This window comes from Stenotrophomonas sp. STEN021, assembly GCF_056760175.1.
This window is the reverse complement of sequence record NZ_JBRREH010000001.1, coordinates 1-111,914: the sequence shown is the minus strand read 5'-3', so window position 1 is coordinate 111,914 and position 111,914 is coordinate 1. Positions and strand designations below refer to the sequence as shown.

The window sequence follows — 111,914 nt, the reverse complement described above, 5'->3', positions numbered from 1 at the left end:
GGCTGCAGGTATTGGACAATGGCCGTGCCGAAGCGCTGCGCGACTACAGCGCACGCGAGCTGGACGTTGATCGCGGGGAGCAGGTAAGGCTGCATCACGAACATGGTGGCTGGTGGTGGTCCGAGCGCGCCGATGGCGCGCAGGGCTGGCTGCCGGCACGCGAACTCGAATTGCTGGAAGAGAAACTCACATGAGCCAGACCAAGAATTTCAACCTGCCCGACCTGGGCGAAGGCCTGCCGGACGCGACCATCGTTGAGTGGTTCGTCAAGGAAGGCGACGTGATCAAGCTCGACGAGCCACTGGTGGCAATGGAAACCGCCAAGGCCGTGGTGGAAGTGCCCTCGCCCTACTCCGGCAAGGTGCTGAAGCTGGCCGGCGGCGCTGGCGACATTGTTGTGACCGGCCACGTGCTGGCGAGTTTCGAGCTCGACCCCAACCTGCCGCAGCGTGCCGAAGGCCAGGATACCGGCCATCACCACGGCGCACCGGCCGAAGCCACGCCTGCGCCGGTTGCCGCGCCGGCACCGGTTGCTGCCGCTGCCGCCGAGCGTGCCGATGAAGGCACCGTGGTCGGCGCGATGGTCAGCTCCAATGCCGTGCACACCGAGCAGGCCGTGGCCGTCGGTGGTGTCAAGGCAGTGCCGGCCGTGCGTGCGATGGCCCGCAAGCTCGGCGTCGATCTGGCCCGCGTACGCGCCACCGGCGCCGAAGGCGCGGTGACGATGAATGATGTGAAGCAGGCGGCGGCAAACCCGTCTGCCCTGCTCCCCTCTTCCACTGGAACAGTGGCAGTTGCATCGAGCTCCACTGCAGCTGCCGTACCCTCACCCCAACCCCTCTCCCAGGGGGAGAGGGGCTCAAGCGCTCGCACCCCGCTGTCCGCCGCTGGCAAGCCGATGCGTACCGCCCCTCCGGGCGTGGTCGCCAAGGGCCAACCGGAACCGCTCAAGGGCGTGCGCCGCAACATGGCACGGGTGATGGCCGACGCACACAGCAAGGTCGTGCCGACCACGCTCAGCGATGACGCCGACATCCATGCCTGGGCGCCGGGCAACGACATGACCTCGCGCCTGGTCCGCGCCATCGTCAGCGCCTGCCAGGCCGTGCCGGCAATGAATGCCTGGTTCGACGGTGACAACCTCACCCGTACCCTGCACGCCCAGGTCGACATCGGCATCGCCGTGGACACCGACGACGGCCTGTTCGTACCAGCCCTGCGCAATGCCGACATGCTCGATGCCCGTGGCGTGCGCGAGGGCATCAACCGTCTGCGCCAGCAGGTGGAAGACCGCTCGATCGCACCGTCGGAGCTGAGCGGCTACACCATCAGCCTGTCCAACTTCGGCATGTTCGCCGGCCGCTACGCCACCCCGGTGGTCGTACCGCCGTGTGTGGCCATCGTTGCCGCCGGCCGTGCCCGCTTCCAGGTCACCCCGGTGATGGGCGGCATTGAAACGCACAAGGTCATCCCGTTGTCGGTCACCTTCGATCACCGCGCCTGCACCGGCGGCGAAGCGGCGCGCTTCCTGCGCGTGCTGATCGACGATCTGGCCAAGATTCACTGATAGTTTTTTGCTGGCGTTATTTGAGGCCCGCAGCGATGCGGGCCTTTTTTTGGCTTGGCGGTTGCTCGGGGGTGCTTGTTGGAAGCTTCCCCTCACCCCAACCCCTCTCCCGCCTGCGGGAGAGGGATTGGGGTGAGGGCAGTTCTTGATCTTTCGCCCGATCCAAACAAAAAGCATCACCCACCTGTAACGCCAAGCCACAACTCCAGCGCTACGATTGGCCAACTCAACCCCACAACCAAAACCGCCATGGGCACCTGGACCTGCAGCAACTGCAAGGAAGCCAACGAAGACAACTTCGACCAGTGCTGGAAGTGCGGCACCCACGCAGACGGCGCACCGCCGCCACGCGACTACCTGCCCGATGACAGGCGCAGCTGGACCCAACCTCCACGCCTGATCGACTGCCCGCGCTGCCCCGGCATGCGCATGGAGTTCATCGGCCGCAAGCGCTTCCATGAAGGGTCGCAGGCCATGCCCTTCCTGCTCGGCGATATCGGCGAGCTGTTCGTCAACCGCGAGGAATTCGACCTGCATGCCTGCCCGGGCTGCGGCAAGGTGGAACTATTCCTGTCCAACCGCGTGCGCTGAGCACGGCAACCACAGGCGGGCCCATGCGCTTGCAACGCTGTCTGATCCTGCTGTTCGTGGCGATGTACCTGCTGATGCTGCTTGGCGGTGCCGCGCTCAAGCCCGGCTATTCAGCGCTATCGCAATACATCAGCGAACTCGGCGCAACCGGCAGCGCGCATGCACGGCTGATCAGTTTGTTCGGCTTCATTCCGGTCGGCGTGCTGGCGGCGCTGCTGCTGTTCGCCTTCGCACGCACGGTGCCGGTGACCGGCGTCAGTCGATTCGGCTATTGGCTGCTGATGTTTGAACCCGTGGCGTGGATAGGTTCAGCCCTGGCGCCCTGCGATCTCAGCTGTCCGATCACCGGCAGTCTGTCGCAATCACTGCATACCCTGCTCGGCCTGTTCACCTATCTTGGCACCACGCTAGCGCTGGTGCTGCTTGCCACTGCTCCCGGCATCCGCCCGCTTACCCGCATGCTGTGGATCGCGCTGGCAGCGGTATGGCTGCTGCTGTTCATAGCGATGGGGTTGGAACAACTGCAGCCTTGGCGCGGGCTGCTGCAGCGCTTGGCCGAATGGGGTGTGTATGGTGTCCTGTGCATCACCGCCTGGCGGTTGAGCGCACCGGCAGCAGCCGGCCCCAGCGCAATAACGCGAGCCCCTGGCTAGCCGGTGTACGCTGCGGTTCTCTGTCACCGGAGCATCCGCATGAGCCACCGCAGCCGTCTGGCCGGTTTCATCATTGATTGCCAGGGCACCGACAGCGATGCTGCCGCCGCGTTCTGGGCACCTGCACTCGGCCTGAGAGCAGAGTCCGGCTACACCGAGGACGATGGTGCGCAATACGCCGAACTATTGGGCGCGCCGGCCGCACTGCACGTGGAAGTGCAGCGCGTGGACCACACCTCCCGTGTACATCTGGATATCGAGGCCGACGATATCGATGCCGAGGCTGACCGGCTTGAAGCATTGGGTGCGCGCCGTATCGGCAAGATCAAACGCTGGTGGGTGATGGAAGCGCCTACTGGCCATCGCTTCTGCATCGTGCAGATGAAACATCCGGAACTCGGCGCAATACCCAACATCTGGAAATAGCGCGGAATTTTCACGACAACGGGCATTGCGATGTGCTGGAATGCCGCCCCAACTTCAAAGAGTCAACAGCATGAGTTTGATCACCGGAATGATCGTGGGCGCACTGGGCGGCCTGGCCCTGGTCAACATCCTCGCACTGATGGCAAAGAACAGCGGCAGGCCGCATGACCTCACCACCTTCAGCTCCGATGAGAACGTGCTGGCCAAGGTTGATGCCTGGGCAAGCCAGCAGGGCTATCGCCTGGTCCGCGACATCGATGGCACCCGCGTCTATCGCAAGGGCAACAACATCCTGACCTCGCCGATGTATCTGGAAGTCACCCGCGATGGGAACAGATACACCGTCAAAAGCTACACCCAGATCAACGGTTTCATCCTCCGCGGCGACATGGCGCTGACCGGCGACACCTTCATCGCCAAGCTGCCACGATCAATGGCCAAGAAGGCGCAGAACCTGCTGTTCGCGTCCTTGAACGTACCCGGCCTGCCCTGAGCACGGAACAGCGCATTCGCCGCCTGCAACGCGCAACCCGGGGATAATGTGCGCTCTCCGCCCACCGGAACCGCAGCAATGCCCCCTTCTGTTTCACTACAAAACGCACGCGTGCTGGTTGCAGGCGGCAGCCGCGGCATCGGCCTGGCCATCGCCCAGGCCTTTGCCCGCGACGGCGCGAAAGTCAGCATCTGCGCGCGTGGTGCAGCGGCGTTGCAACAGGCTGCCGAACAGCTGCTGGGCGACGGTGCAGCTGCCGCGCACACGCAGCAATGTGATCTCGCCGATCCGATGCAGATTCAAGCCTGGATCGATGCCGCTGCAACTACGCTGGGTGGCGTCGACATCCTCGTCAACAATGCCTCCGGCTATGGCAACGGCAATGACGATGCGAGCTGGCAAGCTGGTTTCGATATCGACCTGATGGCCGCGGTGCGCGCCAACCGCGCTGCCCTGCCGCATCTGCGCCTGAGTGCGATGCCGGCCATCCTCAACATCAGCTCGATCAACGCCTCGGTGCCGACGCCACGCGCAGCGGCCTACTCCGCCGCCAAGGCCGCCTTGAATTACTACACCACCAGCCTGGCGACCGAGCTGGCGCGTGAGCGCATCCGGGTCAACGCGTTGGCACCGGGCTCGATCGAATTCCCCGGCGGACTATGGGAGCAGCGCCGCAGCAGCGCACCCGAACTGTACGAACAGATCCGCAGCAAGATCCCGTTTGGTGGCTTCGGCAATGTCGAGGATGTGGCCAACACCGCGGTATTCCTGTGCTCGCCCGCAGCGCGCTGGATCACCGGCCAGGTGCTGGCAGTGGATGGCGGGCAGTCACTGCCGGCCTGACAGCGTTGTGGAGCCTGCTGTTTGTAGGAGCGGGGGGGGGGGGGGGGGGGGGGGGGGGGGGGGGGGGGGGGGGGGGGGGGGGGGGGGGGGGGGGGGGGGGGGGGGGCCGGCGCCGGGCCCGCGCCGCCGCGCCCCCGCGCCCCGCCCCCCCCCCCCCCCCCCCCCCCCCCCCCCCCCCCCCCCCCCGCTCCTACAACAACGCCACTCAACCGGTTCACACCAACTCCGCCGACCCAACCACCCGCACGCCCGGCTGCGGATCCAATACCGCCTCCACCAAGGCGTCGGCAATCCGCGTGGCCGGATTGATACGCCATGCGCGCGGCAATACCGGCGCCAGCGCGCCCAGCACCACGCTGGCCAGATGCTCGCCGGTGCGACGTTCGGCACGCTCGCCGCCGATCAATCCCGGACGAACCAGCGTCAACGAAGCAAACCCCAGCGCGCGCAGATCCTGCTCCAGCTCGCCCTTGACCCGGCTATAGAACACCAGCGAACGCGGATTGGCACCGGCCGCCGAGTTCAAGGCAAACACCTCGCAGCCATTGGCACGCACTGCGCGTGCAATCACCAGCGGATAGCCATGGTCGATCAGCCGGAAGGCCTCACGCGAGCCGGCCTGTTTCATCGTCGAGCCCAGCGCGCAGATCACCGCATCCACCTGCCAGCCCTGCGCCACCGTCGCCAGCGCGGCAAAATCCAGCACCGGATTGAGCAGCTTGGGGTCGGTCCGCGCCAGCGCGCGCCGGGTCGGTGCGATCACGCCGCTGCAGCGTGGCTCGGCCAACAACCGCTGCAGTACCTGCGCCCCGACCAGACCGGTCGCGCCAGCCAGCAATACCCGCATGATGTGCTCCTGTGATCGGCTGCCATTCAAGCCCGCTGCTACCTTGCCGATAATGGGGCTTGGACACCACCTCCGGTTGCGCACGGGCGCAGCCACAACCCGCCCGGACCCCTGCGCAATGGCCGACAGCCCCGACGACTCCTCCACCTCCCGCAGCAGCGGGCTGGGCCGCATCCTGTCCCGGCGGTCCGCGCCGCAGGCGGCTGCGGCAGTCGAGGTGGTAGCCAGCGGGGGCGGCGGCATGGCGATGCTGCAGCGCTTGTTCATCGGCGCCAACGCACCCGAATCAGTATTGGCCGCCTTCGCCCAGGGCATGTGCACCCTGCCCGGTGAACTCGGTGACATGGGCCAACGCTTGCACAGCGCGCATGCCGAGCAGGACTGGGAGCGCTACGGCCGCCTGCTGCGGCAATTGATCGACAAGTACATCCGTACCGTCGAACTGGAAGCCTCCCACACCCGCAACAGCCAGGCCGAGCAGCTGCGCGACATGCTGCGCGACACCCTCGGCGCGGTGCTGGCCAGCCTGATGCAGCAGTCGCCTGAGCTCGAACAGCAGGCACAGCGCATGGGCGAGGAGCTGCGCAGCTGGCGCAGCGGCCAGCCCTTGCAGCCGGTGGCCATCCATCTGCGCGAACTCTGCCACCAGGTCGGCGTGCGCAGCAGCAGTCTGCAGGAACAACGCGACCTGCTGCTCAACCTGTTCGACATGCTGCTGGAGAACATCTCCGAGCTGCTCGATGGTGACAGCTGGCTGCAAGGCCAGATCCGTTCGATCCGGCAGCTGTTGGCCGGGCCGCTGGACGCCAACTCGCTGGAGCAGACCCGCAACGACCTGCGCGAAGTGATCTATCGACAGGGGCTGCTGCGCGAGGGCATCGACCAGTCCAAGCAGGCGATGAAGGACCTGATGGTCGACTTCGTGCAGCAGGTGGACGGCATGGTCACCGAAACCGGCGAATACCATGATCGCATCGCCAGCTACGCCGTTGCGGTGCGCCAGACCCGCAGCATTTCCGACCTTACCCAGTTGCTGCAGGACGTGCTGCAGGACACCGCACGGGTACAGCAACAGGCCGCGCGTGCGCGCGACCATCTGGCCAATGCGCGGGCCGAGGCCAAGGCCGCCGAGCAACGCGTGCAGCAGCTGGAACGGGAGCTGGAAGAAGCCGGCAGCCAGCTGCGCACCGATCCGCTGACCGGGGCATTGAACCGCCGCGGCCTGGAGCAGCAGCTGGGCGAGTTGTTGGCCGACCACGGCGCGCCACTGAGTCTGGCCATGATCGATCTGGATCATTTCGGCCAGACCAATGCCCGGCACGGCCACGCTGGCGGCGATCAGGCCCTGCGCCATCTGGTGACGGTGACCCAGCAACGCCTGCGCGGCCGCGACTGCATCGCCCGCCTCGGTGGCGACGAGTTCGTGCTGGTGCTGCCCGGGCTCAACCGCGCCGCCGCGCTGGAAACCCTGCAACAGCTGCAGCAGCAGCTGGCGCAACGCCCGTTCCTGCATGAAGAACAGCGCGTGCAGGTGCGTTTCAGCGCCGGCGTCGCCCAGGCCCTGCCCGGCGAAGCCCTGCAGGCCCTGCTGCAGCGGGCCGATCAGGCCTTGTATGCGGCCAAGCGCGTAGGTCGCAATCAGGTGCTGCCCGCCGCCTGAGCGGCGACAGCAACGACAACCGGCTCACAGGCTGTGATATTTCCTGCGCTGGTGCGAATCACCCGGGCATGGACATCACTGCGACCAAACCCATCGCCGACCAGCAACAACGCTTTGCCCTGCTGCTGGCCCAGCATCAGGGCATCGTGCTCAAGGTCGCGCGTGGCTATTGCGCGCAGCGCGACGACCGCAGCGACCTGATCCAGGAAATCAGCATCCAGGCCTGGCGCGCCTTCCCAGCCTTTGATCCGCAGCGCGCACAATTCAGCACCTGGCTGTACCGCATCGCCTTGAACACCGCCATCTCGCAGCTGCGCAGCCGTGAGCTGCGCCGGCAGTACCACAGCGATGCAGCGCTGGATGACGACCTGGCCAGCGTTGCCGACAACGCCGAGGAAAGCGCCAGCCTGGCCCAGCTCAATCAGTTGATACACCGCTTGCCGGCGCTGGATCGAGCCCTGTTGCTGCTGCACCTGGATGACTGCAGCCACCGCGAAATCGGTGAGGTGCTGGGCATCAGCGCCAGCAATGCCGCCACCCGCCTGCATCGGTTGCGCCAGCAACTGCGCAGCCAATTCAATCCCAACGCCGCTACCCGAGATTGACAGCATGGAACTCGACGAACTCAAAGTCGCCTGGGCACAGCAGGCGCAACGTATCGACCAGCTGGAAGTGCAGGCCCTGCAGGCCTGGCAGCAACCGCGCCAAGCCAGCGTGCAGCGCCGCCTGCGCTGGTTCAGCGGCCTGCAACTGGTTTGGCTGCTGGTGTGGATCATGGTGACCGTGCTGGCGGCCAGCTTCTGGGTTGAACACCGCCAGCTACCGCAACTGCTGCTTACCGGGCTGGCCCTGCATATCTACGGCATCGCTGCGATCTGGGTATCGGTGACCCGCGCCTTGTTGGCGCTGCACGCGGATGCGGCGGAGGCACCGGTGCTGATCCAGCAGCGACGGCTTGCACGCCTGCGCCGCTTCACCGCACTGAGCGAGCTTGGCCTGGGCCTGCCGTGGTTCTGCCTATGGCTGCTGGTACTGCAATGCCTGTGCGTGCAGTGGCTGGGACTGGACCTGTACGCGATGGCGCCAGCGTGGTTCCTCGGCACATTGGGCTTCGGCGTGGTGGTGATGCTGGCTAGCATCGCGGCCGCACGCTGGGCGATGCGACGCTTGCCGGCCAGTCATCGCCTGCAACGCTTGCTGAACAGCCTGTCCGGGCAATCGCTGGCCCGCGCGCAGCAGCAGTTGCGGGAGTTGGAACAGGGCGCGGCGGTTGTTGTAGGAGCGGCGTAAGCCGCGAAGCTGACAATCTTTCAGATACCTCTCATGCCGGCATGCATTGCTGATGCCTGAAGAATTCTCCACTTCGCGGCTTACGCCGCTCCTACAACGGTCGGTCTATCGGCTTCGCGGCTTACGCCGCTCCTACAACGCCGGCTTCAATGCGCGGCGTTCGCCCCACGCATACGCTGGATCATGGTCACCACGGTCAGCACCACCGCACCGATGATGATGCCCACCACCATGCTGCCCAGCGCATTGGCCAGCCATTCCAGGTTGGCCGGTGCCAGCCCGACCACGAAGTGGTGCAGGGCCGGAATCGCGTGCACCAGGATGCCGCCACCAACCAGGAACATCGCCGCAGTACCGGCAACCGACAGGCCGCGCATCAGCCACGGCGTGGCATGCAGCAGGCCGCGTCCGACCGCAGCCAGTGCACGGCCCTTGTCCAGCAACCAGGCACCGATGTCATCGAGTTTGACGATGCCCGCGACCAGACCATAGACGAACGCCGTCATGCCGATGGCAATGGCGACCAGCGTCAGTGCCTGCTGTGCGAACGGCGCATTTTTCACCGCTTCGGTTCCCAGCGAGAGCACGATGATCTCCGCCGACAGGATGAAGTCGGTACGCACCGCCCCCTTGATCTTGTCCTTCTCGAACGCGACCAGATCCACTTTTTCGTCGGCGACGGCCTTCAAGCGCTCGGCCTTGCGCGCGTCATCCTCATCCTTGGGATGCAGGAACTTGTGCGCCAGTTTTTCCACGCCTTCGTAACAGAGGAAGGCGCCACCGATCATCATCAGCGGCGTGATCGCCCATGGCAGCCATGCACTGATCGCCAAGGCTGCCGGCACCAGGATCGCCTTGTTGACCAGCGAGCCCTTGGCCACCGCCCACACTACCGGCAACTCGCGGTTGGCGTTGACGCCGGTCACCTGCTGCGCGTTCAAGGCCAGGTCGTCACCGAGCACACCGGCGGTCTTCTTCGCGGCAACCTTGGTCAAGATGGAGACGTCATCCAGCAACGCGGCAATATCGTCGAGCAGGGCAAACAGGCTGGCTCCAGCCATGGGTCACCGTAAGGTCATGAGACAGAGGAAGGGAGGATTCTCACTCATTCGCGGCTGGATCGGGGCATGGGGCCACGTATTCACCCACCGGCAACCCGGCTGCGGCCACACTGCAGCTTCGGCCGCCAGGAATACCCCCGCTTGATGGAACCGACCAACAGCGACAGCCCGACCACCGTCGGCGGCCTCAGCCGACGCCAGCAAATCGTGCGCCTGCTGCTGCGCTACCGCCATTCCGGCGTGTTCTCCGGCATCTCGCTGGATGGCGAAATCCCGCGCCTGGGCCGGCCACCGGCCGCCGGCAATCCCACCCAGTTCGTCGCTGATCTGGAAGCGCTGGGCACCACCTTCGTCAAACTTGGCCAGGTGCTGTCGACCCGCCCGGACATGATCCCGCCCGAATACGTGGCCGCGCTGGAACGCATGCAGGAAAAAGTCGCGCCGATCCCGGTGGAACAGATCCGTGCGGTGATCGAGGACGAGCTGGGCGCGCCGGTCAGCAAGCTGTTTGCCTGGTTCGACCCGCAGCCGCTGGGCAGCGCCTCCATCGCCCAGGTCCACCAGGCCGAGCTGCACGATGGCCGGCAGGTCGCCATCAAGGTGCAGAAGCCCGATATCGCCGCCCAGCTGCGTTCGGATATCGGCGTGCTGCGCAGCTTCGCCACCGCCGCCGATCACCTGACCCGGGTCGGCCGCAAGGTGCGCTTCTCCGACTGGCTGGGCGAGTTTGCCAAGACCCTGCGCATGGAGCTGGACTACGAGGCCGAGGCTGCCAATCTGGCGCGCTTCGGCCAGCACCTGGCACCCTACCCCGAACTGTGGATCCCGCAGCCAGTGTGGGACCTGTGCGGCCGCCGCGTGCTGACCATGGAGCTGGTGCAAGGCGTGCGGGTGGATGCGATCCCACCGGTACGTCGCACCGAGCAATCGATGGTGCCGCTGGCTGCGGCGCTGGTGCGGGGCTACCTCGACCAGATCTTCGTGCACGGCGAAATCCATGCCGACCCGCATCCCGGCAACCTGCGCGTCACCCCAGAAGGCCGGCTGGCGATCTTCGACCTGGGCATGGTCGCGCATGTACCACCGCGGCTGCGCCAGCGCCTGCTGAAGGTATTGTTCGCCGCAGTGGATGGCCGCGGCGAGGAAGTGGCCGACGAGATCATCGGCATCAGTACCCGGCTGGAGGACTACGACGAGGAACGCTATCTGCGCGAGACCGGGCAGATGATTGCCCGCTACGCCGCCAACGGCACCTTGTCCGAAGGCCATGTGGTGCTGGAGATCGTGCGCATCGCCACCTCCAGCAACCTGCGCACGCCACCGGAGCTGAGCCTGCTCGGCAAGGCGCTGCTCAATCTGGAAGGCGTGTGCCGCTTCCTGGCACCGGAGATGCAAACCCGCAAGGTTGTCGAACGGCAGCTGCAGCATGTGATGCGCGCACATTTCCGCAAGTCGTTCTCGGCGGCCAACCTGGCCAGCGAGGCGATGGAGCTGCAGCAGTTGCTGCGCAACGGGCCGCGCCGCATGTCCGACATCCTCAGCGTACTGGCCGAAAACCGACTGCAGATGAAGGTCACCGGCCTGGACGAATCGCGGCTGATGGAAAACATCCAGAAGGTGGCCAACCGCATTGCCGCCGGCCTGATCACCGCTGCCCTGCTGCTGTCCTCGACGCTGCTGATGCGCGTGCCTACCCGCTGGACGCTGTTCGGCTACCCCGCCTTTGCAATGCTGCTGTTCCTGCTGGGCGTGATCATCGGCCTTGGGCTTATCGTCAGCTCACTGCTGTTCGATCGGCGCACCAGAGCACGCGCCCGCGAAGAACGTGGCCATCGCTGAGCGCGGCGGCATCACCGTAGCCCGGGTAAGCGCAGCGCACCTGGGAGCACATGGCGCATGCAGCAGCGCACCGGCAGCGTCGATACGCGCTTGCCTTGAACGGGCGCAGACAAGCGTCGATCATCTCCCTCAAATCATTGCCTGCCCCGGGTGCGCTGCGCTTACCCGGGCTACGTGGTGCGTTGCCAGTTGAATTGCAGCTGGAGAATCGACAGCAGACGTTGCAGTAGCGGGAGTGAGCAAAAAGCACACTCTCTCACTGCAACTCACAGCATTCGGCGTGCAGCACATAGCGCGCAGCTGATGATGAATGCTGCTGTGCCGTCCGAACATTTCAGTCAGGTTACGGCAGGCAAGATCCAGATGCTTCTGCCATAGCACTGAAACAACAGTGTGTAGAGCGATGACGGCCAAGGCCGTCGCCCCCTGTCTCCGCTACCCACGTGACCGCATGCATTGGATCATCTGGCTGTCTCTGGCAGCACTGTTTGTATTGTTGATGTTGTCGCCCACCCTGGCCCGCTTGAAGGCTGGCCTGCTGTCACTGCTGCTGTTGGCACTGAGCAGCTGGTGGCTGATCGACAAACTCAGTGGCGATGGCATCAATTCGGCCACGCTGTACCACCTGCGCAGCGACATGGAAGGCGCCGGTGTGGGTGACTTCAGTGCCTACATCATCGGCTTCATCGGCCTGGCAATCGTCTCGCTGACACCGTTGTTGTTGCTGCGCGTGCGTCGCCTGCAGCGCCCCCGTCATGGCCTGGCGGTGTTCGGCGGCTTCACCGCGCTGTTGCTGACAACACTGCTGCTCAGCCCGCTGTACACCGATGGCAAGCGCATCTATCAGCAGATGCAGCCGGTGGACTACAGCGCGGTAGCACCGGAATATCAGTTGCCATCAAAGGCGCTGGCGCAGCGGCCGAACATTGTCTGGATCTACGGCGAAAGCCTGGAACGTACCTATTTCAACGAGGACGTCTTCCCCGGGCTGATGCCCAACCTGACCCGGCTGGCGGGCGAAGGCCTGGATTTCCGCAACATCGCCTCGGCTGACGGCAGTGGCTGGACCATCGCCGGCCTGGTGTCCTCGATGTGTGGCGTGCCGCTGACCACCGCGCAGGGCGATGAAAACAGCATGGGCCGTATGGGACGCTTCCTGCCCGAAGCCTTCTGCCTTGGCGACTACCTGAAGCAGCAGGGCTATAGCAACCACTACATGGGCGGTGCCAACGGGCAGTTCGCCGCCAAGGCCGACTTCCTCAACTCGCACGGCTTTGACGACGTGCGCGATCTGGATTGGTTCCAGCAGCAGAACATCGCCAAGCGACATTTCTCCAACTGGGGCGTGCACGATGACGTGCTGCTGGAACGGGCCTACGAACGTTTCCTGGAGCTGTCCGAGCGCGGCCAGCCGTTCATGCTGACCGCACTGACCATGGACACCCACCACCCGGCCGGGCATCTGCCGGTTGCCTGCAGGAACACGCGCTATCGCAGCGCACACGGCAATATCGGCCTGCTCAATGCACTCAAGTGCAGCGACCGGTTGATCTCGCGCCTGGTCGACCGCATCCGCAGCAGCGCATTCGCCGACAACACGCTGGTGGTGGTGGCCTCGGATCATCTGGCCATGCCCAACGACCTGAGCCATGTGCTGGAAAAGCAGAAACGCGAGAACCTGCTGCTGTTCCTGGGCAACAAGCTGCAGCCGCAGCAGATCGTTGCACAAGCGGGCACAACGCTGGACTCGGGCGCCACCGCGCTGCAGCTGCTGGACCCTGCGATCGATGCGATCGGCTTTGGCCGCTCGCTGTTGAAGCCAGCACCCGCGGCAAGCGCCAGCGTCGCGGCGACCAGCGGTGATACGAGGGCCTACGCACGCTATAGCGCGTTTGCACGTTCGCTGTGGCTGGGCGAGCAGACCCGCATGTTGCGCCTGGACAACGACCAGGTACTGGTGGGCGTGCAGAAGGTGCAGCCGCCGGTGCTGCTGGAATACGACCAGCAGTGGGACCTGAAATCGGTGTACCTGGAAAACACCTCGCGCAAGTTCGAGGAGGCCGATCCGCAGCACCGCCTGGCCTATGTCGATCGCTGCACCGCGTTTGAAGACGGCTCGGCTGACGGCCAGTGGTGCGCGCTGCTGCTGGACAGTGACCAGGGCATGCGCCTGTACCGCGATGCACAGTTGCGCCGTGGCATCGCCGTGGATGCACCGTTGCAGGCGTTCAGCGGGCCGCGTCCCAGCGTGCGCCAGTCACGCATGATCAGCCGCCAGCCGCGCCACACCGGCCCCGGTCGCTACGTGCTGGAGCTGTACGCCGCACAGCGTCCGCAGCGCGGCTTCTGGGTGGAAGCGGTGGCATCAAAGCGCAACGTGGTGGTGGCCCAGCAATGGGTGCAGCCCGATGCCGATGGCCGCATCCGCATGCCGCTGGGCGTGGACCAGGAGATCGACGACCTGGAGATCCGCGCCTGGTTGAACCATGCCGAGCAGTTGGCCGTCGACGACTATGCGCTGGTGCCAACCAGCGAGCATCCGCGGTCGTGACGCTGCTGCTTTTGTAGGAGCGGCGTCAGCCGCGAAGCTGATGGTCCGCCAGATTGCGGGTGCAATAGCGATTGCAGCATTGCCAGCTTCGCGGCTGCCGCCGCTCCTACAACCCTAGCTTGCTGCCTTTTCCGCGGCCTTGGCATGGCGGTCTTCGAGCACCGCGATGGCGTCGTCCAATGAGAGGCCACGGGCGCGCAGCAGCACGATCAGGTGGAACAACAGGTCGGCCGATTCGCCCAGCAACTCTTCGTCACGCTGCACGACACCCGCAAGCGCGGTTTCCACGCCCTCCTCGCCCACTTTCTGTGCAATATGGCGCGCGCCTTTCTCGAACAACTTGGTGGTGTAGCTGTTGAGCGGGCGGTCATGCTCACGTTGCTTGATCAAGGCATTCAATGCGCCAAGAAAATTGCCCGGTGCGGCACTGAAGCAACTGGTCTGCCCGGTATGGCAGGTCGGACCATGCGGTCGGACAGTGACCAGCAAGGTGTCGTTGTCGCAATCACTGCGGATGTCGACCAGGTCCAGGTGGTTGCCAGAGCTCTCGCCCTTGGTCCACAGGCGCTTCTTGCTGCGGCTGAAGAAGGTGACCTTGCCGCTGCCCAGGGTCGTCTCCAGCGCCTCACGGTCCATATAGCCCAGCATCAGCACGCGCAGCGTGGCTTCATCCTGGATGATGACCGGGACCATGCCGTTGACCTTGTCCCAGTCCAGTACGGCCGGATCAACCGGTTTGAATTCAGTAGACATCCCTAACCTCGATTTGTTGTTCGCGCAGGAACTGCTTCAGTTCCGGAATTGCGATGGCGCCGGAGTGAAACACACTGGCGGCCAATGCCCCGTCAACGTCAGCCTGTTCAAACACATCGGCGAAATGCTGCGGCGTGCCCGCGCCGCCAGAGGCGATCAACGGAACCGCGCACAGCGCCCGGGCCTGGCGCAACTGTGCGATATCGTACCCTTTGCGCACGCCATCACTGTCCATGCAGTTCAGCACGATTTCACCTGCGCCGTGGGCCTGTACTTCACGCACCCAATCCAGGGTCAGTCTGGCTTCGGCGCGGGTCTTGCTTGGGTCGCCGGTGTAGGAGCGTACCCGCCATTGGCCGTCGGGCTCGCGGATGGAGTCGATACCGACCACCACGCATTGCTGGCCAAACGCCTCGGCCAGCTCCGCAATCAGCTGCGGGCGCTCCAGCGCCGGGGTGTTGATGGAAATCTTGTCGGCGCCGGAGTGGAGCACCGCACGCGCGGTTTCCACATCACGGATGCCGCCGGCCACGCAGAACGGGATGTCGATCAATCGCGCTACGCGTTCGATCCAGGCGCGATCCACCGAGCGGCCTTCCGGGCTGGCGGAAATGTCGTAGAACACCAGCTCATCGGCACCCTGATCGCGGTAGCGCAGCGCCAGTTCGGTGATGTCGCCCATGTCGATGTGGTCGCGGAACTTGACGCCCTTGACCACGCGGCCTTCGCGCACATCCAGGCAGGGAATGATGCGGCGGCTCAGCATGACAAAGCCTCGTCCAGTTGCAGGCGCCCTTCCAACAGCGCCTTGCCGAGCACCGCTCCGCCGCAGCCGGCGGCTTTGGCCGCACGGATGTCATCGGCATCACGCACGCCGCCCGAAGCCTGCACGGCAACGCCAGGCAGCAGCGTGGCCAAGTGCGCATACAGTTCGATATTGGGGCCTGAGAGCATGCCGTCGCGGGAGATATCGGTGCACAGCAGATGCTTCATGCCGGCCTGCGCATAGCGGCTGGCCAGTTCGTCCAGGGTCACATCGGCGGTTTCGGTCCAGCCGTGCACCGGCAAGCGCCACACGCCGTCCTCGCCCTGACGGGTATCCAGCGCGATGGTCAGCTGCTCGGCGCCGAACTCGGCCAGCCATTCCAGTACCTGCTCGGGCTGGCGCACCGCCAGCGAGCCAACCACCACGCGGCTGGCGCCGGCCTCCAGAATGCGGGCGACATCGTCGCGGCCGCGCACACCACCACCGGTCTGCACTTTCAGCGAGGTGGTGGCGGCAATCTGCTGCAGCAACGGCGCCAGCGTGTAACCACCCGCCTTGGCCGCATCCAGATCGACCAGGTGCATCCAACTGGCACCGGTGGTGGCAAACACCTGCGCGCGCGGCAAGGCATCGTCGCCGTAAGTGGTCTGCTTGGCGTAGTCGCCCTGCAGCAGGCGGACGACGCGGCCATCACGGATATCCAGCGCGGGGTAGACAGTGAAGCTCATGCGGCAATCTCAAGAAAGTTCTGCAGTATGCGCGCGCCCGGCCCGGCCGAACGCTCCGGATGGAACTGCGCGCCACATAAGCGGCCACGCTGTACCACCGCGGTGAACAGCCCGCCGTGATGGCAGGCGGCCACCGTGTCCGAGGTCACCGGTGCCGCGTAGCTGTGCACGAAATAGGCGCTGGAACCCAGCGGCACGCCCTCAAGCAAGGGTGACTCGCGCAGCGCCAGCAGCTTGTTCCAACCCATATGCGGCACGCGCACGCCGACACCGGGATGCAGGCGGCGGACAATACCGGGCAGCAGGCCCAGGCATTCCACATCGCCCTCTTCCGAGCGTTCGAACAGCAGCTGCATGCCCAGGCAGATTCCCATCAAAGGCACCTGCAGTTCACGCAGCGGCTGCACCAGGCCCTGCGCGTGCAGGCGCTTCATGCCTTCGGCAGCAGCGCCGACGCCGGGCAGGATCACCCGCTCCAGCCCAGCCAGATCGGCCCGGGCGCGCACCATCTGCACGTCCACCTGCAAGCGCTCCAGCGCATAGCGCACCGAGCCCAGGTTGGCGCCGCCGGCATCAACCAGCCCTACCCTGCTCACAAGGCCCCCTTGGTCGAAGGCAGCTCGGTGCCTTCCTTGCGGATGGCCTGGCGCAGGGCGCGGGCCAGTGCCTTGAAGCAGGCCTCCACCTTGTGATGGTCGTTGTCGCCTTCCACCTTGAGGTTGAGGTTCAGCCCGCTGGCATCGCAAAGCGAGCGGAAGAAATGCGGCACCAGCTCGGTCGGCATATCGCCCACCCGCTCGCGCTTGAACTGTCCGTCAAAGACGAAATACGGGCGGCCGCTGAAATCCAGCGCCGCGCTGGCCAGGGTTTCATCCATCGGCAAGGTGAAGCCATAACGGCCGATGCCGCGCTTGTCACCCAGCGCTTCACGCAGCGCCTGGCCCAGCGCAAGGCCAGTGTCCTCGATGGTGTGGTGCTCATCGATGTGCAGGTCACCCTTGGCTTCCACTTCCAGCGCAAAACCGCCGTGGCGGCCGATCTGGTCCAGCATGTGGTCGAAGAACGGCAGGCCGGTGTTGATCTTCGAGCTGGCCACCTTGTCGAGGTCAACGAACACGCGGATCTGGGTTTCCTTGGTGTCGCGCTGCACGGTAGCGCGGCGGGGGGCGTCGGCCAGCTCGTGGGCGATCGCATCCCAATCCCACTCGCCGCCGAACTGTTCGGTACGCAGCTGGAAGCCACGGATCTTCATGTTGTCGGCAAACTGGATATCGGTGGGCCGGTCACCGACCATGCCCGAGCGCGCCCAGTCGATGTTGCGGTCCTGCAGGTAGCCCACCATCATGCCGATGCCCGGCTTGCGGTTGGGGCTGTTGTCCTGCGGCCAGCTGGGGTCGATCAGCACGTCGCGGAACGTGATGCCCTGGCTGGCGAAGATCTGCAGCATCAAGTCATTGGGGCCGTCGAAACTGGCCTGCGGATAGCCTTCCGTGCCCAGGCCGTCCTGGTTGGAGACGATGACGAACTGGTAACCCGCATCACGCAGCTTGAGCATGGCCGGGATCACGTTCTTGACGAAGCGAATCTTCTCGTAGGCATCGATCTGGAAATCGGCCGACTCCTCGATCAGGGTGCCATCGCGATCGACGAACAGAATGGGGGTCATGCGGCAAGCTCCAGCGTGGCAAGTGCGTCGAGGACGCGGTCGTTCTGTTCAGGGGTGCCCAGGGTGATGCGCAGGGCGTCGTGCAATTGCGGCGCGGCGCGCTGATCGCGCACGACCACGCCGGCCTTCAGCAAGGCCTGGAAGGCTGCCTCGGCGTCGTTGAAACGGACCAGCAGGAAGTTCGCATCCGAGCCGTAAACATGGCGTACACAGCGCTGCAGCGACAGGGCGATGCGCAACCGGTTGCGCTCGCTGCGAACCATCGCGATGCGGGCGCGGGTCTGCACCAGCGCAGCAGCATCCAGGCCGGCAAGGGCAAGTGCCGAACATGGCGTAGGAATCGGGTACGGTGCCTGACAGCGCCGCAGTACCGCGATCAAGGCGGCATCGGCAATCACGCACCCTATACGTGCAGCGGCCAACGCATGTGCCTTGGATAGCGTGCGCAACACCGCGATATTGTCAAAGCGCTCCATCAGGCTGGTGGCGGACGGCTCATCGGCAAACTCGGCATAGGCCTCATCCACCACCACCAGCGCCTGCCCGCGCAGCGCTTCGGCCACGGCCTGCACCTGCTGCAGCGGAATGCTCAGGCCGCCCGGATTGGAGGGCGAGCACAGGAAAACCAGCTTGGCCTTGCCCTGCTTTGCAGTCGCGATGATGGCGTCGATATCGGCCACCAGCCCAGCTTCGGTATCCAGCAAAGGCACTTCCAGCGCCGGTGCGTTCTGCAAGCGCGCACTGACTGCATACATGCCAAATACCGGCGGCGTGTACAGCACCGCGTCGCGGCCCGGCACGCACAGGGCGCGCGCCAGCAGGTCGATGGCTTCGTCGCTGCCGCGGCCGATCAACAACTGCTCGGGCTGGCAGCCGTACAGCCCGGCCAGGCGCTCACGCAACGCCTGCGGCTGCGGGTCCGGGTAACGCCGGCAACTGGCGGCCGGGTCGCCGGGATTGGGCCATGCCGATTCATTGGCATTGAGCCAGATATCGCCCTGCAGCTTGGCACTGCGTGCCGAAGAGTAGCCGCCGAAGTCGCGCAGATCCTCGCGGACCAGGTCCAGCACGGTGCTCACGGCGCAACCCCCAGTCGCAGCGCGACGGCATTGGCATGGGCACCCAGGCCTTCGGCGCGGGCAAGGGTCAAGGCGCAGGGACCGATACCGGCAATGCCCTCACGACTGGCGGCCTGCACGCTGATCTGGTTCTGGTAGCTGGCCACGCTGACGCCGCTATAGGCACGCGCGGCACCGGCGGTGGGCAGCACGTGGTTGGTGCCGGAGCAGTAATCGCCCAGCGCTTCGGGGGTGTAGTCGCCGAGGAAAACCGAACCTGCCGCTTCCACCTTGTCCAGCCATTGGCGCGGCTCACGCAGGGCCAGAATCAGGTGTTCGGGCGCATAGCGGTTGGATATCTCGAAGGCCTGTGCAATCGATGCGACCTTGACCAGCAAGGAGCTGCCCAGCGCCTGCCGTGCAATAGCCTCGCGGCTGAGCCGGGCAACCTGCGCCTCCACTTCGTCCTGCACGGCGGCAATCATCGCCGCGTCGTCGCAGAGCAGCAGCACCTGCGAATCCGGGCCGTGCTCGGCCTGCGACAGCAGGTCGGCGGCGACGAATGCCGGGTTGGCACCGGCATCGGCAATCACCAGCACTTCCGAGGGGCCCGCCGGCATGTCGATGGCAGCGGCGCCGGCCTGCGCAACCTGCTGCTTGGCTTCGGTCACAAAGCTGTTGCCCGGTCCGAACAGCTTGTCACAGGAAGGGACAGTCTCGGTGCCGTAGGCCATGGCGGCAATCGCCTGCGCACCGCCAATCTTGAACACACGGTGCACGCCGGTCAGGCGCGCGGCCACCAGGACGGCCGGATCGGCGCTGCCGTCCTTGCGCGGCGGCGTGCACAGCACCACTTCGCGGCACCCTGCCAGCTTGGCCGGCACGCCCAGCATCAGCGCCGTCGACGGCAGCGGCGCGCTGCCTGCCGGCACATACAGGCCAACCCGCGCGATCGGGCGGATGACCTTTTCACAGACCACGCCGGGCGCGGTTTCAACACTGTAAGGCTGGGCCATACCGGCGCGGTGGAAGCGGTCGATGCGATCGGCAGCCTGCTGCATGGCAATGCGCAGCTCCGCCGGTACCGCCAGCTCGGCGGCCGCGAACTCGGCCTCGCTGACTTCAAATCGTTCCGGCACGACGCCGTCGAAACGCTCGGTGATCTCGCGCAACGCCGCGTCGCCGCGGCTGCGCACCTGGTCGATCAGTTCGGCAACCGAGGCGCGCGTCTGCGCGGCGACGGTCTGCACCGGACGGGTCAGTGCGCGCGCCTGGGCATCGGCGTCCAGCGCATTCCAATCGAGGATGTTCATACCAGCGATTTCTCCACCGCCAGTACCATCAAACCCTGGGCACCGGCACGCTCCAGTTCTTCCAGCCGCTGCCAGCTGAGTGCGCCGCTGCACATGGTCTGCAGGCGCACGGCATCGCCCTGCCCCGGCAGGCGCAGCAGCGGTTCGGCGTCGGGCAACAGGCGTGCCAGTTCTTCAACGTGCTCCTCGGACGCCGAGAACATCAGCAGCTTCTGGTCCTGCACCTTGCTCAGGCCGTCGAGACGACGCAGCAACATCGCCATCAATCCAGCGCGAGCGTCGTCCAACTCATGCACAGGACCGGCCAGCACCGCTTCGCTTTCCAGCAGCACTTCCACTGGTTTGAGCTGGTTGGCGGCCAGGGTGGCACCACTGGAAACCAGATCGCAAATGAGTTCGGCGGTGCCCAACTTCGGCGCGATTTCCACCGACCCGGACAGCTCCACCACCTGCGCATCCACGCCTTTTTCTTTCAGCCAAGCGGCCAGGATGGCCGGGTAGCTGGTGGCGATGCGCTTGCCCTGCAGCATCTGCACGCCCTGCCAATCCCACTCTTCCGGCACCGCGATCATCAACCGGCAGGAGCCGAAGCCCAGACCACGCAACGGCTGGTAGGCATCCGCCAACCCAATCTGGCGGCGCGCCTTGGCCTGCTCGTCCAGTTCGTTCAGACCGACCACACCCAGATCGCAGACGCCGTCGGCGATCAAACCCGGAATATCGTCATCGCGAACCAACAGCAGGTCCACCGGCAGCGATTCACCGAAGCAGAACAGCTTGTCACGGCTCTGCCGCCAGCTCAGACCGCAGGCCGCCAGCAGGCTACGCGCGGGATCGGCCAGGCGGCCGCTCTTCTGGATGGCGATACGCAGCCGGTCGCGTGCCGGGGCGGAGGTTGAAGCACTCATGGGGTTATCTCAGTTGGATTCGGTTTTGCGCGTGGCGAGGCGGTCGATGGCGGCGGCATAGCCACCGGCGCCGTGTTCGAGCGAACGCGCGACCCGGCCAATGGTGGTGACGCTCACCCCGGTCAGGTCATAGATCTCGCGGTAGGGCACACCCTTGCGCAGCAAGGGCACCACCCGCCAGCGGTCGGCCATGGCCTCCAGCTCGGCGGGCGTGCACAGATCGCGCAGGAACGCCTGTACGTCCTGCGGCCTGTCCAGCGCAGCCAAAGCGCGCGCCAACGCCTTCAGCGGGGCATCGGAGGACTTCTCTCGTTCAGTGTCAGGGCGTGGCTTCATTACGTATCAATGTATTAGCGTGCTAATACATTAGTGCGAAACCAACCCGGAGTCAAACCACTATCCTGTACTCCCCATAGGGCTTTCCCGGTAACGCCCCAGCCGAGCATGGCTCGGCACTACAGGCAAAAAAAAGCCCCGCTATGCGGGGCTTTTCGTCAGCGCGACATCGCGCGAGTCTGCTCCAACTCTACCTGGAGCGTAGATGCCAGCTCGTCCCTGGCCACCTCGAACTGCTGCTCGCGCAACAGGTCCTTCACCGCTACCACGCCACGCGCCAGCTCATCCTCACCAGCCAACACCACGAAACGGATACCGGCCTTGGCTGCGTACTGGAACTGCTTGCCGATCTTCTTCGGCTCCATCTGCACTTCGGTGTTGATACCACCAGCACGCAGGCGACGGGCGATATCCAGCGACTGCGGCATGGCCGCCTCATCCATCAAGGCCACCATCGCGTGCACACTGCTTTCAGCGATGCCGTCTATCAGGTTGGCCTCGCGCAACTGCCAGAACAAACGGGTCAGGCCGATCGAAATGCCAACGCCCGGCAATTTGGACTTGGTGTAGTGGCTGGCAAGGTCTTCATAGCGCCCGCCCGAACAGATCGAACCGATCTGCGGGTGATCTATCAAGCTGGTCTCGTACACGGTGCCGGTGTAGTAATCCAGGCCACGGGCGATGGAGAAATTCAGGCAATACGCGGTTTCCGGCACACCCAAGGCCTTGACCAGCTCCAGCACTTCGCGCAGCTCGGCAGCGCCGGTGCGCAGTGACTCGCTGGCCGATTCGCCGGCGGCAGCCAGCACCGCGTCAATCTGCGCCAGTGCATCGGCGTGCGAGCTGGAACGGACTTCGACGAAGGACAGGATGCGCTCAACCGCGTCGGCCGGCAGACCAAAATCGGGGCCTACCAGGGTTTCGCGCACATAATCCGGACCACGCTTGTCGAGCTTGTCGACCTCGCGCAGCACCAGCGCCTGTTGCTCAGAATCCACCACACCCTGTGCTTCGAAGAAACCACGCATCAGCTTGCGATTGTTCAGCTGCACGGCGAAGTTGCCGATGCGCAACTCCGAGAACACCGCGTAAATCACCGCAAGTACTTCGGCGTCGTAACGGATGCTCAACGTGTCCTTGCCGATCACATCGACGTCGCACTGGTAGAACTCGCGGAAACGGCCGCGCTGCGCGCGTTCGCCACGGTAGACGCGTTGCATCTGGTAGCGACGGAACGGGAACGTCAGGTCGTGCTCGTGTTCGGCCACGTAGCGGGCCAGCGGCACGGTCAGGTCGAAGCGCAGCGCCATCTCCGGCAAACCGCCCTTGTCAGCTGACTCGGCGGCATTGGCCAGCGCACCGGTGGACTGCACGAAATACACCTGGCGCTCGGTTTCGCCACCGGACTTGGTCAGCAGCACATCGGACAGCTCGAACACCGGCGTTTCCACCGGCAGGAACCCGAAGCGCTCGTAGTTGCGGCGGATGACGTCCAGCATGCGCTGGAACGCGATCTGCTCGCGCGGCAACAACTCCATGATGCCGGGCGGGGTACGGGGCTTGATCACGGGCAAAACTCCTGCAACTCGATGTGGGAAACGATTGCCAATTCTAGCCGCACACCGCCCGTCTGGCCGCATGAAGTATCATTTAGGACAACTTCCCGCCCATCCAAGACATGTCCCGGCCAGCCCAAGGCACCGAGCAATCCCCGGTTTCGTCCATTGCTGCAGAAGGCAATGGCGGGCGCGAGTGCCTGCAGTGCTCGGTCCGCCATCTGTCGGTCTGCTCGGCCCTGTCCTGTGATGAAGTGCACGCACTGGAGCAGATCACCGTCTCCACGCCGGTGGCGATGGGCACCACACTGGCCCGCGCCGGTGAGCCGCGCACTTATGTCTATACAGTAACCGAGGGCGCGCTGCGCCTGGTACGCACCTTGGCCGATGGCCGCCGCCAGGTGAACGGCTTTGTACTGCCAGGCGACTATCTGGGCCTGAGTGGCAGCGACCATCACCGCTACGACATCGAAGCCATTGCCGACAGCCGTGTCTGCCGGGTGCCGACCACGCAGATGCGTGACCTGCGCCAGCGTTACCCGCATCTGGAGCGCAAGCTGTTGCAACGCGCCTGCCAGGAGCTGGATGCGGCCCAGGACAATGCACTTGCATTGGCGCGCCTGCAGCCGCCGGAGCGACTGGCCGACTTCCTGCTGCGGCTGGCCGCCCGCGAGGCGACCTTGAACGGGCGCAGCAGCAACCGGGTGTCATTGCCAATGGGCCGCGGCGATATCGCCGACCATCTTGGCCTGACCATGGAAACGGTGAGCCGCACCTTCACCAAGCTGCGCCAGCAGGGCCTGATCGCCCTGCCCCATCTGAATGTGGTGGAAATTCTGGATTTCGCCGAGCTGCAGAAGCTGGCCAACGACGAGTTCTGACGTTTCACCTGTAGAGCCGAGCCATGCTCGGCTGAGGTACTACCGGTGAAGCTCCTGCCGAGCATGGCTCGGCACTACGCTTCGGTTTTGGTTACAGCAGCTTTTCGCGCAGGGCGGCGTACTCCGGCGCGCAGGGTTCGGCGTGGGCTGGACGCTTCAGCAGTTCGGCCAAGGCCGGCGGCACTTCGACTTCGCGGCAAATCAACGGTTCGACCACCGACTCGAACTTGGCCGGGTGCGCAGTCGCTGCCACTGCCCAATGCTGATCCGACGCTGCACTGCCACTGGCGCGCAACTGCTCCAGCACGTGCACCGCCGTAGCCGTATGCGGGCAGAACACTTCGCCGTACGCGTCATAGCGATGAGCGATGGTGTCGCGGATGGTGGCATCGTCCACTGCCTGCGAGGTGAACGCCTCGCGCAATGCGGCATCATCGCCCTTGTACAGCCAGCGCAGGCGCTCGAAGTTGCTTGGTGCGCCCACGTCCATGGCATTGGCAAGTGTCGCGACACTGGCTTTCGGCGCGTAGTCGCGACCATCGAAGTACTCCGGCAACACGCGATTGGCGTTTGTCGCCAGCACGATGCGCCCCAACGGCACACCCAGTGCACGCGCCATCACTGCAGCCATCGCGTTGCCCAGGTTGCCGGTGGGAATGACGAAATTCAGCAGCGCGTCATGTGTAGCCTGATGGCTGAGCGCAGCATGTGCGTAGTAGCTCATCTGCGGCAGCAGGCGGCCCAGACTGATGCTGTTGGCCGAACTCAGCGGCACTTGCGCCTGCAGGTCGGTATCACTCAGCGCCTGCTTGGCCATGGCCTGGCAATCGTCGAACGAGCCGGCTACGCGCAGCGCGCGGATATTGCCACCCAGACAACCCAGCTGATGTGCCTGACGTGGTGATACCCGCCCATCCGGGTACAGCACCACTACTTGCAGATTGGGCTGGTTGTGGAAGGCGGCGGCAACTGCAGCACCCGTGTCGCCAGACGTTGCAACCACGATGGTCAGCGGGCGCTCCTGCCCTGCACGCGACCGCGACAGGCTGGCAGCGAGGAAGCGCGCACCGAAATCCTTGAACGCGGCGGTGGGACCGTGGAACAGCTCCAGCACGTGATCGTTGCGGGTCGCCAATGCCTGCAGCGGTGCTGGGAAATCAAATGCTTCGCTGCATATCGTCGGCAGCTCTGCTGCCAAGGCGTCATCCGCAAAGAACGGCTGCAACAGTTCGTTGGCGGTCGCGGCGAGCGTGTCGCCCAGCTGCAAGCTGCGCGCTGCCGGCATTGCTTCGGGTACGTACAGGCCGCCATCGGGCGCCAAACCGGCGGCAATGGCCTGGCTCAGCGTGGCGGCGGGGGAAGCGTTGCGGGTGGAGATGAAGTTCATTCGGAAATCCGCGAAAGGGTTGGTGTACTGCCCTGGACTCAAGGACCACATAAGGGCCCCCTCACCCCAACCCCTCTCCCGAGGGGGAGAGGGGCCATCGGGCTTAGAGCAGTCGTGCGCCGGGGCTGTTGATCGGGCTTACCCAGCTTTGGCTGTCGAAACCTGCGGCGGCGAAGGCCGCCTGCACCTTGGCTGCGGCAGCCAATGCCGCGTCACGGTCTTCAAACCAGGCAAAGACACTGGGTCCTGCACCGGAGATGCTGGCGCCCATCGCGCCGGCAGCCAGTGCGGCTGCCTTGGCCGCGGCGAAGCCTGCAATCAAAGGTGCGCGGCGCGGCTCGACCAGAACATCGGCCAAACCTGCCCGCACCAAGCCGGCATCGCCCGCATGGCAGCCAGCCAGCACCAAGGCCAGGTTGCTGCTCTGGGCGACAAACTCCTTCAATGCATAACTGCCCTGCAGTGCTTCACGCGCGCGACGCGTTTCCAACAAGGCATCCGGATGCACCAGCAAGCTATGCCAATGCGCAGGTACCGGCACCGGCACCAATCGCTCCAGCGTGGAGAGCACCAAGCCGCCGAGGAACATCGGGCCAAGGTTGTCGCCATGGCGGCTGCCACTGGCCACCGCTTCGCCTTCCAGCGAGTACCTGTACAGCTGTTCGCGACTCAAGGGCACATCCAGCAATGCATTGGCTGCGACCAGGGCCGCCACACAGGACGCCGCCGAACCACCCATCCCAGAGCTCAGCGGTATGCCCTTGTCGATCTCGACTTCAAAACCGAATGGCAGCGCCAGCGCCTCGCGCAGGGCGATCAGCGCCGCCCCTGCCGTATTGCTGGGCGCATCCAGCGGCAACTCAACCGCCGTACCGCGAATGGCGACGATGCGCACTTCCGCTGCATCAATGCGGCGCACGGTTACGGTGTCACCAACGTCGGGCACCGCATAACCCAACAGATCAAAACCGACCGCCACGTTGGCGACCGACGCCGGTGAGAATGCCCGTGCCTGGCGCGCCCCGGAACCCTTCAAAGCATCACTCACAATCGCGCCCCCTCACCTGCTGCCACGCGCAGCACGTCGGCAAACACACCGGCCGCAGTAACTTCCGGGCCTGCGCCCGGTCCTTGCACCACCAAGGGGTTGTCACAATAACGACGGGTGGTGAACTGCACCACGTTGTCGGTCAGGCGCAGGTTGGCGAAAGCGTGCTCACCCGGCAGCTCAACCAAGCCAACGCTGGGCTGCTGGCCAGGCTTGAACTGCGCAACGTAACGCAGCACGTTGCCACGTGCCCGCGCATCGGCCAATCGCTGGGCGAAACCGGCATCCACTTCATGCAGGCGCGCCATGAAGTCCTCGACGCTGGCGCCCTGCAATGCGGCAGGCACCAGACTTTCCACCGCCACGTCTTCCAGGCTCAGCTCATAGCCGGCTTCACGGGCAAGAATTACCAGCTTGCGGGCCACATCCACGCCGGACAGGTCATCTCGCGGATCCGGCTCGGTGTAACCCATGCCACGTGCCTGGGTGACCAACTCCGAGAACGGCACGCTGCCGTCGTACTTGTTGAACAGCCAGGCCAGCGTGCCCGAAAAAATGCCGGCAATCGCCGTGACGTCATCACCCGTATCGACCAGGTCGCGCAGCGTGGTGATCACCGGCAAACCCGCACCCACCGTCGCTTCATAGCGGAAGCGTGCACCGGTGGAAGCTGCCGCCTCACGGATCGCCTGATAGCGCGCCAGCGGGCCAGAGCCGGCCTGTTTGTTCGGGGTGACCACATGGATGCCGGCTGCCAACCAGCCTGCATAGCGATCCGCCACTTCGGCACTGCCACTGCAATCGATGATCAGCGTATGCGGCAGGCGCGCCGACAGCAGATGCTCGGTGAACAGATCAAGATCATTCGGCAGCGCCGCGGAATCGAAGGCTGCCTTCCAGTTGCCATGGATTCCACGCTGGTCGAGCACCATGCGATTGCGTGAGGCGACCGCACGCAGGCGCAGATCCAGCTTGGCGCGTGCAAGCAGCGCTGCTTCGGACGCATACAGCTGCTCAAGCAAGGCCGCACCAACATTGCCCGGCCCGATCAGGCCGACCGAGAAAGTCTGCGGCGACAACCAGAAGCCAGCGTGCGCGGCACGCAGCGCCTTGGTCGCGTCGCTGGCTTCGATGGCAACCGAAATATTGCGCTCGGACGAGCCCTGCGCGATAGCCAGGATATTGACCTGCGCACGGCCCAGGGACTCGAACAGACGCGCGGCAACGCCAGGCTGGCCAGCCATGCCGTCACCTACTGCAGCAAGCACGCTCACCCCGGTGGTTAGCTGCACCCGCTGCACCTGGCCTGCCGCCAACTCATGCGAGAACGCCTGGGTCAGTGCGTCGCGGGCGAACTCGGCTTCAGCCTGCTTCACCACGCAGCAGATCGAATGTTCGGATGAACCCTGCGAGATCATCACCACCGACACATGCGCATTGCGCAGCGCCGAGAACACCCGCTCAGCGGTACCGGGCACACCGATCAGACCGGTACCTTCGACGTTGAGTACGGCCAGATCCGCGCTCAGCGTCAATCCCTTGATCGGGCCGCTGCTGGAGCTGTCAGTGGTGATGCGGGTGCCAGGGTGATCCGGACGGAACGTATTGCGGATGATGATAGGCAAGCCGCGCTCGATGGCCGGCGACATGGTCTGCGGGTGCACCACCTTGGCACCGAAGTAAGCCAGTTCGCAGGCTTCGTCGTAGCTCAGCGCATCCAGCTGCACGGCCTCCGGCACCACCCGCGGATCGGCCGAGAGCACGCCGTCGACGTCCGTCCAGATATGCAGTTCGTCGGCAGCGAACAAGGCTGCAAAGATCGCGCCGGAGAAATCGCTGCCATTGCGCCCCAGCGTGGTGATGTTGCCCTTGCGGTCACGGGCAACAAAGCCAGTCACTACCAAGCGTCGCGCCGGATGCGATTCGCGCCACAGGGCCAGCTTGGCCGCGCTGGACTTCCAATCCACATCCACGCCCAGCTCGCCGTGGTTGACCACCAGCACGTCGCGCGCATCCAGCACATCGGCGTCTTCGCCCAGGACCTGCAGATGATGACCAAGCAGATGGGCCGAGAACACCTCGCCCAGGCCCTGCACGCGGTCCAGCACTTCCTGCGGCAACTCACCAATGACCGCCAACGCCGCCAGAATCTCGCGCAGCCGCTCGAAGCGCGCATCCAGCCACTCGATGGTCACCCCGGACTGCTCACCCAACAACGCAGCGGCCGCCCCGCGATGGCGCGCCCGCAGCTCGTGCCAGCGGTCGTCCCAGGCCGGATCGGCTGCGGCCGCAGCCTTGGCCAGGCCGATCAGCGCATCAGTCCCCCCCTTCATCGCCGACACCACGGTGACCTGCACGGTCTCGTCGCGGGCCAGCAGCAGCTGTGCCACATGACGGTAACGTTCGGCATCTGCGACGGAAGTGCCGCCGAATTTGTGCACGACAGTGCGAACGGCAGCGTTCGCGGCGCGATCGGCGGGAGAAGCAGCAACTGACGACATCGGAAGAACCTCGGCTGGAGGCCCCGACACGCATCTGGATGGGGTTCCCCCGCATCCTGATCCGGGTGCGGGGCCGTGGTTTTCGGAAATTACGCGAAGACGACGGGCCGCACCGGGCTAATGGTGACGGTAATAGTGGTGGTGGTAATGGCGCCGCCGACCCCGGGCGCGCGCACCCGGCCGCCGGAAGGCGACTGCGAGGTGATGGCGAAGGACTGCGGGCTGTTCATGGCCTTCAAGAGACAACAGGCGGGATCAGGCTGTCAAGTGTTGCGTTGCAAAAACGCAGATAAAGGCAACTTCGCCAAACCTGCCGCTAAAAGTTGCAAATGTCATCAAGCGCGAACGTCGCGCATTTAACTGGCAAGCAGCATGCAACACCTGATTCAAGGCGACGCGGCATGCCCTTCGACCATCGCGGCAATCCACCACCCGCAAGCAATCGAAAGAGCTCGCGCAGTCAGTCTTTCGCCACCTGACTGCGCAGAATTCTCAGGCCGATGCCGGCGCAGGCGCCTTCGGCCGGTGCGCCGCAGCGCTCCAGACCACGCCGGCCAGCAGGCATAGCGCAGCGACCACTTCGATCGCCACCGGCCAGCGCTGCTGCCACAGGAAGCCGTAGACCAGCCCGAACAGGGTCTCGAACACGATCATCTGCCCGCCCAAGGTCAGCGGCAGGGCCCGGCTTGCGCGGTTCCAGCAGGCATTGCCCAGAATCGAGGCAAATACCGCTACCGCAGCAGCCATCGCCCAGAAGCCCGCCCATTCGCGCGCCGCATGCCCTGCGCCGCCATCGGAGAAGGCGAGCGGCGCCAGCAGCAAGGCCAGACCACCGGTTGCCACACCGGTCAGCAACGACCAGTCATGTCCGGATACATTGGGTACCTTGGCCAGCCAACGGGTATTGCCAACCGAGTAAGCGGTCCAGGACACCAGTGCGCCAACCCCGCACAACAGCCCGATCAAGCGCTGCGCGGTGGAGGCTTGCACATGCGTCGAGGCGATGGCCTCGTATCCCATCAGCACCACGCCCGCCACACACAGCAGCAAGGCCGGCGCCAGCCGTGCCAGCGGTACTGCCCCCGGCTCACGCGCACCGACCACGGCCACCAGCACCGGCACCATGCCAACTATCAGGGCCGCAGCACCGCCACCGCTCCACTGCACGCAGATCGACAGCAGCACAAAATAGATCAGGTTGCCGAGCAGGCTCAGCCAGGTCAGGGCCTTCCAGTCCGCCTTGCCGATATGCGCACGCAGTGCCGGCCAACGCGGCACCAGCAGAATCACCGCGACCAGGCCATAAATGAGATAGCGCGCGGCAGCCAGTTGCAGCGGCGAGAAATCCACCAGCACCGCTGGCGCCAGGAACACCAGGCCCCATAGCGCGCCCGAAGCCACGCCATTACCAATTCCGAACAACATCCGTTCTTTCATCAACCCACCCGACGTACAGACACAACACCAGCATCCAGCCGCTGGCCCAGCTTGTATTGTCCCAAGCTGCGCGATGCTGTGCCCAGACTACGCGTCCAGGCTGCGTCGATAGCGGCCCGGGGTAATCCCCTGCGAGCGGCGCATGGCGCGGGTCAATGCACTCTGGTCGGAGAAACCGGCCTGTTGGGCAATCTGCGCCACTGACCGATCGCCACCAACCAATTGACGCTGCGCCCATTGCAGCCGCTGCTGCTGCAGCCATTGCCCCGGCGTGAGGCCGAACTGGCGTTTGAACGCGCCATGCAGTGCGGTCAAGCCCATGCCGGCTACCTGCGCCATCCGCGCCAGCGGCCACGCCTGCCCAGGGGCTGCACGGATCTGATCACACAAACGCCGCAAGCCGTCACCACCCGCTGCTGGAGGGCGCTGCATGCCAAACAGGCTATCCAGCAGTAGCGGCAGCAGGTGCCTGGCGACAGGTGCTGCCACCACATCGTGCGTCCCCGCACTGATATCCACGAACTCAAGCAAACTGCGGGCCGCCGCGGAAATCCCCAGAAATGGGCGCGCCCGCCCCTGATCCAGCTGTGAGCGCTCCAACAAGGCACTGTCACAGTCCACGATCAGGAACCGGTTCTGGCCGTTGCCTGCCTGCACATGAGCCGCACCCGGGACAATCAGTGCTCCGTGCAAGGCGTCCAAGCGCCCGCCGCGCCCATCGACCTCCAGCTCCAGGCTGCCACGCAACGGCATCACCAGCTGCAGATGGTCATGGCTGTGCGTATGGCCGGCTGGGCCATAACTACGGAAGTTCAGGGCTTGACCGCATTGCATCGGCATGCGCACCGGGGGCTGGCTGGCGCTTGCAGCGGGCGCCGCAAGCTGCGCGGAAAGATGGTGACCCCGACACGATTCGAACGTGCGACCTGTCCCTTAGGAGGGGACCGCTCTATCCAGCTGAGCTACGGAGTCAAAAGATGGAGGCCAAGATTACAGGCAAGCGCCTCCTCCAGCCAGCATTTCCCACCGAGCGGAGCTGGGCCCGCAAACAATTCCGAGCAACCCAGCTGGACTGGCGCATCGGCGACCAAACGCATTTTGCCGATGCACCTTGTGGGTACATGGTGCGTCGAGCGGCATTGCGATGTTTCGTTGCAGCCGGTGTCCAGCCTGGATATGGAATCGGCAGGACGCGTTCCCATCGGACACACCTCATTCCCGGAGCGCCAGGTTCGCCTGCAAGCATGGCTCGGCCAGGAAGGTGTCCAGCGACGACTACGCCGTCTGCGATGCGAGCTACATCAGCAACTATCTGCAGCTGTTCGAACTCGAGAAAGTGCCCGGCTGCGGCATCGTGATCCATTGCCCAGGACACCAGGCAGTAAGCAGCCAGCGTTGGGCAACTACCCAGGACTTCGTCACCGACAGGCTTGGGTGCCGGCTGCTCGGTTTGGCAGCCGGCCACCTACTTCCTGCGGATCAAGCAATATCCAGCACCGGGAACGACTTGACCATGTCGTCCAGCGCCTTGATCTGCGCCAGGAACGGCTCCAGCACGTCCAACGGCAATGCACTGGGGCCATCGCAGCGGGCGTTGTCCGGGTCCGGATGCGCTTCCAGGAACAGACCGGCAATGCCGACTGCCATGCCGGCACGGGCCAGTTCTACCACCTGGCGGCGGCGGCCACCGGAGGCTTCGCTGCCGGCGTCGCGGCGCTGCAGGCTGTGGGTGACATCGAAGATCGCCGGCAAGCCACCGGTCGCCTCGATCATCTCGCGGAAGCCGAGCATGTCCACGACCAGGTTGTCGTAGCCGAACTGGGCACCGCGTTCGCACAGGATGATCTGCTCGTTGCCGGCTTCACGGATCTTGCTGACGATGTGCTTGATCTGGGTGGGGCTGAGGAACTGCGGCTTCTTGATGTTGACTGCACGACCGGTGCGGGCAATCGCCGTCACCAGATCGGTCTGGCGGGCCAGGAACGCCGGAATCTGCAGCACGTCGACCACCTCGGCGACCGGCTCGGCCTGCGCCACTTCATGCACGTCGGTGATCACCGGCACGCCGAAACGCTGCTTGACCTGCTCGAAGATCCGCAGCCCTTCTTCCAGGCCAACGCCACGGAAGGAGGTGATCGAGGAGCGGTTGGCCTTGTCGAAGGATGCCTTGAATACGTATGGGATACCCAGCTTGCGGGTGACCTCCACGTAGCGCTCGGCGGCGTAGAGGGTGGAATCCAGGTCCTCCAGCACATTCAGCCCCCCAAACAGCACGAAGGGCAGCTTGTTGCCAACCACTACCCCGTCCGAAATCGTCACGTTCATCTGTCTATCCTGTTCAAGCCGGGGAAACCCCTATCAAGGGTGGCGAATATGGCTGAAAACGGCCGCCAGTGACAGGGTTTGCCGTCAAAGCCGAGGCAACGTCCGCCATCAGCACAGTACGTGGCGCCGACACAGCCTGTCCCATTGGCCAGACCAAGTGGTACGGGGCCAATCGGTTCACTCTGATACTATGTGGTACTCACTCCGTCGCCCCCACCCGCAGTTTCCGACGGCGCCAAAATCACGTTAAGAAACAGGAGTTTGAATGTCTTCCGAGCTGCTCAAGGCCTTGGCTCTGGATGCCACCAACGCTGGCACCTACATGGGTAACGGGGAATGGTCCGCCGCAACTGGCGCGGGCGTCCTCAAGCCGCAGAACCCGACCACCGGCGAAGTGATCGCCGAGGTCCAGGCCACCACCGAGGCTGATTACGAAACCGTCATCGCCCGTGCGCAGGAAGCCTACAAGGTATGGCGCACCACCCCGGCCCCGCGCCGTGGCGAAGCCGTGCGCCTGTGCGGTGAGGCACTGCGCAAGCACAAGGACGCGCTGGGCTCGCTGGTCGCGCTGGAAATGGGCAAGTCCAAGCCGGAAGGCGACGGTGAAGTGCAGGAGATGATCGACATCGCCGACTTCGCGCTGGGCCAGAGCCGCATGCTGTACGGCTACACCATGCATTCCGAGCGTCCCGGTCACCGCATGTACGAGCAGTACCACCCGCTGGGTCTGGTCGGCATCATCTCGGCCTTCAATTTCCCGGTCGCGGTGTGGAGCTGGAATGCGTTCCTTGCTGCCATCTGTGGCGACATCTGCATCTGGAAGCCGTCCAACAAGACCCCGCTGACCGCCATTGCAACGATGAAGATCTGCAATGAGGCACTCGAAGGTGCCGGCTTCCCGAACCTGTTCTTCCTGATCAACGATGCCGGCACTGCGCTGTCGGAGAAGATGGTCGACGACCGTCGCGTGCCGCTGATCTCGTTCACCGGTTCCACCCAGGTCGGCCGCACCGTCAACCAGAAGGTTGCCCAGCGTCTGGGCCGCTGCCTGCTGGAACTGGGCGGCAACAACGCCATCATCATGGACGAGACCGCCGACCAGAAGCTGGCCGTGCCGGGCATCGTGTTCGGCGCCGTCGGTACTGCCGGCCAGCGCTGCACCACCACCCGCCGCCTGATCGTGCATGAATCCATCTACGACAACGTGCTGGCCACGCTGATCAAGGCCTACAAGCAGGTCGAAGGCAAGATCGGTGACCCGACCGACGCCGCCAACCTGATGGGCCCGCTGAACAGCCCGGAAGCCGTGCAGCAGTTCCTGGCCTCGATCGCCAAGGCCAAGGCTGCCGGCGGCACCGTCGAAACCGGCGGCACCGCCATCGACCGCGCCGGCAACTTCGTGCTGCCGGCGATTGTCACTGGTCTGAAGAACAGCGATGAAATCGTCCAGCACGAGACCTTCGCACCGATCCTGTACGTGATGAAGTACAGCACGCTGGACGAAGCCATCGACATGCAGAACGGCGTGCCGCAGGGCCTGTCCTCGTCGATCTTCACCCAGAACCTGAAGACCGCCGAGAAGTTCCTGTCGGCAGCCGGCAGTGACTGCGGCATCGCCAACATCAACATCGGCACGTCCGGTGCGGAGATCGGTGGCGCCTTCGGTGGCGAAAAGGACACCGGCGGTGGCCGCGAGTCCGGTTCGGATGCATGGAAGGTCTATATGCGTCGCCAGACCAACACCATCAATTACTCCGACTCGCTGCCGCTGGCCCAGGGCATCAAGTTCGATCTTTGATCGTGTCTGCCCCGGCCTTGGCCGGGGCGTTGAATCGGGAGAGTTCCCAGCTGTAGAGCTGCCCTCCCCCCAACCCCTCTCCCGCGTGCGGGAGAGGGGCTTAATTCGCTGAAACGGAGTTCCCGATGAGCATTCCTGCACCTCGCCAGACCAGCAGCTACGCCGTGATCAGCCTGGTCGCCGGCATCCTTGGCTGGACCTTGTTGCCCGCCATCGGCAGCATCTGCGCCATCATCTTCGGCCATATGGCCCGTGGCGAAATCCGCCGCAGCAACGGTCAACTGGAAGGCGATGGCTTGGCCGTGGCCGGACTGGTGCTGGGCTGGCTGGCTACCGCGCTGTGGTTGATCGGCATCATCTGCTTCATTGCCATCCTGGTGTTCTTCGGTGGCCTGGCTGGCCTTGCGGCGATGAATTCCTGAGAACGGCATGGGGCAATCCGATTCAACCCAACGTTTCAGCAGCCGGGTAGCGGACTATGTGCGCTATCGCCCGGGCTACCCGGCGACGCTGCTGGCGTGGCTGCACGATGATATCGGCCTGCCCCGCTCCGCCCTGGTCGCCGATATCGGCGCCGGCACCGGCATTTCCAGCGAATTGTTCCTGGCTGCCGGCCATCCGCTGATCGCGGTTGAGCCCAATGCCGACATGCGCGCCGCCGCCGAACAATGGCTGTTGGCAAGACACCCCCGGTTCCAGTCCGTCGCCGGTACTGCCGAGGCCACAACGCTGGCCGACCACAGCATCGACCTGGTCGCTGCCGCGCAGGCATTCCATTGGTTCGATACCAACGCCGTTCGCCGCGAATGGATGCGCATCCTGCGCCCGGGAGGCCTGGCACTGGTGTACTGGAACTCACGCCTGCTCGATGCCTCACCGTTCCTGGCCGGCTACGAACAACTGCTCCTGGACTACGGCACCGACTACACCGAGGTCGCCGAGCGCTACCAGGACGACCAGACCATGCGCGACTGGTTCGGCGATGGGCTGCGCGGCCTGGTCCACCTGCCGAATGTGCAGCACCTCGACTACGACGGCCTGCGTGGCCGGCTGCTGTCCTCCTCCTATGCACCGCAAGCCGGTCATCCCCGCCATGCGCCCATGCTGGAAGCCCTGCAGCGCCTGTTTGATGCGCATGCGGTCGATGGCAAGGTTGCCTTTGAGTACCAAACCCGCGCCTTTGTTGGCACGCTGAATTGAGCTTATGTATTCCATTTCCCGTCCCTTCCTGTTCACCCTTGATGCCGAACGCGCGCACGGCCTGGGCCTGTCCGCGCTGGATCTTGCCTGGCGCACCGGCACCACGCCGCTGATTGCCGGCCGCATCAAGCCACTCCCCACTCCGGCGTTCGGCTTGAGCTTCCCCAATCCGGTTGGCCTGGCAGCTGGTCTGGACAAGAACGGCGAACACATCGAAGCGCTGTTTGCACTGGGCTTTGGCTATGTCGAGATCGGCACCATCACCCCGCGTCCGCAGGCCGGCAGCCCCAAGCCGCGTCTGTTCCGCCTGCCGCGACACAACGCCATCATCAATCGCATGGGTTTCAACAACCTCGGCGTGGATGCACTGGTGAAGAACGTGGAGGCAGTCAAGCATCGCCCCGGCCCCCTCGGTATCAACATCGGCAAGAACAAGGACACGCCCAACGAGGACGCGTTGTCCGATTACCTGATCTGCATGGAAAAGGTCTATCCGCTGGCCGACTACATCACCGTCAACATCTCCTCGCCCAATACCGCCGGCCTGCGTGAGCTGCAGGAAGAGCAGGCATTGCGGCGCCTGGTTGCCGGCCTGCGCGAGGCGCAGGAGCAATTGGCCGCAAAACACGGCAAGCGCGTGCCGATGCTGGTCAAGGTGGCACCGGACCTGAGTGACCGCGACATCGATGCCGCCGCCCGCGTACTGGGCGAGTTGGGGGTGGATGGCGTCATCGCCACCAACACCACCATCGCCCGCTCCGGGGTCGAAACCGATCCGTTATCCAGGGAAATCGGCGGCCTGTCCGGCGCTCCATTGCTGGGCCAATCCACCCTGGTGTTGCGACGCCTGCGTGCGCGCCTGCCCGAGTCGGTGCCCTTGATCGGTGTCGGCGGCATCAGTTCCGGCGCCGACGCCGTTGCCAAAATGGCTGCAGGTGCAACGCTGGTGCAATGCTATAGCGGGCTGATCTTCCAGGGGCCAAGCCTGGTCGGCGATTGCGTGAATGCCATCCGCCGCCGTCGCGAGTCCCCGTCAGGAGGCGCCGTCGCACCGCTATGACGAACGTTTCCCCGGCTTGGTCGCTGACCGAGAACGCTCCACTGCGCCACCTCAATACCTTCCACGTCGACGCCCATGCTCCGCGCATGCTGCGTATCGCCGATCCTATCGCCCTGCCTGAAGCGCTGGCTGCCATCGGCGAAGCAGACTTGTTGGTGCTGGGCTGCGGCAGCAACGTGCTGCTGGCCGCCGATCCCGAAGATGTGGTGCTGGTGTTCGACAACCGCGAAATCAGCGCGCTGGAACACCGTGCCGACCACACCATCGTCCGTGCGGGCGCCGGCGTGATCTGGCACGAGCTGGTGATGTGGTCCTTGAACGAAGGCCTGTCCGGGCTTGAGAACCTGGCACTGATTCCCGGCACCGTCGGTGCCGCACCGATCCAGAACATCGGCGCCTATGGCGCACAGGTCGGTGAGTTCATCCAGGTCGTCGAGGCCTGGGACCGACAGGAAAAGGTCTGGGTGCGGTTGGATCAGGAAGCCTGCCGCTTCGGCTACCGCGACAGTCTGTTCAAGCACGAGGCAGATCGCTACCTGATCACCGCCGTCGAGTTCCGCCTGCCGCTGCTGCACGAACTGCAGCTGGACTACGCCGGCATCCGCGAGGAACTGCAGACGATGGGAATCGAATTCCCGGTCTCGGCCGACGTCGCCAATGCGGTCATTGCCATCCGTCAACGCAAGCTGCCGGATCCGGATGTACTCGGCAACGCCGGCAGCTTCTTCAAGAACCCGATCCTGCCGCTGGAACAGATCAACGTGCTGTTGCAGCACTATCCCGAGCTGCCGGTGTTCCCCGGCAACGATGCCAGCAACCGCAAGGTGTCGGCGGCATGGATGATCGAGAAGGCCGGCTTCAAGGGCCAGCGTGACGGTGACGCCGGCGTCTCGCCCAATCACGCGCTGGTGTTGGTCAACCACGGCAATGCCACCGGCGCCGAGTTGCTGGCGTTTGCGCGAAGGGTGTCGGCGGCCGTGCTGGAAACCTTCGGTGTGCCCATTGAACCCGAGCCCAGGTTGGTCGGCGCCCGCTGGTGAACACTGCCTTGGCTGCACCCCGTTCCACTGCAATGCGCGCGGCCCTGCTGATGTTCGGCAGTGCCATGGCCTTCGGCCTGATGGCCATCGGCATCCGCCTGGCCACCGCCTTCGTGCCCACCCAGGAAGTGGCGTTCTTCCGCAACAGCTTCGGCCTGCTGGCGCTGTTGCCGATGCTGCTGCGGCCCGGCCATGCGTCGTTGCGTACCCAGCAGTTGCCACGCTATTTCCTGCGTAGCGCGATTGGCCTGGCCTCGATGCTGTGTGGCTTCTGGGCGATTGGCCACCTGCCACTGTCGCAGGCTATCTCCCTGTCCTATTCCACGCCGTTGTTTGTCACCATCGCCGCGGTCTTGTGGCTGGGCGAGAAGGTCCGCTTTCGCCGCTGGGCCGCGGTGATCGCCGGCTTCATCGGCGTGCTGGTGATCGTGCGCCCGGGCGCGCACAGCTTTGAGCTCGGCAGTCTGATCGCCGTGCTGGCGGCAGTGCTCAGCGCGCTGGTGGCGATCCAGATCAAGCAGCTCACCCGCATTGATGGCCCCGACACCGTGGTGTTCTACACCTATGTGTTCTGGGTGCCGCTGTCCTTGATTCCGGCCTTGTTCGTCTGGGTCTGGCCAACCGGCATCGCCTGGCTGTGGTTGGTGGCAACCGGGGTGATGGGCACCCTGGGCCAGCTGCTATGGACCCGTGCGCTCAAGCTGGGCGAAGTCTCCGCACTCACTCCGATCAGCTTCACCCAGCTGCCCTTGGTGGTGGTGGTGGGCTGGCTGTTGTTCGGAGAAACACTGGACCGCTGGACGGTCACCGGCGCCCTGATCATCCTCGGTGCAAACGCCTATATCGCCCACCGCGAGGCAGTACTGGCCCGCAGTCCTGAAAGCAGGCAGAAAGCCAAGATCAGCGATACTCCGGCCCAGGCAGGCCGGGGTGGCAATGACAGCGTCTGAACAGACGCTCCAGCAACATCCCCCAATGGAAAGTGGAGGACGGTTGGCATGCGGATCCTGGTTGCAGAAGATGACAGCGACATCGCCGCCGGTGTGCGCGCCTCCCTGCAACGGCAGGGGCACGCGGTGGACCACGCCAACGATGGCGCCAAGGCCGAAGCGGCCCTCGCCAGCACCGAATACGACCTGCTCATCCTCGATCTGGGTCTGCCCAGCGTAGACGGCCGACTCGTCCTGCAACGCCTGCGGCAGCGCGGCAAGCAAATGCCGGTACTGGTCATCACCGCCCGTGACGGCTTGCAGGAGCGCATCCAGACATTGGACCTTGGCGCGGACGACTACCTGATCAAGCCTTTTGCGGTGGACGAACTGGACGCACGGGTACGTGCCCAGTTGCGCCGGGTTACCAGCGCGGGCAACCCGGAACTGCGCATTGGGCGGATGCGACTGGACCTGCCAGGCCACCGCGCCTGGATAGATGAGCAGGCACTGGAGCTGACCGGACGCGAGTTCGGCTTGCTGTCTGCACTGGCAACGCGCCCCGACAAGATCAGCTCCCGCGCACAGTTGATTGACGCTCTGTGCAACTGGGACGAAGAGCTGACCGACAACGGCCTGGACATCGCCCTGCACCGTCTGCGACGCAAACTGAATAGTGGCGGCATGGGAATCCGCACCGTGCGAGGACTTGGTTACATGCTCGAGCAGATCGAGCCGGCCGAGCAATGAAAATAAAACAGCGGCCCAGCCTGCGGCGGCGGCTGCTGGCTTTTCTGGCGTTGCCGATTCTGGCGTTGCTGATGTTGAACGCGGTGCTGACGTATCGCATCGCCCTGTCCTATTCCAACAGCATCCATGATCGCAACCTGGCCGAAGACACCGAATCCTTCGCCCAGATGCTCAAGACCATGCCGGTCAGCACCGAGTTGTCACCGCAGGCGCGCTTCCTGCTTGAGTACGATCCCGATGGTCACCGCTACTTCAACGTGGACAGCCACAAGTACGGCACCCTGAGCAGTAATGCGGACTTCAGCCAACTGGCAAAATCGCAGGACTGCAGCAACCAACGTTCTTTGCTGTACAGCGGACACCTGAACGGCCAGAAGGTGCGCTTGGCGACGTCCTGCATCCAGACCAGTACCGATCCCGGCGATCATCTGGCGGTGACCGTCGCCGAAACCTTCGCCGATCGCCGCCACCGGGCGCAGGAGATCCTGATGATCACCATCCCGATGATGTTGCTGCAGGCGCTGTGCATCATGGCCCTGGTCTGGTTCGGGGTGAATCACGGCCTGAAAATCATCGACCCGCTGACACGTCGCCTGGCCAGCCGCAACCGCGAGCTTGCGCCTATTTCAACCCCCGATGTACCACGCGAAATCCTGCCACTGATAGAAACCATCGATGGCCTGTTCGGCCGTTTGGCTTCCATGATTGAAGCACAGGAACGGTTCGTCGCCGATGCCGCGCACCAGCTGCGCACCCCCTTGGCCGGCATCAGCCTGCATGTCGACCAAGCCTTGGCGGCAACCGATGAAAAAAGCCGCAACGAAGCGCTGGAGCACGTACGCAAGCTCAATCAGCGCACCGCACGGGTGTCCACCCAGCTGCTGGCGATGACCCGCGCACAGACCTCACCGATCAATCTGGAGCCGTTGAACCTGTCCGCCCTGGTTCCGGACTGGGTCGCCAGCCGGGTGCCGGAAGCGATCCGCAGCGGCGTTGACCTGGGCTATCACCCCGCCAAAACCGGGCCACTTCTGGTCCTCGGTCACGCACCGTCCTTGCAGGAAGTGCTGGACAACCTGATCGACAACGCACTGCGTTACGCCGGCTCCTCGAGCACCGTCACCGTCGGCTTGAATGCCTTGGGCGAGGATGTTGAGCTGTACGTGGAAGACGATGGCCCTGGTGTCGCCGAAGGCTTGCTAGCCCGGCTGGGCGAGCGCTTTTTCCGTGCGCCCGGCACCCAACACAGCGGCACCGGACTGGGCTTGGCGATTGCCCGTGAGGCTGTTGAGCACCTGCATGGCCGTATCCAGTACCAGCCCTGCAAGCCGCATGGCCTGAAAGTGGCAATCCTGCTGCCCAGGCTGAAGCGACAATGACCCGCAGTTCACCCTGAAAGGTTGGGGAAAACCCGGCTTGCGATGCTGGCAGCATCCACTTGCAAGGTGACATCGTGACAACACCCGCAGCACAGGAGTTCTATTTCGAGGGTGGCCGCGACGGCATCCTGCTGATCCATGGCCTGACCGGCACGCCGATGGAGATGCGCCTGCTCGGCAAGGGTCTGGCCAATGCCGGTTTCACCGTACACGGCGTGCAGTTGCCCGGTCATTGCGGCAGCATCGAGGAGCTTGTGGCCACTCGCTGGCAGGACTGGTATGCCGGCGTTGAGCGCGCAGCCGACGCGTTGCGCGGCAAAGTCGACAATCTGTTCGTGGGCGGCCTGTCGATGGGCGCCGTACTGGCACTGGCGCTGGCTGCCAAGCGCCCGGACTGGGTGAACGGCGTAGGTGTCTACGGCGCCACCTTCCGCTATGACGGCTGGAACATTCCCCGCGTGGCAAAACTGTCCTTCCTGCTGCCCTGGTTCAAGCGCCTGGGCATCGGTCGCAGCCGCATGTTCATGGAAGCTCCGCCCTATGGCCTGCGCGATGAGCGTATCCGCGCCCAGGTCAGCGCGTCCATGCTGGCCGGCGACAGCGCCGCCGCCGGCCTGGCCGGCAATCCCTGGCCGGCATTGGCCGAGATGTACCAGCTTTCGGCCTGGGTCAAACCGTTGCTGCCCGACATCATCGCCCCCTGCCTGATCGCGCACGCCCGCGAGGACGACATCGCCAGCCTGGACAACGCCAATCTGGTCGCGGCCAAAATCAGCGGCCCCAGCGAACTGCTGATCCTGGACAACAGCTACCACATGATCACCATCGACCGCGAACGACGCTTGCTGATCGAACACAGTGCGCGCTTCTTCAGCACCATCGCCGCGCAACGCCGCCTCGCCGACGCGGCCTGACATGTCGGCCCTGGTCATCAGCTTGTGGTTGCTCAACGTGGTACTCGACACGGCGGGCCAGCTGGCCTTCAAGGCCGCCGCTTCCGACCCCGATGCAGGTGATGGCATCGCACGCTGGAAACACATGCTGAGCCGGCCGTGGCTGGGGATTGGCATCGCCTGCTATGTGCTCGAGTTCGTCGCCTGGATTGCCTTCCTCTCGCTGGTACCGCTGTCGCGTGGCGTGCTGCTGGGCTCCATCAACATCGTCGCGCTGATGCTGGCTGGACGCTTCCTGTTCAAGGAGCGTCTCACCCGCCTGCGGGTGGCAGGCATGCTGTTGGTCAGTCTCGGTGTCGCCGTGGTGGGAGCGGCGGGATGAAGCGCCTGTACCTGCTGGGTTTCCCCTTGCTGATGGCTTTCGACACCGTTGCCCAACTCTGTTTCAAGCTGGCCGGGGATGCCGCTTTGCCGGTCGAAGCCAGCAGCGCCTGGATACTGAGGGTATTGGCGCAGCCTTGGGTGTACGGCGCAATTCTTGGCTACGTCGGCGCATTCTTTACCTGGATGAGCCTGCTCAAGCATGCCCCTATCGGCCCCGCGTTTGCCGCCTCACACCTGGAAGTCGTCAGCGTGCTGTTGCTCTCGGCTTGGTTGCTGCAGGAACCCCTCGGGCTGGTGCATGTTCTGGGAGCGTTGCTGATTGTGACCGGCATCATCTGTCTGGGCGTGGCCGAGTCGCGAGACCCGCACGCAGCGGAACCAGCCGATGTCCGCCCCGACCACTGAGCTGCCACCGACAGCAGGCCTGGCGCTGCGTTGGCGCGACTTCCTGCCCGGTGGTGAGGCGCTTGGCAAAACCGTGGCACGTTTGTTCAATACGCCCGAAATGCAACTGGAATGCTCGGGCACGTCCGCTCTGTGGGTGGCACTACGCACCCTGCAGCGCCTGCATCCAGACCGCACTGCAGTAGTCCTTCCCGCCTATACCTGCCCGTTGGTCGCCATTGCCGTGCATACGCTTGGCCTGCAATTACGCCTATGCGACCTGCAGCTCGGGCAGCTGGACATGGACCCGATACAACTGGCCCGGCTCTGTGATGCAAATACACTGGCGGTGTTGCCCACTCATCTGGGCGGGCGTGTTGCCGATGTCGTCACCGCCCGTGCCATCGCGCATCATCATGGCGCCTATGTAATCGAGGATGCCGCGCAAGCGCTGGGAGCGTTCAGCCAGGGCCGCAGCGTAGGCCTGCATGCAGACATCGCATTCTTCAGCCTGGCTGCTGGCAAGGGACTCAGCCTCTATGAAGGTGGCTTGTTGTTCAGCAACAATCCCGGGCTGCAACAGGAGCTGAAGCTCACCTCGCAACGCGAGATCGACCACCAATGGCGTTTGGAGCTGCGCCGCTGTGTCCAACTGCTGGGCCTGGCGGTCTGCTACCGGCCACGCCTGCTGCCCTTCGTCTATGGCAAGCCGCTGCGCGCTGCATTGGCCGCTGGCCACGCCGAAGATGCTGTCGGCGATGTATTCCCGCTGCAGATTCCGCGTCACCGGGTCAGTCGTTGGCGCCAGAACATCGGCCACAGGGCAGCAGCACGGCTGCCTGCCCTGCTGCACAGTGGACGCGAACGCGCGGCGCATTGGCGCTCACGGCTCAACCACCTGCCGAACCTGCGGGTACTTGGCGACCGGCCGGGCGATGAGGGCGTGTGGCCCGTGCTGCTGCTGTACTTCGAAAATCCGGATCATCGCGATGCGGTTTTGAGTCGCCTGTGGACGCAAGGTTTGGGCGTCAGCTGCATGTTCGTGCATGCCCTGCCCGACTATGCCTACCTACAGCCGCTATTGGAGGATGGCAACACAACGGCGCCCAATGCTCGCGCATTGGCTGCGCGGGCTTTGACCATCGGCAACAGCGCATGGCTGGATGAAGCACGTTTCAAGCGCATCCTTGCGGTACTGGAGGATGTGCTTGTCAGCAACAGCTAGGAATCGGCCGCAGCGTCGGGTTCGACCCTGCCAGCTTCACTCACGCCCGTCGCCATCGGGTCCGCTCGATGCACCGCAACGGGTTGGCAATCCTCTGTGAAGGAGACCTCGCCGAACTTCCAGCCCAGCGGCTGCGTCACACAACCCCAGAAGCGGCGCACCGCATGCCACTGCATTGCAACCAGACCACGCTCGTTGTCGGCATCCACCACCGGGTCGGCGACACCGGTAGGCCGCACCGGCTCGTCGTACAGCCAGGTACCGAAGGCGATATCCCAGAACGAAAAAACCTGTGCAAAATTGCAGTTGTGCAAGCCAGGCCGCTGCGGGTCCACCACCATGTGGTGCAAGCGATGAAACAATGGGTCAACCAGCAAGCGACTTCCGTAACGACCAAAGCCAAAGCGGATATTGGTATGGGAATAGTTCTGCACCAGCTCGCCCAGCAGCATCAACGCGGCAAACTCATCGACCTCGACGCCCGCCAGCAGGCCGACACCGGCTAGGACGAAGGACTGCAGCACACCGTCGAGATAGCTGCCGCGATCGTTGGACCAGCAACTGAGCTGACGTTGGCTATGGTGCAGGCTGTGCAGCGCCCACCACCATGGGATGGCGTGTTGAGCGCGATGCATCCAGTAGTAGACGAAGTCATACAGCAGGTAATACACCGCAAACAACAACAGAGGATGCTGCTGGAACCACGGCACCCAGCGTCGCAGCCCATGCACGGTGGTGGTTGCAGTGGCGACGCCCTCACCCATCGAGGCCAGCGGCGACAACACCAGGTAGCTGAAGAGCGGAAACAGGCCGAGTAACATCAGCAAGGTATACGTGCGGTCGATACGGGTCAGGCGCCGATCACTCCAACGCTCAGCCGGCCATAGGCTTTCCAGCGGCCGGAACACGCCGGCAATCAAGCTCAACTGCAACGCTGTCAGCAGCAGCGCAACCGCGATATCACGCGGATCATCGTGACGTCCAAGCCACTGCAACACCGGCGCAACCCAATGCTCGGCAAGCCATGCCACCAGCAGCCAGCCATGCGGGTCCATTCACATACCCCGCGCCGTTGCCGGAGCCACCAGGGCGGCCAGCAACTGTTGGTTGACGTCACGCTGTTGCAGCTGCCAGTCGCGCAACTGCGTGTCGGGAATGATCGGCTGCCCGTCCAACGCCGACATCAGGCGCTTCAAACGACTCCGATAGCGGTATTGCGATACCTCGCCGGTGATATCGCTGCCAACCAGGCCACCGCGCCGCAGGCAGGCGATGACCGCCTGCGCATGGGGCAACTGGAAACACCCCTGGTCCCAGTTGGTGCGTGCGACCTCGGTAGCAAAGACATCCTTGTCGATGGACAGATAGCTCGGCTGCGGCTGCTGCCGCTGCTCGTCGATGAACGCATGAACCAGGCTGTCAGCGTCGTCGAACTGGCGAAAGCAGCCATCCAGCCCCAGCCAGCGCGCCCAGGACACATCCACACCGACGCTCCAGTAGCTGAGCCGGCCACGCAGCAGCGGCCCAAGCCGATTCTCCCAAGCGTGCGCGCGGCCGATATCGGCCGAGGTTATGCCAACCACGTGCACATGGCTGATCTGCGGCAGTGCAGCGGCCCAGCCTATCCACGAACCGCAGTGGATTCCGAACGGATAGCGCATATTGTCCGGGTGGTTGTCCAATACCACCAGTTGGAACCGCGCCCCACCAGACATACGCTGCAGCAACGGATAGCTCAGGTGATGGAAGTCGCCACTGCCGATCAGTACAGGGCCATGCTGCTGCGGCAGCTGCTGGTCGATGAAGCGGAAGGCGCGTTTGAGCGTGGAACGGCTGCAGGCAAAGCGCAGCTCTTCCTGCCATGCACGCATATCCACGGTATCTGTCCGCGCCAGCGGCAGCACCGCAGCATCCAGATCCAGGATCACCGCGTTTGTGCCAGGCTCAGCCACCACCATCGGCCTCTTTCTGGAAGAACCTTGCGCACCGCCGCAACAGTGGCCGCAACACGCCATTGCGCACCCACACCGCATGCCAGGTAGAGGTAAGCGTTGCACCCAGCTGGCGTTTGATGCGCGAGTCCGTCCAACCGGCGACATAATGGCTCAAGCCTTCATCCAGCGCGTACTGGAGGTTATGCACCCAGCTGACGAAGTACAGATTGAACTGCCTGGCTTGCGGATAACGCAAGCCGATGTACTTGTCGACCAGCTTTCCCTCATAGACGTAGCACAGGTTCCAGCCGATCAACTGTTCCTGCGCGAAGTACAGGAACATGCGTCCGCCACTGCTTCGGTCGCGCAGCAAGGCATCAAAGAATTGCCTGGAAAGAAGATCGAAGTGCACCTCACTCTGCGCATGTACACTCAGGTACAGGTCGTAGCATTGCGCTATCGATTCGGCATTGAACCATGCGTCACCGGTCTCCGCACAACGGATATCAAGGCCTTCACGGGCCTTGAGCTTGCGCCGCATGTCCTTTCTACGGCTGCTGCTCAGCCGTTGCAGGTATTCATCAATCGACCGGAAATCGATCGCCAACCAGGCCAACGGCATGCCCTCCAACAGCACAAAGCCATTGCGCTGCAGTGCCGTCACCAGCGCTGCGCTGCTGTGATTTGCCCTGGCATCGAGCAGCGGCGACTCCACAGCGATGTCCTTCATCACCAACAACCTGCAACGCCGGCCGTAGTGCCCCAGAAGCCCGGCAACCGTCTCTTCTGCCGACGCATGCGGCAATGGCAGGTATTCGGTGGTGGTGCAGCCAACAAAGCACGTCTTCCAGCGCAGATGGTGCTGCCAGGAAGCGTAGCCCGGCAGCTTCCGCAAGCGCCTGCTGACGGCCTCATCCAACGTGGTCATCAAGTCGTAGTCGGCGACAAAAACAGGGATGCCCTGCGCCGTCAGCGAAGCCTCGAAGCCCTCTGGAGGATGATCGACAAACTGCCGCACCAGACTGGCGGGCTCCAGTGCCGACTCATAGCGGATGCCCATGCCGGTCTAGATCCGACGCAGCGCGAGCACGGCATTCAAACCGCCGAAAGCGAACGAATTGCTCAGCGCGGCAGTTACCGGCACAGAACGCGCGGCATTGGCTACATAGTCAAGATCACATTGAGGATCCGGCTGATCAAGATTTGCCGTGGGCGGAACAAGACCGTCGCGCATCGCGCACAGTACCGCCACCAACTCCAATGCCCCGGATGCACCCAGCGCATGGCCGTGCATGGATTTGGTCGCCGACACCAAGGGCGCCCCTGCTGCACCACCAAACACCTGCTTTATCGCCTGTGTTTCGTTCAGATCATTTGCCTGCGTCGCGGTGCCATGTGCGTTGATGTAGTCAACCTGGTCAGGGCGCAGCCGTGCATCCTGCAGCGCCCGCTGCATTGCCATTGTGGCGCCTTTCATGTCCGGCGCCACGATGTCGCCGGCATCCGAGCTCATGCCAACGCCCGCAAGCTCGGCCAGTATCGTGGCACCGCGCGCCTGCGCATGCGCCAATGACTCCATCACGAATACGCCCGCACCCTCAGCCAGCACCAAGCCACGTCGATTGGCACTGAATGGACGGCAGGTATCGTCAGCCAGCACCCGCATCGCCTCCCATGCGCGCAGCGTACCGAAGCCCAGGCACGCCTCGCTGCCGCCGACCACGCCCACCTCCATCACTCCAGCACGGATCAGCTGCAGCGCTTGGCCGATGGCATGATTGCTCGACGCGCAAGCGCTGGCCACCACAAAGCCCGGGCCGTGCAGACCGTGACGCATGCTGATCTGGCTCGCAGCTGCGTTGGCCATTGCCCGGACAATGGTGAGCGGGTGCAGACGCTGCGCGTTTTCCGCATACAAGCGCCGGTACTGCTCATCCTGGGTGGCCTCGCCACCAACACCGCTACCGATGATGCAGCCACTGCGCTCTGCGGTCCCTGCCACGGAGAAATCGATACCAGAACTGCGCACGGCTTCATCTGCCGCGAGCATCGCCAATTGCGACACGCGGTCCAGTTGCGGCAGCAACTCGCGGCTGAAGTGCGCTTCGGGCTGGTAGCTCTCTGGCACCTGCGCTGCCACAGTCACCTTCAGTTCCGCCGCGCGCATATGGCGCAGCGCTGCGATTGCCGAACGCCCTTCACTCAGCCCAGCCCACAACGCATCCACTCCCAGGCCGAAAGCGCTGACTGCCCCCATGCCGGTAATCACCACGCGTTGCTGCGCCGTGCCCACCGTCAGGCACCGACTACTGCAGGGCCTTGTGCCTGCAGCGCCTGCATCACCAGGTCCACCAGGTCCTGCAACGTGTCACTGCCCAGGCTGTCTGCACGCGCATCCGGGAAGGTGATATTGAACTTCTCCTCGATATCGAAGATGAGCTCAACCGCATCCAGTGAAGCCACCCCTACGTCGGTCAACGTTGCCTGCGGGGTAAGCAAGTTTGCGTCGAAATCAGCCGGCATATGGGCGATGACGAGTTGATTGATCGCGTCACGCACGCTGTCGCGGTCGTAGCTGGAATTCATGTCGGATTCTCCTGGGTTGCGAACACCGTCAATGAGGGAACTACTTCGCCTTCTGGATGAGCTGGTCAAGCAAGGCCATGGCCGTGTCGATCTCCGCGTAGCTGATGTCCAGCGAGGGCGCAAAGGTAATGACGTTTTTGTACCAACCGCCAACATCCAGCACCAAGCCCATCCGCTTTCCGTCGTGCAGCAGATCACCGGCCAAGCCGATGTCCACCATTCGATCCAGCAGCTCGCGGTTCGGCGTGAAGCCATCAGCGGTGCAGATTTCTGCACGCAGGGCCAAGCCCAGTCCGTCGACATCACCGATCTCAGGATGCTTCTTCTGCAGACCGCGCAATCCATCAAGGAAGTAGGCTCCCTTCTCCGGAACGGTGCGCTCGTAGTCCATTTCCTTGCCGAGCTTGAGCACTTCAAGGCCCAGCCGCGTACCCAGTGGATTGGAGTTGAAGGTGGAGTGGGTGGACCCCGGCGGGAAAATCGTGGGATTGATCAACTCCTCGCGCGCCCACAACCCAGACAATGGGTTCAAGCCATTGGTCAAGGCCTTACCGAACACCAACACATCGGGTTCGACGCCAAAATGCTCGATCGACCACAGCTTCCCGGTGCGCCAGAAACCCATCTGGATCTCATCGACAACCATCAAGATGCCGTACTTGTCCAATACCCGCTTCAGGCCAGTGAAGAAGTTGCGCGGCGGAATCACATAGCCGCCGGTACCCTGGATAGGCTCGACGTAGAAAGCGGCGTACTCTGCCTGCCCAACCTTTGGGTCCCAGACACCGTTGTACTCGCTCTCGAACAGCCGCTCGAACTGGTACACACACTGCTCCGCGTATTCCTCCGGCGTAAGATGCCTGGGCCGGCGGAACGGATACGGGAACGGGATGAACATCGCGCGCTCGCCAAAATGCCCATAGCGGCGACGATAACGATAACTGGAAGTGATCGATGAAGCGCCCAGGGTACGGCCATGGTAGCCACCTTCGAAAGCGAACATCAGGCTCTTTCCGCCACGCGCATTGCGCACGATCTTCAGCGAATCCTCGATCGCCTGCGCGCCACCCACATTGAAGTGAACCCGTCCATCCAGGCCGAACCGATCCTTGACCCCCAACGCGATGGTCTTTGCCAGTTGCACGCGAGTCGGGTGCAGGTACTGGCTGGCGACCTGCGGCAGCTGATCGATCTGATCCTTCAGCGCATCATTCAGACGCTTGTTGGAGTAGCCGAAATTGCAGGCCGAATACCACATCTGCAGATCCAGATAAGGGGTGCCCTGCGCATCGAACATATAGCTGCCTTCACAGCGATGAAATACCTTCGGTGGATCCACATAGTGAACCGTGTCGCCGAATGAGCTGTAGCGCGCTTCATCCTGCAGCAGCATGGCGTCGGACATTTCCGGGGCAATGTTCTTGTCGAATATATTCATTGGCATACCTGAAGGTTAGGGTTCAGCGAGTACACGAAGGCCTGTGCGGAATTTCAGACCAAGGCCGGCACAGCGCAGGGCTGCAGCAGATGGTCAAGGCGACCGGCCAGCAACTCCGGCAGCAATGCCTGCGCCTCTTCAAAGCAACTGATGGCGACATAGGGAATGCCCGCTGCACGGCAGTGCTCCACCAGGCGATTCTTGGCGAATACAAAGTCGACACGGTTGGCAACGCAGAAATCGGATGCACCATCGCCGATCAGCAACACGCGCTCACCAGCGTCCCTGGCAGCTGAGCTGGCAAACCTGCATTTGCAGGTTCCGCTGCGACACCCATCTGCCTGCAGCGGTGATTCCAGCGTCCATTGCTTGTCGCCCACGGCAACAAGATGATTGGCGGCCACCGGCAACCATTGCAGATCATGTCGCAGCAGGATGCGGTCGATCGCGTAGTCCAGCCCATCGCTGACGATGCGCAGCGGCACCCCGTTTTCACGTGTGTGTCGTGCAAACGCGGGGAAGCCGTGATCGATGCGCACCTGGTCCAGGTGCCTGTCCAGGCATTTGCGATCCAGCTCCAACAACTCGACCTGCCCTTGCATGCACTGCCGCGAGCCGATAAGACCTGCCCGCCAATCGTCCTCCAGCGCCTGCCAGCCGGGGCGGCCGTACTCGCACAGCAAAGAGTCGATGACATCTTCGACGCTCACCGTCCCATCGAAGTCACACAGAATTTTCCACTGCATCCGATGCTCCGCTGGCCTTGCAGGGGTCATGACCCGTCGCCGTTGCGCCCGGCATTTCCGGACAGGAGCGACTCTAGGCGCGCTTTCTTTCAGCCGCCTTTCTGCACTCCGGCCGTGCTGTCGCGTTCATCCAAGGGTTAGGCGCGCCCCGACAAAGCTCCGACATCGGCCTCATCAGGAAGGAACCTTTGGACGATTAGCATGGTCAACGCCGATTCCATTTCCGAGCGTTCACCATCATGGGCAAGCCCCACCCACACACCTCGCCAGTCGGCCTGCTGCTCGCCAGCAGTGTTCTTTGCCTTCCGTTCAACCAGGCACACGCAGGCCAGAGCGACACTCAAAGCACGGCCATGACAGCCGCAATCGGCATTGCCGCGCAGCGCACGCCAAACTGGCTGGGTTCCAACAGTGACCAATGGCAACCGCTGCCTTTTTTTGATATCGAAAAGCCGGGCATCGGTGAGTTGTCCAGTACCGATGGCCTCACCCTGCACCTGCCGCACCAGGGCCCCTGGGAGCTTGGAATCTACGGCGACTACCTCTGGGGCCGCAGCCATTCGGATATGGGGGCCGCGCTGTCAGGCAAGATACCCAGTCTTTCACCGCGCGTGCATGGCGGCGTATACACCGAATACCAGTTCTCACAGCACACCGCGCTGGGCGCAAAACTCAGCCATGACCTCACTGGCAGTGGCGCTTACCTCAACCTGTATCTCGACTATGACCTGCCCAGGATCTGGTACATCGAACACTCGCTGACCATCGACTGGCGTGCGATGAACCGCTCGGCGATGCAGCGATTCTTCGGGCTGTCGGCATCATCGGCGGCAGCACTGGGCACCTCACAATGGAACCCTGGCAGCGGCAGTCAGCAGGTTTCGCTCAACTACTCTGTTTTTTTGCCTACCAGCCAACACACGGGTATTGCTGCATCGCTGGAGTACGCACACCTGTTGGGCAACGCTGCACAAAGCCCACTTGTCACCCAGTACGGCAACCGCAACCAACTGGAACAGTCGGTCGCTTTCATCTACCACTTCTGACTTCCTTCAACACACTGCGTCCAGCATGCCGGTACCGTTCAATGCCGCGCGATCGGCACCAAGCATTTCCAGCGCCGGCTCCACTTCGAGCGCTCGAAGAACGTCCGCGCACGGTGCGAAGAATCCATGACTGGCCGAGCGATTCCTGCAACAGGAAGTACCAGAACGAGCGCAAGAATGACGGCACGTATAAAAAAACCCCGCCGAAGCGGGGTTTCATGTTTTGCTTAGTCAGCCTTGCCTGACTTGCGAACCTCGGCGCTACCAACCGGGTTGCGCGGATCACTGCCACCGCTGAGTACATTGCTGCGGCGATCCCACTCCACTGTCTGCAGGTTGCCCCAGACGTGGCTGGAACCGCGGCCGCCTTCGGCCGAATCACCCGGCAGCTCAACCTTGTGGCCCATTGCCTGCAACTGCTTGGCGACCTCCGGCGAGAACGCACCGGTCTCCGCCGAAATCTCATCCGGCAACCATTGGTGGTGATAACGCGGCAAGGCAGCTACCTGCTGTGCGTCCAGGCCAGCGTCGTAGCCGAGGATGCCGAGCAGGACCATCGTGATGATGCGGCTGCCGCCTGGCGTGCCAATCACCACGACCTTATCGTCGTTCTCCATGAAGGTCGGCGTCATCGAGCTGAGCATGCGCTTGCCCTTGGCCGGCGCGTTGGCCGCATAGCCCATCACGCCGAAGGCGTTGGGCGTGCCCGGCTTCAACGCGAAGTCGTCCATCTCGTTGTTCAGCAGCACGCCGGTGCCGGCCGGGATCAGACCCGAGCCGTACAGCAAGTTCACCGTCTGGGTGCCACCAACGCGGTTGCCTTCATTGTCGATGATCGAGAAATGGGTGGTCTCGTCATCTTCCAGCGGCGTCGGGTTGCCCGACAACAGGTCGCTGGGCGTGGCCTTTTCCGGATGGATGGTGGCGCGCAGGCCCTGCGCATAATCACGGCTGGTCAGCACCTTCTGCGGGATATCGACAAAGTCAGGATCGCCGAGGAAGAAGGTTCGGTCGCGATAGGCACGACGCATCGCTTCCACTACCAGATGGGTGCTGTGCGCCTGATCCATCTTGCTCAGATCCCAGGGCTCCAGGATCTGCAGCATCGAGGCCAGCGCAATGCCACCGGAGGACGGCGGCGAGGCGGTGGTGATCTTCCAGCCACGGTAGTTGAACACGATCGGCTCACGGGTCTTGACCGTATAGCCAGCCAGCTCCTCGGCGGTCCAGCGGCCGCCAGCCTGCTTCACGCCGGCCAGCAGCTTGCGCCCGGTCTCGCCGCGGTAGAAGCCATCAAAGCCATTGGTCGCCAGCAGTTGCAGCGTATGCGCCAGCTCTGGCTGCTTGAAGATGTCGCCCTCGGCAATCGGCTTGCCGTTGCGCAGGTAGACCTCACGGGTGCCCGGATAACGGTCCATCACCTCACGACGGCTGGCATAGCCACGGGCCATGCGTGCATACACCGGGAAACCATCGGTGGCGACGCGGATCGCCGGTGCCAGCGACTCGCTCAGCGGCAACTTGCCGTGCTCGCGCGCCAGCTTCACCAGCGCCGCCGGCAGGCCGGGGATGCCGGCCGACCATGGGCCATTGACCGAACGGTCACGGTCCAGGTTGCCGTTCTTGTCCAGGAACTGCTCGGGCGTGGCGGACTCGGGCGAGGTCTCGCGCGCATCCAGCATCACGTCCTTGCCGGTCTTGGCGTCGTGCAGGAGGAAGAAGCCGCCGCCGCCCAGGCCCGAGCTGATCGGCTCGACCACGGCCAGGGTGGAGGACACCGCCACCGCGGCATCGAACGCATTACCGCCCTTGCCAAGGATTTCCATACCGGCCTGGGTCGCCAGCGAATGGCCACTGGCAATCGCAGCGCCATCGGGGTGTGCGGCGCGGGCCGGTGCGGTGTCGGCTGCCCACGCGGCCGGCGACAACACCAGTGCGAACAGCAGCAGGGAACGGGCAACGAGTTTCATGCCGTTGGTTTCTCCGATTGGTAGAGCTCAGGGTGATCGCGTTGCAGACCGGCCAGTTTGGCCAGCAGCTGATCTTCGGTTTCGACGATATCCGGGTCCGGGTCGATGCATTCGACCGGGCACACCACCACGCATTGCGGCTCATCGAAATGACCGACACATTCGGTACAACGGGCCGGATCGATCACATAGATCGTCTCGCCCATTGCGATGGCCTGGTTGGGACAGGCCGGCTCACAGACGTCACAGTTGACGCAGAGCTCGTTGATTTTCAAAGACATTGTTGCGGTGTTCCCGTCGGAGCGGGGCTTGCAACCGGCGCCTGCCGGTTCATCGGTCCTGCTGTTCATGGCCTGCCGAGGGCAGTACCGACAGCAAGCTTACCGGATACTGGTTTTGCTGGCGCTGGAATGACGGCAATGCCGCCGCTTCCACAGCGTTCCGCCTGTGGCGATGCTGGCTCTGGGCGTTGACCGTGTTGCGCGGATGTAACTCAGGCCAGAGCAAGGCCAGAGCGCCCCCTGCCTTCGCAGGGACGACGCACTGGAAAGTGCGGGGCCGCTACGCGACCCCGCACCAATACGTCACTTGGCTTCGACGAAGACGTAGTCGGCGCCGGTCGGCTTGACGATGGTCTGCACACGGGCGTTGTCAGCGGCATCGCCGATGAACACCACGCGCACACCCTTCATCGAATCAGCCTGCACGTCCTTGAAGCTGGCTTCGATCAGGTCAGCCATCTTGGCCGACGCCGACGAACCGAAAGCCAGCATGTTGCCCGGCTGGACGCCGCGACCGATAGCGCCGGTAGCACTCTCTGCCTGACGGTCGTACTTGGCAGCGAATTCCGGATCCGACTCCGGCGGCAAGTAGTACAGGAACGGGCTGGCGGTGATGTTGCCCATGTTCTGCACGGCAACCGCCTGCAGGTACTTCTTCCAACCTGCGTCGTCATCCTTGGCCGGGGCGACCAGCGCCTGCTGCGCCTCGACTACCGGTGCTTCTTCTTTCTTGCAGGCGGTTACAGCCAGCACCATCGAGGCGGCAAGCAGCACGCGCATCGTGTTTTTCATGATCGTTCTCCCGTTGAAAAGTGGTGATACTGAAAAGGCTTACTGCCCGCGCGCTTCGCGGGCCTTGCGCAACGCTTCAAGCACAGTGGCCGGCACGAAACCGGAGACATCCCCACCCAACCGGGCGATTTCACGCACCAGCGAGGAAGAAATGAAGCTGTGCTGCTCGGAGGGGGTGAGGAACAGCGTCTCCACCTCCGGAATCAGATGCCGGTTCATGCTCGCCATCTGGAATTCGTATTCAAAGTCGGACACCGCGCGCAGGCCGCGCAGCAGCACCCCGCCATGCACCGAGCGCACAAAATGCGCCAGCAAGGTGTCGAAGCCGACCACTTCCACGTTGTCGTGGTGCTGCAGGGCTTCAACCGCCAACGCCACCCGCAGCTCCAACGGCAGTGTCGGGCCCTTGGCCGGGCTCTGCGCCACGCCGACCACCACCTTTTCGAACAGCGGCGCGGCACGGTTCACCAGGTCGATATGACCATTGGTGATCGGGTCGAAAGTGCCCGGGTATACGGCGATGCGGCGATTGGCTGAGGTCATGCGGGTTCGGTCGCGTTCATGTCGCCGCGAAGTGTAGCAGCGGCCCGGCGATAGAGGGCATAGGCCACCTCACGGGTACTGCCCTCGCGACGCAACTGCCATTCCGGCGGCAGCTGCAGCGCCGCGTCTACCGGCGCTTCCACGTACAGCCAGGCATCTTCAGCCAGGTGCCGGGGCAGACGTTCGATCACCTGTTCCCACAAACCGGCGGCAAACGGGGGGTCCAGAAACACGAGATCAGCCCGTGTTGGCTGCGCACTGCCCAGCCATTGCAAGGCATCGCCGGCAACCACCTCGACCTGCGCCCCGGCTCCCAGCCGCCCAACCACAGCGCGCAACGCGGCCACCAGCTGTGGATCGCGCTCCACCAGCTGTGCCGAGGCCGCGCCACGCGACACCGCTTCCAACCCGAGCGCGCCGCTACCGGCGAACAGGTCCAGGACACGCGCGCCAGGCAGCTTGGGCATCAGCCAGTTGAACAGGGTTTCACGCACCCGGTCGCTGGTCGGCCGCAGGCCCGGCAAGTCAGGAACCTGCAAGCGGGTATTGCGCCAGCGCCCACCGACGATGCGCACCTGCCCACTGGCGGCGGGCGCCTTGCCGCGGACCGGGCTCATCCAGCCCGCACCAGCAAAGCCAATGACAAAACGCGGCAAATCAAATACATCGGCGGCCTACATCCAACAGATCCAAGTGCTGCAGATGATAGACCAGCACCTGCTCCGGCTGCGCCCACCTTGAAATTGGCCCATTCACCCTTACCCAAGCAGCAGCCACCGCGCAGCTGCGCGATCCATCAGCAACGGAGCACCCCGACCGATGAGCACCCCCAATCACAAGGAAACCCGCGGTTTCCAGACCGAGGTGAAGCAGCTGCTGCACCTGATGATCCACTCGCTGTACTCGAACAAGGAAATTTTCCTGCGCGAGCTGGTGTCCAATGCCGCCGACGCCGCCGACAAGCTGCGCTTCGAAGCGCTGACCCAGCCCGAGCTGCTCGAAGGCGGCGCGCCGCTGCGCATCCGCATCGAGGCCGACCCGGCCGCGCGCACCCTGACCATCGACGACAACGGCATCGGCCTGAGCCGCGATGAAGCCATCGCCCACCTCGGCACCATCGCCAAGTCGGGCACCGCCGAGTTCCTGAAGAACCTGTCCGGTGACCAGAAGAAGGACTCCAACCTGATCGGCCAGTTCGGCGTGGGCTTCTATTCGGCCTTCATCGTGGCCGACCAGGTCGACGTCTACAGCCGCCGTGCCGGCCTGCCGGCCAGCGAAGGCGTGCATTGGTCTTCCAGGGGCGAAGGCGAGTTCGAGGTCGAGACCATCGACAAGCCCGAGCGCGGCACCCGCATCGTGCTGCACCTGAAGGAAGGCGAAGACAGTTATACCGATGGCTGGCAGCTGCGCAGCCTGATCAAGAAGTACTCCGACCACATCGGCCTGCCGATCGAGCTGCAGAAAGAACACCACGGCGAGGACGCCGACAAGCCGGCCACGCCGGAATGGGAAACCGTCAACCGCGCCAACGCACTGTGGACCCGCGCCAAGTCCGAGATCACGGACGAGGAGTACAAGGAGTTCTACAAGCACATCGCGCACGACCCGACCGACCCGCTGGCCTGGACCCACAACAAGGTCGAAGGCAAGCTGGAGTACACCTCGCTGCTGTACACACCGGGCCGCGCACCGTACGACCTGTACCACCGCGACGCACCCAAGGGCCTGAAGCTCTATGTGCAGCGCGTTTTCATCATGGACCAGGCCGAGCAGTTCCTGCCGCTGTACCTGCGTTTCATCAAGGGCGTGGTCGATTCCAACGACCTGCCGCTGAACGTGTCGCGTGAGATCCTGCAGTCCGGCCCGGTGATCGACTCGATGAAGTCGGCGCTGACCAAGCGTTCGCTGGACATGCTGGAGAAGCTGGCCAAGGACAAGTCGGAGGAATACGCAGGCTTCTGGAAGAACTTCGGCCAGGTACTGAAGGAAGGCCCGGCCGAGGACTATGGCAACCGCGAGAAGGTCGCCGGCCTGCTGCGCTTCGCCTCCACCCACGACGGCAGCGGCGAGCAGAGCGTTGCCCTTGCCGACTACGTCGGCCGCATGATCGAAGGCCAGGACAAGATCTACTACCTGACCGGCGAGAGCTTCCAGCAGGTCAAGGACAGCCCGCATCTTGAGGTGTTCCGCAAGAAGGGCATCGAAGTACTGCTAATGACCGACCGCATCGATGAGTGGCTGATGAGCTACCTCAACGAATTCGACGGCAAGTCCTTCGCCGACATCGCCCGCGGCGACCTGGACCTGGGCAAGCTTGAGACCGAGGAACACAAGAAGGCACAGGAAGAAGTCGCCAAGACCAAGGAAGGCCTGGCCGCGCGCCTGAAGACCGTGCTGGGCGAGGAAGTCGCTGAGGTGCGCGTCTCGCACCGCCTGACCGACTCGCCGGCCATCCTTGCCATCGGTGAACAGGACCTGGGCCTGCAGATGCGCCAGATCCTGGAAGCCAGCGGCCAGAAGGTACCCGACAGCAAGCCGGTGTTCGAGTTCAACCCGGCGCACCCGCTGATCGAGAAGCTGGATGCGGAGGCCGATATGGACCGCTTCAACGACCTGGCCCACGTGCTGTTCGACCAGGCCGCATTGGCCGCCGGCGACAGCCTGAAGGATCCGGCCGGTTACGTTCGCCGCTTGAACAAGCTGCTGCTGGAACTGTCGGCCTGATGATCCGCCACCTCCCTTTCGCGCAGCGAAGGGGAGGGTTTGGCAGGGGGCTCTGTAGTGCCGAGCCATGCTCGGCAGAGGCCTTCCCGGCAATTCCTGTAGTGCCGAGCCATGCTCGGCAGAGGCCTTCCCGGCAATTCCTGTAGTGCCGAGCCATGCTCGGCAGAAGCTTTTCCAGCAAAGCTACAAATCGCTCCCCTCACCCCGCTCCGCGCCCCGGCCCTTGGCCTGGCGCAAGGGCGTTCGATGGGCAGCGAACCAATGGTTCGCGAGCTGCCCCTGTCACCCCGCAAGCGGGAGAGGGGCTTCAATCAACGCCACCAGCCCGTCGACGTCATCTGCCTTTGCGCAGGCCGCAATGCCGGCCACCTGACCGCCAGTGGTAGAATAGGCATCTGATTTCAGGCCTTTTTCCTTCATGTTCAGCTTCTTTCGCCGCAAAAAGACCGACGACGCCCAACAGCCCGCAAAGCCGTCCACGCTGAGCGTTGAGGAACTGGCCGCCGCCTTCCCGCAGGCACCGTCGGCGCAAGCGCCGCTGCCGGCAGAGCCCATTCAGACTGAAACAGCGCAAGTGCCGGTCGAAGCCCCGATCGCTGCTCAAACACCGGTAGAGCCTGCAACCGAAGCCGCTGCAGCACCCGTGCCAGTTGTCGAACAAGTTGTCGTAGTCGAAGCAGTTCCTGTTGCAGCACCAGTCCAGATCGAAGCACCGGCTGCCGCCGAAGCGCCCTCCCCTGCAGTCGTTGAAATCGCTGCGCAGGTCATCGAGCCCGTTGCTGCTCCTGTTGTTGCTGCTCCGGCTCCTATTGTTCCAGTTGCAGCGCCGGCCCCCGCTCCGGCCGTAGCCGAAGTCATCGCCCCCAGCTCCCCCGACTCAGACGCAGCACTGATCCCAGTCGATGCCGCTCCCGCAGCACCGGCCGGCAAGCTCGGCTGGCGTGATCGCCTGCGCAACAGCAGCTTCGCGCGCAGCTTCGGCGGCCTGTTCTCGCGCAATCCCAAGCTCGACGACGACCTGCTCGATGAGATCGAGACCGCCCTGATCACCGCCGACGTTGGCATGCCGGCGACCACGGCGCTGGTTGAAGACCTGCGCAAGCGCATGAAGTCGCGCGAGTTCGCCGATGCCAATGCACTGCTGGCCGCGCTGCGCGCCGACCTGATCGCGATGCTGCAGCCGGTTGCCAAGCCGCTGGTCATCGACACCAATGCCAAGCCGTTCGTGATCCTTACCGTCGGCGTCAACGGCGTCGGCAAGACCACCACCATCGGCAAGCTGGCCAAGCGCTTCAAGGATCAGGGCCACAGCCTGATGCTGGCCGCTGGCGACACCTTCCGTGCCGCCGCGGTCGCCCAGTTGCAGATCTGGGGCGAGCGCAATGGCGTGGCCGTGGTCGCGCAGGGTCAGAACGCCGATGCAGCCTCGGTTGCATTCGACGCACTGCAGGCCGGCAAGGCGCGTGGGACCAGCGTGCTGATCGCCGATACCGCTGGCCGCCTGCACACCCAGACCGGCCTGATGAACGAGCTGAGCAAGATCCGCCGCGTGCTCGGCAAGATCGACGACACCGCGCCGCACGAAGTGCTGATGGTGATCGACGGCACCACTGGCCAGAACGCGCTGTCGCAGCTGCGCCAGTTCCATGCCGCCGCTGGTGTCACCGGCCTGGTCGTGACCAAGCTGGACGGCACCGCCAAGGGCGGCGTGGTGTTTGCGCTGGCGCGCGAGTTTGGCATTCCGATCCGTTTTGCCGGCATCGGCGAGCGCCCGGAAGATCTGCGCGTGTTCGACGCCGAAGCCTTCGTCGACGCGCTGCTGCCGCAGGCCTTGGGCAGCACCTGACCTGAGCCCCTCTCCCGCCGGGAGAGGGGTTGGGGTGAGGGTACGAAGGAGCGAAGCTTCCGCGCAGCAATAGCGATAGAAACCGCACCCTCATCCGCCCCTACGGGGCACCTTCTCCCGCAGGGAGAAGGGACGCGACAGCCACCGCCCTCGCTTACCTATGCCCAACTTCCCCAGCCAACTCCTCACCTGGTTCGACCAGCATGGCCGCCACGATCTGCCCTGGCAGCATCCGCGTTCGCCGTACCGGGTGTGGCTGTCGGAAATAATGCTGCAACAGACCCAGGTCGCCACGGCAACGCCCTATTTCCAGCGCTTCGTACAGTCGTTCCCAACGCTGCGCGACCTGGCCGCCACCGACAACGACACCTTGATGGCACACTGGGCCGGCCTGGGCTACTACGCCCGTGCCCGCAATCTGCATGCAGCAGCCAGGCAATGCGTCGAGCTGCATGACGGCGAATTGCCGCGTGATTTCGATGCCCTGCTGGCCCTGCCCGGCATCGGCCGCAGCACCGCCGGTGCCATCCTCAGCCAGGCCTGGAACGACCCGTTTGCGATCCTTGATGGCAACGTCAAACGTGTACTGACGCGCTACCACGGCATCGCTGGTTTCCCCGGCTTGCCGGCTATCGAAAAACAGCTCTGGGCGCAGGCCGAAGCACACGTGGCGCAGGTGCCGAACGGTCGCATGGCCGACTACACCCAGGCGCAGATGGATTTCGGCGCAACCCTGTGCACGCGGGCAAAGCCGGCCTGCATCCTGTGCCCGCTGCAGACTAGTTGTGCCGCACATGCGCAGGGCCTGGTTGATTCACTGCCAACACCAAAACCCAGCAAGGTGCTGCCGGAGCGCGAAGCCAGCGCCTTGCTGCTGGAAGACGCCGATGGCCGCATCCTGCTGCTGAAGCGTCCGCCGACCGGCATCTGGGCCTCACTGTGGACCTTGCCGCAGGCCGATACCGACAGCGCGCTGCGCGAATGGTTTGCTGCCAGCATCAAAGGCAACTACGACAACGCCAACGAGCTGCCACTGATCGTGCATACCTTCAGCCACTACCGCCTGCATCTGCAGCCGCTGCACCTGCGCAAGGTCGCACTCAAATCCAAGGTCGGTGACAATGCCGATCTACGTTGGGTCGCGCGCGACGAACTGGCCGCCCTCGGCCTGCCCGCCCCCATCCGCAAGCTGCTGGAACGTCATCCGGCACACTGATTCGACAGGACTACACCATGCCGCGCTCCGTCTTCTGCCAATACGAACAACGCGAAACCGAGGGACTGGATTTCGTGCCCTACCCCGGCGAGCTGGGCCAACGCATCTTCGCCAATATCGGCAAGCCAGCCTGGGCTGCGTGGCTGGCGCACCAGACCATGCTGATCAACGAGAACCGGCTGTCGCCGCGCGACCCAAAGCACCGCGCCTTCCTTGAGGAGGAGCTGGTGAAGTACCTGTTCTCTGGTGGCGCTGAAAAACCTGCGGGCTACGTCGCACCGGAAGCGGAATAAAACCGGCCCCCTGTAGTGCCGAGCCATGCTCGGCAGGGGCTTTACCGGCGACGGTTGATCCGTGCATGAAGGCCCCTGCCGAGCATGGCTCGGCACTACAGGTACTGCTTCATTCCGTCTCGGTGCCCTGATCTGCGGCACGCTCGGAAATCTTGGCCTCGCGCAGTTCTTTCTCGGATGCACGCAAGCTCTTCACGTCCAGCGGCTGGATGCTGTCAATCCGGCATGGCACATGTGCCATCGGCCCGCCACCATGCACGATCACACGGTCAAAGCGCGCCGACACCTGGCCCATCATATTGGTGATGCTGATCGCCGGGGCGAATGACAGATCCATGCACGGCCCGCTGAGATTCAACAGCCAGGCTTCGTTGGGCTTGGTCCATACCGCCAAGGCACTGTCACCCAGCTCGGTCCAGCCGTTGAGCGAACCAAAGTACCGGAAGCTCTTCACCGGCTCACCGGCGTGCGCGCGGTACAGATCCAGACGCTCAGCACTGGTCAGCTTCCCGGTCGTCGCACAACCGCCAAGAACGGCGGCCAGCATCATCGCAACAAGCACTTTTTTCATGGCAGCAATCCTCATTGAAGGAAACAACCTGATTCCAGCACTTACCCGGGCATGATAATCCTGCGGCAGCCGCAGGATCGTCACCCGCCTTTCGCGGCTCAAACCCCGCTGCTGGCAAGCTCGTGCAGGCGGCCCTGGCGCAGCTCCAGCACGCGATCCAGCTTGCGCGCCAAACTGCGGTCATGGGTGACCAGAACCAAACTGGTGCGGTGCACGCGGTTCAACTCCAGCATCAGATCGAACACAGTGGCGGCGGTCTTGTCGTCCAGATTGCCGGTGGGCTCGTCACCGAGCACGCAGCCCGGCTGATTGACCAGGGCGCGTGCAACTGCGGTGCGCTGGCGCTCGCCGCCGGACAGCTCGCCCGGCTTGTGATCCAGGCGATGGCCAAGCCCGACCGATTCCAGCAAGGCCTTGGCACGGGCGCTGGCACCAGCCGGATCGCTGCCGCCCAGCATCACCGGGATCATCACATTCTCCAGCGCGGTGAATTCTGGCAGCAGGTGGTGGAACTGGTAGACAAAGCCCAAGGAGCTGTTGCGCAGCTTGCCGCGCGCCGCATCGGACAGTGCCGACATGCGCTGGCCGGCGACATAGACCTCGCCTGCGGTCGGAACATCCAAGCCGCCCAGCAGGTGCAGCAAGGTGCTCTTGCCTGCGCCGGAGGCGCCAACAATGGCCACGGTTTCGCCTGCGGCAACGTTCAAGTCCAGGCCGTCGAACACCGGCGTGTGCATCTTGCCTTCGGCGTAGGTCTTGCCCAGGCCTTCTGCGCGGATTACCGATTCCATCAATGCGTTCTCATTCATAGCGCAGCGCCTCGGCCGGCTGGGTGCGGGCTGCGCGCCACGCCGGATAGATGGTTGCGGCAAAGCTCATCAGCAGCGCCACCACGGTGATCACCACGATGTCGCCGGTCTGCATGTCGGTCGGCAGGCCGGTGATGTAGTACACATCCTCCGGCAGCAGCTTGATGCTGAAGACGGTCTCGATCAGGCCAAGGATGCGCTCCAGATTGAGGGTCAAGGTGATGCCACTGATCACACCGACAATGGTGCCGAACACACCGATCAAGGTGCCCTGCACCATGAACACCTGCATCACTCCACCCGGCGTCAGGCCAAGCGTGCGCAGGATGGCGATATCGGCCTGCTTGTCAGTAACCAGCATCACCTGCGAGGACACCAGGTTGAACGCCCCCATCGCCACGATCAGCGACAGCAGGATGCCCATCACCGTTTTTTCCATGCGCAGCGAGTGGTAGAGATTGGCGTTCTCCTGCGTCCAGTCACTCACCCGGTAGTAGCCGTTGAGGTTCACCGCAAGGTCGCGGGCGACCGTATAGGCCTGATCCATATCGTGCATCTTCAGGCGCACACCGGTGACGCCGTCCATGCGCAGCACGCGCTCCATGTCCTGCATGTTGGTGAAGGCGACCCCCCGGTCCACTTCATTGGAGCCGGCCTCGAAAATGCCGCTGACCTGGAAGCGTTTGACCCGCGGCATCGCGCCCATGGGGGTGCCCTGCACTTCGGCGAGGGTGGCAACCACGCTGTCGCCGACATCCACGCCCAACCAGATCGCCAACTCCTTGCCGACCACCATGTTGAACTCACCGGGCTGCAGGCTGTCCAGCTTGCCCTTGGTCATCTTCTCGGCCAGCACCGAGACCTTGGACTCCTGTGCCGGATCGATGCCCTGGATGATCGCGCCCTGCACCCGCAGGCCACTCAACATGCCTTGAATTTCGATATATGGCGCGGCGCCGGCCACACGCGGATCCTTGGTCGCCACGTCGATGGCGTGCTGCCAGTTGGCCATCGGCTCGCCATCGGCACTGACCGTGGCGTGGGCCGACATCTGCAGCAGGCGGTCGCGGATTTCCTTCTGGAAGCCGCTCATCACCGCCAAGGTGGTGATCAGCACCATCACCCCGAGCGCGATGCCGAGGATGGAAGCCATGGAGATGAAAGAAATGAAGCCATTGCGGCGCTTGGCGCGCAGATAGCGCAATCCGATTGCGACAGGTAAGGGTTTGAACATGCGTGTCTGCCCGGGAACTGGTCGCTATGGTGCCACTCCCGGCGGCTGGCGGGAAACGCCATGCGCCTTTACGGCCAGTCGCAGTTCACGTCGTTGAGCCCGCGGCAAGGTATCCGGCCAGAACAGCAGCTGCTGGCGGCGTTTGCCCAGCCGCCAGCGCAGCACCAGCAAGGGGCCGCGCTCGAGCAGCTCGATCCGCTGCACAGGCCCCCCATCCACACAGGGTGCGCCCGGCGGCGACGGTATCACCAGGTTGCGTGCGGGCCTGCGCGATTCCGCCCGCGCCTGCAGCAGCCCCAGCACAAGCACGCAAGCGCCCAGCGGCCAAGCCAAGCCCGGCGCCAGATCACAGTTCACTATCGAAAAGGCGGCAAGTAGCGCCAGGCCCAGCAACGCGCAGCTCAACCAGCGCGACGGACGCCACTCACACCGGAAGGGCGCGGATATAGGCGATGAGTTGCGCCTGCGACGCATCTGGACAGACCTCGTAGCCCATGGACCAGCGCCACAACTTATCGTCTTCGGTGTCCAGCAACTGCAGGAAAACCTCGCGTTCGGCAACAGGCGCATCCAGCCAGCGACGGTCCAGATAACGGCCGAACAGCTGATCGAGCTCACGCATGCCACGGCGGCAGCGCCAGCGCAGCTTCTTCAACAGGATTTCGTCTTCAGTCTGCATGGCTTCGGATACCAAAGCCCCTCTCCCGCCGGGAGAGGGGTTGGGGTGAGGGTTGGAGCGAAGCTCCCGCGAACTCGATGGCAGCAGGCTGCGCCCCTACCCTCATCCGCCCCTGCGGGGCACCTTCTCCCAAAGGGAGAAGGTAAAACGCATCAAGCGCGGCGCGCCATCATCAGCTTCTTGATCTCGGCAATTGCCAGTGCCGGGTTCAAGCCCTTCGGGCAGGTGCGTGCGCAGTTCATGATGGTGTGGCAGCGGTACAGCTTGAACGGATCTTCCAGATCGTCCAGGCGTGCGCCGGTGTCTTCATCGCGCGAGTCGATGATCCAGCGGTAGGCCTGCAGCAGGATCGCCGGGCCCAGGTAACGCTCACCATTCCACCAGTAGCTCGGGCAGCTGGTCGAGCAGCACGCGCACAGGATGCACTCGTACAGGCCGTCCAGCTTCTTGCGGTCTTCCGGCGACTGCAGGCGTTCGCGGTCTGCCGGGGCCGGGGTCTGGGTGCGGATCCACGGCTTGATCGAGGCGTACTGCGCGTAGAAGTGGGTCAGGTCCGGAACCAGATCCTTGACCACGTCCATGTGCGGCAGCGGGTAGATCGGCACTTCGGCCTTGCCGCAATCGGCAATGGCGCGGGTGCAGGCCAGGGTATTGGTGCCGTCGATGTTCATCGCGCACGAACCGCAGATACCCTCGCGGCAGGAGCGACGGAAGGTCAGGGTCGGATCAATCTCGTTCTTGATCTTGATCAGCGCGTCCAGAACCATCGGGCCGCACGCATCGAGATCGATCTCGTAGGTGTCGGTACGCGGGTTCTGGTCGCCATCGGGGCTCCAGCGGTAGATCTTGAAGGTACGCGTGTTCTTCGCACCGCTCTTGGCGGGGAAGTGCTTGCCCTTGGTCAACCGGGAGTTCTTCGGGAGTGCAAATTCAGCCATGTTCGTAAGTTCCCCGGATCAGTAGACGCGCGGCTTCGGCGGCACCACGGACACGTCATCGCTGAGCGTGTACATGTGCACCGGGCGGTAATCGAAGCTGCACTTGCCCTTGTCGTCGACAGTGACCAGCGTGTGCTTCTGCCAGTTGACGTCGTCGCGGTCCGGATAATCCTCGTGCGCGTGGGCGCCACGGCTTTCCTTGCGCTGCTCGGCCGAGTTGATGGTCGCCACTGCGTTGAGCAGCAGGTTGTTCAACTCGTAGGTTTCGATCAGGTCCGAGTTCCAGACCAGCGAACGGTCGGAAACCTTGACGTCCTGGAACGAATCGAACACCTGCGCCATCTTCTGGCAGCCTTCTTCCAGCGTCTTGCTGGTGCGGAACACCGCTGCATCGTTCTGCATGGTGCGCTGCATGTTGTCGCGGATGACCGAGGTCGGCGTATCGCCATTGGCGTGACGCAGCTTGTCGAGTAGGCCCAGGGCCTTGTCGCAGGCATCGGACGGCAGGGTCTTGTGCGGCGCACCCGGCTTGATCGTCTCGGCGCAGCGGTTGGCCACGGCGCGGCCGAACACCACCAGGTCGAGCAGCGAGTTGGAGCCCAGACGGTTGGCACCGTGCACGGACACGCAGGCCGCTTCGCCGATGGCGTACAGGCCCGGCACCACTGCATCGGGGTTGTCGCCGACCTTGCGCACCACTTCACCGTGGTAGTTGGTCGGGATGCCGCCCATGTTGTAGTGGACGGTCGGGATGACCGGGATCGGCTGCTTGTGCACGTCCACGCCCGCAAAGATGCGTGCGCTTTCGGCAATACCTGGCAGCTTGTCGTCGATCACGCCCGGGCCGAGGTGGGTCAGGTCGAGCAGGATGTGATCCTTGTGCTCGCCGACGCCGCGGCCTTCGCGGATTTCGATGGTCATCGAACGCGACACCACGTCACGCGATGCCAGATCCTTGTAATGCGGTGCATAGCGCTCCATGAAGCGCTCGCCATTGCTGTTGCGCAGAATACCGCCCTCGCCTCGCACACCTTCGGTGATCAGGCAGCCGGCGCCATAGATGCCGGTCGGGTGGAACTGCACGAATTCCATGTCCTGCAGCGGCAGGCCGGCACGGGCCACCAGGCCACCGCCGTCACCGGTACAGGTATGCGCCGAGGTGGCGCTGAAGTAGGCACGACCGTAGCCGCCGGTTGCCAGCACCACGCCCTGCGAACGGAACAGGTGCAGGGTGCCCTCGGCCATGTCCAGGGCGAGCACGCCGCGGCAGACACCTTCGTCATCGAAAATCAGGTCGAGTGCGAAGTACTCGATCATGAACTGCGCGTCGTGCGCCAGCGACTGCTGGTACAGGGTGTGCAGGATGGCGTGGCCGGTACGGTCGGCGGCGGCGCAGGTACGCTGCGCGGACGGGCCTTCACCGTACTTGGTGGTCATGCCACCGAACGGACGCTGGTAGATCTTGCCTTCTTCGGTGCGCGAGAACGGAACGCCGTAGTGCTCCAGCTCGATGATGGCCGGGATGGCCTCACGGCACATGTACTCGATGGCGTCCTGGTCGCCCAGCCAATCCGAACCCTTGATGGTGTCGAAGAAGTGGTAACGCCAGTCGTCCTCACCCATGTTGCCGAGCGCGGCGGAAATGCCGCCCTGCGCTGCCACGGTGTGCGAGCGGGTCGGGAAGACCTTGGTGATGCAGACCGTCTGCAGGCCCTTCTGGGCCAGGCCAAAGGTCGCACGCAGGCCAGCGCCACCGGCGCCAACGACCACCATGTCGACCTTGTGTTCAGTGATGTTGTAAGCGGACATGTATCAGTTCCCAAACGCGATGCGGGCAACCGCAAAGATGCTGACGATGGCGCCGAGCACGGCGACGAACTTGACCGTGGTCTGCAAGGCCAGGGCCATCAGCGAATTGTGGATGTAGTCCTCGAGGACTACCTGCAGGCCAAGCTGGGCGTGCCAGAACATGGCGACCAGGAAACCACCCAGCAGGATCGCGTTCCACGGCTTGGCAATGGTTTCCACGGCGGTAACGTAATCGGCGCCCATCAGGCTCAGCACCAGGCACAGGAACCAGATGGTCAGTGCGACCAGCGCGGTGGCGGTCAGGCGCTGGTGGACGAAGTGCTCGGTACCGGACTTGGCGCTGCCAAGGCCACGCGCATTCTTCAGCGGGGTACGGTACTTGCTCATGCGGCAGCTCCCATGCAGACGTAAGCCCAGATCAGCGCGGTCAGCACCAGCGAGGCGATCACCGACATCCAGCTGCTGCGGATGAAGGTAGCCTTGGCGTAGCCGATGGCGAAGTCCTGCACGATGTGGCGGATGCCGTTGCACAGGTGGTAGGCGAAGCACCAGGTCCAACCGAACAGGATCACCTTGCCGTACCAGGCGCTGGCGTGGGTGGTGAAGCAGTTCCAGGACTCAGGCCCCATCATCAGGGCGAACAAGCCGCCCGCAATGATCAGGGAACCGACAGTCAGAATGATGCCGGTTACTCGATGCAGGATCGAGGTGGCCATCTGGATCTGCCAGCGATACACCTGCAGGTGCGGAGAGAGGGGGCGGGGTCTGTTCGCCATTCGCTGACTCGTATCTCGGCTGGGCGGCTCAATGCCGCGTTGGCTCAACGCTGCTCAGAAATCTATGCAGCGCCCGTTTTTCTCCCAATCGCCATACCGCACCGGATCAAGTCCGCCGCGGCCGCCTATTTCCTGAGGCACCGGGGTTACCTCGGGAAGCGGCTGCTTCTCGGGGACCAACGGGGCTTCAGCTTCGGGCTCGGGAGTGGGGGTTGTTTGGCCTATCATTGGTGGTCTCGCAACGCACAAATTTTAGTCCTCAGTCACGTGTCTGACAACCTCGCCCCTGCTTTCACCGGTTTCCGCACACTTTCCAAGGCTCAGATCGTGAGCCTTGCGGGAGCCGATGCGGTCGCTTTCGCCCAAGCCCAGTTCGCCAATGACGTGCCCTCGCTGGCCGACGGTCATTGGCAATGGAGCGCCTGGCTGACCGCCAAAGGCCGCGTGATGTCTATCTTTCAGCTGCTACGGGTGGACGCACAGACCCTGCTGCTGATCTGCCACGACGGCGGTGCCGAGGCCATGGCCGAGCAGTTGCGACGTTTTGTATTCCGCCGCAAGGTCGTCATCAGCCATGCCAGCACGCTGGCGGTGAATGCCGCGCTGGAAGCGCCGGCTTCGGCCCATGCCGCGCAATTGGCGCGACTGGCCTATGACATCGTCGAGCTGGATGTGGGTAGCGCAGCGGTTCCGCGCACGCTGCAGATCGGCGGCGTGGCAACGGCGATCGACGACGCGGCTGAATTGGCATGGCGTCAGTCCGACCTTCGCTTCGGCCTGCCCCGGCTTGAAGATGCACAGCGTGAGCAATGGACGCCGCAGCAGTTGGGGCTGGATCGCCTGAACGCTTACAGCGTCAAAAAGGGCTGCTATCCCGGCCAGGAGATCGTCGCCCGCACCCACTTCCTGGGCAAAGCCAAGCGCTCGCTGGCGCTCTTGGAATGCGCCTCATTCGCAAATTCCGGTGACGCGGTCCAGCATGGCGACGGCAACATCGGCACCGTCGCCTGTGTGGCAGGCGCGCTTGCACTGGCCGTGCTGCCACTGGAACTGCCGGAAGGCCAGCTGCAGGTCAATGGCGAAACCGCCAGCATCCAGCAGCTGCTGGAAGGTCTGGCGCGCTGAATCCCTGTAGTGCCGAGCCATGCTCGGCAAGGGGCGTGCCCATGTAGTGCCGAGCCATGCTCGGCAAGGGGCGTGCCCATGTAGTGCCGAGCCATGCTCGGCAGAGGCTTTCCCAGTAATGCCCATATAGTGCCGAGCCATGCTCGGCAGAGGCATTACTGGGAAAGCCTCTGCCGAGCATGGCTCGGCACTATATGGGCATTACTGGGAAAGCCTCTGCCGAGCATGGCTCGGCACTACCTGGGCATTACTGGGAAAGCCTCTGCCGAGCATGGCTCGGCACTACATGGTCAGGTCGCCGCTTCGATGCGACTGCCGCTGGCCGCATCAAAAAAGTGCAGCTTCGATGCGTTCACCTCAACCGCAATCTCCTGGCCGACCTGCGGCAGCTGCTGCGGCGGCACCCGCATGATCAGCGCCTGCTCGCCAAAACGCAGATTGACGAAAATCTCATTGCCTACCGGCTCCAGGCCTTCGATGCGCGCATTGAACGCCGTCGCACCACCACCCGGCTGCAGGTGCTCGGGCCGCACGCCAACCACCAGCGACTTGCCGAACCACTCCGCACCCAGTGACACAGTGCCGAGCGCCACCTCAACACCCTCGTCCAGTTGCAGCACCGCCGAACCCGCTTCATCACGACGCAATTGACCGCGCAACATGTTCATCGCCGGACTCCCCAGGAACCCAGCAACAAACAGATTGACCGGCTTGTCGTACAGCGCCATCGGCGTGTCGATCTGCTGGATGACACCCTCGTTGAGCACAACAATGCGCTGACCCAGCGTCATCGCCTCGACCTGGTCATGGGTGACATAGATCATCGTGGTGCCGAGCTTGCGATGCAGCTGCGCGATCTCGGTGCGCACCGAATGACGCAGTTTTGCATCCAGATTGGACAGCGGCTCATCCAGCAGGAACACCGCCGGCTCACGTACCAGCGCACGCCCCAGCGCCACGCGTTGACGCTGACCGCCCGACATCGCGCGCGGCAGTTTGCCCAGCATCGAGGTCAGGCCCAGCGAGTCGGCCGCCTCCTGCACGCGACGCTGCACTTCGGCCTTGTCATGCCCGCGCAGCTTCAAACCAAAGCCCAGGTTCTCGGCCACGGTCATGTGCGGGTAGAGCGCGTAGTTCTGGAACACCATGGCAATGTCCCGGTCTTTCGGCGCGACGTCATTGACCACCCGCTCGTCGATGCGCAGCTTGCCAGCGCTGATTTCCTCCAGCCCTGCCACCATTCGCAGCAGTGTGGACTTGCCGCAACCCGACGGCCCCACCAACACCATCAACTCGCCATCGGCGATATCGAAACTGGCCCCGGCCACAGCGACCTGACCGTTGTCATACACCTTGCGCACACTGTCGAATTGAACCTTGGCCATCACTACCTCGTTGCGGGTCGAAACCTGGAGCCTGGGAACACTTGCGTTACAACGACAGGACAGTTTCCTGCAATCGTATACATCCGAAACATTGTGCACGGTAAGCATATTCATATGGCACCATCACAGCTGCTCTTACACGGCACCTGCGCTCCACTGCACGGACCTGCTTCCGCCCTCGCAGCATGCTGCATTGCACAAGCACAGGTTGCCCACGCCCGCCCCCTCGCGCCGAAGGACGCGGGCGTCCCAACCGCGGCGCAGGCCTTGAAGACGAACAATTGACAACGATGTCATCCGCACCCGAAACTCGTGCAATGCACGACACCCTCTTCCTGTTCGGTGCCACAGGCGATCTGGCCCAGCGTTACCTGTTCCCGTCCCTGCTACGCCTGCTCGGCGACGGCCTACTTCCTGAAGATTTCCGTGTACGTGCGCTGGCCCTGTCGCCGCATGACACCGAGAAATTCCGCGACATCCTGCGTCCGCGTCTGGAAGCCGCCATGCCGCATGCCAGCCAGGATGACATCGGCAACCTGCTCAACCGCATCGACTACCGTTCGGTGGACCTGCGCAATGCCGAGTCGGTCGCCGAAGCCGTCAAGGACCTGGTGCACCGCAAGTGCGTCAGCTATCTGGCGATCCCGCCGGGCCTGTACATCTCGACCTGCGAAGGCCTGGCACTGGGCGGCGCCCTGGCGGCACCGAACCGGCTGATGCTGGAGAAGCCGATCGGCTCTGACAGCGACAGCGCCGAGGAGATCCTGCAGTCGATCGGCAAGCTGATTGACGAAGACCGCGTGTTCCGCCTGGACCACTATCTGGGCAAGGCGGCAGTGCAGAACCTGATGGCGCTGCGCTTCGGCAACACCTTGCTGGAAGCGGTGTGGAACCGTAACTACATCGCCTCGGTGCACATCCTGGTTGCCGAAAGCGATGGCGTTGACGGCCGCGACTCCTATTACTCACGCTCCGGCGCCCTGCGCGACATGGTGCAGAGCCATATCCTGCAGCTGCTGTGCCTGGTCGCGATGGAGCCACCTGCATCGCTGGAAGCCGACCGCATCCGCGACGAGAAGGTGAAGGTACTGCGCGCCCTGCGCCCGCTCGACGCCAAGCATGCCGCCAAGGACAGCGTGCGCGGTCGCTACACCGCCGGCACCATCAATGGTCAGCCGGCCCAGGCCTACCAGCCGCCGGAAGGCAGCGAGGCCGAAACCTTTGTCGGCGTCACCGCGCATATCGACAACTGGCGCTGGGCCGGCGTGCCGTTCCATCTGGTTACCGGCAAGCGCCTGCCCGAGCGCACCACCCGCATCGAGGTCAACCTCAAGCCGGTGACGCATTGGTTGTTCGAGCGCCCCGACCGCAAGAACGCCACCCCCAACCGCCTGACCTTCCAGTTGCAGCCGCAGGAGAACATCCAGCTCGGCTTGATGAGCTCGCTGGCCGGCCCGGAATGGGGCGCGCTGGAACTGCAGCCGCTGGAACTGGAACTGTCGGTTCCCACCGGCCTGCACCGTCGCATCGCCTACGAACGTCTGTTCCTCGACGCCTTCAACGGCAACCACGCACTGTTCGTGCGCGATGACGAAGTGCGCGCCGCCTGGGCCTGGATCGACAGCGTCAGCGATGCCTGGAAGGCCGCCGACCTGCCGATGGAGCCTTACCCGGCCGGTGGCTGGGGCCCGCAGCTGGCGCAGGACTTCCTGCCCGAATCCATTGCCGCCGAAGCGGGCCCGGAGCAGGGGCTGTGAGCCCCAGCGCTGACCTGGTACTGGTAGCGGATATTGGTGGCACCAACGCGCGCTTCGCGCTGGCCGACCGTTCCGCCACCACGCCGCTGGATCAGGGCAGCATCGACGAGTATCCGGTGGCGCAGTTCGCGTCACTGGCCGATGCCGCCGCGCACTACCTGCAGCAACGTGGTGCGAGCGCCACCAGCGGGGTGTTCGCGGTAGCTGGGCGGGTGGATGGTGACGAAGCACGCATCACCAATCACCCCTGGGTGATTTCGCGTTCGCGCACCGCCGAACAGCTCGGTTTCGAGCAGCTGCACCTGATCAACGACTTCGTCGCCCAGGCCATGTCGATTGCCCTGCTCGGCATCGATGATGTGGTACAGGTCGGCGGCGCCGGCTGGCAACCCGCCGCGGAGGGCGAGTCGCGCAACTACTGCGTGCTTGGCCCCGGCACCGGCCTGGGCGTTGGCGGGCTGGTGGTGCGCGATGGTCGCAATTACCCGCTTGCCACCGAAGGCGGCCACGCCAGCTTTGCGCCGAACTCGCCGGAACAGATCCGCATCCTGGAAATCCTCTCGGCCCAATTCGGCCGGGTTTCCAACGAACGCCTGGTCTGCGGTCCCGGCCTGGTCAACATCCATCGCGCCATCTGCGAGATAGCGGGTACCGATCCGGGCCTGCTGCAGCCGGCCGAGGTCAGCGCCCGCGCTGCCGAAGGCGATGTATTGGCGAGCCGTGCGGTTGAAGTATTCCTGGAAATCTTCGGTGCAGTCGCCGGTGACGCGGTGCTGGTACAGGGCGCCTGGGATGGCGTGTTCCTGACCGGCGGGTTGGTACCGCGCCTGCTGCAACAACTGCAGCATTCCGGCTTCCGTCAACGTTTCGAAAGCAAGGGACGCTTCTCCGCGACGATGTCGCAGATCCCTTCGATGGCCATCACCCATCCCTGCCCCGGGCTGCTGGGTGCCACCGCTTACGCGCTGGACATGCAGCGCGCCAACTCTGGAGTGACCGCATGAACGCCGCTGTTTCCGAACGCATCACACTTGTCCGCCATGCTGACGAAGAGGCCTGGACCGAAGGTGTCGCCAAGGAAATGGCAGCGCTGTTGAGTGCGGAAATCGAGCAGCGCGGGCGCGCCCGCATGCTGCTGTCCGGCGGCACCACGCCGGCTCCCATCTACGAACTATTGTCGGATCAGGGCCTGGAGTGGGCGCGGGTTGAAGTTGGCCTGGCCGATGAACGCTGGCTCTCACCGCAGGACAAGGACAGCAACGCCTGGCTGGTACGCGACAGCTTCCTGCGCCACGCAGAAGGTGCGCACTTTGATCCACTGGTACGCGTTGGCCTGCCGATCGCCGAATGTGTGCATACCGCCAACCTGCTCGCCACCCATTCGCAGCCGCCCTGTCTGGTGGTGTTGGGCATGGGCAACGACGGCCATACCGCCTCGTTGTTCCCGGGCTCGCCCGACCTGCCGCAGGCCCTGCAGAGCAAACACCCTTATGCGGCGCTGGATGCCACCGGCTGCCCGGTCGCCAAGCACTGGTCGTTGCGCATCACCTTGACCCCCCATGGCCTGGCACTGGCCAACCAGCGCCTGCTGCTGCTGCGCGGCAAGCAGAAGCTGGAAGTACTCGAAGCCGCGCTTGCGTCCGGCGACGTGCACACCTACCCGATCCTTGCTGCGATCAATGCGCCCGGCAACAAGCTGCGCGTGCATTGGTGCCCTTGAGCTGGGAGCAGCCATTCGGGAACAGAAAAGGACTTCCCCCGCTGCTCGCATGAGCTGCAGGAAGTTGTTTTCGAAACACCACAACCCGAAGCCCGCCGCTCTCCCTGCCGCACCTTCCTCCTCATTCCAGCCATAAAGCCATGCATCCGAAAATCCAAGCCATCACCGATCGCATCCGCCAGCGCAGCGCCCCGTCGCGCGCGGCTTATCTGGCCGGGATTGATGCCGCGCTGCGCGAAGGCCCTTTCCGCTCACGCCTGAGCTGCGGCAACCTGGCCCACGCTTATGCGGCCTGCGGCCCAACCGACAAGGACCGCCTGCGCGGCGATGTGACGCCCAACCTGGGCATCATCACCTCGTACAACGACATGTTGTCGGCGCACCAGCCGTTCGAGCACTACCCGGAGCTGATCCGCAACGCTGCCCGCGAGCTGGGCGCGACTGCCCAGGTTGCCGGCGCGGTGCCGGCGATGTGTGACGGCGTTACCCAGGGCCGTGGCGGCATGGAGTTGTCATTGTTCTCGCGCGATGTGATCGCGCAGGCAACCGCGATTGGCCTCAGCCATGACATGTTCGACGCCACCATCTATCTGGGCGTGTGCGACAAGATCGTACCCGGCCTGCTGATCGGCGCCCTCGCCTTCGGCCACCTGCCGGCGGTGTTCGTACCGGCCGGGCCGATGACCCCGGGCATTCCGAACAAGAAGAAGGCCGAAGTCCGCGAGCGCTATGCCGCCGGCGAAGCCACCCGCGAAGAACTGCTGGAAGCCGAATCGGCCTCGTACCACGGCCCGGGCACCTGCACCTTCTACGGCACTGCCAATTCCAACCAGGTCCTGCTCGAAGCGATGGGCGTGCAGCTGCCGGGCGCCTCCTTCGTCAACCCGGAGCTGCCGCTGCGCGATGCCCTTACCCGCGCCGCCACTGCGCGTGTGCTGGAAATCAGCGCACTGGGCAATGACTTCCGTCCGTTCGGCCGCGTGATCGACGAGCGCGCCATCGTCAACGCCGTGGTCGCCCTGATGGCCACCGGCGGCTCGACCAACCACACCATCCACTGGATCGCAGTCGCACGTGCCGCCGGCATCGTGTTGACCTGGGACGATATGGACGAGCTCTCGCAGATCGTGCCGCTGCTGGCCCGCGTCTATCCGAATGGCGAAGCCGACGTGAACCGCTTTGCGGCTGCCGGTGGCCCCGGCTTCGTGTTCCGCGAACTGATGGACGCCGGCCTGATGCACGCCGATGCGACCACCATAGCCGAAGGCGGCATGCGCGCCTTCGCCCAGGAACCGCGCCTCACCGACGGCAAGGTCAGCTATGTGCCGGCTGCCGAACTCAGTGGTGACGAAGAAGTGGTACGCCCTGCTTCCAATCCGTTCGAGGCCCAGGGCGGCCTGCGCCTTCTGCGCGGCAATATTGGCCGTTCGCTGATCAAGCTGTCGGCAGTCAAGCCCCAGTACCGCACGATCGAAGCCCCGGCCGTGGTCGTCGATGCGCCGCAGGTACTGAACAAGCTGCATGCTGCTGGTGCCTTGCCGCAGGACTTCGTCGCCGTGGTCCGTTACCAGGGCCCGCGCTCCAACGGCATGCCGGAACTGCATTCGCTGGCACCGCTGCTGGGCTTGCTGCAGAACCAGGGCCGTCGCGTCGCGCTGGTAACCGATGGCCGCCTGTCGGGCGCCTCCGGCAAGATTCCGGCCGCCATCCACGTTACCCCGGAAGCCGCTCGCGGTGGCCCGATCGCACGCATCCGCGAAGGCGACATCATTCGTCTGGACGGTGAAGCCGGCACCTTGGAAGTGCTGGTCGACGCCGCCGAGTGGGCTGCACGTGGCATCGCCGCAAACACCGCACCGGCAGGCTCGGACATGGGCCGCAACCTGTTCGCGATGAACCGCCGCATCGTCGGCCCGGCCGATCAGGGCGCAATCTCGATTTCCTGCGGCCCGGCACGTCCTGACGGCAGCCTGTGGGATTACGACGCCGAGTACGAACTTGGCCACGACCACGCCGCTGCCGCCGCCCCGCACGAAGCCAACGACGCCTGACATTCGGGATTCGGGATTCGGGATTCGGGAACACGTTATCAATGAGGACACTATGAGCATTGCCAAATATCAGGACCGCGCCGAGCAGCTGTTGAGCGCCGCAGGCATCCTGCCGGTCGTTACCGTGCACACCCTCGACCAGGCGCGCGCCGTCAGCGCCGCCCTGCTCGAAGGCGGCCTGCCCGCGATTGAACTGACCCTGCGCACGCCGGTGGCGATGGAAGCGCTGGCCATGCTCAAGCGCGAGCTGCCGGATGTAGTGGTCGGTGCCGGCACCGTGCTGACCGTTGAACAGATGCAGCGCTCTATCGATGCTGGTGCCGACTTCATCGTTACTCCGGGCACGCCTGCACATATGGCAGATGCCTTGGCTGCCGCACCGTTGCCGGTGGTTCCGGGCGCTGCTTCACCGACGGAACTGCTGGAACTGGTCGCGCGCGGCTTCCGCATCTGCAAGCTGTTCCCGGCCACTGCCGTTGGCGGTCTGGCGATGATCAAGGGCGTTGCCGGTCCGATTCCGGAACTCAAGCTCTGCCCCACCGGCGGCATCACCGAAGCCACCGCAGGTGACTACCTTTCGCAGAAGAACGTGGTCTGCATCGGCGGCTCGTGGATGGTGCAGGACAGCTGGATCCGCAACGGCCAATGGGACGAAGTGAAGAAGTCAGCCGCCGCTGCTGCTGCCATCGTCAAGCAGGCCCGCGCTGGCTGATCCAAATCGGCTTTTGTAGGAGCGGCGTCAGCCGCGAAGCCGGGAGCAACCAAATCACCCGCATCTGCTCCCCAAGGATTCGGCCAGGAAGCCGGTGCCGGCGATGCGTCGCCCGTATGAATCATCAGCTTCGCGGCTTACGCCGCTCCTACACGCATTCCCGGGAAAGCCCCTGCCGAGCATGGCTCGGCACTACATCTTTGCTCCCAGCCCCTGGCCCCAAGCCAACGGGAGCTTGACGGCTTCTTTTTCTCAGATCCGACGGAAGTTCTTCCTCTCCCTCTCGTCGACTGGCCTGCGCCTCGGTATTCGAGGCGCAGTTTTTATCGCTCAGCGCTTGCTGCGCTCACTGCGGCGTAGTTCGGCAGGAATCTCGATTTCCACCTTCGCCGGCAGGCTGCCGATATGCAGCTCATTGCCCAGCCACTGTACCGGCTCGCCGTTGATGGTCGCGTCTCCTGGCGTGCCTTCATAAGGCCATTGCAGCAACAGCCCAGCAGTCGGCAAACGCAGACCTTCGGATACCTGCAATATCAGCTGCTTGTCGCTGCGCTGCAGCGCGTAGCTCAACATGCCGTGCGAGGTATTCAAGTCCTCGATGGCGATGCCCTTGCCGGTCAGCCAGGTATTGGGCACACCTGCAGCCAACACGATCGGGCCGTCGACATCGCGCTCGTAGGCGAACATGTCCAAGGCCGAACGAACGAAGTCAGATGCCACCCAGGCATGCGGCAGATCACCGACAAAGAACGGCTGTCGCGGTGTCGAAGACACCACTTCGGCCCATTGATTCCACGCCGGCGGCGCACGGTCCTTGAAGAAGAACTCGGTAGCTTCCCAGGCGCGCGCACGCCAGCCCAGGCGCACGAAAGCACTGACATTGCGCCACTCATACGGCGTGTAGTCCTTCCACTGACGCTTGCCGTCACGGCGCTGGACGAAGTGCTGCCAATAACGCTCGAAGGTATTGTCCAAGGCGGGCTGCGGCAACCTGCCCTGCTCACCACCCGGTGCCAGCGCAATCGTGGTCGAGGTGGCATCGAAATCGCCCAACTCCACCGAACCGGGTAGATAGTCGATCTTGTGCGCCGCCATTGCCGCGCGCAGCGATGCGTCCAGATCCGGGCGGAACTCGTCGCGTGATGCGGCCATGGTCAGCGCCTCGGCTTCCAGACCCAGGGCAGCGGCCATATCGGCCGCATCCTTGTAACCGCGCAGCGCCCAGAAGTCATCCCAGTACGAATGCACCGGCTTGGCCGAATAGCCCTCGTGGCTGATCGAGGCGGGCATCATTCCATAGAAGCCGGCGTTCCGCGCACGGTTCTCCTCGGTGCGTTCGCTCAGTCGCAGCTGCTCCATGTAGTTCCATGCCAGTTGCACATGCGGCCACATCTGCTGCAGGAACGCCGTGTCACCGGTATGTCGCCAGTATTCGGCAATGGTGTAGATCAGTTCACCGTGGCTGTCGTTCTCCGGTACCGGGTCACTGCCACGTGCATCCACGCAACACGGCACCATGCCGCTTTCAAACTGATACGGCGCATACCAGTCGACGTACTGGCGCACTGCGTCGGCGCGCCCCATCCGCAGTAGGCCTTCGGAAATCATCGCGCCATCGCGGATCCAGCTGCGTGCATACGAACGCGTGCCCGGCTGCAGACTCGGCCCAACCCGCGAGATCAGCATATGTGCAAGCGCGGTGCGCAACGTATTGGCCAGCGGCTGGCCCGCCTCGGGCACGCGCAGCTTGAGCTGATCGAGCTTTTGCCGCCACATCGTGGCGACCTGTTGCTGTGCCTTGTCGGCGTCGAACCTGGACGGCATCTGCCAGTTGCCGGTCTGCGGCAGTACCAACACTACTTCGCGGCGCTGTCCCGGCTCCAGCTTCCAGTTGTAGACGAGGGCGCCCGAGGCCAGGCCGGTGACGTCGCGGACCTCCTGCGTACCCGGCAAGGTTTTATCCGCCAGATGGGTGACATCCAGTTTGCTGTCGAAGCTGCTGGCGAAACTGGCATCGGCCGGCAGCGTGGCATAGACACGCGGCTGTCCGTTGACACTGATCTGCGCGCTCCGCACGTCCAGGTTGTCGATACGGCTGACGCCGCCCACGGTATTGAGGAACTGACTGGGCGGATTGACCTGGAACGGTCGCACTGCAAGCGCCAACCGGTACTCATGCGCGACCTTGTCGGTATTGCGCAGCTCGTAGCGCGCCACCAGTTGCGCCTGTTGCGGCCGACCCTGTACGAAACCGCTCACGTTCAAACCAAACTGATCATGCTGCCAGGCCACCGATGGCATCGGCAGATAACCGTCCTGCAAGCTCTGGCTCGACTTCACCTCGGCCCAACCAAGCACCTTGCCATCAAGCACCACGAACGGCTCGATGCTGAAACCACCCTTCATCGCTTCCAGTGCGCCGTCCTCGCTGAGCAAGGCCTGCTCGCGGCCGCCATCCAGCCCCAGAATGGTCCAGTACGGCTGCTCGCCACTGAAGCCACGCGGCAAGGAGCCGCGCGGCAAATCGGCGGCAACCGAGCGGATGAAATCGTTCGGCGTATTGGCGAACGACAAGGGCTTGAGACTGATATCGCGGATGCCATAGCGCCAGTTGGGGCCATCAACCAGATCAAAGCGCAGGTAGCGCGCCTCGGTTTCCGGCAGTGCCAACCAATCCTTGCCACCGCTGCCACTGCTGACTTCGCGCAACGTCTTCCAGTCACGTCCATCGGCGGATGCGCGCACCACATAGTGGCTCGCCTCCAAGCCTGGCGCCCATTGCACCACCGCGCCGCCAAATTCACGCACCTTGCCCAGATCCAGGCTGACCGTCTGCTGCTTCACGCCGCCGCTGATCCACAAGGTATCCGGCTTGCCGTCGGCGATGCGCTGCTGCAGCGCAGTCGCGGTATCGGCGATCACCGTGGTGGTCAGCGCCGAGTTGTCTTCCTTGGGCAGCGGTTGCAGGGTCAGCTGGTCAAAGCAGACCGTGCCGCGCCCACCGACCTTGCTGTAGATGGTGAATTCCACCGCCGCGCTGCGCCGCAGGGTCTTGTCCTGGTCCGGACCCCAGGCCTTTTCGATATGCCGCTTGCGATAGCTGATGCGGGTCCAGTTCCTGGGGAAGTTGAAACCCGGACGATTGACCCACCAGACGTTGTCGCCACTGGCGTCGACCAGTTTGAACTGCAGGTCGTTGGCCGGCGAATCACCGCGCAGGTCGAAAGACAGCTGATAGTTCTCAGGCCAGGTCACATCCAATGGACGACGGATGCCGACGTAGCCGGAAACCTCATGGAAGTCGTAGTCCAGGCACAGTGCACGGCCGCTGTTGCCGGCCACTGGACGCAACGAACCGCTGACCTGCGGCGAGGTGATCAGTTGCCAGGCGCCGACATCGTCGAACTTGGCGAGCACGGCGGCACCGGCCGGTTGTACGCACGCCAGCAGCAAGCTCAGCAGACCGATCACAAAACGCATATTCATCAGCAAAATCCCGATTTACCGCCAGCAATATCTGCTGGATTTTCGCAAAGATCACCGCCATTCGCGGCGGTATGTTTCGTACGGAAGTGCGCTGTCGCGGCGCACCCGCACACCAGCATGCTTCAGCCCTTGACGCTGCCCAGCAGCAAGCCCTGGATGTAGTAGCGCTGCAGCACCAGGAACAACAACAGCACCGGCAATACCGTGACCACCGCGCCGGCCATCATCATTTCCACATCCATGATGTGTTCGCGCGACAAGCTGGCCAGCGCCACTGGCAAGGTGTAGTGCTCCTGGTCGGTCAATACGATCAGCGGCCACATGAAATCGTTCCATGCGCCCATGAAGGTGAAGATCGCTAAGGTCACCAGCACGGGCTTGAGCATCGGCAACACGATCTGGAAGAAGATACGCGCCTCGCTGGCACCGTCGATACGCGCCGCTTCCAGCAGTTCATCGGGAATCGAGCGGGCGTACTGGCGCACCAGGAAGATGCCGAACACGCTGGCCAGGGCCGGGATCACCACGCCACCGAAGGTATTCACCAAGCCCATCTGCTTCATCAGCAGGAACAGCGGCAGCATCGCAACCTGCGCCGGGATGACCAATGCTGCCAGCAGCATCTGGAACAGCCGCTCGCGGCCGGCAAACCGCAGCTTGGCAAACGCGTAACCGGCCAGGGTATTGAACAGCAACGAACCCAGGGTGATTGCAACCGACACCAGCAAGCTGTTGATGAAGTTGTTGCCCATGCCGGTGCGGGCGAACAAGGCCTGGTAGTTGGCCAACGTGGTGTGCGCCGGCAGCAACGGCGGCGGAAACTGCGATGCCTGACCGCTGGGCATGAACGACACCGACAACATCCACGCCAACGGCGCCAGGCTGATCACGGCCAACAGCAACAGCCCACCGTTCACCCACCACGCATGCCAACGCGACTGCCCGATCTCCCGGCTGCTACGCACACGACTCATACCAGCTCCCTGCGCTTGCCGAAGCGCAACATCAGCGTGGTCACCGCCAGGATGATCAGGAACAACAGGAAGGCCACGGCCGAGGCCCGGCCAAGATTCCACCACTTGAAGCCTTCCTCGAACATGAAATACAGCACGCTCACCGTGCTTTGCAGCGGATCACCGCGGGTCATCACATAGGGCTCGGCGAACAACTGGAAGTAACCAGACACGGTGATCACACCGACCACCAGCAGCACCGGCCCCAGCATCGGCAAGGTGATATGCAGGAACTGCTGCCAACGCGAGGCGCCATCGATGCGCGCCGCCTCGTACAGATCCCTGGGGATCGCCTGCAGGCCGGCCAGGAAGATCACCATGTTGTAACCGAAGTTTTTCCACACCGCGAAACCGATGATGGTCGGCATTGCCCAGTTCGGGTCACCCAGCCAGTCGATCGGGTTGATGCCGACCTGCCCCAGTCCCCAGTTCACCAGCCCGTAGCGGGTGTGGAACAGATAACGCCAGATCACCGCCACCGCCACCAGCGTGGTCACCACCGGCGCGAACAACGCGGTGCGGAACAGCGCCTTGAAGCGCGCGGCCGGGGCGTTGAGCAACAGCGCAGCACCCAGCGAAACGCCTATCGACAAGGGCACGCCGGCCACCACGAAGTACGTGGTGTTGCCCAATGACTTCCAGAACATCGGCGTCTGCAGCAGGTCGATGTAATTGCCCAGGCCGTTGAAGCGCAGGTTGTGCGGGTCAGCCAGTGCGTAAAGATCGAAGTCGGTCAGGCTCAAGGCCAGCGCCGACAACACCGGCAGGCCAAAGAACACACCGATCACGATCAGCGCCGGTGCGGCAAAGACCCAGCCAGCCAGCGAGCCGCGCTTCATGGCGCTGCCTTTGCGGTTGCGCCGGCCTGCTGCTCGACGATCCAACGGCGCTTGGCGAGGATGTCGTCCACTTGCTGATCCAGCTGGTCGACCGCCTTGTCCTGCGGCAAACCACCGCGCACTACCTGCTCGGTCACTACCCGCATCTGCTGGGCAATGCGCTCCCACTCCAGCACCTTGGGCGTGGGTTTGACGCGTTCCAGCTGATCGGCGAAGGCGGCGGTCAGCGGATCGTCCTGCAGCTCCGGCGACTGCCAGGCGCTGCGCCGCGGCGGCAGGTCACCAATGATCTTGTAGAAACGCTGCTGGATCACCGGCCGCGACAGGAACTCGATCAGCTTCCACGCCGCCGCTTGCTTCTGCGAAGAACGGAACACCACCAGGCTGGTGCCGCCGGCAATGCCTGCGCCCAGCCCATCGGGACCGGGCAGCGGTGTCGCGCCCCATTCGCCCTCAAGGCTGGGCGGTTGGCGCTGGCGGAACTCGCGGATATTCCACGGACCCGACAGATAAAATGCGGTGAAACCACGGAAGAACTCATCCCAGACATTGGAAATCTGCGTCTCGGACATCTTCGGCGCCCAGCCCTGCTCGAACATGTTGTCGTAGAAGGCCAGCGTGCGCCGGAAACCGGGGCTGCGGAAGTTGCCCCGGGTATCGCCATCGCGTAGCAGAGAATCGTCCTGCTGCAGCGCGAATGACAGTTGTGGCTCGAATTCGTTCAAGGGCATCAGCACCGGATAGCCACGCGTGCCCATGGTCTTCTTCAACGCCGCGTTCATCTGCTCCCATTCGGCCCAGGTCTTCGGTGGTTGTGAGTACCCCGCCTGACGCAGCAGATCCTTGCGGTAGAACAGCAGGCGCGTATCCACGTACCAAGGAATACCAACCAGTTGGCCGTCGACGACATTGGTATCCCAGATGCCGGAAAAGTAGTCCTGCTGGTCGATCACCGAGGACGCATCCACCAGCGGTTGCAGCGGCATCAAGGTCTGCAACGTGGCAAATTCGGCAATCCAGGTATTGCCGAGCTGGCAGACATCCGGCAAGCCATCGGCAGCATAGGCGGTCAGTAGTTTTTCATGTGCAGCCGTCCACGGAATGTTCTGCACATCGACATGGATGCCCGGGTTCTCCGCTTCGAACTCGCGCACCAGTTCGCCGACCACCTCGGCCTCGCGGCCCATCGCCCAGAACCGCAAGGTCGTGCCCTGCTCCGGCTTTGCACAGCCCGCGAGCAATACCAGCAATAACAAGGCCAGCGCGCGGCTCATTGGCGGCGCATCACTGCTTCTTGGCCGCTGGTACAGCCGGCTGCTTGCTGGCAGCCTTCTGTTCGGCCGCCGCCGCAGCGCGCGATTCGGCAATACCCGATGCCCGCGCCGAGGCGGCCTGCTCATCTTTCTGCAGCGGCTGGAAGCTGTCTTCAGGCGCCAACCAACCGCCAGTGAACCCCGCCCGCTCCAGGCCCTTGCGGATATAGGGATTGGTCTTCATCACATTCCAGACGAATTCGTTCCGGTAATTGGCGATGCCGGCCAGGATCGGGCCCTGATCGATGGCGATGTAGTCACTGGCCACCCAGCCGCGATCCGGGATCAAGCGACCGGTCTTGAGTGGGATGTCGTAGTTGAAGCTGGGATTGAACGAATCCAGGAATCCGTAACTGGAATACAGATAGTCGCCATAACGCTTGTGCATCTCCACCGTGGTTGGAATCACAACCTCCGGTGCAAACGGCAATGAAGAAATAGCCGCCGAAGGCACGATGGTGCCGTCGTCGAAGTTCTCCCGCAAACCCGCGCCACGCGAGGAGTAGTGACGGAATTGGCGCTGCTCGCCCTTGTAATCCTGGGTGGTGTTCTGCGGACCATCGCCAGCGGTCAGGCCCCACACACTCTCGCCATAGTCCTTCCACTGCATCGGGTTCTCGATCGCATACTCGCGCTGGGCCAGGGTGGCGCGCCGGCTATTGAGGAAGTAGTCGATGCCACGCTCACGCATGTACGGGTCCTGGATATCGCGGAAGTCAATCCAGACGTGACTGTACTGATGGCCGAACAGTGGCCCGAACGAGAGGTACTCCTGCCCTTGGTACACGCCCCAATCGTTGTCGTAGGTGCGCGTCCATACCGTCCACGCATCCGGCTCGACCGGATGGGTGGGCGAGCCCAGCGCAAGCACATACAGCATCATCGCCTCGTTGTAGCCCATCCAGTCGTGCTGGATGAAGCCACTCTCCGGGAACCAGCCCATCGACACCAACGGCTTGTTGCGCTGCAGCCACTGCCAATCCACGCGCTTGTAGATCGTGTCGGCAATCTGCCGGATCTCTTTCTCGCGCGGATCGTCCTTGTCGTAGTAACTCTGCGCAAACAGCACGCCCATCAGCAGCAGCGCGGTATCAACGCTGGACAGCTCCACCCAGCTGTCGTAACGGCGGCCCTCGTGCATGTCCAGGAAGTGGTAGTAGAAACCCTTGTATCCCGCCTTGCCGGTGCGTTGCGGCCCACTTGGCAGATCGCGGAAGAATTTCAGCGTCAGCAAGGTGCGATCAACCGCCTGATTGCGGCTGACCCAACCGTTCTCGATGCCGATCGGATAGGACGTCAGCGCGAACCCGACCGAAGCGATACTGGCAAACGGCCGCGACGGATAGCGATCCGGCGTAAGCCCGTTCTGTTCGTTGGTTGTATCCCAGAAGAACTGGAAGGTGCGACGCTCGATATCGTCAAACAGCGGCGGCAGTTCCGGCTTCATCGGCCGTGGCGGCAGATCGGCCTCAACCAGGATCACCTGCGGCAATACCTTCGGCATCGGCGGCTCCGGCGCCTTGCCACAGCCCCCCAACAACGCCAGCCCGATACCGGCGAAACCACAGGCCAACAACTGCGAGGTACGTGACTTGCTCAAGGCGACTTCCATCTTGAAAACATGGCACCACGTTCACGTGGCGAAAACGTACTGCATATGGGAAACGTCCCGGCCGACGATAAACCGGCCGGGACGCTGGCACTTACCAATCCAGACCAAATGACAGCTTGAAGGTGCGGGTGGCGTACTGGTCCCAGCTACTGACCACACCGTTGTCCCAGTTGATGCCGTAACCGCCCCAATTGGTCCAGTTGAAGGCATTGAGCACATCGGCGCGCACCTTCAGCTTCAGATCGGTACCGGTATCCCAGGTCTTGGTCAGCGACATGTCGAACTGCTTGAAGCCCAGGCTGCCGCTCGGCTCCCAACTGTGCGGGCGCTCGTAGCCGCCGTATGCCTTGGTGCCATCGATATCCCAACGTTTGATCTTGCTGGCCAGCGTCAATTTGCCAGACGCGCTCATGCCCCATGGCAGATCGGCGAAGCCGCTGACCACCAGACGGTGCTTCGGCGCCCAGGCACCGTCGAACCACCCGCCCTGCTGGAAATACCAGCCGTACACCGGATCCTTCTCGTGGATGTTCTGCTTGGCGTCGGTGAGTGTGTAGGCGACGTTGAGGTTCCACGGACTTTCAGCCGTATACGGCTTGTCCAGGCTCAGCAGCAATGCGGTGTTCTTCGACTCGAAGCCATTGGTCGCCACGATCAATGAGCCCAGGTTGGGCAACCCGGGGGCGGTCCAAGGACTGCCATTGGGGCCATAGGCACTGCCATCTGCATAACGGTTGCCGCGAGAGATCAGCAGGCCATCCTTGTAACGGGTGTGCTGGATGGTGGCCGAACTGTTCCAGTCCTGCCCGCCCATGTTGAAGCTGCTGCGGATGCCGAGACTGAACTGGTCGGAGTACGGGGTCTTCAACTTGTTGTCGAACATCCACACTTCGCGACCAGCCTCGGTCGAGTCGATCAGCGACATCAGATAGTCGCGGTCCAGCAACTGCGGGTTCCACTCGAGGCAATCGCCGCCGACTGCACAGGCATGGCCGGGCGAGTTGATCTTGAAGCGACGGGTCGGGAACGTTGCCTTGCTGCGCTCCAACTGCAGGTAATCGAACAGATTGCGGTCGTAGGAGCGGCCGACACCGCCGAACAGCACCAGCCGCTCATCCCCACTGAAGTCATAGGAAAAACCAAGGCGCGGCTGGATGGCGTTCTTGAATGGTTTGCGGTTGTTGCCGGTACTGATGTACCGGTTGACGTCAATGCCGCCCAACGCCAGCGTCTGCGCATAGGTCTGCCCAGCCACAGCGTTGGGGTCCTGGCTGGCCAGCGAGGCCACCACATCCGGGGCCGTGACAAAATCCAGATACGACGGGGTCTTCTCGTAATCCCAACGCAGGCCCAGGTTCAAGGTCAGGCGATCGGTGACGTCCCAGTCGTCCTGGAGGTAGATGCCGAACTGTTTGTTCTTGGAAGTGACCGAACCGCCGTCAGTGCCACCCGCCGGGCTGCCAAAGCGCACGAAGTACGGAACGGCGCCGCCCTGGTTGATGTCGTAATAGAACTGCGGGTTGTAGGGCTGCTGCTCAATGGTATCCAGATCAACCTGCTTGTATTTCACACCAAACTTGAGCGTGTGCCCTTCCCAACCGAAGAAGGTGGTGTCGTTCTGGAACGACCAGCCTTTCTGGCCCTTGTCCTGCAGGCCGCCCTCACCAGCGCCGATGCGGTAGATCTGCTTGCCGTCATCGCCACTGCCATCGGTCAGCACACTGCCGTTGCCGTAGTTGACCGGCGCCTTGGTCCAGAATGCTTTTTCGTAGGTCAGGTGCGAATCGCTGAGCCAGTTGGTACTGGAGTACTGCCAACGCAGGTCGTAGCGGTCCTCGGTCACGCCGGTATCGGTGCCGTAGCTACGTGCGCTCTGTCCGCCGACATTGCCGATCTCGCTTTCCTCACGGCGCTTATAGGTGAATTCAAGCAGGTTGGCCTCGTTCACCGACCAATCCAACTTGCCGAAGTACAAGTCTTCCTTGAACGGCGTTGCGGTCGCACCGAGCTGATCACGCCACGCCTGCGGCAGATCGCTGGGCAGGCGCCCTTCGCCCGGCTTCAGGTCCTGCGGCGCGTTGTATTCCTTGCCCTCATAGGTGACGAAGAAGTGCGCCTTGTCCTGCACGATCGGGCCGCCGAAGCTGGCGCCGTACTGCTTCTCGCCGGAACGGGTCTTGCCGACACCGTTCTTCTCGCTCTCACGCGGTGCGCGCCAATCCTGGTTTGTATAGTCCCAGAAGAACGAGCCCTTGAATTCATTGGTGCCAGACTTGGTCACCGCAGTCACCGCGGCCGAGCTGATCTGGTCGTACTCGGCCTTGTAGTTCGAGGTGATGACCTTGTACTCGCCGATGGCCAGCTGCGGGAACGGATTGCCGCGGCTCGCATCCTGGCCGGTGATGCCACCCTGGGTGACGTAGTTCTTCTGTCCCACACCATCGATGTAGACGTTGACGTTGTTGGCGCTCTGCACACCGCCGCGCAGCTTGGTAGACCCGTTGGACGGATTCTGTTCGAACACCATGCCGGGCACGGTGTCGGCAAACGCCAGGAAGTTGCGCGTGCCCTGCGGCAATGCCTGGATCTGCTGCGGAGTGATGTAGGTGGCAATCTCCGAGGTCTTGGTCTCGATCGGCGACTGCGCCGTTACCTGCACCGTATCCAGCGTGGTGGCAGAGCCGCCGGCGGTTTCAGCCACGCCGCCCACGCCCAGGTTCACGGTCGCGGTCTGGCCCACGGCCACGGTGATGTTCTGGCTGCTGCTCTTGCCGCCAGCAGTGACGTCCACTTTATAGGTGCCCGGCGGCAGGCCTGCCAGCGAATAGCTGCCGTTACTGGTGCTTTGCACGCTGCGGGTCAGGCCGGTGGCAATATTGGTGGCGGTGACCTGGGCCTGGGCGGCGGGGGCCGAGTCAGCCATCACCTGGCCACGGATGGTCGCACTGGTGCTCTGCGCGAACGCAGGTGCCGCACCCAGCAACAGGCAAGCAGCAAGCGCGCTGCTTAGCAGCTTGCGTGCGGGGGTGGATTTGCGAGCGTTGTTGTTCATTCTTTTACCTCTCCCGAAGCGGCGGCATAGGCCGCGAGGAACGTGTATGTAAGTGGCCGTCCCGGTCTATCGCCGGGTCAAAGGAAGTCGCAGGCAGTGGTTGAATCACGTACCACCAAGGTCGGAACCAGCGTTACAGCGGGCATCGCCTGCGCCTCACCGCTATCGATCATCTGCACCAACTGCAGCATCGCCCGCTCGCCCAACTCGGCGATGCTCACCTGCATCGTCGTCAACGCGGGGTGAACAAAGCGCGCCAAGGGGATATCGTCGAAGCCGGCCAGTGCCACTTGCGCGGGCACTTTCACCTCGGCCTGCGAGAACGCGTACAGGCAGCCCAAGGCCATCATGTCGTTGGCGGCGAACACCGCATCAGGCAGTTCGGAACCCGCCAGCAGCGCCAATCCGGCCTGGTGACCGGAGGCTTCGTCGAAATTGCCTGGCAGCTCGATGGCTTCGACCTTGCCATCGAATGCCGCCATCGCCTCACGGAACCCGAGCAGGCGCTGCTGCGCATCGTGGTTGTGTTCCGGGCCGCCGATAAAGGCGATACGCCGATGCCCACCTTCAAGCAGGTGCCGGGTCATGCTCAGCGCACCGGCATGGTCGTCGATGCTGAAGACCGGATAGCGCGCCTCGGCCAAGGGCGTGTTGATCAACACCGTTGGCAGCGCAGGCGGCAGATTGTCGACCAGGAAATCGGAATCGCCTGCATACGGCGACAGCACCAGCAAGCCGTCGACGCGTCCGCGCATGGCCTGCAGCACCGAACCTTGTTGTTGCTGGTCGCCGTGATAGCTGGACACCAACAGATGCCGGCGATGGGCACTGGCCACACCGTCAATGCCACGCATCAACTCGGAAAAGAACTCGCCGTACAGGTCGGGAAGCACCACACCGACTGTCTGGGTACTGCGGCTGCTCAGGCTGCGGGCAGCTGCATGCGGGGTGTAACGCAGCCGGCTGGCCACTTCCAGCACCAGCTTGCGGACCGGCGCGGCAACGTTGTCATGGCCGTTGAGGGCACGCGACACGGTTGCGACCGAGACATTCGCCTCGCGGGCAACATCCTTGATCGTTATTGCCGACTTCGCCACTGGCCTACCCACCGCAGTACTGGGTCGGGCGGACTGTAAACGTTTTCAATCGCATTTGTAAACAGTTCGTTAGCTCGATTTGACCCGCCTGGACAATGCCTGTCCCGACAGCCGCCACAGGAACCCTGCACTGTCGCACCCGTTCAGCCAGCCTCGCCCAGTTCCTGCGGCGTCAGCGCCTTGATCGACAGCGCATGGATATCCGTCTCCATCATCTCGCCGAGCGCGGCATACACCGCCCGATGCCGGGCAAGCGGTGCCTTGCCCGCAAAGGCCTCGCTGACCAGCATCACCTTGAAGTGACCGCGCCCATCGCTGGCACCGGCATGGCCGGCGTGACGGTGGCTGTCATCCTTCACTTCCAACTGCTGGGGCGCAAATGCGGCCTGCAGTGCAGCCTGGATCCGTTCGACCCGGCTCATGGCAGCACCTTGCGGAACGGGCGTACTTCCACGCGTGTATAGACGCCTGCAGCCACATACGGATCAGCATCGGCCCACGCCCTCGCGGCGGCAATATCTTCAAAGCTGGCGATCACCACGCTGCCACTGAAACCGGCCGGACCGGGATCTTCCGCGTCAATCGCAGGACAGGGGCCAGCCAAAAGCAGTCGCCCCTGGTCAAGCAATGTCTGCAAGCGTGCCAGGTGCGCCGCCCGCGCCGACAACCGCGCCGCAAGCACTTCCGCTCCGTCATAGCCTTCAATTACGTACCACACTGGCCTTTCTCCGCTTGTCTGCTGAATGGAAGGATGCCAAGTCTAGCGTCACAAGGCTGGACAGCGCCCTGCCTTGGCGATTACTCTTTGGTCCATTGCACGCAGTCGGCCAGTAGCCGCTCGGTGCGGTGGCAGGCTCAGACCTCCCACCCAACCACCGCAGCACATCACTTCCCGGACCGCGTAGACGACCTCCTCGTAATGACGTCACCGCTGATTCTGCGGCGCGTCTTGTTGTTCATATGTGGAAGCGCGCAGAACAAGCGCGAGTAGCTCGTAATACAGGGCTGGAATCCTCCCGGGCGGGAACCTGGGGTGTGCACAGCTCGCAATACCCCGAATGTCGACCTGATGACTTCCGAACTCGCGCACGACGCGAACCCGCCAGCGCAGCATCTCTTACCTCAGCAGCAGGAAATGCCGCTGGCGATGGTGCATGGCCAGCCGGTACTGCAGATCCCGCAGGATCTGTACATCCCACCGGATGCATTGGAAGTCATTCTCGACGCCTTCGAGGGCCCGCTGGATCTACTGCTTTACCTCATCCGCAGGCAGAACCTGGACATCCTGGATATCCCGGTCGCCGAGATCACCAAGCAGTACGTGGAATACATCAACGTCATGCAGGAGCTGCGCTTCGAACTGGCAGCCGAATACCTGGTGATGGCGGCGATTCTTGCTGAAGTGAAGTCACGCATGCTGTTGCCGCGCCCACCCAGCATCGAAGGCGAAGAAGCAGATCCGCGCGCCGAACTGGTACGCCGCCTGCAGGAGTACGAACGTTTCAAGCAGGCCGCCGAGGATATCGACAGCCTGCCCCGGCAGGACCGCGACACCAGCCTGGCGCACGCCTTCGTGCCGGAGCGGGTACTGGTCAAGGCACCGCCGCCGGTGGAATTGAAGGAAATGCTGTTGGCGCTGCATGACGTACTCAAGCGCGCCGAGCTGTTCAGCGGCCACGCGATCAAGCGCGAGGCGCTGAGTGTGCGGCAGCGCATGGGCGATGTGCTCGGCCTGCTGGAAGGCGACAAGTTCTACCGCTTTGAAAGTCTGTTCACCGCCGAAGAAGGCAAACTCGGCGTTCTGGTCACCTTCCTCGCGGTATTGGAGCTGGCCAAGGAGCAACTGCTTGACCTGGTGCAGGAAGCCCCGCTCGCCCCGATTTACGTGAAGTCCCTGGCCACCGGCAACACCAACGCACCGCTGCAGTTTTCCAGCGAGTTCGATGACGCTGACACCACCGCCTGAGCAACCGACCCAACGCATGGATCAAGCACTGATCAACCGCATTGTCGAAGGCGCCCTGCTTGCTTCCAGCCAGCCGGTCACCTTGGCGCAGCTGCAGGGTCTGTTCCCTGAAGATGCGCCAGCACCGCCGGGCAGCATCGAACGTGCACTGGAGCTGTTGCGCGAAGGCTGTGCCGGACGCGGCGTGGAACTGACGGAAGTGGCCTCTGGCTACCGCTACCAGATCACCAGCGAAGTACACGGCTGGGTGTCGCGGCTGTGGACCGAGCGCAAGACCCGCTATACCCGTGCCACCCTGGAAACCCTGGCCCTGATTGCCTACCGGCAGCCGATCACCCGCGGCGAGATCGAGCAGGTGCGCGGGGTGGCGGTAAGCAGCAACATCATTCAAGCCCTGGAAGAACGCGAGTGGATCCGGGTCATCGGCCACCGTGACGTGCCCGGCAAGCCGGCCTTGTTCGGCACCACCAAGGGCTTCCTGGATTACTTCGGGCTCAAGCGCCTGGACGAACTACCGCCGCTGTCCGAACTGCGTGACATCGGCGAGCTGGAACCGCAACTACCGCTGGATGGCGACGGCCAACCAGCTGCCCCGCTTGCCGCTGGCGCCGCCTCGCCGCAAGGCCTGGATGCCGCCAACGACAGCGACCCCACACCCGCGGCTACGCCAGAATCCCCGGATTCGAACGCAGCCACATCCAACACCGCCTTCACCGGCGAACCCGACGCCGCGCCGGGAGAGCGCGCGGCGGAAGTGGAAAAAACTGAAAACAACGCCGTCGCGACGACGACCGTGGCTGTTGATGTAGCCGATTCCGAACCAGAGGCCGACGCGGAAAACGCCGGCCGGAGCCAAACCGATGAGTGACACCCCCCGTAAACCTTCGTTGAACAAGCTCTCGCTCAAGCGCGAAGCCGACACCGAACAGCAGCCCAAGCTCGAAGAGCGCCTGCACAAGGTACTGGCGCAAGCCGGCCTGGGCTCGCGCCGTGCGCTGGAACAGCGCATCGCCGACGGCCTGGTCAAGGTCAACGGCGAAGTCGCCAAGACCGGCATGTCCATCAAGAGCGGCGACAAGATCGACCTCGACGGCCGCAGTTTTGTCGCCAGCGCGCTGACCGACGCATCGCGCGTGCTGATCTACAACAAGCCCGAAGGCGAAGTCACCACCCGTGACGATCCCGAAGGCCGTCCGACCGTATTCGAAGCGCTGCCGCCATTGAAGGGCGCACGCTGGATTGCCATCGGCCGCCTCGACATCAACACCACCGGCTTGCTGCTGGCTACCACCGACGGTGAACTCGCCAACGCGATGATGCACCCGTCGTTCGAAGTCGAGCGCGAGTACGTGGTGCGCGTGCGTGCGCCGGAAGGCCAGGAGAAGGTCTCCGACGAAATCGTCGAGCGCCTTGGCCGCGGCGTACTGCTGGAAGACGGCGGCGCCAAGTTCGACGAGATCGAGCGCATTGGCGGCACCGATTCGCACGACTGGTTCCGCGTGGTCGTCAAGGAAGGCCGCAACCGCGAAGTGCGCCGCCTGTGGGAATCGCAGGGCTGCCAGGTCAGCCGCCTGAAGCGCACCCGCTACGGCAAGATCGAACTGCCGCGCGACCTGATGCGCGGCAAGTCGGTGGAACTGACCACCCAGCAGGTCGACGCACTGCGCGCCCAGCTGAAACTGGAAGAAGGCACCCCGTCGGCACTGACCCTGCAGCCGGTGATCGGCCAGCGCAAGGCAGTCAAGACCACCCTGCGCGTATCCCGCGAAGGCGGCCGCGGCAATGCCTACGTCAACGGCCACAACACCGCCGACGAAGGCCGTGAACTGCGCCGCTTCGACAACGTGCGCGAAGACCGCGGCGGCCGTGGCCGTGGCAACAGCGGTAGCTACAAGGGCGGCCTGACGGTCAGCGGCGAAGCCGCGGCCAAGCAGTCGCAGAAGCCGTTCAAGCAGCGCAAGCCCGCCGGCGACCGCAGCCTGCCGGACGGCAACCCGGCCGCGTTCCGCACCTGGTATGTGCCGGACGGTGTCAGCACCGGCCCGAGCGGCCACCGCAATGCAGGTCCAGGCGCAGCACGCGGCCCGGGCGGCAATCGTGGTCCGGGTCGCGGCCCGGCTGCTGATGGCCAGGCCCGCCCCTACGGCAAGCCGCGTCCGGGCGGCGCTCCAGGCGCCAGCCGTGGCGGTCCCGGTCAGGGTCGTCCGCAGGGCGCAGGCGGCCAGGGCGCCGGCCAGGGTCAGCGCAGCAAGCATCCTTACGGTCATCCGGGCAATGCCCCGAGCTTCCCCTCCGATCACGCCACCCCGAGCTACAGCCCCTACGGCGCACGCCCGGCTGGCGGCCGCCCGAGCGGCGGCAACCGCGGCCCAGGCGGCCCGGGCGGTCGTCCGTCAGGTGGCCCGCGTCCGGGCGGTAACCGTCCAGGTGGCGCAGGCCGCCCGGGTGGCGGTCGTCCCGGCGGCGGCAACCGCGGTCCGCGCGGCGCCTGATCCGCAGCGCTGTTGACGCGTTTCACGCGCAGCACTGCAAACAAACGCCCGGTGCAACTGCACCGGGCGTTTGCGTTTGCGGCCCACAGACAAGCGGGGGCGAATCAATATTGGCAGAGTTCACCAAAACCCGATGTGTGGGTGACGCTCAAAGTCTTTCCCGCCGCCAATGAAAACTGAGCAGCAAGGCCAGCAACATGCATCCAGCAACAGTTGACCTGCACCACCTTCGCTCTGTCTTCGATCTGGGCGCTCACGCCCGTTTGATCGCCAAGCATTGGAGCGGGCCACATACAGGTGGTTTGCAACCTGGGCAAGTACATTCGCCTGCGCGAAAAGCCCCCTCATCCGCCCTGCGGGGCGAATGAGGACGAGCTCCTGCTTTACGACTCACCGCCACAGATAGTCAGCGGCGCTCGATCACAAATTTGCCAAACCCAATACCGATGCTCCAACCGCGCCCGGTACCCGCCAAGGCAAGCGAGATGTCGCCCTTGGTCATCGCCTGCGCATCATTGGCACGCGACGCGCTCGCATGCGCCTCGGCCGCTGCATAGGTACCCAGCAAATCGTCCAGCGAATAAGCACCGCTGAACCTGCCGCGTCCATCGGTAATAGTGGTGCGCCCCACCGTCAAACCACCACCCTTGGCGCTGATCTTGACCGGGATGCTGGCACCGTTGTCGCAGGTGATCGTGCCGGTGCCGCTGGAGGTCTTGTAGAACATCGACCAACCGGTCAGGTTGTAATGCAGTTCGCAGTCGATATTGCCCGCTGCCTGTGCCGCCGGGGCAATGCCCAACGCCAGCACCGCGGCCATCGCCATCATCTTTTTCATCGCGCACCCTCTGCATGATTGAAGCCGGTACCGAGCCTGACAGCCACCCTGCGGCTTGCAAAGGGCTGACAGACGCGGCAAGCGGCCGGCGTTCAGCGAAGCACTACCGGGCCACCCAAGGTAAACGCATCGGCATCGAGCATCGCCGGGAAGCGCTCACGATGTGCCGCCAGCGCCTGTGCCGAAATGGTGGTGGTGACCACCTGCTCGCGCTCGCGGATCTCCAGCTGCGGCTGGCCGAGGAAATCGATCACCGCGCTGTCGCCGGAGTAATGCAGGCCGTTGCCATCCACGCCGATGCGATTGACCACCGCCACATAGCACAGGTTTTCAATTGCCCGCGCCCGCGCCAACGTCTGCCAGGCATACGCCCGCGCCGACGGCCAGTTGGCGACGAAGATCTGCAGGTCGAAATCCATCTGCCCTGCCCGCTCCACATCGAAGCGATTGCGGCAGAACACCGGAAAACGCAGGTCGTAGCAGATCTGCGGATTGATCCGCCAACCCTTCCATTCCACGCACAAGCGCTCGTTGCCGGCGGCATAGCGCTTGTGCTCGCCGCCAAAGCGGAACAGGTGGCGCTTGTCGTAGTAGTGCAATTCGCCATCAGGCGTAGCCCACAGCAGACGGTTGTAGACACTTCCATCAACCCGCAGCTGCACGCTGCCGGTCACCACCGCACCCAGCGCGCGCGCCTGTTTGGCGATCCATGCAACCGTCGGGCCATCCATGTCTTCGGCCTGGTCAATCGCATCGTTGGAGAAACCACTGGTAAAGGTCTCCGGCAGGATCACCAGATCGGTGTTTCCCGCCAACGGCGCCAGCAGCGCACCGTAATAATCGCGGTTCCCCGCCGGGTCATGCCAGCGGGTGTCACCCTGCACCAGGGAAATACGCAGGTCCTGCATTGTCGTCATCGTCCTGAAAGCCATGAAGAAAGAACAGCGCTGGTCGCCATGGCCGCGCCCAGTACCGGCACCCACCACTGCAACCGCGCGATCCAACGATTAACCGGCTGGCGCCGCTCGACATCATCAAGCGACGCCAGATATTCACGGGTATAGCGACCAAAGCTGCCACGAAACGCCAAACGCCCCTCGTCCACCGGCACGCCACGCGCCTGCAAGCCGGGTTGAACCACGGAAAGGAACAGATAGCCTTTCACCAACACCGCAAGCAGGAACGTGCCGAGCACCAGGAGGAAAACGAACAAACCGGTATCCATGGTCGTTTTGAATGTCAGAGCGCGCGCAGGCGCTCGATGGCTGCATCCAGCGTCGCATCGTTCTTGGCGAAGCACAGCCGCACCAGACGCTGGCCAGCCGGCGGGGTTTCGTAGAACGGCGACAACGGAATCGCGGTAACGCCCTTCTCGATGGTCAACCAGCGCACGAACTCATGGTCCGGCAGGTCGCTGATCGCCGAATAATCCACCAGCTGGAAATAACCACCCGGCACCGGCAGCGGCTTCAAACGCGTGCCCAGCAACTGCTCGCGGAAGCGGTCGCGCTTGCTCTGGTAGAACGCACCCAGTTCCAGGTGATGCTCGGGCTCATCGCGGATCATCGCGGCAAACCCGTACTGCGCCGGGCTGTAGGTGGTGAAGGTGTTGTACTGGTGCACCTTGCGGAACTCGGCCGTCATGGCCGGCGGTGCGATGGCGTAGCCGATCTTCCAACCGGTGCAGTGATAGGTCTTGCCGAAGCTCGAGATCACGAACGCACGCTCGCGCAGTTCCGGGTAGCGCAATGCCGACTCGTGACGCGCACCGTCATAGATGATGTGTTCGTACACTTCATCGGAGATCAGGTAGATGTCAGTGCCGCGCAACACATCGGCAAGCGCCTGCATGTCGTCGGCAGTCAGCATCGCGCCAGAGGGGTTGTGCGGGGTATTGACCATCAACATGCGCGTCTTCGGAGTGATGGCCGCGCGCACGCGATCCCAATCCACCGCAAAGGTCTGCGGGTCCAGCGGCACATGCACGGCGCGCGCACCGGCCAGGTCGATCGCTGGCTCATAGCAGTCGTAGGCTGGGTCCAGCACGATGACTTCCTCACCGGCCCGCACCACGGCATGGATGGCATTGAAGATCGCCTCGGTGCCGCCGGAGGTGACGGTGATTTCGCTGTCCGGGTCGACCTGCGCGCCGTAGCAGTCCAGCGCCTTCTGCGCGATGGCCTGCCGCAGCGGTGCCACGCCGGTCATCGGCGCGTACTGGTTCAAGCCCTCACGCATGGCCTTGGCGGTTTCATCGATCAAGCGCTGCGGGGCGGAAAAATCGGGAAAACCCTGGCCAAGATTGACCGCGCCATGTTCGGCGGCCAACTGCGACATCACGGTGAAAATGGTGGTGCCCACCTTGGGCAACTTGGTCTGCGGATGCATGGATAGGTACACGCGGGGAGGAGAAAACCCCGAGTGTACGCAATGCCAGCAGTCCCGGCTCCCCAATCGGCAACTGGAACCGCGCCCGCCCCGCGCAGGACAGCGCCATCCCGGCGCTATACTGCGCGCCCCGATGCGCTGCCCTGTCTGCGCCACCCGCCAAGGACGGAAGCGCCCGATCCGATGATTGAAACCGCAAACATACCGCCGCTGCTCGACGCACGCGGCCTGCGTTTCACCCGCAATGACGATCCGGTATTCGGGCCGCTGGACCTGCACGTGGATGCAGGCGAAGCACTGCTGGTGCAAGGGAGCAATGGCGCCGGCAAGACCACCTTGTTGCGCGTACTTGCCGGACTGCTGCGACCGGACGAAGGACAGATCCAGATCGACGGGCGTCCTGCCAACAGCGCTGATCGTTCGCGCTATATCACCTACCTGAGCCACCTGACCGCGCTCAAGCAGGATCTGGGCTGTCTGGAAAACCTGCATTTCCTGTGCGGGCTGCAGGGCCGCCGCGCCCGGCAGATGCCGGGCAACGCCTTGGCCATCGTCGGCCTGGCCGGCTATGAGGACAGCTTGGTCCGGCAATTGTCGGCCGGCCAGAAGAAGCGCCTTTCACTGGCCCGTATCTGGTTGTCACCGGCACCGATCTGGCTGCTGGACGAGCCCTACGCCAATCTCGACCTGGATGGGATCAATCTGGTCAACCGGATGATTTCCGCGCACCTGCGCGGCGGCGGCGCTGCGCTGGTGACCACGCACGGCGCGTACGCGGCACCGCCGGTGCGCAATCGCACCCTCACGTTGGTCAGCCCTGCGGCACAGGAAGACGCGGCATGAGCCTGCCAGGTCCACAACCCACCCTGCTTTCGGCTGCCCGCGCCTTGCTGGCACGTGATTTGAAGCTCCTTTGGCGTCGCCGTGGCGACGCAGCGCAACCTATCCTGTTCGCGCTGCTGGTGGTCGCCTTGTTCGCACTGGCCCTGGGCGGCGCCCCCAAGCTGCTGCAGAGCGTTGCCTCGGCGGTGCTGTGGCTGTCCATCCTGTTGGCCGGCCTGCTGTCGCTGGACACCTTGTTCCGCAGCGATGCCGAGGATGGTTCGCTGGAGCAATGGCTGCTGTCGCCGGTGCCACTGGCCTGGCTGGTCGCAGTGCGGGTGTTCTCGCACTGGTTGACCACCGCGTTCCCGCTGGTGCTGGTCAGCCCGTTGCTGGCCGAACTGATGCACCTGCCACGCGAACAGCTGCCGGTGCTGATCACCGCGCTGGCACTTGGAACGCCGTTGTTGAGCCTGCTTGGCGCGGTGGTCGCAGCCTTGACCGTGGGCATGCGCCGCGCCGGCATCCTGCTGGCGCTGCTGGTGCTGCCGCTGTACGTGCCGGTACTGGTGTTCGGCGCAGGCGCGGTAGCCGCAGCGGCGCAAGGCTTTGATCCCAGTGGTGCGCTGCTGATGCTGGCGGCCGGCTTGCTGGTCAGCGCGGTGCTCGCCCCACTGACCGCAGCGGCGGCAATCCGCATCGCCAACTCCTGAGCACAAAACAGCGCTATTCTTGACGCTTACTTCACAAATCGAACCAAACACATGGCTGAGCGGCCCCAGACGGAAGTTCCGAGCGTAGACAAACCTACCTTGCCGCCCCGTCCCGCGGTCGAGTTGCAACGCCGTGGCGAGCTGCGTGTGGAGAAGTTTCTGGCAGCCGCCACCGAAGTCTTCAACGAAAAGGGTTATCAAGCCGCGCGACTGGCCGACATCGTCAAACGCGCCGGCGGCTCGATGGCCACCTTGTACCGCGCCTTTGGCGACAAGGAAGGCCTGATCCATGCCTTGATGGAGCAGAGCATCAATGACTTCGGCCGCAGCCTGGATACCTTGCTGCAATCACCATTGCCGCCCACCGAAGCCTTGGAAGAAGCCGCGAGCCAGATGGCCGAGGAAGTTCTCTCACCTGCCCGCTTGGCCTGCCATCGCGTGGTCATCGCCGAAGGCATGAACCAGCCCGGGCTACGTGATTGGTTCCATGCCCATGGCGTGGCACCAATGGAAGTATTGCTCAGTCAATACTTCGCCCGCGAAACCGCAGCCGGCCGCATGCATATCGAAAACCCCGAACAAGCCGCGCACTTCTTCTACATGGTGGTGATCGGTGGCTTGATCCTGCGTTCGGTCAATGGCCGCGTGGTTGCCAGCGACCTGCCCCGTGCCCAGGAACAGGCCCGCGCGGCGGTACGCCTGTTCATGGCCGGCGCACTGCCGCGAAACTGAACGGTAGCTTGCTGCAACGCAGCTTGAACTGTACCCAAGGCACTCCCAGAATCGTGACGTAATCGCCATTACGTTCTGATTGCCCGCTGTCACCCACCCATCGGCAGGGACAGCGCAAAGGAGGGGATCGTGCGGTTCTATCTTGCATTGCTGATGCTGTTGGCAACCGCAGTCCTGGTCTCCGTTGCGTGGTTGGCGCCGGTCAAGGCCGATGCCAGCGGGCAAGCGATAAAGCTGCCCGAAACCCAATTCGCCTCCAGCCAATCCGGGCATGGTTTCAATGCCCCACCGGGCTTTGCAGACGCCGTGCCAGCACGCAACAAGGCACACCCGGAAGCCAAATCGGTAGGCCAGCAGGTCTGCACTGCCTGCCACGGCAAAGAGAACGACAACTTCGCCCACACCGCGCATGCCGCCGGCATGCAGGTCGCACTGGCCGCCAACCCAAACACCGCTACGTGCGAGGCCTGCCATGGGCCCGGTTCAGTGCATGCGGCCAATCCGACCCAGAAGGGCTCGATCATCGCCTACACCCACGACGGCGGCACGCCGGTAGCCAACCAGACCGAAAGCTGCCTGGGTTGCCATTCCGGTGGCCCGCGCGATGCCTGGCTCGGCTCGGTGCATCAACGCAACGATCTTTCATGCAGCGACTGCCACAACCCGATGGTCAAGTTCTCGGCCGAAGGGTTGACCGCCAAGCAATCGGTCAGCGAAACCTGTGCCACCTGCCACAAGGACATCCGCCAGCAGTTCAATCGCCGCTCGCATATGCCACTGCCGGAAGGCGCGATCAGCTGTGTGGATTGCCACAATCCGCATGGCACGCTCAACCCCACCCTGCTCAAGACCGACACGGTCAACGAGACCTGCTATCAGTGCCACGCCGAAAAACGCGGCCCGTTCCTGTTCGAACATGCGCCGGTGCGAGAAAGCTGCCTGAACTGCCATCAGGTCCATGGTTCCAACCAGCACGCGCTGCTGGTCGCACCGATCCCGATGCTGTGCCAGCAGTGCCACTCGCATACCCGCCACCCCAATGACCTGCAGACCGAAACCTCGCTAGGCACCGGACTGACGCCTGATGAGCGCTTGATGGGACGCGGCTGCATCACCTGCCACGCCCAGGTTCACGGTTCCAACCACCCTTCCGGCCCACGTCTGCACAAGTAAAGGGAGAACGGCATGTGCACACGGAATCGTTCAAGGAACTGCCGCTGCTCACTGCTATCCCTGGCCTTGATTGCGGGCCTCGCACAGGCCCAGGACAGCGGCAGCGGCATCGACCTGCAGTTCGGCAACTGGTTGGACCCCAGCGGCCGGATTGGGTGGGACGGCTGTGATCCCGATGGCAGCAGTTGGCTGAGCGCCGAGCCCAAGCGCACCCCGACAGGCTTTCTGTACGGCTGCGCGCCCAGAATGGCCGATGCCAAGCCGGTCGGCGGCAACGGCTGGAGCTGGTCCGGGCAGGCCGCCATCGGTTACATGCACGTCAATGGCGACAGCCACAACAGCAACTGGCGGCGCTTCCGCGATCCTGACGACGGGCTGATTCTGCAGGCGGACTTCAGCCTGCGCCGCGCAAGCGACGGCAGCTATGCCGATGTGCGCATCAGCCATCTGGATCGGGACAACCAGTACCTGCGTGCGGTATTTGGCCAGGCCGGGCGCTACAAGGTCCAGGCCTTCGCCCGCAGCACGCCAAATGTACTCAGCGGCAACGCACGTTCGATCTGGGATGGCGTGGGCAGCCCCCATTTGACCTTGAAACCCGGCCTCAGTGCTGCCGGCAGCAGCGCCGCGCAGGTGGCCGCGCTGTCTGCAGCACAGCCATTGACCACCTTGAGGGTGGTTCGCGACAAAGTGGGCGTGAGCATCAACTACCTGCTCAACCCGCGCTGGAGCGGCTATGCCAGCCTGAGCCACGAGGAACGCAGCGGCGCAAGACCATTTGGCGGCCCGTTCTTTTTCAACTACCCGTTCCCGGCCAATGGCGGCGTCTATGAGATTCAGCGCCCCATCGATGACAGCACCCTCAATTTCATGGCTGGCTTCCGCTTCGTCGGCAACGTCTGGCGCAGCGATTTCAACTACACCGGCTCGTTCTTCCGCAACGCACACAGCTCCTATGACTACCAGGTGCCCTACGGCCTGTACTCGGTGGCCGGCGCCTACACGCCACCATTGACACAGGGCTCCTTCGCCTACGAGCCGGAAAACGACTACCACCGCCTCGGTGCCACCTTCGGCCGCAAGCTGCCGTCCTGGAACGGCGACTTCTCGGTAAATCTCGCGCTGACCACGATGCACCAGAACGACAAGCTGCTGGCCCCGATGGATTGCCAGGGCCAATTTGGACAGGCGTTGGCCCCACCTTTCATCTACGACTGCGCCAATTGGAATACCACCGATGCCCTGTCACGCAAACGCGCCGGGCTGGCCATCAACAACCAGAAGCTGGATGCGCGGCTGGTATTGATGCCCAACGACGACGTGACCTGGCGCAATACCGCGCGCTACCTGCGAGAGGACTACAGCGGCAGCTATTGGGCTTACAACCCGCTGACGGATCAATACGGCTATATCGCCGAAAACGGCGCGCAGGGCAGCGTGGTGCCTGGCGAAATGGGGGTCTGGGATCGCGGCCCGAATGCCTCGGTACTCACCCGCATCCGCAATCTGCCGCTGGACAAGGAGACCCGCGAGATTTCGACCGGCGCCGATTTCCGCAGCAGCAACAAGAACACCTTCTCGGCCAGCTACACGTATACCGCCATCGAACGCGCTCACCGCGAAGTCGCCACCACCCACGACAACCTGCTCAAGGTCGGCTGGAACAACCGCGCACTGAACTGGCTGAGCTTCCGCGCCAACTATTCCTATCTGGACCGCAGCGGCAGCAAGTACTACTACGACCCATACGAATTCACGTTTTCCAGCGCCCTGCCCGGCTTCGTCGAACCGGCCGGCGGCTTGAGCCCACATACGGTTTCCAACCTGCGCAAATATGACATCGCGTCGCGAACGCAGCAGAAGCTCGACCTGATGGCGACCTTCATCCTGCCACACGACATGACCCTCTATGCCTCACTGCGCGGTGACCGCAATCGCTATGACGCGCAGATTGGCAGGCAGCGCTTTGATACCTATGCCGGCAGCGTGCAATGGGAATGGCAGCCCAACCCCGATACCACTGCCAGCGCCTGGTACGGGCACGATCGTTCCACCCTGGTATTTGCCAACGTCAACGATGCGGTTGGTTCCGATCCAGATCTCGGCGGCCCCACCTATCCTGACGCCAACCGCTGGTGGATGGACGATGCGCAACGCAATCACTATGCCGGGCTGAACTTCACCCGTCGGCTTGGCCGCGCCACCCTGGACCTGGCCTGGAACTGGACCTATTCGCGCGGCAAGACCAGCTACCGGATGAATTCACCAGGCGCCTTGACCACGCCCGCCAATGCGCCATTGACCACCGGCAGCTACCCCGTGATGGTGTACCGCGTCAATTCGGTGACGGCGGGCCTGTCTGTGCCGCTGAACAAACGCATGCGCCTGCGCCTGTTTGATACCTATGAGCGCGGCAATCTGTCGGACTGGCACTACTTCGGTTTTGAAGACACCCTGGTCTACGACCACCGCGTCTATACCGATGGCGGCCCGTCCAGCTACAACGTCAATCTTGTCGGCATGCTGTTCGAGGTGGCCTTATGAAGGCACTGTGGTTGATCGCCGCACTTGCCGCGGCCTTGCAAGCCGATCCGCCCGCCTCGAATGACGCGGCCCAGGCTCCAGCTGTCGCCGGTGACGGGACAACCGCCTCGCCACAACCGCCGCCACGCTATGACCTGCGCACTGCGCGTGCCGCTTCGGGCGACGCGGCCGCCGGCAAGGGCAAATCCGAGGTCTGCTCGGCCTGCCATGGTGGCGACGGCATCGCCATCACGCCGGCGTTTCCAAATCTCGCCGGGCAGAAAGAAGCCTATCTGTACTGGGCGCTGCACGCCTACAAGAGCGGACGCATGCCCGAGTCGCCGATGACCGCAATGGCCGCGCCCTTGGAAGAGCAGGATATCCGCGACCTGTCGGCCTACTACGCAAGCCTTCCGGTACCGGCGCCTTCCGCCGATGCACCGCCTGTCGAACAGGATGCTGCAGTGCTCAGCCAGGGCCAGACGATCTACATGGGCGGCAATCCCAGCAAGGGCATACCGCCTTGCCAGGGCTGTCACGGTGCCGACGGCCGCGGTAACCCCCAAGCCGGTTTCGTTGACCGCAGCGGACGCATGCCCTATGCCGCCTATCCGGCGTTGCGCGGGCAACAGAACGACTACCTGCAAACCCGCCTGCAACAGTTCCACGACGATGGCGTAGACGCCTCCACCAACAGCCGGGTCATGCACGGCATCGGCCAGCGGCTGGATGCGGACAGTATCAAGGCGGTGTCCACCTGGCTTTCATCGCTCAAGCAATAAAACCACCTCGGCCGCACGCTTGTGGCGTGCTCCCCCTGGTCTGTTCAAGAAGCCACCGATAAGGAGTCATCCATGAAGTCCCGTATTTTCCTTGCCCTGCTGCTGATGGGCGGCGCATCCGCCGCGCATGCTGCCGATACCTGCTCTATCAGCCTGGAGGGCAACGATGCGATGAAGTTCAACGCCACCAATATCGACGTGCCCAAGAGCTGCGCCAACTTCACCATCAACCTCAAGCACGCCGGCAAGATGGCCAAGAACATCATGGGCCACAATGTGGTGGTGGCCAAAACCGCCGACATGGCCGGCATCGACAGCGATGGCATGAAGGCCGGGCTGGCGGCGGACTACATCAAGGCCGGCGACAGCCGCGTCATCGCCCATAGCAAGGTGGTCGGCGGTGGCGAAACCACCTCCATCTCGATCCCGGTCGCCCGCCTCACCGCCGCAGCTGCGCCGCTGTCGTTCTTCTGCAGCTTCCCCGGCCACGCGGCGATGATGAAGGGCACGGTAACCCTCAAGTAAGCCATCCGATACCCGCCGGTTTTCTGAAATTGCGGTATCTTGCGCTAGTCTGAAAACAGCAACGGTGGTGCAAGCCGCACCACCCAGCCGGTCGGGCCGCTGATCGCGGTCCGGTCATCGTCTTCCTCAGCGAGCGAGCGGATGTCCAAAGGTTTAGTTGGTTGGTTTCACAAGCTGGGCTCACCGCCTTACTTCGACACCTTCGCCGCCCGTTGGTCCACCTGGTGCTATATCGCCGCGCTGCCACTGTTCGGCTTCGGCCTGTGGCAGGCGCTGGCGGTGGTGCCGGCTGACTACCAGCAGGGCGACAGCTTCCGCATCCTCTATATCCACGTGCCGTCGGCATGGATGAGCCTGTTCGTATTCGGGCTGATGGCGTTCTACAGCGCCATCGCGCTGATCTGGCGGATCAAGCTGTGCGAAATCCTGGCCATGGCCTGCGCGCCCATCGGTGCCGCATTCACCCTGATCACCCTGCTCACCGGCAGCATCTGGGGCAAGCCGATGTGGGGCACCTGGTGGGATTGGGACCCGCGCCTGACCACCGAATTGATCCTGCTGTTCATGTACCTGGGCGTGATGGGACTTTACGGCGCCATCGATGACCGCCGCGCCGCCGCTCGCGCCGCCGGCCTGCTGGCCATCGTCGGCGTGGTGATGTTGCCGATCATTCGCTACTCGGTGGTGTGGTGGAATTCCCTGCACCAGGGCCAGACCATCCGTGTGTTCGGCGAGTCCAGCATGGACAGCAGCATGATCCTGCCACTGTGGATCATGGTGCTGGCTACCAAGTTCTGGTTCGTCGGTTCACTACTGTCACGCGCCCGTGCCGACAACCTGCGCCGCGAAGTCGGCAAGGCCTGGCTGCGCGAGAGGCTGGAGAAATCGGCATGAGTTATTTCAAATACGTGGCGTTGGCCTACGCCGTGTTCTTCATCGTACTGGCCTGGGATTTCATCGTGCCACGCCTGCAGATCCGCCAGCAGTTGCGTGAGGCGCGCGCACGCATCAATCGCGCCAGCCGCAGCGCCGCAGCGCCGATTGATGAGGAACTGAGCCGATGAGCCCGACCCAGCGCCGTCGCCTGTTATGGGTATTGCTGGCGCTGCTGGTGGCCGGCGCCGCCGTTGCCCTGGTCAGCACCGCCCTGCAGCGCAACATCGCCTATCTGTACACACCTGCCGAGGTCATGGCCGGCAAGGTCGCCCCGGACGCACGCTTCCGGCTGGGCGGAATGGTTGCCAAGGGCTCGTTCAAACGCGAACCCGGTGCACTGCTGGCACGTTTCGAGGTCACCGATGGCGACGCGATGCTGCCTGTTACCTATGACCGCATCCTGCCCGACCTGTTCCGCGAAGGTCAGGCAGTGGTCGCCACCGGACGCATGGCCAACGGCGTATTCGTCGCCGAAGACGTGCTGGCCAAGCACGACGAGACCTATATGCCCAAGGAGCTGGCCGACAAGATGGGCGTGGCGCACGACAAGCATCAGGTCCCGGCCGCCACCCCAACCAAGGGAACGCCCTGAGTGCTCGGTGAAATCGGACAGGTAGTACTGATCCTCGCCCTGCTGGCAGCCCTGCTGCAAAGCGTGCTGCCACTTGTCGGTGCACAGCGTGGCATCCCGGCACTCACCGCGATTGCACGCCCGGCAGCAATGCTGCAGCTGACCATGGTGCTGGCTGCCTTCGTGGTGCTGACGATTGCCTTCGTCCGCCAGGATTTCTCGCTGCGCTACGTCGCCGACAACTCCAACTCATTGCTGCCGATGATCTACCGCTATTCGGCCGTGTGGGGCGCGCACGAGGGCTCATTGCTGATGTGGTCCCTGGTGCTGGCCCTGTGGACCGCGGCGGTTGCCGCGTTCTCGCGCCAGCTGCCGCCCGAGGTGATGGCGCGGGTGCTGTCGGTGATGGGGATGATCAGCGTCGGTTTCCTTGCCTTCCTGCTGTTCACCTCCAACCCGTTCGCGCGCCTGCTGCCGGCACCAGGCGAAGGTCACGACCTCAACCCGCTGTTGCAGGACCCGGGACTGATCATCCACCCACCGCTGCTGTATCTGGGCTATGTCGGTTTCGCGGTGCCGTTCGCCTTCGCCATTGCCGCCCTGATCGATGGCCGCATCGACGTGCGCTGGCTGCGCTGGACCCGGCCATGGACCAATGCGGCCTGGGGCTTTTTGACCATCGGCATCGCCTTGGGCAGCTGGTGGGCGTATTACGAGCTGGGCTGGGGCGGCTGGTGGTTCTGGGACCCGGTGGAAAACGCCAGCTTCATGCCATGGCTGGTTGGTGCCGCCCTCCTGCACTCGCAAGCAGCCACTGAAAAGCGCGGCGTGTTTGTTGGCTGGACCCTGTTGTTGGCGATCGCCGCCTTTGCACTGTCCCTGCTCGGCACCTTCCTGGTGCGCTCCGGCGTGCTGACCAGCGTGCACTCGTTTGCCGCTGACCCCTCGCGTGGCCTGTTCATCCTGGTCTTTCTCGCCATCGTGGTCGGCGGTTCACTGCTGCTCTATGCCCTGCGTGCGCCCGGCATCGGCGGCAACAGCGCCGACCCGCGCCGCGCATTTGCGCTCAACTCGCGCGAAAGCCTGCTGCTGGCCAACAACCTGCTGCTCAGTTGCGCCTGCGCCATGGTGCTGCTCGGCACCTTGTATCCGCTGCTGGCCGATGCGCTGGATCTGGGCAAGGTCTCGGTGGGCCCGCCTTACTTCGGCACGCTGTTCGTGCTGTTGATGGCACCGATGATCGTATTGCTGCCGTTTGGCCCGATCAGCCGCTGGCAGCGCGAGCAAGGCCTGCGCACGCTGGCATTGTTGGCACCGTGGGCTGGCCTGGCCATCGTGCTGGGCATCATCGGCTGGTGGATGGCACCGCAGGGCAAGTTCAAGACCGGCATCGGCATTGCTGGTGCTGCATGGGTAGCCGGCGGCAGCGGCTATTACCTGTGGACGCGGCTGCGCAAGAGCGGCCGGCTCAATGCCGAAACCTGGGGAATGCTGATCGCCCACTTCGGCGTGGCCGTATTCCTGGTCGGTGCCCTGCTGGTGGAAGCCCTGCATGTGCAGCATGAAGTGGCGCTGGCACCGGGCAAATCCATCGACGCTGGCGGTTATACGCTACTGTTCGAAGGCGTGGATGCCAGCGATGGGCCGAACTATCACTCCGACCGAGGGCACCTGCAGGTGTTGCGTGGCGACACGCTGATTACCCGGCTGCACCCGGAAAAACGCATGTACGCCAGCGGCGGCCAGCCGATGACCGAAGCCGGCATCCATCCCACCCTGGGTGGCGATATCTACGTGGCGCTGGGAGAATCACTGGGCGATGGCTCCTGGGCCGTGCGCGTACAGATCAAACCTTTTGTCCGCTGGATCTGGCTGGGCGCAGCGCTGATGGCGCTGGGCGGTTTCATCACCGCCGTCGACCGCCGTTTCCGCAGGCTGCCTGAGAAATCGAAATGAATAGTCCCTCGCCCGAATCCAACACCAAGCATCGCCTGCCGCCGGTCGCCATCGTCCTCGGGGCATTGTTCTTCCTCGGTCTGATGGGCTTGATGCTGTACGGCGTCAGCCGCTCCGGCAAACCCGACCGCGACAGCCTGCCCTCGGCACTGATCAACAAGCCCGCCCCCGCCTTCTCCTTGCCGGTGCTGCATGACCCCAGCGTGCATGTCACCGATACGCAGCTGCGTGGCGCCCCCTACCTGCTCAATGTCTGGGGCAGCTGGTGCCCGACCTGCCGCGATGAGCACCCCATCCTCACCCGCTTCGCCGAGACCAAACGCGTGCGCGTGATCGGCTACAACTGGAAGGACGAGCCCAGCGAAGCATTGCGCTGGCTTGAGCAGTTGGGCAACCCCTACATGGTGGTGCTGGCCGACCAGGAAGGTCGCACCGCCCTGGACTGGGGCATTGCCGCCGCACCGGAAACCTTCCTGGTCGATGGCAGCGGCATCGTGCGCTGGAAGTACAGCGGCGCCATTACCCAACAGGTGATGGACGAACAGCTGATTCCGGCACTGGAAAAAGTGGAAGCCGCCGCTGGTGGCAAGCACGGCGCACCGGACCTGGGAGCGGCCCGATGAAAGCCTGGGCTGGTGCGTTGCTGTGGATGTGCCTGGCGTTCGCCGCCAGCGCGCAGCCTGCCGGCGATCCCAGCCCCTTGCAGTATCGCGACCGCGCCGAGGAAGTGCGCTTCCACGCACTCACCGCCGAACTGCGCTGCGTGCAATGCCAGAATCAATCACTGGCAGACTCCAACGCGCAGATCGCCCACGATCTGCGCCGCGAAGTGCTCAAGCTGATGCACGAAGGCCGCAGCGATGCCGAGATCAAGCAATTCCTGGTCGACCGTTACGGCGAGTTCGTGCTGTACCGCCCGCAACTGGAAGCCAGCACCGCCCTGCTCTGGTTCGGTCCCGGCCTGTTGTTGCTCGCCGGCGCGGTGCTGTTGATCGTTCATGTACGGCGGCGTGGCCGCACCGTTCCTGTTGCCAGCAATGACGACGCCAGTCAGGAAGAACGCGAATGGTGAATGCCGGTTTCATGACAGGCGCTGCAGTGCTGGCGGTAGTGGCCACCGGCATCACCTTGTGGCCGCTGTGGCGTGCCGGCAAACGAAGGATCTGGGGCAGCCTGGCTGCGATGGCGCTGGTCGCCACCCTGGGTCTGTACCAGTTGCTGGGAACCCCGGCGGCGATGCAGCCGCAACCTGAGGCTGCCGCCGCGCCGCAGACCATCGAAGAAGGCATCGCCCAGCTGCAGGACGCCTTGAAGCAGAACCCCGAACGCGTTGACGGCTGGGTGCTGTTGGCCCGCTCACAACTGGAGATCGGCAAGGTCGCCGATGCCGCTGCCGCCTATCAGCGCGCCGCACAGCTGGCCCCCGACGAACCCGGCCTGCTGCTCGAAGCCGCGCAGACGCGCGCCCAGGCCGATCCCAAGTTCCTGTTCGACGACACCGCCCAGCAGTGGCTTGCCCGCGCCCGCCAGATCGCACCGGACAACGAGCGGGTGATCTGGCTCACCGGCATCGTGCAGCGCCAGCAAGGCCAGAACGAACAGGCCGCGCAGACCTGGGAAAGCCTGCTCCCCCGATTGGAGCCCGCCGCTGCCAGCGCGCTGCAGGAACAGATCGATGTCGCTCGTGGCAAGACCCCAACCAACGCTCATGGCAGCGCGCCGGCAGCAACAACCGCATCAGCCAACGCCAGCACTGTCACCGTGACGGTAACGTTGGCCCCGGCACTGGCCGCGCGCGCCGCTTCCGGCAAGGAAACCGTGTTCGTCATCGCCCGCATCCCCCGCGGCCCGCCGATGCCGGTGGCCGTCGAACGTCACCCGGCACAGGCAACGCCATTGACCGTCACCCTCGACGACGGCGACAGCCCGATGCCCACCCAGAAACTGTCCGACCTGCAGGAAGTGGAAGTCTTCGCCCGTCTGTCCGCCAGCGGCACCGCCATGCGCGGCGAAGGCGACGTCGAGTCAGTACCGGTCAAGATCAAGCTGCCGACTGACAAGCCGTTGACGATCACCTTGGGTCAATAGCGCCCAACAGGCTTCTTTGTAGGAGCGGCGCAAGCCGCGAAGCAAGCACATCCAGCGGATTGCAGAGATGCCATGTGCTTCAGCAACGTCAGCTTCGCGGCTTACGCCGCTCCTACAACCGGCCCACTCCGGCCGGCACTGACATCACTGCGAGCCTCCCGCGGTCATTCGCGCGCAGCGGCAATCACCACCACATCGCTGCCGCCAGCACGCGCTTCGCGCCCACCAGGCAATACCCAGATAACCACTGGTTATCATCCATGCGAAGATGCGCCCGGCATCCCCGCTAAAATTGGCAGATGACTGAATTCATTCCTGATGGCAGCCGTTTTCACGCGCTGCCCTCGCCGTTCCAGATGAAGCGCGGTGGCAGCTTGATTGGCGCCCATGTCGCCTACGAAACCTGGGGCAGGCTGGCCGCCGATGCCAGCAACGCCATCCTGATCGTCACCGGCCTGTCGCCCGATGCACACGCTGCCAGCAATGCCGACAATCCGGCCACGGGCTGGTGGGAGCCGATGCTCGGCCCCGGCAAACCGATTGACACCAACCGTTGGTTCGTCATCTGCGTGAACTCGCTGGGCAGCTGCAAGGGCTCTACCGGCCCGGCCTCGTTGGACCCCGCCACCGGCAAGACCTACCGGCTGTCCTTCCCCGAGTTGTCGATTGAAGACGTGGCCAACGCCGCCGCCGAAGTCGTGCGCGCACTTGGCATCACCCAGCTGGCCTGCCTGATCGGCAACTCGATGGGCGGCATGACCGCACTGGCGGTGCTGCTGCAGCACCCGGGCATCGCCCGCAGCCACATCAACATCTCCGGCAGCGCCCGCGCCCTGCCGTTCTCGATCGCCATCCGTTCGCTGCAGCGCGAAGCCATCCGTCTCGATCCGGCATGGAACAACGGCGATTACGACGAAGTCCACTACCCGGAGTCGGGCATGCGCATGGCGCGCAAGCTCGGCGTCATCACCTATCGCTCGGCATTGGAATGGGACGGCCGCTTCGGCCGCGTGCGGCTGGACTCTGACCAGACCGACGAAGACCCGTTCGGCCTGGAATTCCAGGTAGAGAGCTATCTGGAAGGCCACGCGCGTCGCTTCGTGCGCAACTTCGACCCGAACTGCTATCTCTACCTCGGTCGATCCATGGACTGGTTCGACCTGGCCGAATACGCCGGTGGTGACGTACTTGCCGGACTGGCCAAGATCCGGGTTGAACGTGCGCTCGCCATTGGCGCCAATACCGACATCCTGTTCCCGGTGGAGCAGCAGCAACAGATCGCTGACGGTTTGCGGGCAGGCGGAGCCGACGCCCAGTTCATCGGCATGGATTCGCCACAAGGCCACGATGCCTTCCTGGTTGACTACGAGCGCTTCGGCCCCGCCGTAGCGCAGTTTCTGCAGGCGCTGCCGACGAGCGTATAGCCAGCACACCGACCTTGAATGCAGGCGGCCGCTGATGGTCACCTGCACTGACTGCAAAGCACGCTTGAGCTTCCGACAACCGGGGGCCAAGCATGCCACGTTTCCTCCTGATTCTATTTTTCTTGCTGGCCAGTTCGCTCAACACGGCGCTCGCTGCCGCGCCACCCTTGATGCTGGCCAGCAGCTGGCAGGACGGGCCGGATGTATCCCTCTATCTGGTCAGCGAGAAACTCGACGGCGTGCGCGCACGCTGGGACGGTCATGCGCTCTGGACCCGCGCCGGCCACCGCATCCCAACGCCGGCATGGTTTACCCAGAATTGGCCCAAGCAGGCGATCGACGGCGAACTATGGATGGCACGCGGCCAGTTCGAAGCCACCAGTGCGCTCATCCGCAGCAGCCCGGCCGACGAGGCGCAGTGGCGCAAACTACGCTTCATGGCCTTCGACCTGCCCAATGCAACCGATGGCTTCGCCCGACGCCACGCACAGCTCAGCCGGATCATCGCCAATCAAGCCAACCCCTACCTGCTTGCCATAGAGCAGCGCCGCCTGCCAGATACCGAGAGTCTGCACCGACACCTGCGCAGCGTCATCCAGGCCGGCGGCGAAGGCCTGATGCTGCATCATCAGGACAATCGCTACAGCGACGGCCGCAGCGCTGGCTTGTTCAAACTCAAACTGTATGACGATGCCGAAGCGCGCGTGATCGGCCATGTCCCTGGCAAGGGCAAGTACGCAGACATGGTCGGCGCGCTGCTGGTGCGTGCCGACAGCGGGGCACAGTTCCGCCTCGGCAGCGGCCTGAGTGATGCGCAGCGTGCCGACCCACCGCCGATCGGCAGCCAGGTGACCTATCGCTACAACGGCCTGACAGTGCATGGGCTACCCCGTTTTCCGCGTTTCCTGCGGGTTCGTGACGAGCCTTGAACGGGCTCGACTCAGCCGTGGTGTTAGGCACAAGAAAATGAACGATGCAGCCCGGCTATTTTTGTGGGAGCGGCGTAAGCCGCGAAGCAGAGGCTTCATCAGATTGCAAAGGTGCCAAGACCTTCAACATTGTCAGC

The 111,914-nt window shown here is 63.8% G+C and carries 112 protein-coding genes and 1 tRNA gene (1 of these 113 running past the window's edge); 55 read left to right on the top strand and 58 right to left on the bottom strand.

The features are described from left to right. The 7 genes from ACVOL0_RS00565 to ACVOL0_RS00535 all read left to right on the top strand — a co-directional run. Positions 1–194, top strand: partial view of an SH3 domain-containing protein gene (locus ACVOL0_RS00565; RefSeq protein WP_313170923.1) — the 3' portion only. Its footprint begins 160 nt before the window's first position; the window shows 194 of its 354 coding nt (coding positions 161–354); its start codon lies beyond the left edge, outside the window; it ends in the stop codon at positions 192–194. Next, positions 191–1,567 (top strand): dihydrolipoamide acetyltransferase family protein, encoded by a 1,377-nt coding sequence (locus ACVOL0_RS00560; RefSeq protein ID WP_481547415.1) that lies wholly within the window; start codon positions 191–193, stop codon positions 1,565–1,567. The genes ACVOL0_RS00565 and ACVOL0_RS00560 overlap by 4 nt, the downstream gene beginning before the upstream one ends. Before the next feature lie 249 nt (positions 1,568–1,816). After that, positions 1,817–2,158: a hypothetical protein gene (locus ACVOL0_RS00555; RefSeq protein WP_481547414.1), complete on the top strand. Its 342-nt coding sequence runs from the start codon at positions 1,817–1,819 to the stop codon at positions 2,156–2,158. A 23-nt stretch (positions 2,159–2,181) separates the two neighbouring features. Further along, on the top strand, positions 2,182–2,811 hold the full coding sequence (locus ACVOL0_RS00550; RefSeq protein WP_481547413.1) for a DUF998 domain-containing protein: 630 nt from the start codon (positions 2,182–2,184) through the stop codon (positions 2,809–2,811). Between the two features lie 39 nt (positions 2,812–2,850). Continuing rightward, entirely contained in the window at positions 2,851–3,237 is a 387-nt protein-coding gene (locus ACVOL0_RS00545) for a VOC family protein (RefSeq protein WP_481547412.1), read from the top strand. Between the two features lie 70 nt (positions 3,238–3,307). After that, complete coding sequence (locus ACVOL0_RS00540) at positions 3,308–3,730, top strand: hypothetical protein (RefSeq protein ID WP_481527810.1); 423 nt, start codon at positions 3,308–3,310, stop codon at positions 3,728–3,730. 78 nt (positions 3,731–3,808) lie between these two features. Beyond that, the gene (locus tag ACVOL0_RS00535; RefSeq protein ID WP_481547411.1) at positions 3,809–4,573 is read left to right on the top strand and encodes an SDR family NAD(P)-dependent oxidoreductase; all 765 of its coding nucleotides are present in this window, start codon (positions 3,809–3,811) and stop codon (positions 4,571–4,573) included. 214 nt (positions 4,574–4,787) lie between these two features. Here ACVOL0_RS00535 and ACVOL0_RS00530 read toward each other — a convergent pair whose 3' ends face one another. Next, a complete protein-coding gene (locus ACVOL0_RS00530) occupies positions 4,788–5,420 on the bottom strand; it encodes an NAD-dependent epimerase/dehydratase family protein (RefSeq protein ID WP_481547410.1) in 633 nt (210 codons plus the stop codon). Between the two features lie 118 nt (positions 5,421–5,538). Here ACVOL0_RS00530 and ACVOL0_RS00525 point away from each other — a divergent pair, with 118 nt between their 5' ends. The 3 genes from ACVOL0_RS00525 (at position 5,539) to ACVOL0_RS00515 (ending at position 8,370) form a co-directional block, all read left to right on the top strand. Next, on the top strand, positions 5,539–7,080 hold the full coding sequence (locus tag ACVOL0_RS00525) for a GGDEF domain-containing protein (protein ID WP_481547409.1): 1,542 nt from the start codon (positions 5,539–5,541) through the stop codon (positions 7,078–7,080). Positions 7,081–7,148: 68 nt separating this feature from the next. After that, on the top strand, positions 7,149–7,685 hold the full coding sequence (locus ACVOL0_RS00520; protein ID WP_481547408.1) for an RNA polymerase sigma factor: 537 nt from the start codon (positions 7,149–7,151) through the stop codon (positions 7,683–7,685). Between the two features lie 4 nt (positions 7,686–7,689). Next, positions 7,690–8,370, top strand: coding sequence for a hypothetical protein (locus ACVOL0_RS00515; protein ID WP_481547407.1), 681 nt, complete (start codon positions 7,690–7,692; stop codon positions 8,368–8,370). 146 nt (positions 8,371–8,516) lie between these two features. Here ACVOL0_RS00515 and ACVOL0_RS00510 read toward each other — a convergent pair whose 3' ends face one another. Then, positions 8,517–9,431 carry a DUF808 domain-containing protein gene (locus ACVOL0_RS00510; RefSeq protein WP_481547406.1) on the bottom strand — a complete coding sequence of 305 codons (915 nt, stop codon included), beginning with the start codon at positions 9,429–9,431 and terminating at the stop codon, positions 8,517–8,519. A gap of 144 nt (positions 9,432–9,575) precedes the next feature. Here ACVOL0_RS00510 and ACVOL0_RS00505 point away from each other — a divergent pair, with 144 nt between their 5' ends. After that, the gene (locus ACVOL0_RS00505; RefSeq protein ID WP_481547423.1) at positions 9,576–11,270 is read left to right on the top strand and encodes an ABC1 kinase family protein; all 1,695 of its coding nucleotides are present in this window, start codon (positions 9,576–9,578) and stop codon (positions 11,268–11,270) included. A gap of 451 nt (positions 11,271–11,721) precedes the next feature. Beyond that, on the top strand, positions 11,722–13,821 hold the full coding sequence (locus ACVOL0_RS00500; protein ID WP_481547405.1) for a phosphoglycerol transferase I: 2,100 nt from the start codon (positions 11,722–11,724) through the stop codon (positions 13,819–13,821). Positions 13,822–13,935: 114 nt separating this feature from the next. Here ACVOL0_RS00500 and hisIE read toward each other — a convergent pair whose 3' ends face one another. The 10 genes from hisIE to hisS all read right to left on the bottom strand — a co-directional run bounded on the left by hisIE (position 13,936) and on the right by hisS (position 22,917). Next, positions 13,936–14,574 carry a bifunctional phosphoribosyl-AMP cyclohydrolase/phosphoribosyl-ATP diphosphatase HisIE gene (gene hisIE / locus ACVOL0_RS00495; RefSeq protein ID WP_481547404.1) on the bottom strand — a complete coding sequence of 213 codons (639 nt, stop codon included), beginning with the start codon at positions 14,572–14,574 and terminating at the stop codon, positions 13,936–13,938. Continuing rightward, entirely contained in the window at positions 14,564–15,340 is a 777-nt protein-coding gene (hisF, locus tag ACVOL0_RS00490; protein ID WP_481547403.1) for an imidazole glycerol phosphate synthase subunit HisF, read from the bottom strand. Before hisF ends, hisIE begins: the two co-directional genes overlap by 11 nt. Further along, positions 15,334–16,068, bottom strand: coding sequence for a 1-(5-phosphoribosyl)-5-[(5-phosphoribosylamino)methylideneamino]imidazole-4-carboxamide isomerase (hisA, locus tag ACVOL0_RS00485; RefSeq protein ID WP_481547402.1), 735 nt, complete (start codon positions 16,066–16,068; stop codon positions 15,334–15,336). Before hisA ends, hisF begins: the two co-directional genes overlap by 7 nt. Beyond that, on the bottom strand, positions 16,065–16,664 hold the full coding sequence (gene hisH / locus ACVOL0_RS00480; RefSeq protein WP_481547401.1) for an imidazole glycerol phosphate synthase subunit HisH: 600 nt from the start codon (positions 16,662–16,664) through the stop codon (positions 16,065–16,067). Before hisH ends, hisA begins: the two co-directional genes overlap by 4 nt. Beyond that, complete coding sequence (gene hisB, locus ACVOL0_RS00475) at positions 16,661–17,734, bottom strand: bifunctional histidinol-phosphatase/imidazoleglycerol-phosphate dehydratase HisB (protein ID WP_481547400.1); 1,074 nt, start codon at positions 17,732–17,734, stop codon at positions 16,661–16,663. Before hisB ends, hisH begins: the two co-directional genes overlap by 4 nt. Continuing rightward, complete coding sequence (gene hisC, locus ACVOL0_RS00470; protein ID WP_481547399.1) at positions 17,731–18,813, bottom strand: histidinol-phosphate transaminase; 1,083 nt, start codon at positions 18,811–18,813, stop codon at positions 17,731–17,733. Before hisC ends, hisB begins: the two co-directional genes overlap by 4 nt. After that, positions 18,810–20,105 (bottom strand): histidinol dehydrogenase, encoded by a 1,296-nt coding sequence (hisD, locus tag ACVOL0_RS00465; RefSeq protein ID WP_481547398.1) that lies wholly within the window; start codon positions 20,103–20,105, stop codon positions 18,810–18,812. Before hisD ends, hisC begins: the two co-directional genes overlap by 4 nt. Continuing rightward, positions 20,102–21,013 carry an ATP phosphoribosyltransferase gene (gene hisG / locus ACVOL0_RS00460; protein ID WP_481547397.1) on the bottom strand — a complete coding sequence of 304 codons (912 nt, stop codon included), beginning with the start codon at positions 21,011–21,013 and terminating at the stop codon, positions 20,102–20,104. The genes hisD and hisG overlap by 4 nt, the downstream gene beginning before the upstream one ends. A gap of 9 nt (positions 21,014–21,022) precedes the next feature. After that, positions 21,023–21,349, bottom strand: a complete 327-nt coding sequence (locus ACVOL0_RS00455; RefSeq protein WP_303749764.1) for a YerC/YecD family TrpR-related protein — start codon at positions 21,347–21,349, stop codon at positions 21,023–21,025. Positions 21,350–21,507: 158 nt separating this feature from the next. Then, positions 21,508–22,917, bottom strand: coding sequence for a histidine--tRNA ligase (hisS, locus tag ACVOL0_RS00450; RefSeq protein ID WP_481547396.1), 1,410 nt, complete (start codon positions 22,915–22,917; stop codon positions 21,508–21,510). Between the two features lie 110 nt (positions 22,918–23,027). On the opposite strand from hisS, the gene ACVOL0_RS00445 reads away from it, so the two are divergent. Further along, positions 23,028–23,786, top strand: coding sequence for a Crp/Fnr family transcriptional regulator (locus ACVOL0_RS00445; RefSeq protein WP_481547395.1), 759 nt, complete (start codon positions 23,028–23,030; stop codon positions 23,784–23,786). A 91-nt stretch (positions 23,787–23,877) separates the two neighbouring features. Here the strand turns inward: ACVOL0_RS00445 and thrC are convergent, their stop codons facing one another. The 8 genes from thrC to kdsA all read right to left on the bottom strand — a co-directional run bounded on the left by thrC (position 23,878) and on the right by kdsA (position 32,484). After that, positions 23,878–25,173, bottom strand: a complete 1,296-nt coding sequence (gene thrC / locus ACVOL0_RS00440) for a threonine synthase (protein WP_481547394.1) — start codon at positions 25,171–25,173, stop codon at positions 23,878–23,880. A gap of 103 nt (positions 25,174–25,276) precedes the next feature. Then, positions 25,277–26,221: a homoserine kinase gene (locus tag ACVOL0_RS00435; RefSeq protein WP_481547393.1), complete on the bottom strand. Its 945-nt coding sequence runs from the start codon at positions 26,219–26,221 to the stop codon at positions 25,277–25,279. Continuing rightward, on the bottom strand, positions 26,218–28,722 hold the full coding sequence (thrA, locus tag ACVOL0_RS00430; protein WP_481547392.1) for a bifunctional aspartate kinase/homoserine dehydrogenase I: 2,505 nt from the start codon (positions 28,720–28,722) through the stop codon (positions 26,218–26,220). Before thrA ends, ACVOL0_RS00435 begins: the two co-directional genes overlap by 4 nt. An 89-nt stretch (positions 28,723–28,811) precedes the next feature. Continuing rightward, positions 28,812–28,952 carry a hypothetical protein gene (locus tag ACVOL0_RS00425; protein WP_481547391.1) on the bottom strand — a complete coding sequence of 47 codons (141 nt, stop codon included), beginning with the start codon at positions 28,950–28,952 and terminating at the stop codon, positions 28,812–28,814. A gap of 262 nt (positions 28,953–29,214) precedes the next feature. Beyond that, on the bottom strand, positions 29,215–30,159 hold the full coding sequence (locus tag ACVOL0_RS00420; protein WP_481547390.1) for a DMT family transporter: 945 nt from the start codon (positions 30,157–30,159) through the stop codon (positions 29,215–29,217). Between the two features lie 87 nt (positions 30,160–30,246). Continuing rightward, on the bottom strand, positions 30,247–30,993 hold the full coding sequence (locus ACVOL0_RS00415; RefSeq protein WP_481547389.1) for a helix-turn-helix domain-containing protein: 747 nt from the start codon (positions 30,991–30,993) through the stop codon (positions 30,247–30,249). Positions 30,994–31,054: 61 nt separating this feature from the next. Further along, a tRNA-Arg gene (locus ACVOL0_RS00410) sits at positions 31,055–31,131 on the bottom strand. Between the two features lie 507 nt (positions 31,132–31,638). Next, positions 31,639–32,484, bottom strand: coding sequence for a 3-deoxy-8-phosphooctulonate synthase (kdsA, locus tag ACVOL0_RS00405; protein ID WP_481547388.1), 846 nt, complete (start codon positions 32,482–32,484; stop codon positions 31,639–31,641). Between the two features lie 265 nt (positions 32,485–32,749). Between kdsA and amaB the strand changes: the two genes are divergently transcribed. The 12 genes from amaB to ACVOL0_RS00345 all read left to right on the top strand — a co-directional run bounded on the left by amaB (position 32,750) and on the right by ACVOL0_RS00345 (position 43,526). Next, a complete protein-coding gene (gene amaB / locus ACVOL0_RS00400) occupies positions 32,750–34,282 on the top strand; it encodes an L-piperidine-6-carboxylate dehydrogenase (RefSeq protein ID WP_296250624.1) in 1,533 nt (510 codons plus the stop codon). A 125-nt stretch (positions 34,283–34,407) separates the two neighbouring features. Continuing rightward, on the top strand, positions 34,408–34,704 hold the full coding sequence (locus tag ACVOL0_RS00395) for a DUF4190 domain-containing protein (RefSeq protein WP_481515294.1): 297 nt from the start codon (positions 34,408–34,410) through the stop codon (positions 34,702–34,704). Between the two features lie 7 nt (positions 34,705–34,711). Further along, positions 34,712–35,482, top strand: a complete 771-nt coding sequence (locus ACVOL0_RS00390; RefSeq protein WP_481547387.1) for a class I SAM-dependent methyltransferase — start codon at positions 34,712–34,714, stop codon at positions 35,480–35,482. A 4-nt stretch (positions 35,483–35,486) separates the two neighbouring features. Continuing rightward, positions 35,487–36,542: a quinone-dependent dihydroorotate dehydrogenase gene (locus ACVOL0_RS00385; protein WP_481547386.1), complete on the top strand. Its 1,056-nt coding sequence runs from the start codon at positions 35,487–35,489 to the stop codon at positions 36,540–36,542. Next, entirely contained in the window at positions 36,539–37,582 is a 1,044-nt protein-coding gene (murB, locus tag ACVOL0_RS00380) for a UDP-N-acetylmuramate dehydrogenase (RefSeq protein ID WP_481547385.1), read from the top strand. Before ACVOL0_RS00385 ends, murB begins: the two co-directional genes overlap by 4 nt. Positions 37,583–37,614: 32 nt before the next feature. Beyond that, entirely contained in the window at positions 37,615–38,532 is a 918-nt protein-coding gene (locus ACVOL0_RS00375) for a DMT family transporter (protein ID WP_481547422.1), read from the top strand. Positions 38,533–38,580: 48 nt separating this feature from the next. Continuing rightward, positions 38,581–39,261: a response regulator gene (locus tag ACVOL0_RS00370; RefSeq protein WP_481547384.1), complete on the top strand. Its 681-nt coding sequence runs from the start codon at positions 38,581–38,583 to the stop codon at positions 39,259–39,261. Further along, positions 39,258–40,640 (top strand): sensor histidine kinase, encoded by a 1,383-nt coding sequence (locus ACVOL0_RS00365; protein ID WP_481547383.1) that lies wholly within the window; start codon positions 39,258–39,260, stop codon positions 40,638–40,640. The genes ACVOL0_RS00370 and ACVOL0_RS00365 overlap by 4 nt, the downstream gene beginning before the upstream one ends. A 74-nt stretch (positions 40,641–40,714) precedes the next feature. Beyond that, entirely contained in the window at positions 40,715–41,554 is an 840-nt protein-coding gene (locus ACVOL0_RS00360) for an alpha/beta hydrolase (RefSeq protein ID WP_481547382.1), read from the top strand. A gap of 1 nt (position 41,555) precedes the next feature. Then, complete coding sequence (locus ACVOL0_RS00355; RefSeq protein WP_481547381.1) at positions 41,556–41,915, top strand: hypothetical protein; 360 nt, start codon at positions 41,556–41,558, stop codon at positions 41,913–41,915. Further along, positions 41,912–42,322 (top strand): DMT family transporter, encoded by a 411-nt coding sequence (locus ACVOL0_RS00350; RefSeq protein WP_481547380.1) that lies wholly within the window; start codon positions 41,912–41,914, stop codon positions 42,320–42,322. The genes ACVOL0_RS00355 and ACVOL0_RS00350 overlap by 4 nt, the downstream gene beginning before the upstream one ends. Further along, entirely contained in the window at positions 42,303–43,526 is a 1,224-nt protein-coding gene (locus ACVOL0_RS00345) for a DegT/DnrJ/EryC1/StrS family aminotransferase (protein ID WP_481547379.1), read from the top strand. Before ACVOL0_RS00350 ends, ACVOL0_RS00345 begins: the two co-directional genes overlap by 20 nt. On the opposite strand, the gene ACVOL0_RS00340 is transcribed toward ACVOL0_RS00345, so the two are convergent. From ACVOL0_RS00340 to ACVOL0_RS00310, 7 genes are read right to left on the bottom strand one after another with little or no spacing between them, the layout of a single operon-like run. Continuing rightward, complete coding sequence (locus tag ACVOL0_RS00340) at positions 43,523–44,581, bottom strand: sterol desaturase family protein (RefSeq protein WP_481547378.1); 1,059 nt, start codon at positions 44,579–44,581, stop codon at positions 43,523–43,525. The two genes, ACVOL0_RS00345 and ACVOL0_RS00340, sit on opposite strands and share 4 nt — an antisense overlap. Next, on the bottom strand, positions 44,582–45,484 hold the full coding sequence (locus tag ACVOL0_RS00335) for a hypothetical protein (protein WP_481547377.1): 903 nt from the start codon (positions 45,482–45,484) through the stop codon (positions 44,582–44,584). After that, the gene (locus tag ACVOL0_RS00330; protein ID WP_481547376.1) at positions 45,471–46,520 is read right to left on the bottom strand and encodes a GNAT family N-acetyltransferase; all 1,050 of its coding nucleotides are present in this window, start codon (positions 46,518–46,520) and stop codon (positions 45,471–45,473) included. The genes ACVOL0_RS00335 and ACVOL0_RS00330 overlap by 14 nt, the downstream gene beginning before the upstream one ends. Positions 46,521–46,526: 6 nt before the next feature. Then, a complete protein-coding gene (locus tag ACVOL0_RS00325; RefSeq protein WP_481547375.1) occupies positions 46,527–47,753 on the bottom strand; it encodes a beta-ketoacyl-[acyl-carrier-protein] synthase family protein in 1,227 nt (408 codons plus the stop codon). 2 nt (positions 47,754–47,755) lie between these two features. Then, positions 47,756–48,046: a phosphopantetheine-binding protein gene (locus ACVOL0_RS00320; RefSeq protein WP_481547374.1), complete on the bottom strand. Its 291-nt coding sequence runs from the start codon at positions 48,044–48,046 to the stop codon at positions 47,756–47,758. 40 nt (positions 48,047–48,086) lie between these two features. Continuing rightward, positions 48,087–49,484 carry an aspartate aminotransferase family protein gene (locus ACVOL0_RS00315; RefSeq protein WP_481547373.1) on the bottom strand — a complete coding sequence of 466 codons (1,398 nt, stop codon included), beginning with the start codon at positions 49,482–49,484 and terminating at the stop codon, positions 48,087–48,089. A gap of 53 nt (positions 49,485–49,537) precedes the next feature. Next, a complete protein-coding gene (locus ACVOL0_RS00310; protein WP_481547372.1) occupies positions 49,538–50,230 on the bottom strand; it encodes an MtnX-like HAD-IB family phosphatase in 693 nt (230 codons plus the stop codon). 353 nt (positions 50,231–50,583) lie between these two features. Here ACVOL0_RS00310 and ACVOL0_RS00305 point away from each other — a divergent pair, with 353 nt between their 5' ends. Further along, positions 50,584–51,276, top strand: a complete 693-nt coding sequence (locus ACVOL0_RS00305; RefSeq protein WP_481547371.1) for a MipA/OmpV family protein — start codon at positions 50,584–50,586, stop codon at positions 51,274–51,276. Between the two features lie 227 nt (positions 51,277–51,503). Here the strand turns inward: ACVOL0_RS00305 and ggt are convergent, their stop codons facing one another. The 5 genes from ggt to rsmD all read right to left on the bottom strand — a co-directional run bounded on the left by ggt (position 51,504) and on the right by rsmD (position 55,479). Beyond that, a complete protein-coding gene (gene ggt, locus ACVOL0_RS00300; RefSeq protein ID WP_481547370.1) occupies positions 51,504–53,246 on the bottom strand; it encodes a gamma-glutamyltransferase in 1,743 nt (580 codons plus the stop codon). After that, positions 53,243–53,527, bottom strand: coding sequence for a YfhL family 4Fe-4S dicluster ferredoxin (locus tag ACVOL0_RS00295; RefSeq protein WP_481547369.1), 285 nt, complete (start codon positions 53,525–53,527; stop codon positions 53,243–53,245). The genes ggt and ACVOL0_RS00295 overlap by 4 nt, the downstream gene beginning before the upstream one ends. A gap of 303 nt (positions 53,528–53,830) precedes the next feature. Continuing rightward, positions 53,831–54,319: a hypothetical protein gene (locus ACVOL0_RS00290; RefSeq protein ID WP_481547368.1), complete on the bottom strand. Its 489-nt coding sequence runs from the start codon at positions 54,317–54,319 to the stop codon at positions 53,831–53,833. Between the two features lie 39 nt (positions 54,320–54,358). Further along, on the bottom strand, positions 54,359–54,862 hold the full coding sequence (gene coaD, locus ACVOL0_RS00285) for a pantetheine-phosphate adenylyltransferase (protein WP_481513533.1): 504 nt from the start codon (positions 54,860–54,862) through the stop codon (positions 54,359–54,361). Further along, a complete protein-coding gene (rsmD, locus tag ACVOL0_RS00280; protein WP_481547367.1) occupies positions 54,859–55,479 on the bottom strand; it encodes a 16S rRNA (guanine(966)-N(2))-methyltransferase RsmD in 621 nt (206 codons plus the stop codon). Before rsmD ends, coaD begins: the two co-directional genes overlap by 4 nt. Positions 55,480–55,681: 202 nt before the next feature. On the opposite strand from rsmD, the gene htpG reads away from it, so the two are divergent. Beyond that, positions 55,682–57,586 carry a molecular chaperone HtpG gene (gene htpG, locus ACVOL0_RS00275; RefSeq protein ID WP_481547366.1) on the top strand — a complete coding sequence of 635 codons (1,905 nt, stop codon included), beginning with the start codon at positions 55,682–55,684 and terminating at the stop codon, positions 57,584–57,586. A 282-nt stretch (positions 57,587–57,868) separates the two neighbouring features. On the opposite strand, the gene ACVOL0_RS00270 is transcribed toward htpG, so the two are convergent. Further along, complete coding sequence (locus ACVOL0_RS00270; protein ID WP_481547365.1) at positions 57,869–58,006, bottom strand: hypothetical protein; 138 nt, start codon at positions 58,004–58,006, stop codon at positions 57,869–57,871. On the opposite strand from ACVOL0_RS00270, the gene ftsY reads away from it, so the two are divergent. From ftsY to ACVOL0_RS00255, 3 genes are all read left to right on the top strand, one after another. Next, complete coding sequence (ftsY, locus tag ACVOL0_RS00265; RefSeq protein WP_481547364.1) at positions 58,005–59,432, top strand: signal recognition particle-docking protein FtsY; 1,428 nt, start codon at positions 58,005–58,007, stop codon at positions 59,430–59,432. The two genes, ACVOL0_RS00270 and ftsY, sit on opposite strands and share 2 nt — an antisense overlap. Before the next feature lie 160 nt (positions 59,433–59,592). Then, positions 59,593–60,648, top strand: coding sequence for an A/G-specific adenine glycosylase (gene mutY, locus ACVOL0_RS00260; protein WP_481547363.1), 1,056 nt, complete (start codon positions 59,593–59,595; stop codon positions 60,646–60,648). A 17-nt stretch (positions 60,649–60,665) separates the two neighbouring features. Then, positions 60,666–60,941, top strand: a complete 276-nt coding sequence (locus tag ACVOL0_RS00255; RefSeq protein WP_481547362.1) for an oxidative damage protection protein — start codon at positions 60,666–60,668, stop codon at positions 60,939–60,941. A gap of 109 nt (positions 60,942–61,050) precedes the next feature. Here the strand turns inward: ACVOL0_RS00255 and ACVOL0_RS00250 are convergent, their stop codons facing one another. The 10 genes from ACVOL0_RS00250 to ACVOL0_RS00205 form a co-directional block, all read right to left on the bottom strand. Continuing rightward, positions 61,051–61,512 carry a DUF6491 family protein gene (locus tag ACVOL0_RS00250; RefSeq protein WP_481547361.1) on the bottom strand — a complete coding sequence of 154 codons (462 nt, stop codon included), beginning with the start codon at positions 61,510–61,512 and terminating at the stop codon, positions 61,051–61,053. Positions 61,513–61,610: 98 nt separating this feature from the next. Beyond that, on the bottom strand, positions 61,611–62,321 hold the full coding sequence (gene lolD, locus ACVOL0_RS00245) for a lipoprotein-releasing ABC transporter ATP-binding protein LolD (RefSeq protein ID WP_481547360.1): 711 nt from the start codon (positions 62,319–62,321) through the stop codon (positions 61,611–61,613). Beyond that, a complete protein-coding gene (locus ACVOL0_RS00240; protein WP_481547359.1) occupies positions 62,314–63,555 on the bottom strand; it encodes a lipoprotein-releasing ABC transporter permease subunit in 1,242 nt (413 codons plus the stop codon). Before ACVOL0_RS00240 ends, lolD begins: the two co-directional genes overlap by 8 nt. A gap of 24 nt (positions 63,556–63,579) precedes the next feature. Next, positions 63,580–63,759 carry a hypothetical protein gene (locus ACVOL0_RS00235; RefSeq protein WP_481547358.1) on the bottom strand — a complete coding sequence of 60 codons (180 nt, stop codon included), beginning with the start codon at positions 63,757–63,759 and terminating at the stop codon, positions 63,580–63,582. 220 nt (positions 63,760–63,979) lie between these two features. Further along, positions 63,980–64,234 carry an FAD assembly factor SdhE gene (locus ACVOL0_RS00230; protein ID WP_481547357.1) on the bottom strand — a complete coding sequence of 85 codons (255 nt, stop codon included), beginning with the start codon at positions 64,232–64,234 and terminating at the stop codon, positions 63,980–63,982. 152 nt (positions 64,235–64,386) lie between these two features. Next, a complete protein-coding gene (locus ACVOL0_RS00225; RefSeq protein WP_481510808.1) occupies positions 64,387–65,172 on the bottom strand; it encodes a succinate dehydrogenase iron-sulfur subunit in 786 nt (261 codons plus the stop codon). Between the two features lie 18 nt (positions 65,173–65,190). Continuing rightward, entirely contained in the window at positions 65,191–66,981 is a 1,791-nt protein-coding gene (gene sdhA / locus ACVOL0_RS00220) for a succinate dehydrogenase flavoprotein subunit (protein WP_481547356.1), read from the bottom strand. Positions 66,982–66,984: 3 nt separating this feature from the next. Next, positions 66,985–67,368, bottom strand: coding sequence for a succinate dehydrogenase, hydrophobic membrane anchor protein (gene sdhD, locus ACVOL0_RS00215; protein ID WP_282268787.1), 384 nt, complete (start codon positions 67,366–67,368; stop codon positions 66,985–66,987). Beyond that, complete coding sequence (sdhC, locus tag ACVOL0_RS00210; RefSeq protein ID WP_057626052.1) at positions 67,365–67,757, bottom strand: succinate dehydrogenase, cytochrome b556 subunit; 393 nt, start codon at positions 67,755–67,757, stop codon at positions 67,365–67,367. Before sdhC ends, sdhD begins: the two co-directional genes overlap by 4 nt. A 54-nt stretch (positions 67,758–67,811) precedes the next feature. Further along, positions 67,812–67,985 (bottom strand): DUF1674 domain-containing protein, encoded by a 174-nt coding sequence (locus ACVOL0_RS00205; protein ID WP_481545701.1) that lies wholly within the window; start codon positions 67,983–67,985, stop codon positions 67,812–67,814. Between the two features lie 39 nt (positions 67,986–68,024). Here ACVOL0_RS00205 and ygfZ point away from each other — a divergent pair, with 39 nt between their 5' ends. Then, on the top strand, positions 68,025–68,882 hold the full coding sequence (gene ygfZ / locus ACVOL0_RS00200) for a CAF17-like 4Fe-4S cluster assembly/insertion protein YgfZ (RefSeq protein WP_481547355.1): 858 nt from the start codon (positions 68,025–68,027) through the stop codon (positions 68,880–68,882). Between the two features lie 290 nt (positions 68,883–69,172). On the opposite strand, the gene ACVOL0_RS00195 is transcribed toward ygfZ, so the two are convergent. Further along, positions 69,173–70,267, bottom strand: a complete 1,095-nt coding sequence (locus ACVOL0_RS00195) for an ABC transporter ATP-binding protein (protein WP_481547354.1) — start codon at positions 70,265–70,267, stop codon at positions 69,173–69,175. A gap of 185 nt (positions 70,268–70,452) precedes the next feature. On the opposite strand from ACVOL0_RS00195, the gene zwf reads away from it, so the two are divergent. The 5 genes from zwf (at position 70,453) to eda (ending at position 76,507) form a co-directional block, all read left to right on the top strand. Continuing rightward, the gene (gene zwf, locus ACVOL0_RS00190) at positions 70,453–72,024 is read left to right on the top strand and encodes a glucose-6-phosphate dehydrogenase (protein ID WP_481547353.1); all 1,572 of its coding nucleotides are present in this window, start codon (positions 70,453–70,455) and stop codon (positions 72,022–72,024) included. Continuing rightward, positions 72,021–73,028 (top strand): glucokinase, encoded by a 1,008-nt coding sequence (gene glk, locus ACVOL0_RS00185; RefSeq protein ID WP_481547352.1) that lies wholly within the window; start codon positions 72,021–72,023, stop codon positions 73,026–73,028. Before zwf ends, glk begins: the two co-directional genes overlap by 4 nt. Then, entirely contained in the window at positions 73,025–73,744 is a 720-nt protein-coding gene (pgl, locus tag ACVOL0_RS00180) for a 6-phosphogluconolactonase (RefSeq protein WP_481547351.1), read from the top strand. Before glk ends, pgl begins: the two co-directional genes overlap by 4 nt. Positions 73,745–73,884: 140 nt before the next feature. After that, positions 73,885–75,795 carry a phosphogluconate dehydratase gene (edd, locus tag ACVOL0_RS00175; RefSeq protein WP_481547350.1) on the top strand — a complete coding sequence of 637 codons (1,911 nt, stop codon included), beginning with the start codon at positions 73,885–73,887 and terminating at the stop codon, positions 75,793–75,795. A gap of 52 nt (positions 75,796–75,847) precedes the next feature. Beyond that, a complete protein-coding gene (gene eda, locus ACVOL0_RS00170) occupies positions 75,848–76,507 on the top strand; it encodes a bifunctional 4-hydroxy-2-oxoglutarate aldolase/2-dehydro-3-deoxy-phosphogluconate aldolase (protein WP_481547349.1) in 660 nt (219 codons plus the stop codon). Positions 76,508–76,837: 330 nt separating this feature from the next. Here eda and ACVOL0_RS00165 read toward each other — a convergent pair whose 3' ends face one another. The 9 genes from ACVOL0_RS00165 to ACVOL0_RS00125 all read right to left on the bottom strand — a co-directional run bounded on the left by ACVOL0_RS00165 (position 76,838) and on the right by ACVOL0_RS00125 (position 89,637). Next, positions 76,838–79,987, bottom strand: coding sequence for a discoidin domain-containing protein (locus ACVOL0_RS00165; RefSeq protein ID WP_481547421.1), 3,150 nt, complete (start codon positions 79,985–79,987; stop codon positions 76,838–76,840). A gap of 128 nt (positions 79,988–80,115) precedes the next feature. Continuing rightward, positions 80,116–80,967, bottom strand: coding sequence for a carbohydrate ABC transporter permease (locus ACVOL0_RS00160; RefSeq protein ID WP_481547348.1), 852 nt, complete (start codon positions 80,965–80,967; stop codon positions 80,116–80,118). Beyond that, the gene (locus tag ACVOL0_RS00155) at positions 80,964–81,845 is read right to left on the bottom strand and encodes a carbohydrate ABC transporter permease (RefSeq protein ID WP_481547347.1); all 882 of its coding nucleotides are present in this window, start codon (positions 81,843–81,845) and stop codon (positions 80,964–80,966) included. The genes ACVOL0_RS00160 and ACVOL0_RS00155 overlap by 4 nt, the downstream gene beginning before the upstream one ends. Beyond that, entirely contained in the window at positions 81,842–83,119 is a 1,278-nt protein-coding gene (locus ACVOL0_RS00150) for a sugar ABC transporter substrate-binding protein (protein WP_481547346.1), read from the bottom strand. Before ACVOL0_RS00150 ends, ACVOL0_RS00155 begins: the two co-directional genes overlap by 4 nt. Positions 83,120–83,129: 10 nt before the next feature. After that, positions 83,130–84,770: a glucoamylase family protein gene (locus ACVOL0_RS00145; protein ID WP_481547345.1), complete on the bottom strand. Its 1,641-nt coding sequence runs from the start codon at positions 84,768–84,770 to the stop codon at positions 83,130–83,132. A gap of 91 nt (positions 84,771–84,861) precedes the next feature. Next, positions 84,862–87,822 (bottom strand): TonB-dependent receptor, encoded by a 2,961-nt coding sequence (locus ACVOL0_RS00140; protein WP_481547344.1) that lies wholly within the window; start codon positions 87,820–87,822, stop codon positions 84,862–84,864. A gap of 77 nt (positions 87,823–87,899) precedes the next feature. Continuing rightward, positions 87,900–88,919: a LacI family DNA-binding transcriptional regulator gene (locus tag ACVOL0_RS00135; RefSeq protein ID WP_481547343.1), complete on the bottom strand. Its 1,020-nt coding sequence runs from the start codon at positions 88,917–88,919 to the stop codon at positions 87,900–87,902. Positions 88,920–89,062: 143 nt separating this feature from the next. Then, the gene (locus ACVOL0_RS00130) at positions 89,063–89,341 is read right to left on the bottom strand and encodes a BolA family protein (protein ID WP_481547342.1); all 279 of its coding nucleotides are present in this window, start codon (positions 89,339–89,341) and stop codon (positions 89,063–89,065) included. After that, positions 89,338–89,637, bottom strand: coding sequence for a YciI family protein (locus tag ACVOL0_RS00125; RefSeq protein WP_481547341.1), 300 nt, complete (start codon positions 89,635–89,637; stop codon positions 89,338–89,340). The genes ACVOL0_RS00130 and ACVOL0_RS00125 overlap by 4 nt, the downstream gene beginning before the upstream one ends. 351 nt (positions 89,638–89,988) lie before the next feature. Between ACVOL0_RS00125 and ACVOL0_RS00120 the strand changes: the two genes are divergently transcribed. The 3 genes from ACVOL0_RS00120 to ACVOL0_RS00110 are packed head-to-tail and all read left to right on the top strand — an operon-like array spanning position 89,989 to position 93,377. Continuing rightward, positions 89,989–90,885, top strand: a complete 897-nt coding sequence (locus tag ACVOL0_RS00120; RefSeq protein WP_481547340.1) for a segregation and condensation protein A — start codon at positions 89,989–89,991, stop codon at positions 90,883–90,885. 16 nt (positions 90,886–90,901) lie between these two features. After that, positions 90,902–91,753: an SMC-Scp complex subunit ScpB gene (scpB, locus tag ACVOL0_RS00115; RefSeq protein WP_481547339.1), complete on the top strand. Its 852-nt coding sequence runs from the start codon at positions 90,902–90,904 to the stop codon at positions 91,751–91,753. Further along, positions 91,746–93,377, top strand: a complete 1,632-nt coding sequence (locus ACVOL0_RS00110) for a pseudouridine synthase (protein WP_481547338.1) — start codon at positions 91,746–91,748, stop codon at positions 93,375–93,377. Before scpB ends, ACVOL0_RS00110 begins: the two co-directional genes overlap by 8 nt. Before the next feature lie 104 nt (positions 93,378–93,481). On the opposite strand, the gene ACVOL0_RS00105 is transcribed toward ACVOL0_RS00110, so the two are convergent. The 5 genes from ACVOL0_RS00105 to ACVOL0_RS00085 all read right to left on the bottom strand — a co-directional run bounded on the left by ACVOL0_RS00105 (position 93,482) and on the right by ACVOL0_RS00085 (position 96,603). Next, positions 93,482–93,634: a hypothetical protein gene (locus ACVOL0_RS00105; protein ID WP_481547337.1), complete on the bottom strand. Its 153-nt coding sequence runs from the start codon at positions 93,632–93,634 to the stop codon at positions 93,482–93,484. A gap of 149 nt (positions 93,635–93,783) precedes the next feature. After that, on the bottom strand, positions 93,784–94,215 hold the full coding sequence (locus ACVOL0_RS00100; RefSeq protein ID WP_481535574.1) for a peptidase associated/transthyretin-like domain-containing protein: 432 nt from the start codon (positions 94,213–94,215) through the stop codon (positions 93,784–93,786). 92 nt (positions 94,216–94,307) lie between these two features. Further along, the gene (locus tag ACVOL0_RS00095) at positions 94,308–95,123 is read right to left on the bottom strand and encodes an amidohydrolase (RefSeq protein ID WP_481547420.1); all 816 of its coding nucleotides are present in this window, start codon (positions 95,121–95,123) and stop codon (positions 94,308–94,310) included. Between the two features lie 5 nt (positions 95,124–95,128). After that, positions 95,129–95,440: a hypothetical protein gene (locus ACVOL0_RS00090; protein ID WP_481547336.1), complete on the bottom strand. Its 312-nt coding sequence runs from the start codon at positions 95,438–95,440 to the stop codon at positions 95,129–95,131. A 14-nt stretch (positions 95,441–95,454) separates the two neighbouring features. Next, the gene (locus ACVOL0_RS00085) at positions 95,455–96,603 is read right to left on the bottom strand and encodes a pyridoxal phosphate-dependent aminotransferase (protein WP_481515500.1); all 1,149 of its coding nucleotides are present in this window, start codon (positions 96,601–96,603) and stop codon (positions 95,455–95,457) included. Between the two features lie 183 nt (positions 96,604–96,786). Here ACVOL0_RS00085 and ccmA point away from each other — a divergent pair, with 183 nt between their 5' ends. From ccmA to ACVOL0_RS00005, 16 genes are all read left to right on the top strand, one after another. After that, positions 96,787–97,446: a heme ABC exporter ATP-binding protein CcmA gene (gene ccmA, locus ACVOL0_RS00080; protein WP_481547335.1), complete on the top strand. Its 660-nt coding sequence runs from the start codon at positions 96,787–96,789 to the stop codon at positions 97,444–97,446. After that, positions 97,443–98,138 (top strand): heme exporter protein CcmB, encoded by a 696-nt coding sequence (gene ccmB / locus ACVOL0_RS00075; RefSeq protein ID WP_481512113.1) that lies wholly within the window; start codon positions 97,443–97,445, stop codon positions 98,136–98,138. Before ccmA ends, ccmB begins: the two co-directional genes overlap by 4 nt. 99 nt (positions 98,139–98,237) lie before the next feature. Beyond that, the gene (locus ACVOL0_RS00070; RefSeq protein ID WP_481547334.1) at positions 98,238–98,870 is read left to right on the top strand and encodes a TetR/AcrR family transcriptional regulator; all 633 of its coding nucleotides are present in this window, start codon (positions 98,238–98,240) and stop codon (positions 98,868–98,870) included. A 129-nt stretch (positions 98,871–98,999) separates the two neighbouring features. Further along, a complete protein-coding gene (locus ACVOL0_RS00065) occupies positions 99,000–100,043 on the top strand; it encodes a DmsE family decaheme c-type cytochrome (RefSeq protein WP_481547333.1) in 1,044 nt (347 codons plus the stop codon). A 66-nt stretch (positions 100,044–100,109) separates the two neighbouring features. Next, positions 100,110–102,587 (top strand): MtrB/PioB family outer membrane beta-barrel protein, encoded by a 2,478-nt coding sequence (locus tag ACVOL0_RS00060; RefSeq protein ID WP_481547332.1) that lies wholly within the window; start codon positions 100,110–100,112, stop codon positions 102,585–102,587. Further along, the gene (locus ACVOL0_RS00055) at positions 102,584–103,348 is read left to right on the top strand and encodes a c-type cytochrome (protein ID WP_481547331.1); all 765 of its coding nucleotides are present in this window, start codon (positions 102,584–102,586) and stop codon (positions 103,346–103,348) included. Before ACVOL0_RS00060 ends, ACVOL0_RS00055 begins: the two co-directional genes overlap by 4 nt. Positions 103,349–103,420: 72 nt before the next feature. After that, complete coding sequence (gene azu, locus ACVOL0_RS00050; protein WP_481547330.1) at positions 103,421–103,873, top strand: azurin; 453 nt, start codon at positions 103,421–103,423, stop codon at positions 103,871–103,873. 141 nt (positions 103,874–104,014) lie between these two features. After that, positions 104,015–104,767, top strand: a complete 753-nt coding sequence (gene ccmC, locus ACVOL0_RS00045) for a heme ABC transporter permease CcmC (protein ID WP_481547329.1) — start codon at positions 104,015–104,017, stop codon at positions 104,765–104,767. Next, positions 104,764–104,937 carry a heme exporter protein CcmD gene (gene ccmD / locus ACVOL0_RS00040; RefSeq protein ID WP_481547328.1) on the top strand — a complete coding sequence of 58 codons (174 nt, stop codon included), beginning with the start codon at positions 104,764–104,766 and terminating at the stop codon, positions 104,935–104,937. Before ccmC ends, ccmD begins: the two co-directional genes overlap by 4 nt. Next, entirely contained in the window at positions 104,934–105,401 is a 468-nt protein-coding gene (gene ccmE, locus ACVOL0_RS00035; RefSeq protein WP_481547327.1) for a cytochrome c maturation protein CcmE, read from the top strand. The genes ccmD and ccmE overlap by 4 nt, the downstream gene beginning before the upstream one ends. Then, positions 105,402–107,336, top strand: coding sequence for a heme lyase CcmF/NrfE family subunit (locus tag ACVOL0_RS00030; protein ID WP_481547326.1), 1,935 nt, complete (start codon positions 105,402–105,404; stop codon positions 107,334–107,336). Next, on the top strand, positions 107,333–107,959 hold the full coding sequence (locus ACVOL0_RS00025; protein ID WP_481547325.1) for a DsbE family thiol:disulfide interchange protein: 627 nt from the start codon (positions 107,333–107,335) through the stop codon (positions 107,957–107,959). Before ACVOL0_RS00030 ends, ACVOL0_RS00025 begins: the two co-directional genes overlap by 4 nt. Next, entirely contained in the window at positions 107,956–108,408 is a 453-nt protein-coding gene (locus ACVOL0_RS00020) for a cytochrome c-type biogenesis protein (protein WP_481547324.1), read from the top strand. The genes ACVOL0_RS00025 and ACVOL0_RS00020 overlap by 4 nt, the downstream gene beginning before the upstream one ends. Further along, the gene (locus ACVOL0_RS00015; protein ID WP_481547323.1) at positions 108,402–109,424 is read left to right on the top strand and encodes a tetratricopeptide repeat protein; all 1,023 of its coding nucleotides are present in this window, start codon (positions 108,402–108,404) and stop codon (positions 109,422–109,424) included. The genes ACVOL0_RS00020 and ACVOL0_RS00015 overlap by 7 nt, the downstream gene beginning before the upstream one ends. Before the next feature lie 299 nt (positions 109,425–109,723). Continuing rightward, positions 109,724–110,848, top strand: coding sequence for a homoserine O-acetyltransferase MetX (gene metX, locus ACVOL0_RS00010; protein WP_481547322.1), 1,125 nt, complete (start codon positions 109,724–109,726; stop codon positions 110,846–110,848). Positions 110,849–110,940: 92 nt separating this feature from the next. Next, a complete protein-coding gene (locus ACVOL0_RS00005) occupies positions 110,941–111,777 on the top strand; it encodes a DNA ligase (RefSeq protein WP_481547321.1) in 837 nt (278 codons plus the stop codon). Positions 111,778–111,914 lie beyond the last annotated feature (137 nt).

Excerpts from the sequence above, each read along its gene's own strand:
- sdhA (WP_481547356.1), bottom strand. The coding sequence starts at position 66,981 with ATGTCCGCTTACAACATCACTGAACACAAGGTCGACATGGTGGTCGTT.
- azu (WP_481547330.1), top strand. The coding sequence starts at position 103,421 with ATGAAGTCCCGTATTTTCCTTGCCCTGCTGCTGATGGGCGGCGCATCC.
- pgl (WP_481547351.1), top strand. The coding sequence starts at position 73,025 with ATGAACGCCGCTGTTTCCGAACGCATCACACTTGTCCGCCATGCTGAC.
- ACVOL0_RS00345 (WP_481547379.1), top strand. The coding sequence starts at position 42,303 with ATGTCCGCCCCGACCACTGAGCTGCCACCGACAGCAGGCCTGGCGCTG.
- ACVOL0_RS00145 (WP_481547345.1), bottom strand. The coding sequence starts at position 84,770 with ATGGAAGTCGCCTTGAGCAAGTCACGTACCTCGCAGTTGTTGGCCTGT.
- thrA (WP_481547392.1), bottom strand. The coding sequence starts at position 28,722 with ATGTCGTCAGTTGCTGCTTCTCCCGCCGATCGCGCCGCGAACGCTGCC.
- murB (WP_481547385.1), top strand. The coding sequence starts at position 36,539 with ATGACGAACGTTTCCCCGGCTTGGTCGCTGACCGAGAACGCTCCACTG.
- ACVOL0_RS00205 (WP_481545701.1), bottom strand. The coding sequence starts at position 67,985 with ATGATAGGCCAAACAACCCCCACTCCCGAGCCCGAAGCTGAAGCCCCG.
- ACVOL0_RS00355 (WP_481547381.1), top strand. The coding sequence starts at position 41,556 with ATGTCGGCCCTGGTCATCAGCTTGTGGTTGCTCAACGTGGTACTCGAC.
- ccmC (WP_481547329.1), top strand. The coding sequence starts at position 104,015 with ATGTCCAAAGGTTTAGTTGGTTGGTTTCACAAGCTGGGCTCACCGCCT.
- scpB (WP_481547339.1), top strand. The coding sequence starts at position 90,902 with ATGGATCAAGCACTGATCAACCGCATTGTCGAAGGCGCCCTGCTTGCT.
- ACVOL0_RS00090 (WP_481547336.1), bottom strand. The coding sequence starts at position 95,440 with ATGGATACCGGTTTGTTCGTTTTCCTCCTGGTGCTCGGCACGTTCCTG.
- ACVOL0_RS00500 (WP_481547405.1), top strand. The coding sequence starts at position 11,722 with ATGCATTGGATCATCTGGCTGTCTCTGGCAGCACTGTTTGTATTGTTG.
- eda (WP_481547349.1), top strand. The coding sequence starts at position 75,848 with ATGAGCATTGCCAAATATCAGGACCGCGCCGAGCAGCTGTTGAGCGCC.
- ACVOL0_RS00130 (WP_481547342.1), bottom strand. The coding sequence starts at position 89,341 with ATGAGCCGGGTCGAACGGATCCAGGCTGCACTGCAGGCCGCATTTGCG.
- ACVOL0_RS00510 (WP_481547406.1), bottom strand. The coding sequence starts at position 9,431 with ATGGCTGGAGCCAGCCTGTTTGCCCTGCTCGACGATATTGCCGCGTTG.
- ACVOL0_RS00425 (WP_481547391.1), bottom strand. The coding sequence starts at position 28,952 with ATGAACAGCCCGCAGTCCTTCGCCATCACCTCGCAGTCGCCTTCCGGC.
- ACVOL0_RS00160 (WP_481547348.1), bottom strand. The coding sequence starts at position 80,967 with ATGAGTCGTGTGCGTAGCAGCCGGGAGATCGGGCAGTCGCGTTGGCAT.
- sdhC (WP_057626052.1), bottom strand. The coding sequence starts at position 67,757 with ATGGCGAACAGACCCCGCCCCCTCTCTCCGCACCTGCAGGTGTATCGC.
- ACVOL0_RS00445 (WP_481547395.1), top strand. The coding sequence starts at position 23,028 with ATGTCCCGGCCAGCCCAAGGCACCGAGCAATCCCCGGTTTCGTCCATT.
- hisB (WP_481547400.1), bottom strand. The coding sequence starts at position 17,734 with ATGACCCCCATTCTGTTCGTCGATCGCGATGGCACCCTGATCGAGGAG.
- ACVOL0_RS00385 (WP_481547386.1), top strand. The coding sequence starts at position 35,487 with ATGTATTCCATTTCCCGTCCCTTCCTGTTCACCCTTGATGCCGAACGC.
- ACVOL0_RS00150 (WP_481547346.1), bottom strand. The coding sequence starts at position 83,119 with ATGAGCCGCGCGCTGGCCTTGTTATTGCTGGTATTGCTCGCGGGCTGT.
- zwf (WP_481547353.1), top strand. The coding sequence starts at position 70,453 with ATGCTGCATTGCACAAGCACAGGTTGCCCACGCCCGCCCCCTCGCGCC.
- ACVOL0_RS00315 (WP_481547373.1), bottom strand. The coding sequence starts at position 49,484 with ATGAATATATTCGACAAGAACATTGCCCCGGAAATGTCCGACGCCATG.
- edd (WP_481547350.1), top strand. The coding sequence starts at position 73,885 with ATGCATCCGAAAATCCAAGCCATCACCGATCGCATCCGCCAGCGCAGC.
- ACVOL0_RS00455 (WP_303749764.1), bottom strand. The coding sequence starts at position 21,349 with ATGAAGCCACGCCCTGACACTGAACGAGAGAAGTCCTCCGATGCCCCG.
- ACVOL0_RS00055 (WP_481547331.1), top strand. The coding sequence starts at position 102,584 with ATGAAGGCACTGTGGTTGATCGCCGCACTTGCCGCGGCCTTGCAAGCC.
- ACVOL0_RS00390 (WP_481547387.1), top strand. The coding sequence starts at position 34,712 with ATGGGGCAATCCGATTCAACCCAACGTTTCAGCAGCCGGGTAGCGGAC.
- ccmA (WP_481547335.1), top strand. The coding sequence starts at position 96,787 with ATGATTGAAACCGCAAACATACCGCCGCTGCTCGACGCACGCGGCCTG.
- ACVOL0_RS00015 (WP_481547323.1), top strand. The coding sequence starts at position 108,402 with ATGGTGAATGCCGGTTTCATGACAGGCGCTGCAGTGCTGGCGGTAGTG.
- thrC (WP_481547394.1), bottom strand. The coding sequence starts at position 25,173 with ATGAACTTCATCTCCACCCGCAACGCTTCCCCCGCCGCCACGCTGAGC.
- ftsY (WP_481547364.1), top strand. The coding sequence starts at position 58,005 with ATGTTCAGCTTCTTTCGCCGCAAAAAGACCGACGACGCCCAACAGCCC.
- ggt (WP_481547370.1), bottom strand. The coding sequence starts at position 53,246 with ATGAAACTCGTTGCCCGTTCCCTGCTGCTGTTCGCACTGGTGTTGTCG.
- ACVOL0_RS00250 (WP_481547361.1), bottom strand. The coding sequence starts at position 61,512 with ATGAAAAAAGTGCTTGTTGCGATGATGCTGGCCGCCGTTCTTGGCGGT.
- ACVOL0_RS00365 (WP_481547383.1), top strand. The coding sequence starts at position 39,258 with ATGAAAATAAAACAGCGGCCCAGCCTGCGGCGGCGGCTGCTGGCTTTT.
- kdsA (WP_481547388.1), bottom strand. The coding sequence starts at position 32,484 with ATGAACGTGACGATTTCGGACGGGGTAGTGGTTGGCAACAAGCTGCCC.
- ACVOL0_RS00530 (WP_481547410.1), bottom strand. The coding sequence starts at position 5,420 with ATGCGGGTATTGCTGGCTGGCGCGACCGGTCTGGTCGGGGCGCAGGTA.
- ACVOL0_RS00120 (WP_481547340.1), top strand. The coding sequence starts at position 89,989 with ATGACTTCCGAACTCGCGCACGACGCGAACCCGCCAGCGCAGCATCTC.
- ACVOL0_RS00095 (WP_481547420.1), bottom strand. The coding sequence starts at position 95,123 with ATGCAGGACCTGCGTATTTCCCTGGTGCAGGGTGACACCCGCTGGCAT.
- coaD (WP_481513533.1), bottom strand. The coding sequence starts at position 54,862 with ATGACCTCAGCCAATCGCCGCATCGCCGTATACCCGGGCACTTTCGAC.
- ACVOL0_RS00505 (WP_481547423.1), top strand. The coding sequence starts at position 9,576 with ATGGAACCGACCAACAGCGACAGCCCGACCACCGTCGGCGGCCTCAGC.
- ACVOL0_RS00330 (WP_481547376.1), bottom strand. The coding sequence starts at position 46,520 with ATGGGCATCCGCTATGAGTCGGCACTGGAGCCCGCCAGTCTGGTGCGG.
- ACVOL0_RS00005 (WP_481547321.1), top strand. The coding sequence starts at position 110,941 with ATGCCACGTTTCCTCCTGATTCTATTTTTCTTGCTGGCCAGTTCGCTC.
- ACVOL0_RS00110 (WP_481547338.1), top strand. The coding sequence starts at position 91,746 with ATGAGTGACACCCCCCGTAAACCTTCGTTGAACAAGCTCTCGCTCAAG.
- ACVOL0_RS00375 (WP_481547422.1), top strand. The coding sequence starts at position 37,615 with ATGCGCGCGGCCCTGCTGATGTTCGGCAGTGCCATGGCCTTCGGCCTG.
- ACVOL0_RS00240 (WP_481547359.1), bottom strand. The coding sequence starts at position 63,555 with ATGTTCAAACCCTTACCTGTCGCAATCGGATTGCGCTATCTGCGCGCC.
- ACVOL0_RS00225 (WP_481510808.1), bottom strand. The coding sequence starts at position 65,172 with ATGGCTGAATTTGCACTCCCGAAGAACTCCCGGTTGACCAAGGGCAAG.
- ACVOL0_RS00165 (WP_481547421.1), bottom strand. The coding sequence starts at position 79,987 with ATGCGTTTTGTGATCGGTCTGCTGAGCTTGCTGCTGGCGTGCGTACAA.
- ACVOL0_RS00420 (WP_481547390.1), bottom strand. The coding sequence starts at position 30,159 with ATGAAAGAACGGATGTTGTTCGGAATTGGTAATGGCGTGGCTTCGGGC.
- ACVOL0_RS00370 (WP_481547384.1), top strand. The coding sequence starts at position 38,581 with ATGCGGATCCTGGTTGCAGAAGATGACAGCGACATCGCCGCCGGTGTG.
- ACVOL0_RS00350 (WP_481547380.1), top strand. The coding sequence starts at position 41,912 with ATGAAGCGCCTGTACCTGCTGGGTTTCCCCTTGCTGATGGCTTTCGAC.
- hisG (WP_481547397.1), bottom strand. The coding sequence starts at position 21,013 with ATGAGTGCTTCAACCTCCGCCCCGGCACGCGACCGGCTGCGTATCGCC.
- hisD (WP_481547398.1), bottom strand. The coding sequence starts at position 20,105 with ATGAACATCCTCGATTGGAATGCGCTGGACGCCGATGCCCAGGCGCGC.
- ACVOL0_RS00295 (WP_481547369.1), bottom strand. The coding sequence starts at position 53,527 with ATGTCTTTGAAAATCAACGAGCTCTGCGTCAACTGTGACGTCTGTGAG.
- ACVOL0_RS00395 (WP_481515294.1), top strand. The coding sequence starts at position 34,408 with ATGAGCATTCCTGCACCTCGCCAGACCAGCAGCTACGCCGTGATCAGC.
- ACVOL0_RS00335 (WP_481547377.1), bottom strand. The coding sequence starts at position 45,484 with ATGGTGGTGGCTGAGCCTGGCACAAACGCGGTGATCCTGGATCTGGAT.
- amaB (WP_296250624.1), top strand. The coding sequence starts at position 32,750 with ATGTCTTCCGAGCTGCTCAAGGCCTTGGCTCTGGATGCCACCAACGCT.
- hisF (WP_481547403.1), bottom strand. The coding sequence starts at position 15,340 with ATGCTGAGCCGCCGCATCATTCCCTGCCTGGATGTGCGCGAAGGCCGC.
- ACVOL0_RS00520 (WP_481547408.1), top strand. The coding sequence starts at position 7,149 with ATGGACATCACTGCGACCAAACCCATCGCCGACCAGCAACAACGCTTT.
- ccmD (WP_481547328.1), top strand. The coding sequence starts at position 104,764 with ATGAGTTATTTCAAATACGTGGCGTTGGCCTACGCCGTGTTCTTCATC.
- metX (WP_481547322.1), top strand. The coding sequence starts at position 109,724 with ATGACTGAATTCATTCCTGATGGCAGCCGTTTTCACGCGCTGCCCTCG.
- ACVOL0_RS00515 (WP_481547407.1), top strand. The coding sequence starts at position 7,690 with ATGGAACTCGACGAACTCAAAGTCGCCTGGGCACAGCAGGCGCAACGT.
- ACVOL0_RS00550 (WP_481547413.1), top strand. The coding sequence starts at position 2,182 with ATGCGCTTGCAACGCTGTCTGATCCTGCTGTTCGTGGCGATGTACCTG.
- lolD (WP_481547360.1), bottom strand. The coding sequence starts at position 62,321 with ATGAATGAGAACGCATTGATGGAATCGGTAATCCGCGCAGAAGGCCTG.
- htpG (WP_481547366.1), top strand. The coding sequence starts at position 55,682 with ATGAGCACCCCCAATCACAAGGAAACCCGCGGTTTCCAGACCGAGGTG.
- ACVOL0_RS00310 (WP_481547372.1), bottom strand. The coding sequence starts at position 50,230 with ATGCAGTGGAAAATTCTGTGTGACTTCGATGGGACGGTGAGCGTCGAA.
- ACVOL0_RS00340 (WP_481547378.1), bottom strand. The coding sequence starts at position 44,581 with ATGGACCCGCATGGCTGGCTGCTGGTGGCATGGCTTGCCGAGCATTGG.
- ACVOL0_RS00155 (WP_481547347.1), bottom strand. The coding sequence starts at position 81,845 with ATGAAGCGCGGCTCGCTGGCTGGCTGGGTCTTTGCCGCACCGGCGCTG.
- ACVOL0_RS00415 (WP_481547389.1), bottom strand. The coding sequence starts at position 30,993 with ATGCAATGCGGTCAAGCCCTGAACTTCCGTAGTTATGGCCCAGCCGGC.
- ACVOL0_RS00195 (WP_481547354.1), bottom strand. The coding sequence starts at position 70,267 with ATGGCCAAGGTTCAATTCGACAGTGTGCGCAAGGTGTATGACAACGGT.
- rsmD (WP_481547367.1), bottom strand. The coding sequence starts at position 55,479 with ATGAGCCCGGTCCGCGGCAAGGCGCCCGCCGCCAGTGGGCAGGTGCGC.
- ACVOL0_RS00140 (WP_481547344.1), bottom strand. The coding sequence starts at position 87,822 with ATGAACAACAACGCTCGCAAATCCACCCCCGCACGCAAGCTGCTAAGC.
- ACVOL0_RS00560 (WP_481547415.1), top strand. The coding sequence starts at position 191 with ATGAGCCAGACCAAGAATTTCAACCTGCCCGACCTGGGCGAAGGCCTG.
- ACVOL0_RS00305 (WP_481547371.1), top strand. The coding sequence starts at position 50,584 with ATGACAGCCGCAATCGGCATTGCCGCGCAGCGCACGCCAAACTGGCTG.
- mutY (WP_481547363.1), top strand. The coding sequence starts at position 59,593 with ATGCCCAACTTCCCCAGCCAACTCCTCACCTGGTTCGACCAGCATGGC.
- ACVOL0_RS00555 (WP_481547414.1), top strand. The coding sequence starts at position 1,817 with ATGGGCACCTGGACCTGCAGCAACTGCAAGGAAGCCAACGAAGACAAC.
- ccmB (WP_481512113.1), top strand. The coding sequence starts at position 97,443 with ATGAGCCTGCCAGGTCCACAACCCACCCTGCTTTCGGCTGCCCGCGCC.
- hisA (WP_481547402.1), bottom strand. The coding sequence starts at position 16,068 with ATGAGCTTCACTGTCTACCCCGCGCTGGATATCCGTGATGGCCGCGTC.
- ACVOL0_RS00020 (WP_481547324.1), top strand. The coding sequence starts at position 107,956 with ATGAAAGCCTGGGCTGGTGCGTTGCTGTGGATGTGCCTGGCGTTCGCC.
- ACVOL0_RS00230 (WP_481547357.1), bottom strand. The coding sequence starts at position 64,234 with ATGCAGACTGAAGACGAAATCCTGTTGAAGAAGCTGCGCTGGCGCTGC.
- ACVOL0_RS00255 (WP_481547362.1), top strand. The coding sequence starts at position 60,666 with ATGCCGCGCTCCGTCTTCTGCCAATACGAACAACGCGAAACCGAGGGA.
- ACVOL0_RS00545 (WP_481547412.1), top strand. The coding sequence starts at position 2,851 with ATGAGCCACCGCAGCCGTCTGGCCGGTTTCATCATTGATTGCCAGGGC.
- ccmE (WP_481547327.1), top strand. The coding sequence starts at position 104,934 with ATGAGCCCGACCCAGCGCCGTCGCCTGTTATGGGTATTGCTGGCGCTG.
- ACVOL0_RS00525 (WP_481547409.1), top strand. The coding sequence starts at position 5,539 with ATGGCCGACAGCCCCGACGACTCCTCCACCTCCCGCAGCAGCGGGCTG.
- ACVOL0_RS00085 (WP_481515500.1), bottom strand. The coding sequence starts at position 96,603 with ATGCATCCGCAGACCAAGTTGCCCAAGGTGGGCACCACCATTTTCACC.
- ACVOL0_RS00100 (WP_481535574.1), bottom strand. The coding sequence starts at position 94,215 with ATGAAAAAGATGATGGCGATGGCCGCGGTGCTGGCGTTGGGCATTGCC.
- ACVOL0_RS00290 (WP_481547368.1), bottom strand. The coding sequence starts at position 54,319 with ATGAAAAACACGATGCGCGTGCTGCTTGCCGCCTCGATGGTGCTGGCT.
- ACVOL0_RS00025 (WP_481547325.1), top strand. The coding sequence starts at position 107,333 with ATGAATAGTCCCTCGCCCGAATCCAACACCAAGCATCGCCTGCCGCCG.
- ACVOL0_RS00540 (WP_481527810.1), top strand. The coding sequence starts at position 3,308 with ATGAGTTTGATCACCGGAATGATCGTGGGCGCACTGGGCGGCCTGGCC.
- hisIE (WP_481547404.1), bottom strand. The coding sequence starts at position 14,574 with ATGTCTACTGAATTCAAACCGGTTGATCCGGCCGTACTGGACTGGGAC.
- ACVOL0_RS00320 (WP_481547374.1), bottom strand. The coding sequence starts at position 48,046 with ATGAATTCCAGCTACGACCGCGACAGCGTGCGTGACGCGATCAATCAA.
- ACVOL0_RS00270 (WP_481547365.1), bottom strand. The coding sequence starts at position 58,006 with ATGAAGGAAAAAGGCCTGAAATCAGATGCCTATTCTACCACTGGCGGT.
- ACVOL0_RS00535 (WP_481547411.1), top strand. The coding sequence starts at position 3,809 with ATGCCCCCTTCTGTTTCACTACAAAACGCACGCGTGCTGGTTGCAGGC.
- sdhD (WP_282268787.1), bottom strand. The coding sequence starts at position 67,368 with ATGAGCAAGTACCGTACCCCGCTGAAGAATGCGCGTGGCCTTGGCAGC.